106 protein-coding genes and 3 pseudogenes (1 of these 109 cut by a window edge) are annotated in these 113,260 nt (G+C 71.8%); 61 read left to right on the top strand and 48 right to left on the bottom strand.

The genetic code is table 11. From position 1 onward, the window contains the following. From Q5425_RS21965 to Q5425_RS21950, 4 genes are all read left to right on the top strand, one after another. On the top strand, window positions 1-475 hold the 3' portion of the coding sequence (locus Q5425_RS21965; RefSeq protein WP_308674147.1) for an amino acid permease. The gene continues 917 nt to the left of window position 1, outside the view; the window shows 475 of its 1,392 coding nt (coding positions 918-1,392); its start codon lies off the left edge, out of view; the stop codon is at window positions 473-475. After that, window positions 472-1,227 carry a carbon-nitrogen hydrolase family protein gene (locus Q5425_RS21960; protein ID WP_308674146.1) on the top strand — a complete coding sequence of 252 codons (756 nt, stop codon included), beginning with the start codon at window positions 472-474 and terminating at the stop codon, window positions 1,225-1,227. Before Q5425_RS21965 ends, Q5425_RS21960 begins: the two co-directional genes overlap by 4 nt. Then, window positions 1,224-2,915 (top strand): NAD(P)/FAD-dependent oxidoreductase, encoded by a 1,692-nt coding sequence (locus Q5425_RS21955; RefSeq protein WP_308674145.1) that lies wholly within the window; start codon window positions 1,224-1,226, stop codon window positions 2,913-2,915. Before Q5425_RS21960 ends, Q5425_RS21955 begins: the two co-directional genes overlap by 4 nt. Before the next feature lie 91 nt (window positions 2,916-3,006). Further along, complete coding sequence (locus Q5425_RS21950) at window positions 3,007-3,651, top strand: TetR/AcrR family transcriptional regulator (protein ID WP_308674144.1); 645 nt, start codon at window positions 3,007-3,009, stop codon at window positions 3,649-3,651. Between the two features lie 108 nt (window positions 3,652-3,759). Here the strand turns inward: Q5425_RS21950 and Q5425_RS21945 are convergent, their stop codons facing one another. Next, window positions 3,760-4,491: a TetR family transcriptional regulator gene (locus Q5425_RS21945; RefSeq protein WP_308674143.1), complete on the bottom strand. Its 732-nt coding sequence runs from the start codon at window positions 4,489-4,491 to the stop codon at window positions 3,760-3,762. Between the two features lie 67 nt (window positions 4,492-4,558). On the opposite strand from Q5425_RS21945, the gene Q5425_RS21940 reads away from it, so the two are divergent. Both Q5425_RS21940 and Q5425_RS21935 read left to right on the top strand, forming a co-directional pair. Then, window positions 4,559-5,431, top strand: a complete 873-nt coding sequence (locus tag Q5425_RS21940; RefSeq protein ID WP_308674142.1) for an alpha/beta hydrolase — start codon at window positions 4,559-4,561, stop codon at window positions 5,429-5,431. An 81-nt stretch (window positions 5,432-5,512) separates the two neighbouring features. Beyond that, on the top strand, window positions 5,513-5,911 hold the full coding sequence (locus Q5425_RS21935) for a hypothetical protein (protein WP_308674141.1): 399 nt from the start codon (window positions 5,513-5,515) through the stop codon (window positions 5,909-5,911). Window positions 5,912-6,113: 202 nt separating this feature from the next. Here the strand turns inward: Q5425_RS21935 and Q5425_RS21930 are convergent, their stop codons facing one another. Then, window positions 6,114-7,352 (bottom strand): helix-turn-helix domain-containing protein, encoded by a 1,239-nt coding sequence (locus Q5425_RS21930; RefSeq protein WP_308674140.1) that lies wholly within the window; start codon window positions 7,350-7,352, stop codon window positions 6,114-6,116. 111 nt (window positions 7,353-7,463) lie between these two features. Between Q5425_RS21930 and Q5425_RS21925 the strand changes: the two genes are divergently transcribed. Continuing rightward, window positions 7,464-8,309 (top strand): SGNH/GDSL hydrolase family protein, encoded by an 846-nt coding sequence (locus tag Q5425_RS21925; protein WP_308674153.1) that lies wholly within the window; start codon window positions 7,464-7,466, stop codon window positions 8,307-8,309. Here the strand turns inward: Q5425_RS21925 and Q5425_RS21920 are convergent. The 3 genes from Q5425_RS21920 to Q5425_RS21910 form a co-directional block, all read right to left on the bottom strand. Then, entirely contained in the window at window positions 8,299-8,817 is a 519-nt protein-coding gene (locus Q5425_RS21920) for a pyridoxamine 5'-phosphate oxidase family protein (protein WP_308674139.1), read from the bottom strand. The genes Q5425_RS21925 and Q5425_RS21920 overlap by 11 nt on opposite strands. Continuing rightward, window positions 8,814-9,803: an LLM class F420-dependent oxidoreductase gene (locus Q5425_RS21915; RefSeq protein ID WP_308674138.1), complete on the bottom strand. Its 990-nt coding sequence runs from the start codon at window positions 9,801-9,803 to the stop codon at window positions 8,814-8,816. Before Q5425_RS21915 ends, Q5425_RS21920 begins: the two co-directional genes overlap by 4 nt. A gap of 368 nt (window positions 9,804-10,171) precedes the next feature. Further along, the gene (locus tag Q5425_RS21910) at window positions 10,172-11,644 is read right to left on the bottom strand and encodes a carotenoid oxygenase family protein (protein ID WP_308674137.1); all 1,473 of its coding nucleotides are present in this window, start codon (window positions 11,642-11,644) and stop codon (window positions 10,172-10,174) included. A gap of 123 nt (window positions 11,645-11,767) precedes the next feature. Between Q5425_RS21910 and Q5425_RS21905 the strand changes: the two genes are divergently transcribed. From Q5425_RS21905 to Q5425_RS21885, 5 genes are all read left to right on the top strand, one after another. Next, a complete protein-coding gene (locus tag Q5425_RS21905) occupies window positions 11,768-12,724 on the top strand; it encodes a winged helix-turn-helix transcriptional regulator (RefSeq protein WP_308674136.1) in 957 nt (318 codons plus the stop codon). Between the two features lie 82 nt (window positions 12,725-12,806). Then, window positions 12,807-12,992 (top strand): DUF5302 domain-containing protein, encoded by a 186-nt coding sequence (locus tag Q5425_RS21900; RefSeq protein ID WP_308674135.1) that lies wholly within the window; start codon window positions 12,807-12,809, stop codon window positions 12,990-12,992. Between the two features lie 201 nt (window positions 12,993-13,193). Then, window positions 13,194-14,417 (top strand): histidine kinase, encoded by a 1,224-nt coding sequence (locus tag Q5425_RS21895; RefSeq protein WP_308674134.1) that lies wholly within the window; start codon window positions 13,194-13,196, stop codon window positions 14,415-14,417. Continuing rightward, on the top strand, window positions 14,414-15,079 hold the full coding sequence (locus tag Q5425_RS21890; protein WP_308674133.1) for a response regulator transcription factor: 666 nt from the start codon (window positions 14,414-14,416) through the stop codon (window positions 15,077-15,079). The genes Q5425_RS21895 and Q5425_RS21890 overlap by 4 nt, the downstream gene beginning before the upstream one ends. Window positions 15,080-15,181: 102 nt before the next feature. Beyond that, window positions 15,182-16,333, top strand: coding sequence for a glycosyltransferase 87 family protein (locus tag Q5425_RS21885; RefSeq protein ID WP_308674132.1), 1,152 nt, complete (start codon window positions 15,182-15,184; stop codon window positions 16,331-16,333). A gap of 156 nt (window positions 16,334-16,489) precedes the next feature. Here the strand turns inward: Q5425_RS21885 and Q5425_RS21880 are convergent, their stop codons facing one another. Continuing rightward, a complete protein-coding gene (locus Q5425_RS21880; protein ID WP_308674131.1) occupies window positions 16,490-17,422 on the bottom strand; it encodes an MBL fold metallo-hydrolase in 933 nt (310 codons plus the stop codon). A gap of 84 nt (window positions 17,423-17,506) precedes the next feature. On the opposite strand from Q5425_RS21880, the gene Q5425_RS21875 reads away from it, so the two are divergent. Continuing rightward, the gene (locus Q5425_RS21875; protein ID WP_308674130.1) at window positions 17,507-18,454 is read left to right on the top strand and encodes a LysR substrate-binding domain-containing protein; all 948 of its coding nucleotides are present in this window, start codon (window positions 17,507-17,509) and stop codon (window positions 18,452-18,454) included. Here the strand turns inward: Q5425_RS21875 and Q5425_RS21870 are convergent. The 5 genes from Q5425_RS21870 to Q5425_RS21850 all read right to left on the bottom strand — a co-directional run bounded on the left by Q5425_RS21870 (window position 18,439) and on the right by Q5425_RS21850 (window position 23,308). Beyond that, window positions 18,439-19,239: a serine hydrolase gene (locus tag Q5425_RS21870; protein ID WP_308674129.1), complete on the bottom strand. Its 801-nt coding sequence runs from the start codon at window positions 19,237-19,239 to the stop codon at window positions 18,439-18,441. The genes Q5425_RS21875 and Q5425_RS21870 overlap by 16 nt on opposite strands. Beyond that, entirely contained in the window at window positions 19,236-20,309 is a 1,074-nt protein-coding gene (locus tag Q5425_RS21865; protein WP_308674128.1) for a Glu/Leu/Phe/Val dehydrogenase dimerization domain-containing protein, read from the bottom strand. Before Q5425_RS21865 ends, Q5425_RS21870 begins: the two co-directional genes overlap by 4 nt. A gap of 202 nt (window positions 20,310-20,511) precedes the next feature. Next, a complete protein-coding gene (locus Q5425_RS21860; RefSeq protein ID WP_308674127.1) occupies window positions 20,512-21,705 on the bottom strand; it encodes a kynureninase in 1,194 nt (397 codons plus the stop codon). After that, window positions 21,702-22,496, bottom strand: a complete 795-nt coding sequence (locus Q5425_RS21855; RefSeq protein WP_308674126.1) for a tryptophan 2,3-dioxygenase family protein — start codon at window positions 22,494-22,496, stop codon at window positions 21,702-21,704. Before Q5425_RS21855 ends, Q5425_RS21860 begins: the two co-directional genes overlap by 4 nt. Further along, a complete protein-coding gene (locus Q5425_RS21850; protein WP_308674125.1) occupies window positions 22,493-23,308 on the bottom strand; it encodes a PaaX family transcriptional regulator C-terminal domain-containing protein in 816 nt (271 codons plus the stop codon). Before Q5425_RS21850 ends, Q5425_RS21855 begins: the two co-directional genes overlap by 4 nt. A gap of 48 nt (window positions 23,309-23,356) precedes the next feature. Between Q5425_RS21850 and Q5425_RS21845 the strand changes: the two genes are divergently transcribed. Genes Q5425_RS21845 through Q5425_RS21830 form a run of 4 tightly spaced genes read left to right on the top strand, consistent with a single transcriptional unit; the run spans window position 23,357 to window position 27,129 of the window. Further along, window positions 23,357-24,109, top strand: coding sequence for a creatininase family protein (locus Q5425_RS21845; protein ID WP_308674124.1), 753 nt, complete (start codon window positions 23,357-23,359; stop codon window positions 24,107-24,109). After that, window positions 24,102-25,616, top strand: a complete 1,515-nt coding sequence (locus Q5425_RS21840; RefSeq protein ID WP_308674123.1) for a benzoate-CoA ligase family protein — start codon at window positions 24,102-24,104, stop codon at window positions 25,614-25,616. Before Q5425_RS21845 ends, Q5425_RS21840 begins: the two co-directional genes overlap by 8 nt. Next, a complete protein-coding gene (locus tag Q5425_RS21835; protein WP_308674122.1) occupies window positions 25,613-26,305 on the top strand; it encodes an SDR family oxidoreductase in 693 nt (230 codons plus the stop codon). Before Q5425_RS21840 ends, Q5425_RS21835 begins: the two co-directional genes overlap by 4 nt. Continuing rightward, on the top strand, window positions 26,302-27,129 hold the full coding sequence (locus Q5425_RS21830) for an enoyl-CoA hydratase family protein (protein WP_308674121.1): 828 nt from the start codon (window positions 26,302-26,304) through the stop codon (window positions 27,127-27,129). Before Q5425_RS21835 ends, Q5425_RS21830 begins: the two co-directional genes overlap by 4 nt. A 33-nt stretch (window positions 27,130-27,162) precedes the next feature. On the opposite strand, the gene Q5425_RS21825 is transcribed toward Q5425_RS21830, so the two are convergent. From Q5425_RS21825 to Q5425_RS21800, 6 genes are read right to left on the bottom strand one after another with little or no spacing between them, the layout of a single operon-like run. Further along, window positions 27,163-27,750 (bottom strand): TetR/AcrR family transcriptional regulator, encoded by a 588-nt coding sequence (locus tag Q5425_RS21825; RefSeq protein WP_308674120.1) that lies wholly within the window; start codon window positions 27,748-27,750, stop codon window positions 27,163-27,165. Between the two features lie 60 nt (window positions 27,751-27,810). Continuing rightward, the gene (locus Q5425_RS21820; protein WP_308674119.1) at window positions 27,811-28,200 is read right to left on the bottom strand and encodes a VOC family protein; all 390 of its coding nucleotides are present in this window, start codon (window positions 28,198-28,200) and stop codon (window positions 27,811-27,813) included. Next, window positions 28,200-29,117 (bottom strand): SMP-30/gluconolactonase/LRE family protein, encoded by a 918-nt coding sequence (locus tag Q5425_RS21815; protein WP_308674118.1) that lies wholly within the window; start codon window positions 29,115-29,117, stop codon window positions 28,200-28,202. The genes Q5425_RS21820 and Q5425_RS21815 overlap by 1 nt, the downstream gene beginning before the upstream one ends. Window positions 29,118-29,127: 10 nt before the next feature. Beyond that, window positions 29,128-29,784 carry a histidine phosphatase family protein gene (locus Q5425_RS21810; protein WP_308674117.1) on the bottom strand — a complete coding sequence of 219 codons (657 nt, stop codon included), beginning with the start codon at window positions 29,782-29,784 and terminating at the stop codon, window positions 29,128-29,130. After that, window positions 29,784-30,842 (bottom strand): phosphotransferase family protein, encoded by a 1,059-nt coding sequence (locus Q5425_RS21805; RefSeq protein ID WP_308674116.1) that lies wholly within the window; start codon window positions 30,840-30,842, stop codon window positions 29,784-29,786. The genes Q5425_RS21810 and Q5425_RS21805 overlap by 1 nt, the downstream gene beginning before the upstream one ends. Beyond that, a complete protein-coding gene (locus Q5425_RS21800) occupies window positions 30,839-31,591 on the bottom strand; it encodes an SDR family oxidoreductase (RefSeq protein ID WP_308674115.1) in 753 nt (250 codons plus the stop codon). Before Q5425_RS21800 ends, Q5425_RS21805 begins: the two co-directional genes overlap by 4 nt. A 435-nt stretch (window positions 31,592-32,026) precedes the next feature. Here Q5425_RS21800 and Q5425_RS21795 point away from each other — a divergent pair, with 435 nt between their 5' ends. Then, a complete protein-coding gene (locus tag Q5425_RS21795; protein ID WP_308674152.1) occupies window positions 32,027-32,956 on the top strand; it encodes a hypothetical protein in 930 nt (309 codons plus the stop codon). Between the two features lie 3 nt (window positions 32,957-32,959). On the opposite strand, the gene Q5425_RS21790 is transcribed toward Q5425_RS21795, so the two are convergent. Further along, window positions 32,960-35,914 (bottom strand): LuxR C-terminal-related transcriptional regulator, encoded by a 2,955-nt coding sequence (locus Q5425_RS21790; RefSeq protein ID WP_308674114.1) that lies wholly within the window; start codon window positions 35,912-35,914, stop codon window positions 32,960-32,962. Between Q5425_RS21790 and Q5425_RS21785 the strand changes: the two genes are divergently transcribed. After that, window positions 35,913-36,287, top strand: a complete 375-nt coding sequence (locus Q5425_RS21785; RefSeq protein ID WP_308674113.1) for a nuclear transport factor 2 family protein — start codon at window positions 35,913-35,915, stop codon at window positions 36,285-36,287. The two genes, Q5425_RS21790 and Q5425_RS21785, sit on opposite strands and share 2 nt — an antisense overlap. Window positions 36,288-36,341: 54 nt before the next feature. On the opposite strand, the gene Q5425_RS21780 is transcribed toward Q5425_RS21785, so the two are convergent. Beyond that, window positions 36,342-37,976: an acyl-CoA synthetase gene (locus Q5425_RS21780; protein WP_308674112.1), complete on the bottom strand. Its 1,635-nt coding sequence runs from the start codon at window positions 37,974-37,976 to the stop codon at window positions 36,342-36,344. Window positions 37,977-38,154: 178 nt separating this feature from the next. On the opposite strand from Q5425_RS21780, the gene Q5425_RS21775 reads away from it, so the two are divergent. Beyond that, entirely contained in the window at window positions 38,155-39,843 is a 1,689-nt protein-coding gene (locus tag Q5425_RS21775) for a bifunctional 3'-5' exonuclease/DNA polymerase (RefSeq protein WP_308674111.1), read from the top strand. Between the two features lie 219 nt (window positions 39,844-40,062). Here Q5425_RS21775 and Q5425_RS21770 read toward each other — a convergent pair whose 3' ends face one another. The 4 genes from Q5425_RS21770 to Q5425_RS21755 all read right to left on the bottom strand — a co-directional run bounded on the left by Q5425_RS21770 (window position 40,063) and on the right by Q5425_RS21755 (window position 48,874). Beyond that, window positions 40,063-41,769, bottom strand: a complete 1,707-nt coding sequence (locus tag Q5425_RS21770) for a sialidase family protein (RefSeq protein WP_308674110.1) — start codon at window positions 41,767-41,769, stop codon at window positions 40,063-40,065. Window positions 41,770-41,867: 98 nt separating this feature from the next. Beyond that, window positions 41,868-45,755: an ATP-dependent RNA helicase HrpA gene (gene hrpA / locus Q5425_RS21765; RefSeq protein WP_308674109.1), complete on the bottom strand. Its 3,888-nt coding sequence runs from the start codon at window positions 45,753-45,755 to the stop codon at window positions 41,868-41,870. 396 nt (window positions 45,756-46,151) lie between these two features. Beyond that, a complete protein-coding gene (locus tag Q5425_RS21760; protein ID WP_308674108.1) occupies window positions 46,152-47,477 on the bottom strand; it encodes a DUF2079 domain-containing protein in 1,326 nt (441 codons plus the stop codon). Window positions 47,478-47,533: 56 nt separating this feature from the next. Continuing rightward, entirely contained in the window at window positions 47,534-48,874 is a 1,341-nt protein-coding gene (locus Q5425_RS21755; RefSeq protein WP_308674107.1) for a HAMP domain-containing sensor histidine kinase, read from the bottom strand. Between the two features lie 65 nt (window positions 48,875-48,939). Between Q5425_RS21755 and Q5425_RS21750 the strand changes: the two genes are divergently transcribed. Further along, on the top strand, window positions 48,940-49,776 hold the full coding sequence (locus tag Q5425_RS21750; RefSeq protein WP_308674106.1) for a maleylpyruvate isomerase family mycothiol-dependent enzyme: 837 nt from the start codon (window positions 48,940-48,942) through the stop codon (window positions 49,774-49,776). Here the strand turns inward: Q5425_RS21750 and Q5425_RS21745 are convergent. Together Q5425_RS21745 and Q5425_RS21740 are read right to left on the bottom strand one after the other, a co-directional pair. Further along, a complete protein-coding gene (locus Q5425_RS21745) occupies window positions 49,773-50,276 on the bottom strand; it encodes a dihydrofolate reductase family protein (protein ID WP_308674105.1) in 504 nt (167 codons plus the stop codon). The genes Q5425_RS21750 and Q5425_RS21745 overlap by 4 nt on opposite strands. Window positions 50,277-50,298: 22 nt before the next feature. Then, a complete protein-coding gene (locus tag Q5425_RS21740) occupies window positions 50,299-51,282 on the bottom strand; it encodes a small ribosomal subunit Rsm22 family protein (RefSeq protein ID WP_308674104.1) in 984 nt (327 codons plus the stop codon). A gap of 146 nt (window positions 51,283-51,428) precedes the next feature. On the opposite strand from Q5425_RS21740, the gene Q5425_RS21735 reads away from it, so the two are divergent. The 3 genes from Q5425_RS21735 to Q5425_RS21725 are packed head-to-tail and all read left to right on the top strand — an operon-like array spanning window position 51,429 to window position 53,509. Then, on the top strand, window positions 51,429-51,854 hold the full coding sequence (locus tag Q5425_RS21735; RefSeq protein WP_308674103.1) for a YciI family protein: 426 nt from the start codon (window positions 51,429-51,431) through the stop codon (window positions 51,852-51,854). Then, a complete protein-coding gene (locus Q5425_RS21730) occupies window positions 51,854-52,204 on the top strand; it encodes a YciI family protein (RefSeq protein WP_308674102.1) in 351 nt (116 codons plus the stop codon). Before Q5425_RS21735 ends, Q5425_RS21730 begins: the two co-directional genes overlap by 1 nt. A 39-nt stretch (window positions 52,205-52,243) precedes the next feature. After that, complete coding sequence (locus Q5425_RS21725) at window positions 52,244-53,509, top strand: RNA polymerase sigma factor (RefSeq protein WP_308674101.1); 1,266 nt, start codon at window positions 52,244-52,246, stop codon at window positions 53,507-53,509. Here the strand turns inward: Q5425_RS21725 and Q5425_RS21720 are convergent. From Q5425_RS21720 to Q5425_RS21705, 4 genes are all read right to left on the bottom strand, one after another. Then, complete coding sequence (locus Q5425_RS21720) at window positions 53,506-54,057, bottom strand: HD domain-containing protein (protein WP_308674100.1); 552 nt, start codon at window positions 54,055-54,057, stop codon at window positions 53,506-53,508. The two genes, Q5425_RS21725 and Q5425_RS21720, sit on opposite strands and share 4 nt — an antisense overlap. 10 nt (window positions 54,058-54,067) lie before the next feature. Beyond that, window positions 54,068-55,756, bottom strand: coding sequence for an L-lactate permease (locus tag Q5425_RS21715; protein ID WP_308674099.1), 1,689 nt, complete (start codon window positions 55,754-55,756; stop codon window positions 54,068-54,070). A 28-nt stretch (window positions 55,757-55,784) separates the two neighbouring features. Beyond that, window positions 55,785-56,567 (bottom strand): IclR family transcriptional regulator, encoded by a 783-nt coding sequence (locus Q5425_RS21710; protein WP_308674098.1) that lies wholly within the window; start codon window positions 56,565-56,567, stop codon window positions 55,785-55,787. Window positions 56,568-57,124: 557 nt separating this feature from the next. Further along, window positions 57,125-57,688 carry a TetR family transcriptional regulator gene (locus Q5425_RS21705; RefSeq protein ID WP_308674097.1) on the bottom strand — a complete coding sequence of 188 codons (564 nt, stop codon included), beginning with the start codon at window positions 57,686-57,688 and terminating at the stop codon, window positions 57,125-57,127. A gap of 76 nt (window positions 57,689-57,764) precedes the next feature. On the opposite strand from Q5425_RS21705, the pseudogene Q5425_RS21700 reads away from it, so the two are divergent. From Q5425_RS21700 to Q5425_RS21655, 10 genes and pseudogenes are all read left to right on the top strand, one after another. Next, window positions 57,765-58,663 (top strand): annotated as a pseudogene (locus Q5425_RS21700) (NADP-dependent oxidoreductase). A 92-nt stretch (window positions 58,664-58,755) separates the two neighbouring features. Beyond that, window positions 58,756-59,949: a MurT ligase domain-containing protein gene (locus tag Q5425_RS21695; protein WP_308674151.1), complete on the top strand. Its 1,194-nt coding sequence runs from the start codon at window positions 58,756-58,758 to the stop codon at window positions 59,947-59,949. Then, window positions 59,942-60,658 (top strand): glutamine amidotransferase, encoded by a 717-nt coding sequence (locus Q5425_RS21690; RefSeq protein WP_308674096.1) that lies wholly within the window; start codon window positions 59,942-59,944, stop codon window positions 60,656-60,658. Before Q5425_RS21695 ends, Q5425_RS21690 begins: the two co-directional genes overlap by 8 nt. A 136-nt stretch (window positions 60,659-60,794) precedes the next feature. Next, window positions 60,795-62,183, top strand: a complete 1,389-nt coding sequence (locus Q5425_RS21685) for an ATP-binding protein (protein WP_308674095.1) — start codon at window positions 60,795-60,797, stop codon at window positions 62,181-62,183. Next, window positions 62,183-62,863 (top strand): response regulator transcription factor, encoded by a 681-nt coding sequence (locus Q5425_RS21680; protein WP_308674094.1) that lies wholly within the window; start codon window positions 62,183-62,185, stop codon window positions 62,861-62,863. The genes Q5425_RS21685 and Q5425_RS21680 overlap by 1 nt, the downstream gene beginning before the upstream one ends. 410 nt (window positions 62,864-63,273) lie before the next feature. Further along, window positions 63,274-63,573 carry a gas vesicle protein gene (locus Q5425_RS21675; protein ID WP_308674093.1) on the top strand — a complete coding sequence of 100 codons (300 nt, stop codon included), beginning with the start codon at window positions 63,274-63,276 and terminating at the stop codon, window positions 63,571-63,573. A 231-nt stretch (window positions 63,574-63,804) separates the two neighbouring features. Beyond that, window positions 63,805-64,296, top strand: a complete 492-nt coding sequence (locus tag Q5425_RS21670; protein ID WP_308674150.1) for a GvpL/GvpF family gas vesicle protein — start codon at window positions 63,805-63,807, stop codon at window positions 64,294-64,296. Between the two features lie 251 nt (window positions 64,297-64,547). Beyond that, the gene (locus Q5425_RS21665; RefSeq protein ID WP_308674092.1) at window positions 64,548-64,706 is read left to right on the top strand and encodes a hypothetical protein; all 159 of its coding nucleotides are present in this window, start codon (window positions 64,548-64,550) and stop codon (window positions 64,704-64,706) included. Further along, window positions 64,703-65,263: a GvpL/GvpF family gas vesicle protein gene (locus Q5425_RS21660; protein WP_308674091.1), complete on the top strand. Its 561-nt coding sequence runs from the start codon at window positions 64,703-64,705 to the stop codon at window positions 65,261-65,263. The genes Q5425_RS21665 and Q5425_RS21660 overlap by 4 nt, the downstream gene beginning before the upstream one ends. 74 nt (window positions 65,264-65,337) lie before the next feature. Next, on the top strand, window positions 65,338-65,865 hold the full coding sequence (locus Q5425_RS21655) for an NHL repeat-containing protein (RefSeq protein ID WP_308674090.1): 528 nt from the start codon (window positions 65,338-65,340) through the stop codon (window positions 65,863-65,865). Here Q5425_RS21655 and Q5425_RS21650 read toward each other — a convergent pair. Genes Q5425_RS21650 through Q5425_RS21640 form a run of 3 tightly spaced genes read right to left on the bottom strand, consistent with a single transcriptional unit; the run spans window position 65,862 to window position 67,419 of the window. Then, window positions 65,862-66,263 (bottom strand): CoA-binding protein, encoded by a 402-nt coding sequence (locus Q5425_RS21650; protein ID WP_308674089.1) that lies wholly within the window; start codon window positions 66,261-66,263, stop codon window positions 65,862-65,864. The two genes, Q5425_RS21655 and Q5425_RS21650, sit on opposite strands and share 4 nt — an antisense overlap. A gap of 23 nt (window positions 66,264-66,286) precedes the next feature. Beyond that, the gene (locus Q5425_RS21645; RefSeq protein ID WP_308674088.1) at window positions 66,287-66,859 is read right to left on the bottom strand and encodes a hypothetical protein; all 573 of its coding nucleotides are present in this window, start codon (window positions 66,857-66,859) and stop codon (window positions 66,287-66,289) included. A gap of 56 nt (window positions 66,860-66,915) precedes the next feature. After that, window positions 66,916-67,419, bottom strand: a complete 504-nt coding sequence (locus tag Q5425_RS21640; protein WP_308674087.1) for a VOC family protein — start codon at window positions 67,417-67,419, stop codon at window positions 66,916-66,918. 139 nt (window positions 67,420-67,558) lie between these two features. Between Q5425_RS21640 and Q5425_RS21635 the strand changes: the two genes are divergently transcribed. Then, entirely contained in the window at window positions 67,559-68,359 is an 801-nt protein-coding gene (locus tag Q5425_RS21635; protein ID WP_308674086.1) for a 2-keto-4-pentenoate hydratase, read from the top strand. After that, window positions 68,356-69,117: a 2-keto-4-pentenoate hydratase gene (locus Q5425_RS21630; RefSeq protein WP_396135210.1), complete on the top strand. Its 762-nt coding sequence runs from the start codon at window positions 68,356-68,358 to the stop codon at window positions 69,115-69,117. The genes Q5425_RS21635 and Q5425_RS21630 overlap by 4 nt, the downstream gene beginning before the upstream one ends. Here the strand turns inward: Q5425_RS21630 and Q5425_RS21625 are convergent. Together Q5425_RS21625 and Q5425_RS21620 are read right to left on the bottom strand one after the other, a co-directional pair. Then, entirely contained in the window at window positions 69,097-71,058 is a 1,962-nt protein-coding gene (locus Q5425_RS21625; protein WP_308674085.1) for an ABC transporter ATP-binding protein, read from the bottom strand. The genes Q5425_RS21630 and Q5425_RS21625 overlap by 21 nt on opposite strands. 41 nt (window positions 71,059-71,099) lie before the next feature. Then, window positions 71,100-71,567 carry a DUF1579 family protein gene (locus Q5425_RS21620; RefSeq protein WP_308674084.1) on the bottom strand — a complete coding sequence of 156 codons (468 nt, stop codon included), beginning with the start codon at window positions 71,565-71,567 and terminating at the stop codon, window positions 71,100-71,102. A gap of 49 nt (window positions 71,568-71,616) precedes the next feature. Here Q5425_RS21620 and Q5425_RS21615 point away from each other — a divergent pair, with 49 nt between their 5' ends. After that, a complete protein-coding gene (locus Q5425_RS21615) occupies window positions 71,617-72,063 on the top strand; it encodes a MarR family winged helix-turn-helix transcriptional regulator (RefSeq protein WP_308674083.1) in 447 nt (148 codons plus the stop codon). A gap of 10 nt (window positions 72,064-72,073) precedes the next feature. On the opposite strand, the gene Q5425_RS21610 is transcribed toward Q5425_RS21615, so the two are convergent. Next, window positions 72,074-72,529, bottom strand: coding sequence for a helix-turn-helix domain-containing protein (locus Q5425_RS21610; protein ID WP_308674082.1), 456 nt, complete (start codon window positions 72,527-72,529; stop codon window positions 72,074-72,076). 88 nt (window positions 72,530-72,617) lie between these two features. On the opposite strand from Q5425_RS21610, the gene Q5425_RS21605 reads away from it, so the two are divergent. Beyond that, on the top strand, window positions 72,618-73,205 hold the full coding sequence (locus Q5425_RS21605) for a dihydrofolate reductase family protein (protein WP_308674081.1): 588 nt from the start codon (window positions 72,618-72,620) through the stop codon (window positions 73,203-73,205). A gap of 29 nt (window positions 73,206-73,234) precedes the next feature. Then, entirely contained in the window at window positions 73,235-73,618 is a 384-nt protein-coding gene (locus Q5425_RS21600; RefSeq protein ID WP_308674080.1) for a PPOX class F420-dependent oxidoreductase, read from the top strand. Between the two features lie 3 nt (window positions 73,619-73,621). Here Q5425_RS21600 and Q5425_RS21595 read toward each other — a convergent pair whose 3' ends face one another. Continuing rightward, window positions 73,622-74,203 carry a TetR/AcrR family transcriptional regulator gene (locus tag Q5425_RS21595; protein WP_308674079.1) on the bottom strand — a complete coding sequence of 194 codons (582 nt, stop codon included), beginning with the start codon at window positions 74,201-74,203 and terminating at the stop codon, window positions 73,622-73,624. Window positions 74,204-74,298: 95 nt separating this feature from the next. Here Q5425_RS21595 and Q5425_RS21590 point away from each other — a divergent pair, with 95 nt between their 5' ends. Beyond that, window positions 74,299-76,788 (top strand): glycoside hydrolase family 3 C-terminal domain-containing protein, encoded by a 2,490-nt coding sequence (locus tag Q5425_RS21590; protein WP_308674078.1) that lies wholly within the window; start codon window positions 74,299-74,301, stop codon window positions 76,786-76,788. Here the strand turns inward: Q5425_RS21590 and Q5425_RS21585 are convergent, their stop codons facing one another. Continuing rightward, the gene (locus tag Q5425_RS21585; RefSeq protein ID WP_308674077.1) at window positions 76,789-77,481 is read right to left on the bottom strand and encodes a TetR family transcriptional regulator; all 693 of its coding nucleotides are present in this window, start codon (window positions 77,479-77,481) and stop codon (window positions 76,789-76,791) included. Window positions 77,482-77,582: 101 nt separating this feature from the next. On the opposite strand from Q5425_RS21585, the gene Q5425_RS21580 reads away from it, so the two are divergent. The 7 genes from Q5425_RS21580 (at window position 77,583) to Q5425_RS21550 (ending at window position 85,589) form a co-directional block, all read left to right on the top strand. Then, entirely contained in the window at window positions 77,583-78,497 is a 915-nt protein-coding gene (locus tag Q5425_RS21580) for an SDR family NAD(P)-dependent oxidoreductase (protein ID WP_308674076.1), read from the top strand. Between the two features lie 170 nt (window positions 78,498-78,667). Continuing rightward, complete coding sequence (locus Q5425_RS21575; protein WP_308674075.1) at window positions 78,668-79,570, top strand: GNAT family N-acetyltransferase; 903 nt, start codon at window positions 78,668-78,670, stop codon at window positions 79,568-79,570. A 96-nt stretch (window positions 79,571-79,666) separates the two neighbouring features. Further along, window positions 79,667-80,092, top strand: a complete 426-nt coding sequence (locus tag Q5425_RS21570) for a hypothetical protein (protein ID WP_308674074.1) — start codon at window positions 79,667-79,669, stop codon at window positions 80,090-80,092. A 31-nt stretch (window positions 80,093-80,123) separates the two neighbouring features. After that, window positions 80,124-81,743 carry a 2,3-epoxybenzoyl-CoA dihydrolase gene (gene boxC, locus Q5425_RS21565; RefSeq protein WP_308674073.1) on the top strand — a complete coding sequence of 540 codons (1,620 nt, stop codon included), beginning with the start codon at window positions 80,124-80,126 and terminating at the stop codon, window positions 81,741-81,743. A 5-nt stretch (window positions 81,744-81,748) separates the two neighbouring features. After that, entirely contained in the window at window positions 81,749-83,170 is a 1,422-nt protein-coding gene (gene boxB / locus Q5425_RS21560; RefSeq protein ID WP_308674072.1) for a benzoyl-CoA 2,3-epoxidase subunit BoxB, read from the top strand. A gap of 8 nt (window positions 83,171-83,178) precedes the next feature. Then, window positions 83,179-84,729, top strand: a complete 1,551-nt coding sequence (locus Q5425_RS21555; RefSeq protein WP_308674071.1) for a benzoate-CoA ligase family protein — start codon at window positions 83,179-83,181, stop codon at window positions 84,727-84,729. Continuing rightward, window positions 84,726-85,589: an amidohydrolase family protein gene (locus Q5425_RS21550; protein ID WP_308674070.1), complete on the top strand. Its 864-nt coding sequence runs from the start codon at window positions 84,726-84,728 to the stop codon at window positions 85,587-85,589. Before Q5425_RS21555 ends, Q5425_RS21550 begins: the two co-directional genes overlap by 4 nt. Window positions 85,590-85,621: 32 nt before the next feature. Here the strand turns inward: Q5425_RS21550 and Q5425_RS21545 are convergent, their stop codons facing one another. After that, complete coding sequence (locus tag Q5425_RS21545) at window positions 85,622-85,753, bottom strand: hypothetical protein (protein ID WP_308674069.1); 132 nt, start codon at window positions 85,751-85,753, stop codon at window positions 85,622-85,624. 47 nt (window positions 85,754-85,800) lie between these two features. Continuing rightward, the gene (locus Q5425_RS21540) at window positions 85,801-86,247 is read right to left on the bottom strand and encodes a MarR family transcriptional regulator (RefSeq protein WP_308674068.1); all 447 of its coding nucleotides are present in this window, start codon (window positions 86,245-86,247) and stop codon (window positions 85,801-85,803) included. 100 nt (window positions 86,248-86,347) lie between these two features. Here Q5425_RS21540 and Q5425_RS21535 point away from each other — a divergent pair, with 100 nt between their 5' ends. Then, window positions 86,348-87,487, top strand: a complete 1,140-nt coding sequence (locus tag Q5425_RS21535; protein ID WP_308674067.1) for a dipeptidase — start codon at window positions 86,348-86,350, stop codon at window positions 87,485-87,487. Between the two features lie 46 nt (window positions 87,488-87,533). After that, window positions 87,534-87,956, top strand: a complete 423-nt coding sequence (locus tag Q5425_RS21530; RefSeq protein WP_308674066.1) for a lipopolysaccharide assembly protein LapA domain-containing protein — start codon at window positions 87,534-87,536, stop codon at window positions 87,954-87,956. 22 nt (window positions 87,957-87,978) lie between these two features. Here Q5425_RS21530 and Q5425_RS21525 read toward each other — a convergent pair whose 3' ends face one another. Continuing rightward, window positions 87,979-88,800: a maleylpyruvate isomerase family mycothiol-dependent enzyme gene (locus tag Q5425_RS21525; RefSeq protein ID WP_308674065.1), complete on the bottom strand. Its 822-nt coding sequence runs from the start codon at window positions 88,798-88,800 to the stop codon at window positions 87,979-87,981. A gap of 72 nt (window positions 88,801-88,872) precedes the next feature. On the opposite strand from Q5425_RS21525, the gene Q5425_RS21520 reads away from it, so the two are divergent. From Q5425_RS21520 to Q5425_RS21475, 9 genes and pseudogenes are all read left to right on the top strand, one after another. After that, window positions 88,873-89,655: an Abi-alpha family protein gene (locus Q5425_RS21520; RefSeq protein WP_308674064.1), complete on the top strand. Its 783-nt coding sequence runs from the start codon at window positions 88,873-88,875 to the stop codon at window positions 89,653-89,655. Window positions 89,656-89,659: 4 nt separating this feature from the next. Beyond that, window positions 89,660-90,341: pseudogene (locus Q5425_RS21515) on the top strand (hypothetical protein); the annotation flags it as partial. A 108-nt stretch (window positions 90,342-90,449) separates the two neighbouring features. Continuing rightward, window positions 90,450-92,840, top strand: coding sequence for a tetratricopeptide repeat protein (locus tag Q5425_RS21510; RefSeq protein ID WP_308674063.1), 2,391 nt, complete (start codon window positions 90,450-90,452; stop codon window positions 92,838-92,840). Between the two features lie 140 nt (window positions 92,841-92,980). Beyond that, window positions 92,981-96,048 (top strand): annotated as a pseudogene (locus Q5425_RS21500) (patatin-like protein). Between the two features lie 162 nt (window positions 96,049-96,210). Then, window positions 96,211-96,720, top strand: a complete 510-nt coding sequence (gene ectA, locus Q5425_RS21495) for a diaminobutyrate acetyltransferase (protein WP_396135207.1) — start codon at window positions 96,211-96,213, stop codon at window positions 96,718-96,720. A 15-nt stretch (window positions 96,721-96,735) separates the two neighbouring features. Continuing rightward, entirely contained in the window at window positions 96,736-97,989 is a 1,254-nt protein-coding gene (ectB, locus tag Q5425_RS21490) for a diaminobutyrate--2-oxoglutarate transaminase (RefSeq protein ID WP_308674061.1), read from the top strand. A gap of 10 nt (window positions 97,990-97,999) precedes the next feature. Beyond that, window positions 98,000-98,392, top strand: a complete 393-nt coding sequence (locus Q5425_RS21485; RefSeq protein ID WP_308674060.1) for an ectoine synthase — start codon at window positions 98,000-98,002, stop codon at window positions 98,390-98,392. Between the two features lie 20 nt (window positions 98,393-98,412). Continuing rightward, window positions 98,413-99,315, top strand: a complete 903-nt coding sequence (gene thpD, locus Q5425_RS21480) for an ectoine hydroxylase (protein ID WP_308674059.1) — start codon at window positions 98,413-98,415, stop codon at window positions 99,313-99,315. 436 nt (window positions 99,316-99,751) lie between these two features. Continuing rightward, window positions 99,752-102,514 carry a BTAD domain-containing putative transcriptional regulator gene (locus Q5425_RS21475; protein ID WP_308674058.1) on the top strand — a complete coding sequence of 921 codons (2,763 nt, stop codon included), beginning with the start codon at window positions 99,752-99,754 and terminating at the stop codon, window positions 102,512-102,514. A gap of 302 nt (window positions 102,515-102,816) precedes the next feature. On the opposite strand, the gene Q5425_RS21470 is transcribed toward Q5425_RS21475, so the two are convergent. From Q5425_RS21470 to Q5425_RS21445, 6 genes are all read right to left on the bottom strand, one after another. Then, window positions 102,817-103,482, bottom strand: coding sequence for a DUF4190 domain-containing protein (locus tag Q5425_RS21470; protein ID WP_308674057.1), 666 nt, complete (start codon window positions 103,480-103,482; stop codon window positions 102,817-102,819). A gap of 306 nt (window positions 103,483-103,788) precedes the next feature. Next, window positions 103,789-104,673 (bottom strand): hypothetical protein, encoded by an 885-nt coding sequence (locus Q5425_RS21465; protein ID WP_308674056.1) that lies wholly within the window; start codon window positions 104,671-104,673, stop codon window positions 103,789-103,791. Beyond that, window positions 104,670-105,146 (bottom strand): DUF6932 family protein, encoded by a 477-nt coding sequence (locus Q5425_RS21460; protein WP_308674055.1) that lies wholly within the window; start codon window positions 105,144-105,146, stop codon window positions 104,670-104,672. The genes Q5425_RS21465 and Q5425_RS21460 overlap by 4 nt, the downstream gene beginning before the upstream one ends. Window positions 105,147-105,203: 57 nt before the next feature. Further along, on the bottom strand, window positions 105,204-105,605 hold the full coding sequence (locus Q5425_RS21455; protein ID WP_308674054.1) for a hypothetical protein: 402 nt from the start codon (window positions 105,603-105,605) through the stop codon (window positions 105,204-105,206). 13 nt (window positions 105,606-105,618) lie between these two features. Continuing rightward, window positions 105,619-106,356, bottom strand: coding sequence for an OmpA family protein (locus tag Q5425_RS21450; RefSeq protein WP_308674053.1), 738 nt, complete (start codon window positions 106,354-106,356; stop codon window positions 105,619-105,621). Between the two features lie 482 nt (window positions 106,357-106,838). Further along, window positions 106,839-107,651 (bottom strand): SGNH/GDSL hydrolase family protein, encoded by an 813-nt coding sequence (locus tag Q5425_RS21445; RefSeq protein ID WP_308674052.1) that lies wholly within the window; start codon window positions 107,649-107,651, stop codon window positions 106,839-106,841. Window positions 107,652-107,920: 269 nt separating this feature from the next. On the opposite strand from Q5425_RS21445, the gene Q5425_RS21440 reads away from it, so the two are divergent. After that, the gene (locus Q5425_RS21440; RefSeq protein WP_308674051.1) at window positions 107,921-108,580 is read left to right on the top strand and encodes a DUF3159 domain-containing protein; all 660 of its coding nucleotides are present in this window, start codon (window positions 107,921-107,923) and stop codon (window positions 108,578-108,580) included. Between the two features lie 101 nt (window positions 108,581-108,681). Here Q5425_RS21440 and Q5425_RS21435 read toward each other — a convergent pair whose 3' ends face one another. Next, a complete protein-coding gene (locus tag Q5425_RS21435) occupies window positions 108,682-109,647 on the bottom strand; it encodes a BadF/BadG/BcrA/BcrD ATPase family protein (RefSeq protein ID WP_308674050.1) in 966 nt (321 codons plus the stop codon). Continuing rightward, window positions 109,644-110,690 (bottom strand): SIS domain-containing protein, encoded by a 1,047-nt coding sequence (locus Q5425_RS21430; protein ID WP_308674049.1) that lies wholly within the window; start codon window positions 110,688-110,690, stop codon window positions 109,644-109,646. Before Q5425_RS21430 ends, Q5425_RS21435 begins: the two co-directional genes overlap by 4 nt. Before the next feature lie 148 nt (window positions 110,691-110,838). Between Q5425_RS21430 and Q5425_RS21425 the strand changes: the two genes are divergently transcribed. Beyond that, window positions 110,839-111,594, top strand: a complete 756-nt coding sequence (locus tag Q5425_RS21425; protein WP_086846871.1) for a GntR family transcriptional regulator — start codon at window positions 110,839-110,841, stop codon at window positions 111,592-111,594. A 60-nt stretch (window positions 111,595-111,654) separates the two neighbouring features. After that, window positions 111,655-113,178 (top strand): MFS transporter, encoded by a 1,524-nt coding sequence (locus Q5425_RS21420; RefSeq protein ID WP_308674048.1) that lies wholly within the window; start codon window positions 111,655-111,657, stop codon window positions 113,176-113,178. Window positions 113,179-113,260 lie beyond the last annotated feature (82 nt).

The raw sequence follows: 113,260 nt of genomic DNA, 5'->3' as shown, positions 1-113,260 counted from the left end.
GCTACTGGCCGTCGGCGCGCTCGTGGCGATCTCCAGCGTCGTGCTGACCGTCCTGTACGGGCAGACGCGCATCCTGTTCTCGATGTCCCGCGACGGTCTCGTCCCGCCCGCGCTGTCCAAAGTAGACGCGAAGACCGGCTCCCCGCGGATCAACACCCTGGTGGTCTCGGCCTTCGTGGCCGTCCTCGCCGCCTTCATCCCGCTGGGGAAGCTCGCCGACGCCACCAGCATCGGCACGCTGTTCGCGTTCGGGCTGGTCAACGTCGCGGTGCTGCTGCTGCGACGGCGCCAGCCGGCCGCCACTCGCTCGTTCCGCGTGCCGTTCTCGCCGGTCACGCCGATCCTGGGCGTGCTCTGCTGCGCGTACATGATGCTCAGCCTCGACGGCGCCACCTGGCTGGTCTTCGGCGGCTGGATGGCGCTCGGCCTGGTGATCTACTTCGGTTACGGCATCCGGCGGTCGAGGCTGGCATGAAGGTCGCGATCCACCAGGGCTCCTTCGACGACCTCGCGGAGGTCGCGGCCGGCACCGATGCCGACCTCGTCGTCACGGCGGAGATGAGCACCACCGGTTACCACATCGGCGCGCGCACACACGAGCTCGCCGAGCCGGCCGACGGGCCCACGGCGGCCCGGATTTCCGCGCTGGCGCGGGAAACCGGCACCGCACTGGTGTACGGCTACCCGGAACGCGACGGCGAGCACGTCTGCAACAGCGTCCAGCTCGTCGACGCGACCGGCCGCCGGCTGGCGAACTACCGCAAGACGCACCTCTTCGGCGACCTCGACAAAGCGTGGTTCACCGCCGGCGACGAGCCGGTGGTGCAGGCCGACCTCGGCGGCATCCGGGTCGGCCTGCTCATCTGCTACGACGTCGAATTCCCGGAGCTGGTCCGCGCACACGCGCTCGCCGGCACCGAGCTCCTGGTCGTGCCGACCGCGCTGATGAGCCCCTACGAGGTCGTCGCCGACACGCTCGTGCCCGCGCGGGCCTACGAGAGCCAGCTGTACGTCGCCTACGCGAACCGCTGCGACACCGAGCAGGAGCTGACCTACTGCGGGCGGTCCTGCGTCGTGGCTCCGACCGGCGAGGTGCTCGCCCGCGCCGGCGCCGGGCCCGCGGTGATCGCCGCCGACGTCACGCGGGACGCCGTCGCCGCCTCCCGCCTGGAGAACACCCACCTGGCCGACCGACGGCCCGAACTGTACCGGGGAACGACCGCATGACCTCCGCTGTGCCCACCGCGATCCACCACGACGAGCCGGCCGGCCGCCCGATCACGATGTTCGGCCCCGACTTCCCGTTCGCCTACGACGACTACCTCGCCCACCCCGCCGGGCTGGGCTCGGTGCCCACCGAGCGGCACGGCACCGAGGTGGCCGTGATCGGCGGCGGCCTCTCCGGCATCGTCACCGCGTACGAGCTGATGAAGCTGGGCCTGCGGCCGGTGGTGTACGAGATCGCCGAGATCGGCGGCCGGCTGCGCACCGTGCGGTTCCCCGGCTGCCCGGACGACGTCGTCGCCGAGATGGGCGCCATGCGCTTCCCGCCCGCGTCGACCGCGCTCTTCCACTACATCGGCAAGGTGGGGCTGGAGACGACGCCGTTCCCGAACCCACTGGCGCCCGGCACGCCGAGCACCGTCGTGGACCTGAAGGGACAGAGCCACTACGCACGCACGCCCGAGGACCTGCCCGCCGTCTTCCGCGAGGTCGCCGAGGCCTGGGACCGGACCCTGGCCGAGCACGCCTCCTTCGCCGAGATGCAGACCGCGATCCGCGACCGCGACGCGAAGACGATCAAGCGGCTGTGGAACGACCTGGTCCCGCGGCTGGACAACCAGACGTTCTACGGGTTCCTCTGCGACTCCCCCGCGTTCGCCTCCTTCCGCCACCGCGAGATCTTCGGCCAGGTCGGCTTCGGCACCGGCGGCTGGGACACCGACTTCCCGAACTCCATCCTGGAGATCCTGCGCGTCGTCTACACCGGAGCCGACGACGAGCACCGCAGCATCGTCGGCGGCAGCAGGCAGCTGCCGCTGCGGTTGTGGGAGCACGCCCCGCAAGACTCCGCTTTCTGGCCGGCGGGCACCAGCCTGAGCACGCTGCACGGCGGACGGCCGCAGCCCGGCGTCGCGCGGCTGCACCGCACGGCACCCGGCAACATCACCGTGACGGACACGGAGGGACACATCCGGACGTTCCCGGCGGCGGTGTTCACCGCGCAGAGCTGGATGCTGCTGTCGAACATCGAGTGCGACGAAGCGCTGTTCCCGATCGACCACTGGACGGCGATCGAGCGCACGCACTACATGGCGTCGTCGAAGGTGTTCGTGCCGGTCGACCGGCCGTTCTGGCTGGACCGCGACGCAGGCACCGGCCGCGACGCGATGAGCATGACGCTCACCGACCGGATGCCCCGCGGCACGTACCTGCTCGGCGACGACCCGGACGCCCCCGCGGTGATCTGCCTGTCCTACACGTGGGCCGACGACTCGCTGAAGTGGCTGCCGCTGCCGGTGGGCGAGCGCGTCGAGGTGATGCTGCAGTCGCTGCGCGAGATCTACCCCGGCGTCGACGTCCGGCGGCACATCATCGGCGACCCGGTGACCGTGTCGTGGGAGGCCGAGCCGCACTTCATGGGCGCGTTCAAGGCGAACCTGCCCGGCCACTACCGCTACCAGCAGCGGCTGTTCACCCACTTCGTGCAGGACGAGCTGCCGGCGCGGTACCGGGGCCTGTTCCTGGCCGGCGACGACGTCTCGTGGACGGCGGGCTGGGCCGAGGGCGCGGTGCAGACGGCGCTGAACGCGGTGTGGGGCGTGCTGCGCCACTTCGGCGGGGAGACCGATCCGGCGAATCCGGGCCCCGGTGACGGCTTTCCGGACATCGCGCCGATCACTCTCCCGGACTGACCGTGCCCCGATAGTGGGATTGGGGCTGCGGCACATCCGACATCGTGCTGAGTACCCGGCCCGGCGCAACGGCCCGTGCGACGATGGGCGGATGAACACCGAGCCGGCGCCGAGATGGCGAAGACTGGAACCGGACGAACGGAAGGAACAGATCTACGCTTGTGCGGCACGGCTGTTCGGTGAGCGCCCGTATTCCGCAGTGTCCACTTCGGACATCGCCGCGGCGGCCGGTGTCGCACGGGGCCTGATCAACCACTACTTCGGCACAAAACGCGAGCTGTACCTGGAAATCATCCGCCGCGCGCTGACCGTGCCGCGGCTGGCCGTCGAGATCCTCCCCGACGGGCCGCTCGAACTGCGCGCCGACGTCGCCATCGAGTGGTTCCTCGACATGGTGACCAGCCAGGAGCGGATGTGGCTGGCCGCGATCGCGCCCGAAGGCATCGGCCGCGACCTCGAGGTGGAGCGCATCCTCGAAGAAGCCGACCGCGAGTCCGCCGACCGCGTGCTGGAGGCCGTCGGGCTGTCCCGGCAGAGCGAATACGGTGCCGAGCTCAACGCGCTCGTGCGCGCGTTCGGCGGGATGGTGAAGTCGGCGGGCCGGGAGTGGCTCGTGCGCCGGTCGCTGACGCGCGATCAGGTGCACCTGCTGCTGTCGAAGTCGCTCGTCACCCTGGTGGGCGAAATCTTCCCGGCGATCCAGGCCGCGCCGCGGTCGCAGAGCGGTCGCGAATAGACCGAAGCCCCCGGCGCCACGAGGGGGAGGAGGGCGCCAGGGGCTCCGGGTCGATGGGCGAACCACCGACGCACGGTCACGGTACGCCGGGGCACTGTCAAGTCGCTGTCAACCTTGCGTGTCCGATTCGCGAATTTCGCCCAATCGGTGCGAGAGCCCGTCGAGACAGCGCCGGACCGCGTAGTCGTAGAGCTGGGCGTAGTAGCCCGAGGCGAGGTCCGGGTCGCCCATCAGGTCGTGCATCGCCGCGCCCAGCTCGGCCATTCCCGGCAGGTCGGCGCGCTCGCGGTAGGTCGCGTACTCCTCGGTGTTGTCGATCCGCAGCGCCAGGGCGCCGTCGCGGTCGTCCTCCATCGCGACGAACTGGCACGCGGTCATCAGCAGCAGGTTGTAGGCCAGCACGCTCTCGCGGCCGAACCCGGCGGCCAGCAGCACGCCGACACCCGCGTCGATGGTCCGGGTGGCCGCTTCCACGGACGGGCCGAACAGCGCCAGCCGCCGCGCGCAGCCCGGGTAGGTCCGCAGCACCGCGCGCAGACCGGCCAGCAGCTCGGTGAACCACTCCTGCCACGGCAGCTGCTCCCGCGGCAGCTCGATCAGCCCGACCACCCGGTCGACGACGGCGTTCACCACCGCGTCCCGGTCGCCGACGTGGTGGTAGACCACCGCCGGGTAGGCCTCGACCGCGCGGGCGAGCTCCCGCAGCGTCCAGTTGTCCAGGCCGCGCTGGGCGGTGAGGGCCGTGGCCGCGCTGACGATGCAATCGGCCGTCAGCGCCGGCAGTCCGGCCGCGGCCCGCGACCGTGGCCGCTGTCCCGTGCCCGAGGATGAGGTCGGCATGGGGCGTAACGGTAACCGCACCGCCCGGCCCGGTGCCAGCCTCGCGCGAGTACGGCAGGATCGGGGTATGGCACGCGCACAGGCCAACGGTCTCGAGCTCGAGTACGACACTTTCGGTGATCCGGCGGCCCCGCCGCTGGTACTGGTGATGGGGCTCGGCGCCCAGATGATCACCTGGGAGGACGGCTTCTGCGAGCTGCTCGCCGGCCGCGGGTTCTTCGTCGTCCGCTACGACAACCGGGACGTCGGGCTCTCCACCTGGCTCGACCACCTGCCCCCGCCGGACCTGGCCGCGCTGGCCGCCGGCGACCTGTCGACCGCGTCCTACACGCTGGCGGACATGGCCGACGACGCCGTCGGGCTGTTCGACGCGCTCGGCATCACCCGCGCCCACGTCGTGGGGGCGTCGATGGGCGGGATGATCGTGCAGCAGCTGGCCATCGACCACCCGGACCGGCTGCTGTCGGTCACGTCGATCATGTCGACGACCGGCGACCCGGCGGTGGGCCGGGCCGAGCCGTGGGCGCTGGCGATGCTGACCCGGCCGCCGGCCAACACCCGCGAGCAGGCCATCGCCGACAGCGTCGAGGGCTACCGGCGGCTCGGCTCCCCCGGCTACCCGGACGACGAGGCGTTCCTGCTGGCCAAGGCCGCCCTGCACTACGACCGCGCGCGCCACCCGGTGGGCACGCTGCGCCACGCCGCGGCGGTGATGGCGTCCGGCGACCGCACGGCCCGGCTGCGCGACGTGCGGCTGCCCGCCCTGGTCGTCCACGGCGACGCCGACCCGCTGATCAACGTCAGCGGCGGCAAGGCGACGGCGGAGGCGATCCCGGACGCCGAGCTGGTCGTGCTCCCGGGCATGGGCCACAACCTGCCGCGCGCGGTGTGGCCGGAGCTCGCGGACGCGATCGAGGGCCTGGCCGCGCGGAGTAAATAAAGCGTAAAGATCGCGGCGCCGGGTGCAGGGAAATTTGTCCGGGATCACGCCCCCGCCGGGCGGCGGGACTGGACTGGGCGGATGACAGAGGACTTCGGGTTCCCGTTCGGGTGCGTGGCCGCTGTCGCCGCGGTCATCGTGGCGGACCTGGCCGGAGCGACGGGCCATCCCTGGTACGCGCTGGTCACCCTGGGCACGGTCGTCCTGGTGGCCGCCTACCGGGGTTCCCCGGCCGCCGCGGCCGGCGTCGGCGTGGTCGCCTGGGCCCTGCACACGGGTTTTGTCCTCGGCCGCTTCGGCGAGCTGACGTTCGACGAGCCGGCGCGCCTCGCCGCGTTCGTCCTCGCCTCGGCCCTGGTCACCGGCGCCGTCGCCCGCGCCGCCGTGTCGACCCTCCAGGCACGCCAACCGGCCCTGCGGGTACGCGAACCGGCCGTCCGGGCACGCGAGTTCGCCGGCCGGGTGCTCCGGGTCCCGTGATCGGAGGCCGGCCCGCGTGTCTACGGGGTCGGCTTGCGTACCCGAGGGGGTCGGCTCGCGTGACTGAGCGCGTAACTCGCGTGATTGAACACGTAACTCGCGTGATTGGAGGGGCATCTCGCGTGACTGGAGGGGCATCTCGCGTGACTGGAGAGGCATCTCGCGTGACTGGAGGGGCATCTCGCGGGGTTGGGATGACGTGTCAGCGGTGGGTGGGGGAAGCGCGGCGGGCGGCGGAAGCCGCGATGATGCGGGGCAGGCCCGCCGGGTGGAGGGGGTCGATGCCGGTCAGGTCGCGGACCCGGCGCAGGCGGTAGTCGACCGTGTTGGGGTGGACGTGCAGCTGGGCCGCCGTGCGGCGGCGGTTCGTGTCCAGGGCCAGGTACGCGTCCAGCGTCTCGACGAGCTCCGGGTGCGCCTGCAGCGGGTCGAGCGCCGCCGCCAGGCGGTCGCGGGCCGCGCCCGGGCGGGTCAGCTGGTACTCGACCAGGACGTCGTCGAGGCGGTACAGCCCCGGCGGCCGGCCGAACCACCGCAGCACGTCCAGCACCTCGCCGGTCCGGTCCGCCACCACGCGGACCTCGGACGGCGCCGCCGTCTCCGCCGCCGCGAGCACGGTCACGCCCGCCGCGCGCCCGGCCGCGTCGACCAGCGCCTGCCATTCCGGCACCGAAGACAGCCGGCCGGCCAGCGGGAGCAGGACGAGCCCGCCCGGCCCGTCCAGGGACGCGAGCACGCCGTCGCCGCAGGCGTGCTCGAACGCCGCGAGGAACCGGCGGAGCTTGCGGCGGACGGCGATTTCGGCGTCCACGTCCGGCGACTCCTCGTCGGCGTGCGGCCCGAGTTCGACGCTCAGCACGAGGTACCCCGCGGGCAGGGTGATCCCGGCGCTGCGGGCGACGACGTCGACCTGGCCGCCGTCGACGAGCACCGACAGCAGCGTCCGGCGGGCGGTGTGCTCCTGCCCGACCTTCGTGCGCAGTTCCTCCAGGTACCCGCGGGTGACCGCGCCGGTGACGGTGCCGACGAACGCCAGCACCCGGTCCGCCACTTCGAGCAGGTCGGCGACGTCCGCACTGCCCGACGAAGCGGAGCCGACGGCGAAGATCTCCCGCGCGCCGACGTGGTAGGCGGTCAGCACGGCCTCCAGGGGGAAGCCCTCTTCCGCCCGGCGGACCGCGGACGCGCCGACCTGCCGCAGCTCGGCCGCGTTGAGCGCGCGGTCCTCGCGCAGGCTGCGCGCGAACGCCCGCACCGCCTGCCGGGTGATCCCGGCGATGTCGCCGGCCAGTTCCTCCACCGGCAGCCGCCGGTAGTCCGCGACCTCGGCCTGGATGCGGGCGAGGACCCGGGCGATCAGCTCGGGCTCCTCGCGGGTGAGCCGCTCGTGCACGCGCTGCCCGCCGAGGGTGAGTTCCCCGCCGCGCTTGTGCTCCGTCACAACCGATCCCCTCCTTCTCTGCGCGGATTCCCAGTCAATCCGGGCTCGTCCGGTGCCGATGGTGTCACGGAGACCAACAGTCGGTACAACGTCAAGGAGGACGGCGTGAGAGTGAGAACGACGGCGTTCATCACGATCATGGTCGCCGCGCTGGCGAGCGCGACGGCGAGCCCGGCGGCGGCGGCCACCGCCGGGGAGTACGTGGCTCTCGGGGATTCGGCGGCGGCCGGGCCGCTGATCCTGCCGCCCGACCCCTCCTCCCCCGGCTGCCTCCGGTCGCTGGCCGACTACCCGCACGTCGCCGCGAAGGAACTCGGCGTGCCGCTGAAGGACGTCACGTGCTCCGGCGCGACGACCGCGGACATGACCGCTCCGCAGCAGACGTCGTCCGGCGCGGTGCCGCCGCAGCTGGACGCGTTGAGCGAGCAGACCCGCACGGTGACCGTGACGATCGGCGGCAACGACATCGGCCTGGTCGGTGCCGCGACGAGCTGCATCAACCTCCTGCCGGGCCTCACCCCGGACTGCGTCGACCGGTTCACCGCGGGCGGACACGACCAGCTGGCCGAGAAGATCGCCGCGTTCGAGCCCGTGTGGGGCGCGCTGCTGGACGCGATCCACGCGAAGGCCCCGAACGCCGACGTCTTCGTGGCCGGGTACGGCACCTATTTGCCGCGCAACGGGTGCTGGCCGATCGCGCCACTGACCCCGCGCGACGCGAACTACATCCAGGGCAGCATCGACAAGACGAACGCCGCCCTCGCCCGGCAGGCCGCGGCGCACAACGCGCACTACGTCGACGTCCGGACGGCCTCGGCCGGGCACGACGTCTGCAAGCTGCCCGGCGTGAAGTGGTTCGAGGGCGTGCTCCCGACGTCGGTCGCCGCGCCGATGCACCCGAACGCCGACGGCATGGCCGCCATCGGGAGGCTCGTCGCCGGGTCGATCAGCGGCTGAAGTCCCAGCGGGCGGCGCCGTGGGGCTCGGCGGTGGCGACGCCGACGGCCCGGTGCAGCGTGAGCCGGTACAGGTGCCACGGCGCCGGCCCGGCGCTCGCCGCCATGAACGGGGCCGTGAACCCGCCGTCCGCCACCGTCGCGGGCCAGCCGCCCTCGCGGTAGACGGCCGCCACCCGCTCGAGGGTTTCCGGATCGGTGACCCGGTGGGCCTCCCCTTCCATCGTGACGTCGAGGCCGCGCAGCCGCACCGACACGCTGCACGCCGGGTTCGCCGCCAGGTTGCGGGCCCGGCGCGTGCCCGGCCCGCTCACGAAGTACAGGGCGCCGTCCACCCAGATGGCCCCGACACCGGCGGCGTGCGGCCGTCCGTCGGGGCGGACGGTCCCGACGAAGAAGGTCAGGTCTTCCTTGGGGGTCTGGGTGGCGAGGAGCTCGCGCGCCCTGCTCCACGGCAGCGCCGCGGACCCGGATCGGTCGAGGTTGTGGGTTGCCTTCGGTTCCGTCATACCCCCGCGTCGAACGGGACGGCCGCGGATCGACACGCGGCGAGGGTTTTCCCGCCGCCGGGGTCGTCGTCGCTGGTCGCGGGCACGATCGCCAGTTCGTCGACCCCGGCGGCGGCGTAGTCGCCGATCTTCGCGGCGATCTCGCCGCGGGAGCCGACCAGCCCGACCGCGGCGATGGCTTCGGCCGGGACCGCGGCCAGGAGTTCGCGCGGGTGCGGCCGGGTGCGCGCGAAGTCGACCAGGTCGCCGAAGCCTTCCGCGCGGAACATGTCCGCGTATCCGGGCGCGGCGAGGTACCCGACCACGCCCCGGCGGAGCTGGTCGAGCGCCGACGGCGCCGGGCCGGCCGCGGCGACCACCCACGCGGCCACCGGCGGCGGGGTGGTTCCGGCGCGCTCGGCGGCGGCGCGGAGCCCGCGCACCAGCGTCGCCGCGGCCGCCGGGCTGACGAGGTTGACGACCATCCGGTCGGCGTGCCGCGCGGCGACGTCGAGCGCCCGCGGCCCGAACGCGGCGATAGTCAGCGGAGACTTCGGGGCGGCCAGCCGCAACCGGTAGCCCGTCGAGGCGACGACCTGGCCGTCCACAGTGGACTTCTCGCCGGCCAGCAGCTGCCGGACCGCGCGTGCGGATTCCGCCAGCGCCGTGGCCGCCCGGTCGCGGGACCGGCCGTGCCAGCCGCGCACGACGACGTCGCTGGACGTCCCGAGCGCGACGCCGGTTTCGCGACCGGTCAGCGCCGCCACCGACGCGACGCCCATGGCGATCGTCGCCGGGTCCCGCACGGTGACCGCCAGCGGCCCGAACGTCAGGGAGATCCGCGAAGTGGCCGCGCCGATCGCCGTGCCGAGCGCGAACGCGTCCCACGTCGCCATTTCGCCGATCCACAGCTCCGGGTAGCCCGCGGCCTCGGCGGCGCGGGCGGTGTCCAGTGCCTCCGCCGGCGGCCGGTCCTGCCAGAGCCCCAGCGACACCGAAAGCTTCAACGCCCACCCTCCCGTGGTTGCGGGGCGCGCCGGTTCGCCGTCCCCCGGGAGACGACGAACCGGCACCCAGCCCAAGGCCGCCCCGGCGAGCGGGTGCTCGCCGTATCCGGACGCGGCAGCACCCCGACCCTACGGGGTGACGACCGGCCGCCTCGCCTGCTCGCACCCCTCCGGCGAGCAGGAAACGCGCCCGGGAACCGTCTCCGGGTGCACCGGGCCGTTCCGGCCGGTGCGTGTTGTTCGCTCGATCGACCGGCGCGAGACCCTCCGGGCCGGCGCCTGCCCGCTCTCCCCGAGCCGGTCGATCGTCTCCGCGGCGCACCATCCCCACGCCCGGGAAGCCCGGGCGCGACCCTCTCGACGGTGCGTCAGGTGCGGAGGTTGCCCAGCTGGTCCGCCCGGACCCAGGTCGCGTGAAAACCGAGCGGGACACGCTGGGGCAGCAGGACCCTGGCCACGGGTCCGGCAGCGAGGTCGGCGGCGTCGAAGACGTCCAGTTCCGAGCGCCCCTCGCGCTCGTCCTGGACGAACGTCACCAGGTACCCGTCCGCCGAATCGACGGGTGCTCCGTCGCGGGGTGCGAACGGAGCCTCGCTGCCCCACCGGCCGGGACCGAACCGGTATTCGGTCTTGGTGCCGGCAAGACTGTCGTGGCGCACCAGCCCGTCGAACTTCAGCGTCGACTCGGGCGAGATGTGCACCGCGTAGGAGTACCGGTTCCGCCTGCCGACGCCGCGGGCGTCGACCGTGGGGAACTCGGTGTTGTCGTCGTCGAGCGCGGCCTCGTAGCAGGTACCGGTCCGCAGGTCGAAGCGGTAGCGGTGCAGCTGGGCGTCGAGGCGCAGGTAGGACAGCATCTTCGCGAGCGGCGTGTGCGCGTCGGCGCGCGGCTGCGGGCGCTGCACGCGGCAGACGTCGAGGACGACTTCGTCGCCTTGCTCCCAGGCGTTGACGACGTGGTAGATGTAGCACGGGCTCGCTTCGAACCACCGGATCTGGCTACCGTCTCCGTAGCGTGGCAGCACGCCGAAGCGGCTCGGCGTCGAGCGGTCGAAGTGCAGCTTGTGCCGGCCCTGCTTCGCCGCCGCCAGGTCTTGGACCAGCGGCAGGTCCATCAGCACCGCGTAGTGCTCGGTGATGGCCATGTCGTGCGGCAGGCGCGGGCCGGGGAGCTCGATATCGGTGCTGGTCACGACGGTGCCGTCCGCGCTGATCACGCCGTAGCGCAGGTACGGCGGGCGTGGCCCGTAGTCGAACCAGAACAGCTCGCCGGTGGTCTCGTCGACCTTGGGGTGGGCCATCATGTCGCCGGCCAGCGTGCCGAGGAAGTCCTCGGCACCCAGGGTCTCCAGCGAAAGCGGGTCGACCGCGTACGGCGAGCCGCACAGGTACCAGGTGGCGAGGATGCGGCCGCGGTGGAAGACGACGTTGGTGTTGGCGTTGTCCTTGAGCCCCAGGCCGTGCGTGTTGCCGAAGGGGTTGCCCTTCGGGTTCTCCATGACGCCGGTCCAGAGCGCCTTGCCGGCCGCGGACTCGGCTTCGAAGGCCTGGGTGCGGATCCAGCGGTTGCGGTAGCGGGCCTTGCCGTTCTCCAGGTGGACCGCGTGGATCATGCCGTCGCCGTCGAACCAGTGGTAGCGGCCTTCCGGGGCGAACCGCGGGTTCGGGCCGTTGCGCAGGTAGACGCCGTTGAGGTCCTTCGGGATCTCGCCGATGACCTGCAGGTCCCCGGCGTCGATCTCGGTGCCGACGGGCGCGTAGACGCCGAGCAGGTAGGGGTTGGCCTCGGCCGCGTCCGCCGTCGTGGCCACCATCAGCGGCTGTCCGGAGGTGCTGGTCATCGGGCTGCTCCCTGGCTGCGCGGGCTGATGAAGACGAGACTATGATTTCTGTACCCAGGTGTCAATAGGCTTCTTTTGATGTAGTCAGGTACGCTGAGGCCGCTGTGAAACGAGGGGGAAGTAGTGACCGAAGCGCCTGCGCACCGCGTCCGGCCGGCGGGCGATCCGCTCCGGCGAGCGCTCGAGCTCGTCGGCGACCAGTGGACGCTGCTCATCCTGCAGAGCCTCTTCCTGCGCTTCCGGCGGTACGAGGAGCTGCGCCTGCGGCTGGGCATTTCGCCGACGGCGTTGTCGGGACGGCTGCGGGACATGGTGGACGCGGGCATGCTCACCCGGGTGCCGTACCGGGACGCGCGCCGGACGCGGCACGAGTACCGGCTGACCGAGCGCGGCCTGGAGCTGTGGCCGCTGCTCATTTCGATCTGGGCGTGGGAACGCGAGTGGGTGGAGGGCCGCCGCGCCGTGCTGCCGACGCTGATCCACCTCGACTGCGAGCTGGCTACATCAGCGCCTCTCGGCTGCGCCGCCTGCGGCCGCCGGGTCGACGCGCGCGACGTTCGCGCGGAACGGCTGGACAGCACCGGCGTCGCGGCGGCGACGGCGTCCAAGCGCTTCCGCCGCAAGGACGCGGATTCCCTCGCCGGCGACCCGCTGATGTTCTTCCCCGACACGATGGAGCTGCTCGGCGACCGCTGGTCGACCGGCCTGCTGGTTTCGGCGCTGCTCGGCTGCCGGCACTTTTCGGAGTTCGAGCGCGAGCTGGGGATCGGGCCGAGCGTGCTGTCGGCCCGGCTGAGCAAGCTCGTCGAGGTCGGCGTCCTGCGCACCGGCACGGCGAAGACCCGCACCGACGCCCGCGACTACCGCCTGACGGCGAAGGGCCTGGCGTTCTTCCCGGCGCTGGCGTTCATCGCCGAGTGGTCGCGCGGCTTCGAGGTGGCGGACCAGGAGCCGGACATCACGCTGCACCACGTCGAATGCGGCGAGCGGCTGCGCCCGATGCTGCTGTGCGACCACTGCGGCCGCCCCCTGACCCGCAAGTCGGTGCAGTTCGGCGGCGTGCCGTCCCCCCAACGCTGACGACGTGACCAAATCGACTCGCCAAGCGGTTTGAGTGATGCCAGGCTGGAGCGGTCACACGTCGTCATTTTCGGAGGTAAGCATGAGTGAACCGGACCCGTCGCCCAGCGGCGAGGAGGACGACGTCAAGCGCAAGTTCCGCGAAGCACTGGAACGCAAGCAGGCTCACGCCCGGTCGGGCGCCGCGCACGAGAACGCGGGCGGCAAGAACCAGCACGCCCACGGTCCGGCGGCGAACAAGCGCACGTTCCGCCGCAAGAGCGGCTGACGCTCCGGCGGCTGCCGGGAGCTTCCGAAGGCCACCACGGACGAACGTTCGTGGTGGCCTTCGCCGTACCCGGCCCGGGTGGAGGCGCACGTGCCGCGAATGACTCATTCGCGACGCCGGAGGTCCCGGATGAGTCATTCGCGGCACCGGACCGGCGGCCACGCGTGCGGGCCACGTCCCCCGGCGTCCTAGGGTGGGCCGATGGCCGGTCGGGTGCGGTGGGGCGGGCTGTGGCGGGTCACGCGGTACGTCCTCTACGCCGGGAGCCGGCCCGAGGTCCGGGCGCGGTCGGCCGGTCTGTCCCGGCTGCGGGCCGCCGCCGCGGTGGTGATCGGGCTCTGGAGCGGATTCCTGGCGGCGCAGACCGCACCGGGGCAACCGGCAGGCAGCCCGCTCGCCCTCGGGATCGCCGCGGCGAGCGTGGTGCCCGCGATCGTCGCCGTCCGGTCGCCGTTGTGGGCGTGGCGGCTGCTCGTCGTGCTGATCGTCGCCACGCCGCCCGCGTACCCGGGCCTGACGCGGTTGTGGGGCTGGCCGTGGTCACCGGGGCTGGCGCTGACCGGCGCGCTGGTCTGGTTCCTGCTCGCGGCGGGCCACGGGCAGGCCGTCCTGGTCGTGGCCGGCGTGGTTTCCGCCGCCGCGATGGGCGTCCGGGTCGAGGACTGGCGCGACCTGGCCCTGCTGGTGGCGCTGATGAGCGCGCTGCTGCTCGCCGGCAACGCGGTGCGCCAGCGGCGCGTCGCCGAACGGGAAATCGCCGAACAGCAGCGGAGGCGGGCGGCGGAGGAGACCAGGGCCGCGGTCCTCGAGGAACGCGCGCGCATCGCCCGCGAGCTGCACGACGTGGTCGCCCACCACATGTCCGTGCTCGCGCTGCGCACCGGCTCCGCGCCTTACCGCTTCCCCGGCCTGCCGGACGACCTGCGCGACGAGTTCGCCGAGCTGACCGGGACGGCCCGGGAAGGCATGGTCGAGATGCGCCGGCTGCTCGGCGTGCTGCGGACCGACAGCACCGCCGGACCGCTCGCGCCGCAGCCGGACATCACCCGGGTGGCCGAGCTGGCGGAGCGGGTGCGTGCCCTCGGCGCCGCCTGCACGGTGCGGGTGGACGGTGACTTCGACGCGCTGCCCGCCGGCGTCGCGCTGTCGGCCTACCGGATCGTGCAGGAGGCGCTGAGCAACGCGGTCCGGCACGCGCCCGGGGCGGCGATCGACGTGGACCTGCGGGTCGGCGCCGGTTCCGTGCACGCGGCGGTGCGCAACGCCCCCGGTGGGCCCGGGCGGCCGGGACCACCGGGGCACGGACTGCTCGGCATGCGCGAGCGGGCCGCGATGCTCGGTGGCAGGCTGGTGGCCGGCCCGACGGCCGACGGCGGGTTCGAAGTGACCGCGGACCTGCCGCTGGACCACGAGGAGAACGCGTGATTTCCGTGCTCGTCGCCGACGACCAGACGATGGTCCGGCAGAGCTTCCGCGCCGTTCTCGACGCGCAGGACGACATCCGGGTCGCCGGCGAGGCCGCGAACGGCGCCGAAGCGGTGACGCGCTGCGCGGAACTTGCCCCCGACGTCGTGCTGATGGACGTCCGGATGCCGGGCGTGGACGGCTTGGAAGCCACGCGCCGCATCCTCGGCGCGGGTGGCGGTGTCCGCGTGCTGATGCTGACGACGTTCGACATCGACGAGTACGTCTACGGTGCGCTGCGGGCGGGGGCCAGCGGGTTCCTCCTCAAGGACGCGCCGCTGGACGACCTGGTCGTCGCGGTGCGCGTGGTCGCCGCGGGCAACGCGCTGTTCGCCCCGTCGGTCACCCGCAGGCTCATCGGCGAGTTCGCCGTCCGCGGCCGGGCCGCCGAGCCCGGGTCCCGGGGGCGGGCCGGGATCGCGGACCTGACCGAGCGCGAGACCGAGGTGCTCCGCCTGGTCGCGAGGGGCCTGTCCAACACGGAGATCGCCGAGACGCTGGTGATCGCCGAACAGACCGCAAAAACCCACGTCAGCCGGGTGTTCGCCAAGCTCGGCGCGCGTGACCGGGCGCAGGCGGTCGTGGCCGCCTACGAAGCGGGCATCGTGGTGCCCGGCCGGTGATACCCGGGTAGCACGCGGGACCCGCGGCCCTACCCGGGTAGCACCGGAAGACGGCACCCGGGCACGACGACCGGGCGGCCGCCGTCGGCCATCGTGGCGGCCATGGGGATCGGGCGCACCAGGACCGCGACGTTGACCGTGACCGCGGTCTTGGGGCTCGTGGCGGTGGTGTGGTGGTCGCTCGGCCGCCCGCTCGGCGTCGACTCCGCGGTGTACCGCGCGGGTGGCATGGCCGTGCTCCGCGGGGAACCGCTCTACGGGCACCTCTCGGGGTTGCCCGGCTGGGCGCCGGAGCTGCCGTTCACCTACCCGCCGTTCGCGGCGCTGCTGTTCACCCCGTTCGCCGCGGTGCCCGTGCAGTGGTGCTGGGGGCTGATCGCGCTGACCGCGGCACCCGCGCTGGCGCTGGTCCTGCGTCCGTACGCGCCGGGTGCCGCGCCGCTGCTCGCCGCGTTCGGCCTGCAGCCGGTGTGGCAGACCGTCGGGCTGGGCCAGCTCAACCTGGTCCTGATGGCGCTGGTGGTCGTCGACGTGCTGCGCCGGCGCGGTGCCGGCGGCGGTGTCCTCATCGGACTCGCGGCGGCGGTCAAGCTGGTGCCGTTGATCTTCGTCGCGCACCTGCTGCTCACCGGCCGCCGCGCGGACGCGTTCCGGGCGCTCGGCACCTTCGCCGCGGCCACCGCACTGGGCGCCGTGCTGCTGCCGTCCGATTCGGCCCGGTACTGGACGTCGGCGCTGTTCAACGACCACTTCGCGCAGATGAAGGGCTGGGTGGGCAACCAGTCGTGGGCGGGGTTCGCCGCCCGCACGGCGCCCGGCGCGGTCTGGCCGCTCGCGTTCGCGGCGCCGGCGGTGGCGGGCGCCGCGATCGTGGTCCGGTGGCGGCACCGGGAGGGCGACGACCGCGGCGCGCTGCTGGTCACCGCCGGGTGCGCGCTGCTGGTGAGCCCGATTTCGTGGACGCACCACTGGGTGTGGATCGTGCCCGCCCTCGGGTACCTCCTCGCCGGCGGCCGCCGGTGGTTCGCCCTGGCCTTGGCGGTGTTGTTCACCGGCTGGACGGTGGCGGTGGTGCCGGGAGGTCAGGGCCGGGAGCGGGACTGGACCGCCGGGCAGGCGATCATCGGCAACGCCTACCTGCTGGTCGCCGTCCTGGCGGGGGTGGTGCTCGTCGTGGCGGCGATCCGGGCCGGGCCCCGCCCTTCCCGGGCCGGGTTCCGGCGAAGTCCGCGGACCGAGCCGGCTCCGCGCTGACGGCGGGGCGGGGGCGGGCAGCTCAACCGGGCGTCGCGAATGACTCATTGGGGACCTCGGAGGTCCCGAATGAGTCATTCGCGACATCACGCGCCGGCGGTTTCGCCTCTCTCGCGACTGAGCTTTCCCCATCACGGCGGGACGGTGGACAACCGGCTACGGCGTGAACGAACCCAGGTGATCCAGCACCACGAACTCGCTCCCCGGACTCGCCGCAGCGACCGCCGCGCGCAGCATCTCCAACCCGCCGTTGGGATCGTGCGCCTGCCCCAGCGGCAGGTCGAAGTCGTCCCAGTGCGTCGCCGCCACAAACCGGGGGTTCCCCACCGTGCGCAGCAAGCGCGGCACGTAGTCCGTCACCTTCACCCCGCCCGGCGGCAGCAACACCACGTCCGGCCGAAGCCCCGCCAGCTCGGACTCGACGTAATTCGAACCCCCGAAATCCAGCACGCTCGCCCCGCCCCCGGACACCACGTACGCCAGCGTGCCGCCCTCCAGCAGATCCGAGATCACCCGCGGCCGGTCCCGTCGCGACAGTGGCCGGGTGCCCGGGAACGCCACCTGGGCCCGCGTGCCCGTCGCCGAGTGCAGGGAGCGCAGCACCCGGATCGAGTAGCCGTCGAACGTCAGGTCCTCCCCGCCCGTCGCGATCGCCAGCTGGTCCTCCGGGGCACCCAACGCCGCCATGAGACTCAAGTGCGTCTCGGTGCCGAGCACCGTCGCTCCCGTGCGTTCGGCCAGGTACGGGACGTCCGTCAAGTGGTCGTAGTGGCCGTGCGTCACCAGGATGTGGTCCGCCCGCAGGAAACCGCGGTCGAGGTAGCCGTCGATCAGCGCGCGGTTCACCGAAAGCGGGGTGCGGGGGTTCGCACCCGCCGGCGTGTACGTTCCCGTCTTGAACCGGGTCAGCCACGGGTCGATCAGGATCGTCTTCGTCCCGACCCGGATCTCCCAGCCGTTGTTTCCCCACCAGCGCAACGTCATCCCGGAACGAGCCGAAGCCGAAGCCGCGGCCGGGGCGCCCGCCAGGATGGCCGCCGCCGCCGCGCTCGCGCCGAACAGCCCGCGCCTGCTGAATCCTTTGTCCATACCGGACACCTGACCACGAGCCGGGGGCGGCTGTCCAAGATCGACGAGCCGGCCTTCCGATATCAAAACGGCTATCGTCACAGCGTGGACCACCTCCGTTCGCTGCGGTACTTCCTCGTTGTCGCCGACGAACTGCACTTCGGCCGGGCCGCCGAGCGGCTCGGGATCGCGCAGCCGCCGTTGAGCCAGCGCGTCAAACGGCTCGAAGCCGAACTCGGCGCGAAGCTGTTCGAGCGCGGCCGGCGCGTCACGCTCACCGAAGCCGGCGAAGTGCTGCGCGCCGAAGCCCGCGATCTGCTCTCCCGCTGGGACCGCATGACGGCGCTCGTCGCGAAAGCCGAACGCGGTGAGCTGGACGGCCTGCGCGCCGGCGTGCCCCCGGACCTGCCCGGCCGGGTGCTGGCCGCGATCTTGACGCGGTTCGCCGACGAGTGCCCGGCCGTCCGGCTGGACCTGCAGGAGCTCACCACCGCCGAGCAGGCCCGGCTGCTCGCCGACCGGGAACTCGACGCCGGGCTGCTGCAGCTGCCCGTCGATCTCGTCGGGCTCGAGCTCGGCCCGGTCGTCGACACCCCGCTGGGCGTCGTGCTCCCGCGCGACTCGCCGCTGGCCCGCCGCGCCCAGCTGACCCTCGCCGACCTGGCCGGGGAAGGTCTGGTCCACTCCCCGCGCGCCGCCGCGCCCGGCAGTTACGACGCCCTGCTGCGCACCTGCTGGGACCACGGCTTCCGCCCGGCCGCGATCCGGCACGCCCGCAACCCGGAGTTCGTGCTGGGCCTGGTACTGGCCGGGCACGGCGTGGCGTTCGAACCGGGCCCCCGCAAGGAGCCGCGCGTGGTGTGGCGGCCGCTGGCCGGCGAGGTGCTGCGGTCGCGGCTGGCCTTCGCCTGGCCGCCGGCGAGCCCGCACCCGCAGGCCAGGAAATTCGCCGAAGTCACGGCCGAGGTCCTGGAGCACGACGGGGTTTCGCGGATCGTGCCGCCGGAGCCGCGGGCCGCCCGGCCGTGGGACGTCTTCTACGAGCGCAGCTGATCGACGGCCGCCCGCGCGGCCGCGCCGATCGCGCGGTCGATGTCCGGGCGCCGCAGCGTCTCCGCGCCGCCGGCCGTGAACACCGCGACCGCGTAGGAAGTACCGTCCGGGTAGGTCGCGACGCCGATTTCGTTGCGGATCCCCGGCAGCGTGCCCGTCTTGCCCGCCACCGCCACCTCCGGCGGGAAGCCCGCGGCCAGCCGGTGCCAGCTGACCTGCGCGGACATCCACCCGCGGACCGGCGCCCCCACGTCGTCGGCCCAGATCGCCGACAGCAACGTCGTCATCTCGCGTGGTGTGGTCGCGGAAGTCCGCAGTGGATCCAGTGCCCGCGGCGGCCGGCCCGCCGCGGTGTCTTCGAGGATCGTGCGCAGGACGTCCCGCGGCGCGCCGACGACCGAAGTCCGCGTGCACCCCAGTTCGGCCAGCAGCGACCGGACGTTGTCCACGCCCACCCGGTCGAACAGCAGGTCCGCGGCCGTGTTGTCCGACACCGAAAGGGCCAGCAGCGCCGCGTCCCGCAGGCTGTAGGAAACGTCGTCGGCGAAACCCGCCGAACCGGTGCCGCCCAGGCGGTCCGCCGCCGAGGCCCGGACCCGGTCCGCCGGGTCGAGCAGCCCGGCGGCCACCTGGCGGGCGAACTCGTACACCAGTGGCACCTTGACCACCGACGCCAGGACGACCGGCGCATCGGCGTCCACCCCGACGGCGTCGGACGAACCGAGCCGGCGGGCGTGCAGGAACCCCCGCACGCCCGCCGCTTCGAAGAGCGCGGAAAGACTCACACGGTCATGATGGACCGCAGCCGCCCGACCTCCGCCATCCGCCGCTCGGCGAGCCGGTCGGCCGCCGTCGCCGGGGGCACGCCGTCGGTCTCCGCCAGCGCGAACACGGCCTTCGTCGTGTCGTAGATGGCCGTCGTCTTGCGCTTCGCGCGGTCGAAGTTGAAGCCGTGGCGCTCGTCGTCGACCTGGATCACGCCACCGGCGTTCACCAGGTAGTCCGGCGCGTACAGGACACCGCGGTCGGCGAGCTGCTTGTCGATGCCCGCGTGCGCGAGCTGGTTGTTCGCCGCGCCGCAGACGATCCGGGCGCCGAGCACCGGCACGGTCTCGTCGTTCAGGACACCGCCCAGCGCGCACGGCGCGAAGACGTCGAGCTCGGCGCGCAGCAGGGTGTCCACATCGGACGCGACCTGCACGGACGGGTGGCTCTCGAGCGTGCGCGAGATCGCGGGCGCGTAGACGTCGGTGATGGTGACCTGCGCCCCCGCCGCCACGAGGTGCCCGACGAGGATGTGGCCGACCTTGCCGACGCCCGCGACGCCGACGCGCTTGCCGGCCAGATCCGGGCTGCCCCAGACGTGCTCGGCCGAGGCCCGCATGCCCTGGAAGACGCCGAACGCGGTGAGCACGGACGAGTCGCCGGCCCCACCGTCCTCGGGCGAACGGCCGGTGACGTACTGGCATTCGCGGGCCACGACGTCCATGTCCTGCACGTACGTGCCCACGTCGCACGCCGTGATGTAGCGGCCGCCCAGGGACTGCACGAAGCGCCCGTACGCGCGCAACAGCGCTTCGGACTTGAGCGTCTTCGGGTCGCCGATGATGACGGCCTTGCCGCCGCCGAGGTCGAGCCCGGCCAGCGCGTTCTTGTACGCCATGCCCTTGGACAGCGCGAGCACGTCGTCGAGCGCGTCGGATTCGGTGGCGTAGGGGTGGAAGCGCGTCCCGCCCAGTGCGGGGCCGAGCGCGGTGGAGTAGATGCCGATGATGGCCTTGAGGCCACTGGCCTGGTCGTGGCAGTACACGACCTGTTCGTGCCCGGTGCCCCGGGTGAACACTCCTTCGGTCACGGTGGTGACTCCTTTGTCATCCGCGCCCGGTTTCGTGGCCGGGACGCGCTTCGGGTGGCCGGGAACCGGCATCGGGCGGAGGTCGTCCGCCGCTGTGCCGGGTCCCGGCACCAACCTAGATCCCCGCCGTCCGCCGGACCAGTGGAGGTCCCGCGATACGGACCGGTAGCCAGGGAATTCAGGGGTCCATAGGGGACCCCGATCAGCCGCGCACCACCGCGGCGAGCGTGCCCATCGCCGTCTCGAGCTGGGTGTCGGAGAGGTACGGCGCCGGGCCGAAGCGCAGGTGGGCACCCCGGCTGTCGGTGCGGACGCCGTGGGCGGCCAGCGCCGCCTGCAGCCCGGCCGCGTCGGCGCAGCGCAGCGAGAGGAACCCGCCGAGCAGCCCGAGCGGCGTCTCGCGGTCGCGGGTGACGACGTCGTCGGGCAGCCCGAGCTTGTCGAACACCGAAGCGAGCAGGCCCACCTGGTGCTGGGACACCTCGCGCAGGAATTCCGGGGTGAGCCCGTGCTCGGCGAAGAACCGCTGGACCCGGACGCCGCGGTAGTGACTCGCCGGGTCGTAGGTGGCGCCGGCGAACCGGTCGCCGCCGATCGCGTACGGCACCTGGCCGGGGTGGCGCTCGTCGGCGAGCGCACCGAACTCGGCGTACCAGCCGGTGATCACCGGCCGCAGTTCCTGGGCGTGCGCGGGCAGCCGCAGGAAGCAGTTGCCCTCGCCGAGCTGCAGGTACTTGTAGCCGCCGCCGAGCACCCAGGCGTTGGTGAGCCCGAGGTCGTGCAGCGGGAACGGCACGACGCCGAGCGCGTGGTAGGCGTCCACGACGAGCTCGATCGAGCGGTCGCGGCAGACGTCGGCGAGGTGCGCGAGGCCGGGCACGAGCCTCGACGTCTCGAACAGCACCGCCGACACGAGCACCGCCGCGGTGTTGCCGTCGACCTCGCCGGCGACCCGCTCGGCGAGCGTCGTGACCGGGTCGAGCGGCACCCGCACGATCTCGACGCCCTCTTCCTCGAGGCGGGCCAGCTGACGTCGCAGGGTGTGGAACTCGCCGTCGGTGGTGACCAGGCGCGGCCGGCGCGGCAGCTCCATCGCCGACAGGAAGCGCAGCACCAGGTCGTGCGTGCTCGCGCCGAGCGCGTACTCGCCGTGCGGGTCGCCGAGCAGCATGCGGAAACCCGCGCGCAGCTCGTCCGCCTTGGCGAACGCGCGTTCCCACTTGCCGTCGACGTCGCGGGCGGCGTCGGCGAAGGATTCCAGCAGGCCCTCCGCCGCCACGTCCGGCCAGGCCTGGTGCGAATGCCCGGACAGCAGCAGGCGGTCGGCCACCGCGAACCGGGAGTAGTGCGGGGCGAGGGCGTTGCCGTCCGCGCGCAGGTCGTCCAAAGTGGTCACAGTCGGCTCCGTACGGCCCAGAGATCCGGGAACATCGGCTGGAAAAGCGTGGTACGCAGGTAAGTCGCGCCGGATGATCCTCCCGTCCCGGTCTTGTCGCCGATGGTGCGTTCGACCATCTTCACGTGCCGGTAGCGCCACTCCTGCATCCCTTCGTCGAGATCGACCAGACACTCCGCGACGACCGAGGGTCCCCCGTCGTCGTTGTACACGTCCAGCAATATCGCCTGCAGGGCCGGGGACGGCTCCACCGAGCGAGTGACGTCTCGGTCACACTCGACCGCGTAGCCAGAAACCTTGAGGTACGTGAGAAAAGAGTCGAACAACGACGGGCGCGCCATCGCTTCGGAGATGCGTTTCCGCTGTTCGCCGCCTTCGGGGTAGTGCGCGAACACGCGCTCGTCACGGCGTCCGAGCACCGCTTCGAGTTCGCGGAACTGGGCCGACTGGAAGCCGCTCGAAGCGTCCAACCGGGTGCGGAAACTGGTGAACTGGCTGGGCGTCATGGTTTCCAGCACGTCGATCTGCGCGACCGCGACCTTGAGGATCGTGAGGATCCGGCGCAGCGTGCGGATCGAGTGCGCGGTGTTGCCCTGTTCGAGATTCGCCTGGAGGAACGCGGCTTCGTGCAGCATCTGCTTGAACCACAGTTCGTACACCTGGTGGATCACGATGAACAGCAGCTCGTCGTGTTCGTCGGACCGCATGCGCTGCGCGTTCAGCACATCGTCCAGCCCGAGGTACGACGTGTAGCTCAAAGCTTCCTGGGTTGCTCGGCTGGGTTCGCTCATCCTCGGGTCACCTCGTCGAAATGGCGCTGCGCGGGTCTCGCGAGCGCGGTGTACAGGTCGTGGAACAGCTCGACCGCCGCTGCCCGGCAGTCCGGGGCGGGCACCAGGCCGGCGGGCAGTTCCGGGTCGAGCGACGGGAACATGCGGAACGTGTGCACCAGCCGGGTGCGCACCTCGAACGCCTCGGCGTCCGGCGGCTCCCGTCCCGCGTACCCGCCGAACTGGCCGACGAACGCGGCGTACCGCGCGGCCAGGTCGTCGAGGTCCCAGGCCCGGCCGGCGAACCGGCGGACGTCCAGCGCGGCCGACGGGCGGCCGAGCAGCAGCCCGGCGTGCTCGGTGACGTCCAGTTCGCCGAGCAGGGCGACGACCTCGGCCTCGCGGTCGTGCGGGGCGATCCAGGTGCCGTCCTGATAGGGCCCGAACCCGAGGAACCGCAGCCGCCGGACCAGGCGTTCCCGGGCCTGGCGGCGGCTCTCGGGGATGCTCTGCCACAGCACGGTCCACTCGCCGGCGGCGCGCTCGCGGCGGCCGAGGGAGAAGATCCGGTGGTCGCCGTCGGCGAGCAGCGTGATGGTGCGCCGGGTCAGCGAGTAGTGCACGGTGCGGCCTTCGCGGTGGCGCTGCAGCAGGCCGCGGCGCACCAGGCGGGTGAGCGCGATCCGGGCGGCGCCGTCGGAGAAGCCCAGCTCGGCGAGCACCGCGACCAGGCCGCCCGACCACACCCGGCGGGTCTCGCGCGGGTGCACGTAGCTGCCCAGCAACGTCACGACCAGCTCCTGAGGGCTGGCTTCGAAGGCGTCTCCGGGCATGGGCGCAACTCTATACACCCCAGGCCGCTGCGGTGTAGCTTGAGTTGCGTGACGTACTTCGCGGACCTCAGCTCGCCGCAGGTGGCCGCGCTGGTGGACGGCCCTCGCGTCCCGGTGCTGCTGCTCCCGGTGGGCGCGATCGAGCCGCACGGCCCGCACGCGCCGCTGGGGACCGACCCGCTGATCTCGCGCGGGATGTGCGAGCGCGCGGCCGAGCGGCTGGCCGCCGACGAAGACGTCCACGTGCTGGTCCTGCCCGAGGTGCCCTACGGCGTGACGCGGTTCGCGGCCGGGTTCGCCGGCGGGGTCCACATCGGCGAGGAGACGCTGCACTCGCTGCTCGTCGACATCGGCGCGGCGCTGATCGGCCAGCGGCTCCGGCGGATCCTGCTGGTCAACAACCACTTCGAGCCCGCGCACCTGGTCACGCTCCGGCGAGCCGTGGAGACGCTGAACTTCGCCTACGACGGGCGCGTCGCCCTGCTCGACCTGGTCCGGCGGCGGCACGCGCAGCGGCTGACCGACGAGTTCCGGTCCGGCGAGTGCCACGCCGGGCGCTACGAGACGTCCCTGGTGCTGGCCGACCGGCCCGAGCTGGTCGACCAGGCCGTCATGCGGGAGCTGCCGCACGTGCCGGTCAGCCTCGCCGCCGCTCCCCGGGACGCCGGTTTCCTCGCGATGGGGATGACCGGCGCGTACTGCGGCGCGCCCGCCGAAGCGACCGCCGAAGAAGGCACCGAGACGTTCTCGACGTTGACCGACCTGCTGGTGGAAGCGATCCGGGAGCTGACCCGTGAGTGAGCCGTTCAACCTCGCCACGCACTTCCTCGACCGGCACGTGACCGAAGGCCGGGGTGACCGGACCGCCCTGTACGTCGGAGACCGTCAGGTCAGCTATGCGTCGCTCGCGGCCTCGGCGAACCGCGTCGGCAACGTGCTGCTGGACTCGGGTGTCCGAACAGGACAGCGGGTGCTGCTGGCGCTGAGCGACGGCGACGAGTTCGTCGCGGCCTGGTACGGCGCGCAGAAGATCGGCGCGGTCACCGCCGAGGTCTACCCGTTCCTGCAGCCCAAGGACTACGCCTACTACCTCGGTTACACCGAGGCCGTGGTGGTGCTCGCGGACGCCGTCACGCTGCCCGCGTTGCGCGCGGCGGGCGCCACCGGGTTGCTCGTCACGGGCGTCCCCGAAGCGGAGCTGCTCCCCGGCGAGCGTCCGTTCCGGACACTGGCCGACGCGGCGCCGGACACCCTGGACGCAGCACCGACCACTGTGGACGACGTCGGGATCTGGAAGTTCACCACCGGCAGCACCGGCGCCCCCAAGGCGTGCGTGCACCCCCTGCGCAGCCCGAAGGAGAGCTTCGAGCGGTACGCCGTCGGAGTCCTCGGTCTGCGCGAAGACGATCGCGTCCTCGCCGTGCCGAAGCTGTTCTTCGGCTACGCACGCGATCTGGTGGCGCTGTTCCCGTTCGGCGTCGGCGCGGCCGGGATCGCGTTCCCCCAGCGCAGCACGGCGGACCTGATGTTCGAGCTGATCACGAAGTACCGGCCGACCGTCCTGGTGAACGTGCCGACCATGATGAGCGCGATGGTCGCCCACCCGGCCGCGGCGGAGCAGGACCTGAGCTGCCTGCGGATGGCGACGTCGGCGGGCGAGGCGCTGCCGCCGGAACTGCACCGGAAGTGGGACGCGGCCTTCGGGGTGCCGGTGGTGGACGGCATCGGCTCGTCCGAGGCGTACCACATCTACCTGTCGAACCGCCCGGGCGCCGCGCGAGCCGGCACGCTCGGCACCGAGGTGCCCGGCTACACCGCGCAGGTCGTCGACGAGCTCGGAAATTCGCTGCCGGACGGGGAAATCGGGCCGCTGCGGGTGACCGGGCCGACGATCGCGCTGGAGTACTTCGGCGACCCGGAGAAGTCCGCGCGGACGTTCGACGGCGACACGCTGACCTCGGGTGATCTGTTCAGCCGCTCCGCCGACGGGTACTTCCGCCACCACGGCCGCGCCGACGCGCTGCTGAAGGTCGGCGGTGTGTTCGTCGCGCCCGGCGAGATCGAGGACTGCCTGCTCGGCCACCCGGACGTCACCGACTGCGCGGTGGTCGGCCACGAGGTCGACGGCCTGGTCGTGCCGCGGGCGTACGTCGTGGTGCGCTCTCCGGTGTCGGCCGATGAGCTGAAGGACCACGCGAAAGCCCACCTGGCCAAGCACAAGTACCCCCGCGAGGTGGTCTTCATGCCGGAACTCCCCCGCACCGCCAACGGAAAGCTCGACCGGCGCGCTCTGGCGGCCCGCCCGTGAGCCGCCTGGTGGTGGTCACCGGCGGCACCCGCGGCATCGGCGCGGCGATCGCGGCCCGGTTCCGTTCGGCCGGCGACACGGTGCTGGCGCCGGGCCGCGCGGACTGCGACGTGACCGACGAGGAAGCGGTGGCTGCCTACTTCGCTTCGGCGGGACCGGTGGACGTACTGGTGAACAACGCCGGGATTTCGTCGAGCGCCCCGGTTTCGCGGACGTCGCTGGCCGACTGGCGCGAGCAGTTCGAGGTGAACGCGACCGGCGCGTTCCTCTGCACGCGCGCGGTACTGGACGGAATGCGCTCGCGCGACAGCGGCCGCATCGTCACGGTGGCGTCGACGGCTTCGCACGTCGGCTACCGCTACACGGCCGGCTACACGGCGTCGAAGCACGCGGCGGTCGGGTTCATGCGCGCGGTGGCGGCGGAGCTGGCCGGCACCGGCGTCACGGCGAACGCGGTGTGCCCGGCGTTCGTCCGCACCGACATGACGGCGACCTCGGTGGAGCGGATCGTCTCGCGGTCCGGGCGTTCCGCCTCGGAGGCGGAAGCGGCACTGGCTGCGGCGTCCCCGCTCGGCCGGCTCCTGGAACCTGCGGAGGTGGCGTTCGCCGTCTCCTTCCTGGCGGCACCCGAAGCCGCCGCGATCAACGGCCAGACCCTCGTACTCGACGGCGGAGGAATCCAGTCATGAGCCCGTTCCGTGCCACAGCCCCGCTGACGAAGGAGTGGGAGCACTTCGCGTTCACGGTGGCCGACGGGGTGGCGACCGTGACGTTCACCCGGCCGGCGAAGCTGAACGCGCTGACGTTCGACGTCTACGCGGACCTGCGGGACCTGATCATCGAGCTCCCGCAGCACGAGGACGTCCGGGTGCTGGTGATCACCGGCGAGGGCCGCGGGTTCTGCTCGGGCGGCGACGTCGAAGAGATCATCGGTGAGCTGCAGAAGTTCGAGACGGCGGAGCTGCTGGAGTTCACCCGCATGACGGGCGCGGTGGTGAAGGCCCTGCGCGAGTGCCCCCTCCCGGTGATCGCGGCGGTCAACGGCGTCGCGGCGGGCGCGGGCTCGGTGATCGCCCTGGCCAGCGACTTCCGGCTGCTGGCGGAGTCGGCGAAGTTCGCGTTCCTGTTCACGAAGGTCGGCTTGGCCGGGGCGGACATGGGATCGGCGTACCTGCTGCCGCGGCTCGTGGGCCTCGGCCGGGCCACGGAGCTGCTCATCCTGGGCGACAAGCTGCCGGCTTCGCGCGCATTGGAGATCGGTCTGGCTTCGCAGGTCGTTCCCGACTCGGAGCTCCCGGATGCGGCTTCGGCGTTGGCGCGCCGGCTGGCGGACGGCCCGGCGCTGGCGTACGCGACGACGAAGGTGCTGCTGACCCGCGAGCTGGACATGGACCTGGGCAGCGCGATCGAGCTGGAGGCGATCACGCAGGCGCTGCTGATGACGGCAAAGGACCACAAGGAGTTCTACGCGGCCTGGTCCGCGGGCCGGGAGCCGCACTGGACGGGCCGCTGACCCCGGCCGGGGAGCGATCCCGGGCGGGAGAACTCAAACCCGCGGCCTCAGCAGCTCCTCGAACAGCGTGTCCACCGCATCCCGGGACACCACCGCCCCGGTGAGCGCGCCGTAGACCAGCGGGCCGAGCACGGCGTCCAGCGCCGCGTCGATCCTCAGCCGGGGCGCGATCTCGCCCGCCTCGATGGCTCGCGCCACCAGTTCGCGTTCCTGCGCCCGGCGCGGACCGAGGTAGCGCTCGTGGAAACTCGTGGCCGTGGCCGCGTCGTGCTGGGCCTGGGCCAGGAGCGCGAGCAGGACCTGGCCCGCCGGGTTGCCGTTCAGGAAGCGGGCGAACGCGCGCAGGTAGCCGTGGATGGCGTCCGCCGTCGGTGCATCCGGGACCGGCAGGCAGCCGGCGCTGTCCTCGATCAGCGAGTCGAGCAGGATCTCGACCTTCGACGGCCACCACCGGTAGATCGTCTGCTTGGCGACGCCGGCCCGGCGCGCGATCGCCTCGACGGTCAGCGCCGCGAACCCGTGCTCGGCCAGCAGGTCCTCCGCCGCGTGGAGCACCGCCAGGCGGGCGGCCTCATCGCGCCGGTTGCCGGAGCGGGCCCTGGGGGGATTCGCGGCGGGCATGCGGAAACCATACCGCGCAATTGTTTGGACGAGACGTCTCGTCTAGACGGCGATAGCCCGTCAGGGCACCACTTCGCCCAGCCCGATCAGGTTGCCTTCGCTGTCGCGGAACCACGCGGCCCGCTCGCCGCTGCCCTTGCTCGGGTAGTTGCCCCGGATCTCCATGACGCTGCCGCGCATGCCTTCGTACTCCTCGAACTCCACCCCGCGCTCGCGCAGCACGGCGACCGTCGATTCGAGGTCGTCGACGTAGAACGCCACCTGGGTGAACGACGCGTCGGACACCCCCGCCGAGGCGTACAGGCAGAAGACGCCCGACGCGCCTTCGTACCGCAAGCCGCCTTCGCGTTCCTCGACCGCCTCGAGCCCGAGCTTCTCGGCGTACCAGCGCCGGGCGCGGGCCAGGTCCTGGGTGGGGATGCGCGCTTCGATCCGGACGTTGCTCAGCATCACCCGATGGTAGGTGTCACCGCGATCGCCGACTCCTCCAAAGAGCCGAAGTACAGCCGGCCGCGCCACTCGCGGACGCCCACCAGCATGTGGAACCCGGGGATCTCGCCACGCAGCTCCCGGGCCACCGTGCCGTCCGCCGCGACGCCCAGGACACCGACCTCGCGGCCCGGGCGGGGCTGCAACGACGCCGGCAGCCGCCGGATGCCCGCCCGCAGGACGGCCGGCAACCGCCGGGCCACGTCGAGGGCCGCCACCCGCGGTGACGCCTGGGTGATCCAGATCAGCCCGTCCGTGCCGGTCGAGATGTTGTCCGGGAACCCCCACAGGCCGTCGACGAGGACGTCGGACCGGCCGTCGCCCAGCCACACCCGCGAAACCCGGCACGCGCCCGTCTCCGCCACCGCCACGAACGACTCGTCCGGGGCGAGCGCGACGCCGTTGGCGAACTGGAGGCCGTCGAGGAGCAGGTCGATCGAGCCGTCCGGGGCGCGGCGCAGCAGGCGGCCGCCCGCCGTCTGCTCGATCAGGTCGTCGCGCCAGTGGTCGATGCCGAAGCGGCGCGAGGAGTCCGTGAAGTAGATCGTCCCGTCCGCCGCCACCGCCGCGTTGTTGCAGAACACGAAGTCCAGGCCCAGTGCCGACGTCGCCAGGGCCGACGGCGTCCCGCCCGCGAGCGGCACCACCAGCAGCCCGGCGCGCGCGTCGCAGATCAGCAGCTCGTCCTCGCCGTAGAGCTCGAGCCCGAGCGGGCGGCCGCCGGTGTCGGCGATGACGTCGATCGTGCGTCCGTCGGGCGCCAGCCGCAGGATCCGCCCGTCGTCGACGCCGGTGTAGATCCGGCCCTCGCCGTCGACGACGACGTCCTCCGGGCCGTTGCCGTTCACCGGGTACAGCGTGACCTCGCCGAACCGCATGGGGCGCCTCCTACCGGTAGGTGAGCAACGAGGCCGCGTCGGCCTCGAAGTGCGGGTGCTCGTTGAACGACAGCATCGTGACGCCGCCGCGGCCGGACACCAGCTTGGTGATCCCGCCGTTGACCGTGACGCGGTTGAGCTTGAGCAGCCCGGCTTCGGGGGTGCCCAGCAGCGCACCGCAGATCGTGGCGATCACGCCGCCGGAGGTGAACACGGCCGCGTGCTCGCCCTTGCCCAGCGACGCCACCAGGTCGGCCAGCGCGGCCCGGCACCGCGCGAGGAACGCGGGCCACGTCTCGGCGCACGGCCCGGCGGCGCCGGCCTCGACCCACGCGGTCAGCGCCGCGTCCAGGAGCCCCTGGTAGGCCCGGGAGTCCTCCTGCGGGGCACCCCCGGCGTGGTGCAGCGCGATGTCGACGTGGTCGTACTCGTTCCAGCGCGGGTCCTCGACCACCGGGACGTCGCTGCCGAGCACCTTCAGCGCCGTGGCCGCCGTGTCACGCTGCCGGGCCAGCGAACCGGACCGGACCTGGTCGAAGAAAACGTTGCGCCGCAGTAGTTCCGCACCGACCACAGTGGACTGTTCGAAGCCGCGCGGGGACAGCGCGTCGTAGTCGGCCGCACCGAAGGACGCTTGCCCGTGGCGGACGAGGTAGATCGCGCCCACTAGACACGTCCCTTCGCGATGATCTCGCGGCAGCGCCAGTCCAGGTAGCCGACGAACTGCCAGAAGTCCTTGAACGCCGGGTTGCGGGTCGCGCCGTCGCGGTAGCGCCGGTACAGCTGCTGCAGGACGGCGGCGAGCCGGAACAGGCCGTAGACCTCGTAGAACTGCCAGTTCCCGACGGAAAGCCCGGCCTTCTCGGCGTAACGCGCGACGAACTCCTCGCGGGTGAACATGCCGGGCAGGTGCGTCGGCTGGCGGCGGCTCGCGTGCATGGCGTCGTCGTCGCCGGCCTGCACCCAGTAGGCGAGCATGCTGCCCAGCTCCATCAGCGGGTCGCCGAGCGTGGCCATCTCCCAGTCGAGGACGCCGGTGATGTTCAGCGTCGACGGGCCGTCGAGCACCAGGTTGTCGAGCCGGTAGTCGTTGTGGATGAGGCAGATCTTCACTTCGGCGGGCCGGTTCGCGGCCAGCCACGCACGCACCTCGGCGAAGTCGCCGACGTTGTCCGTGCGCGCCGCGACGTACCGCTCCGACCAGCCGCGGATCTGCCGATCGACGTACCCCGCGCCCTTGCCGAGGTCGGCCAGCCCCGCCTTTCCGACGTCGACGGCGTGCAGGTCGACCAGCCGGTCGACGACCTTGCCGGACAGCTCCCGCGCCTGCTCGGGGGTCAGCGTCATCCCCGGCGGCAGGTCGCCGCGCAGGATCAGGCCGTCCAGCTTCTCCATGACGTAGAAGTCGCCGCCGAGCACGGCCGGGTCGTCGCCGAACGCCACCATCCGCGGCACGTACGGGAACACCGGCTTCAGCGCGTGCTGGACGCGGTACTCGCGCCGCATGTCGTGCGCCGACGCCGCTTTGTGCCCGGCCGGCGGGCGGCGCAGGATCAGCTCGCGGTCCGGGTAGGTCAGCAGGTACGTCAGGTTGGACGCGCCGCCGGGGAACTGCCGGACGTGCGGCGGCTCGTCGCCGAGGCCCTCGACCTTCGCGCTCAGCCAGGCGTGCACCGCGCCCGTGTCGAAGGCGTCCTCCGCGCGGACCTCGACCGGGGCGTTCACGCGAACTTCCGCAGCAGCGCGGCCGGCACCACGCGCATGACGACGCTCAGCGGCACCCACGGCCACGCCGGGACGTAGGCCCGGGCCGGCTCGGCCTCGATCGCCTTGACCAGCGCCTTGGCCCCGGTCTCGGCCTTGGCCAGCAAGGGGTTCCGGCCGATCCGGTCGTTCATCTCCGACTCGATGTAGCCGGGCCGGACGTCGGTGACGGCGATGCCCTTGCGCTTCAGCTCGATGCGGGTGCCGTCGACGAACGCCGAGATCCCGGCCTTCGACGCGGCGTACGCGGTGAGGTTGCCCGGGAACGGGCGAAGCGCGCTGAACGACGAGATGACGGCGAGGTGGCCGGCGCCCTGCTCCCGGAAGATCCCGGCGGCGGCCTCGATCTGCGCCGCGGCCGCGACGAAGTTGACCTCGAGGGTCTGGCGGTTGGCGTCGAAGCGGCCCGTGCCGACCCGCTGGCCCTTCCCGAGCCCGGCGTTCACAATCACCCGGTCGAGGGACCCCAGCTCGGCGCGGAACTCCTCGAAGACGGTGAACACGCGGTCGTGGTCGGTGACGTCGAGGGTGCGCGTGACGACCTTGATCCCCGGGTGCGCCGCGGTCAGCTCGGCGGCCAGCTTTTCGAGCCGCTCGGTGCGCCGCGCGCACAACGCGAGGTTTCGCCCCTTCGCCGCGAACCGGCGGGCCATGCCTTCGCCCAACCCGCTGCTGGCGCCGGTGATCAGGATGTTCTTCCGGAGCGTCATGCCAAGAATTTACAGCGGCGCGAAGCGCCTCCGTTGAGGGTGGTGGCGGGGAGGAAGGCGGAGCTACCCGGTGGTAACAAGACCGGTGGCCCGGCGCTGGGGGCGTCGCCGGGCCACCGGTCATCGCGCGGCCACACCGGCCGGTCGCACAACGCGGCCGGGTGAACCGGAGCCGGAACCGCTCTCGCGGCCGGTCGCACCTGCGCCCGGGTGGGCCGTGAGGGGGAGGCGGTGCCACCGGCGCAGGCAAGTCATGAAAGCGCGTCCGCCCAGGCCGGGGCAATGGTTCACAGTTGCCAGTACTAGCCCGTTCGCCCGAGTGGCGGTTCCCGGCGACGCCGTCGAAGAGGGGCGCGGGAAGCGCGGGGAATCCTGCTAACGTGCTCGTGACGGGGATCGTCGGGGGACGGCACGGGGCGGGTCGTGATTTCAGCAATGGCGGGCAGCGCGGCGGGTGACGGCCAGGAGAACGGGCGCACCGAATTCGCGATCCGGCTGCGCGCGGCCATCGCCACCAGCGGGCTGTCGCTCGACCGGATCCAGGCGCGGCTGCGGGCGCGCGGCGTCGTCGTCAGCGTCACCGCACTGAGTTATTGGCAGTCGGGCAAGCGGCAGCCGGAGCGCCAGAGCTCCCTGTCGGCCGTTCGCACACTCGAAGAGATCCTCGACGTCCCCGCCGGTTCCCTGCTCGGGCTGCTGCCACCGCCCCGGCCCCGCGGCGGCGCCGGGAAGCGCCACGCCGGCGGCGAGCCGATGTCGTTCCCGCGTGAGGTGCTGCAGCCGCTGCTGGACAAGGTGGGGGCGCCGCACGCGCTCGACCGCCGGCAGCCGCTCAAGATGGTCGGCCTGCACGACCTGTGCGAGATCGCCGAAGACGGCGGGCAGCGCGCGGTGACCGCGCGGGCGGTGTTCCAGGCCGTCGCGGACGGCCAGGACCGCTGGCTGCTGGTGTACACCCAGGACGACCCGGCGGCGGGCGCGCCCGAGCTGCACGCCGTGCGCAACTGCCGGGTCGGCCGCGCCGAGATCGACGAGGCGCACGGCCTGATCGTCGCCGAACTGCTCTTCGACCAGCCGATCAACCGGGGCGAGACACACCTGATCGAGTACACGCTGACCAACGGCGGCCCGCCGTACCCGGAGTGCCGCAACACCCACTACCGCGAGTTCCGCCGCCCGGTGCGGGAGTACCTCCTGGAGGTCCGGTTCGCCCCGGGCACCGCACCCGGCCGCTGCTGGCAGTACTCCCGCAACGGCGCGAACGGCACCCTGGCCCGGCGTCCCCTGAAACTCGACGGCGCCGACGGCGTCCACGCGGTGGCGTTCGACTTCGGCCCCGGCGTCTTCGGCATCGATTGGGACTGACCGTCAGCTCAGCCGGGCCGCCGCGAGGGTGGCCAGCTCCGTGCGGTTCGCGATGCCCAGCTTCGCGTACACGTGCGCCAGGTGCGTCTTCACCGTGCCGCGGCTCATGAACAGCCGGGTCCCGATCTCCGGGTTGGTGCAGCCCTCGGCCGCCAGCTTCACCACCTCGAGCTCCGTCGGCGTCAGGCTCCCCCAGCCGCTCGACGGCCGGCCGCGGCTGCCACGGGCCCGGCGCACGAACGCGACGACGTCGTCGAGGTTCATCGGCGGCTCGGCCGTCGCGAGCCCGAAGGGGTCCAGCTCCGCCTGTTCGGAAGGACGGCGGGGGAAGCCCAGCTCGGCGCGGGCCTGTGAAGCCGAGACGAGCACGCGCGCGGCGTCGCCCTCGCGGCCGGTGCGTGCGAGCAGTGTCGTCAGGGCGTCGAGACTGGCCAGGACCCCCAGCCGGAGACCGTGGTCGAGGCGCAGGCTCAGCGCTTCGTGGTGCAGCTCGGCGGCCTGCTCCGGCTCCGCCAGGTAGCCCTGCTGGTCCAGGGCGTCGGCCAGCGGCGACGGCAGGGACCAGCGGCGGGTGAGGTCGACGGCGGTCGCGAGCACCTCCGAGGCCTCTTCGGTGCGGCCGAGTGCGCGCAGCACGGCGCCGCGCTCGGGGAGTCCCTGCGCCGCCATGTACGTGCCAGGCACGGCTTCGCGCTCGAACCAGCGCAACGCGGCTTCGAACTCGCCGCGCCGCCGGTGGAGTTCGCCCAGTACCCCGGCCATGCCGGGCACGAAGACGTCACCCGCCATCTCGACCAGCCGCAGGAACGGTTCCATCACCCGGAACCCGGCCTCGACGTCCCCCGCCGCACAGTGCAACAGCGCCAGACGGCACAGCGTCGTGTTGACCCGGTGGAAGTCCCCCAGCGGCCCGGCGACCTCGACGGCGCGCTCGGCGAATTCCCTCGCACGGGGCAGGTCCGCCGCCGCCAGCGCACTGGCCGACTGCACACTGAGGACGGTCGAGGCGAGTCCGCGGTCACCGCGCCGGAGCAGACCCTCGGCCGCTTCGGCGAGCAGCGGTGCCGCCTCGTCGTGGCGATCGCGGACGGTCCGGATGATTCCGCGCAGCATCAACGCACTGTCACGCGCGAAGCCATCGGCCTCCTTACCGGCTTCGACGGCGAGGTCCCAAGCGGTGTCCAGGTCCGTGTACAGGTGCCCGAGGGCGGTCAGCGACAGGCACCGCGCGCGCAGCCTCGTGTCGCCGAGTTCGGTGGCGATCTCCAAGCCCAGCCGCGCGGCTTCGAGGTCGAACGGCGCCGTCGTGTCCGCGACCAGGCCCATCCCGGTCAGCAGCCGGGCCTGCAGCGCCGACCGCTCGCCAGGGCATCGGGCGACCGCGCGTTTCAGGTGGGCCAGGCCCTCGTGGCCGCGGCCGTGCAGGTTCCACAGCCACGCGACGGCGGCGGCGAGCCGGCGGCCGCGGGTGGGATCGTCCTGCGCCAGCCCCCATTCCAGGGCCGCGCGCAGGTTGTCGCGCTCGGGTTCCACCCGCGCCCGCCAGGCGTCCTTGTCGCGGTCGAGCTCGGGCTCGGCGGCCTCGGCCAGCGCCAGGTAGTGGTCGAGGTGGCGGTCGCGGACGGTCTCGGTCTCCCCCGCCTCGGCCAGCCGGGCCGCCGCGTACTCGCGCAGCGTCTCCAGCAGCCGGTACCGGCCGTCTTCGGCCAGCACCAAGGACTTGTCGACGAGCCGGCCGAGCGCGGGCAGCACGGCGGGGCCGCCCGCCGCGTCCAGGGTGAACCCGCCGGCGAACACCGCGAGCCGCCGGAACACCGCGCGGTCTTCGGCGTCGAGCTGGTCGTGGCTCCACGCGATCGAGCCTTCGAGGGTCCGCTGCCGCGCCGGCACCCCGCGCGGGCCGCGGGTCAGCAGGGCGAACCGGTCGTCGAGGCCGGCGTCGATCTGGTGCGGGGCCAGGGTTCCCAGCCACGCGGCGGCCAGCTCGACGGCCAGCGGGATGCCGTCGAGCCGCGTGCAGATCGACCGGACGGCGGCCGCGCTGGAGGTGTCCAAGGTGAACAGCGGCCGGACCGCGCCCGCGCGCTCGACGAACAGCGCGACGGCCTCGTCGACGGCCAGCGGCGGCACCCGCCACACCGTCTCCCCCGGCACGCCCAGCGGCTCCCGGCTGGTCGCCAGCACCGCGACTTCGGGACACGAGCGCAGCAGTTCGACGGCGACGTCGGCGACGCCGTCGAGGACCTGCTCGCAGTTGTCCAGGCAGAGCAGGACGCGCCGGTCACGCAGTTCGGTCGCGACCGAGCGCGCCGCGCCGACGTGGGGCTCCACCGGCACACCGAGTGTCGCGGCGAGGCGGTCGGCGACCTCGGCGGGCCCGGTCACGGCGTCGAGCTCGACCCACCAGACCCCGCCGGGCCACTCGGTGGTGGCGGCGACCTGCGCGGCCAGCCGCGTCTTGCCGCTGCCGCCGGGGCCGGCCAGCGTCACGAACCGCGTCCCGGCGAGCCGCCGCCGGACGTCGAGGACCTCGGCGTCACGGCCGACGAACCCGGTGAGCTGCACGGGGAGGTTGTTCGGGACGGCGTCGAGCGAGCGCAGCGGCCGCGGATCGGGCGGCTCGCCGAGTTCGAAGACCCGCTCGGGCGCGGTGAGGTCCGGCAGGCGGTGGACGCCGAGGTCGTGCAGCGCGACGGCGTCCCCGAGGGCCGCCGCGGTGCGCGCCGAGACGAGGACCCGGCCGTCTTCGGCCAGCGCGCGCAGCTGGGCGCAGCGGCGGACCGCGGGGCCGGTGGGCGTGCCGTCGCCGCGGATCAGCACGTCCCCGGTGTGCACGGCCGCCGGGCCGCCGCTCAGCGCGGCGAGCGCCTCGGCCGGGGTCGTGAAGACGGCCGGGGCGGCGTCACCGGCGCAAAGGATCGTGACCGTGCCGGCGGGCAGGAGTTTCGTCTCAGTCATGGCCCGGCCAGTCTGCCAGCGGATCTCGGCCAGGTGGCCGATGTTCGGCTACCCGGTGCCTGCGACCTTCGAAGCCGTGGAGACGTTCGAGGAACTGCTCGCCCGCTGGCGGGACGCCGACGCGGACGGCGACACCGAGGCGCTGGCGCCGCTGCTGGCCGACGGCTTCCGCGGCGACGGCCCGGCCGGGCGCGTGCTCGGCAAGGCCGGCTGGCCCGGCCGCGTCCCGGCGGGCGCGTTCCGGTGGACGCGCCTGCAGGTGACGCCGTCGGTCGGCGTCGCGACCGGGCACCGCGACGGCGTCACCTGCACGGTGGTGGCCGAGTGCCGGGAGGGGCGCTGGCGGATCGTCAACGTCCAGCGGGGGTCATGACGCTTTCGGGGGTCCGGGTGGCGAAGCCCCCGGCCCGAGGCGAAGCCTCGGTCGTCACCGCAACTTGGTGCGCAGCACCTTCCCGGTTGCGTTGCGGGGCAGCTCGTCCAGGAACTCGACGTCCCGCGGCACCTTGTAGCGGGCCAGGTTCGCCTTGACGTAGTCGCGGACCTCGTCGGCGTCGAGGTCCGCCCCGTCGGCCCGGACCACGAAGGCCTTCAGCCGCTGCCCGAACTCCGGGTCCTGCACCCCGATCACCGCCGCCTCGAGCACGTCTTCGCGCTCGACCAGCAGGTTCTCCACCTCGATCGGGAACACGTTCTCGCCGCCGGAGACGATCATCTCGTCGTCGCGGCCGTCGATGAACAGCAGGCCGTCTTCGTCGAAGTGGCCGACGTCGCCGCTGGAGAGCAGGCCGTCGATGATCTCCTTGTGGCGGCCGTCGGTGTAGCCGCCGAAGCTGAGCCCGCTGCCGACGAACACGCGGCCGGTCACGTGGGGTTCGGTGATCTTGCGGCCCTTTTTGTCGTACAGCGCCACCTTGCAGCCGACCGGGGCGCGGCCGACCGTGCCCGGGGCCTTCGTCCAGTCCTCCGGCGTCGCGACCGTCGCCACCGCGACCTCGGTCGAGCCGTAGAGGTTGTGCACGACCGGGCCGAACGCCTCGTTGGCCCGGTTGCCCAGGTCCGGCGACAGCGCCGAGCCGGCGACGAAGATGATCCGCAGCGCGGACGTGTCGTACTGCTGCCGGACCTCCTTCGGCAGGTCGACGATGCGCTGCAGCATGGTCGGCACCAGCACGAGCGCGGTGCACTTGTGCTCGGCGACGCCGCGCAGCGCCTCTTCGGGGCTGAACTTGCGCCGCATGACGACCTTCGAGCCGAGCGCGAAGGACAGGATGAACTGCGAGAGGCCGGTGCCGTGGAACAGCGGGGCGCCCATGTAGGTGGCTTCGTTCGAGCGCAGCGGGATCCGGTCGAGGAACTGCGCCGACGCCAGCGCCGAGGTGTGCGGCCGCGGCGCGCCCTTCGGCGTGCCGGTGGTGCCGCTGGTCAGCAGCACAAAACCGCCCGGCTTGGCCGGCGCGGGCCACGGCCGGTCGTCGGTGCCGGCGATGATCTCGTCGAGCACCGGGACGGTCCGGTCGGTCAGGTCGGCGCCCGGGTCGACCCAGGCGAGGTAGCGCTCGACGCCGTCCGGGATCGCGTCGAGCAGGCCGGTGAACTCCTGGTCGTAAACGAGCGCGGTGACGCCTTCGCGCTTGGCGACGTCGGCCAGCTGCGGCTTCGCGAAGCCGGTGTTCATCAGCAGCAGGCGGACGCCGAGCTTGCCCGACGCGGCCATCGTGAGGACCAGGCCGCGGTGGTCGCGGCAGAGCGCCGCGACGACCTGGCCGGGCTGGATGCCGCGCTCGGACCAGGCCCTGGCCAGCGCGTTCGACTGGTCGTCGAGCTGCTTGTAGGTGAGCGGGCCGAGCTCGTCGACGATGCCGACGGCGGCCGGGTCGCGGCGGGCGGAGATGTGGTTGGCGCCGGCGAACGGGCCGAACTTCCGCAGCGCGACCAGCGAGCGGACGCCCTCGTCGAGCCGGGGGAACGGAACCAGGCCCGCTCGCCGCATCACGTCGACGCTGCGCACCGTCTCGGTCACCTTGTCCGCCACCGTCGTGGCCAGCTCGACCAGGCTCATCCAGGCACCTCCGTTGCTGCGGGAAGAGAGCCCACGCCGACGGCGGGCGTACCGGCGGTATGGGAGCTACTGGAGAGTAAACCAACCGTAGGCCGAACGCACCAGCCCGCGAGCGGGCGGAAACCGGCAGTGACACCCGCGCCCCGAAATTGTCGGTGGTGGTCGGCATGATGTCGGGGTGCAGGTGATCGCCGGGCGGGAGGAGGACGCGAGCTTCACCGTGCACACGCCCTCGGACACAGTGTCCGGCCTGGACGAGGCGGGATTCGTGGCGCTGGCCCGTGAGCTGGAGGCGTCACACGCGCCGCGGTGGGTGTTCCCGTCGGTGGAGGCGACCTACCCGGTGCTGCTGGCGGCCGGGCTGCGGGTGCGCCGCTGCTACGACCTCGAGCTGGCCGAGGGGCTGCTGCTGGCGTACGAGGGCGCGGAAACGCAGTCGCGGAGCCTGCGCGCGGCCTGGGCCAGGGCGAACGGCGAGGAGCCGCCCCCGGACTCGGCGGTCGTCGAGCTGGCGCAGCCGACGCTGTTCGAGACCCGCGTGCCGACGCTGCCCGAGGGCGTGACGGTCGTCACGGCGGTCCGGCGCGTGCTCGCGGAGCAGGAGCGGCGGGTGGCGGCGACCGAGCACCCGGACCGGATGCGGCTGCTGCTGGCCGCGGAGTCGGCGAGCGCGCTGGCCGCGGCGGAGATGTCGGCCGACGGCCTGCCCTGGCGCGCCGACGTGCACGAGGAGCTGCTGGCGGCGCGGCTGGGTCCGCGCGTGCCCGCCGGGCAGCGGCCGAAAGCACTGGTCGAGCTGGCGGCGAAGATCAGCGCGGCGTTCGGCGGGCGGCCGGTGAACCCGGACTCGCCGCCGAGCGTGGTCCGGGCGCTGGCCCGCGAGGGCATCGAGGTGCCGGCGGCGCGGAAGTACCTGCTGAAGGGGATCGACCACCCCGCGGTCGGGCCGCTGCTGGAGTACAAGGAGCTGTCCCGGCTGTACACCGCGAACGGCTGGGCGTGGCTCGACGAGTGGGTCGCCGACGGCCGGTTCCGCCCGCACTACGTCGTCGGCGGGGTCGTGTCGGGGCGGTGGGCCAGCCGCGGAGGCGGGGCGCTGCAGATCCCGAAGGTGCTGCGGACGTGCGTCCGCGCGGACCCGGGCTGGAAGCTGGTGGTGGCCGACGCGGCCCAGCTGGAGCCGCGGGTGCTCACGGCGTTGTCGGGTGACCGGCGGCTGGCCGACGTCGCGGCGGCCACGGACCTGTACGCGCGGCTGGGCGAGGCGCTGTTCTCCGGCGGCCGATGGGTGCCGGCCGCCGACGACGACCGCGACGACCGCGCCCGGGCGAAGATCGCGATGCTTTCGGCGATGTACGGGGGCACGTCCGGCGAAGCGGGCCCGCTGCTCGGCCTGCTGCGGCAGCGTTTCCCGGACGCGGTGTCCTATGTGGAGCACGCGGCGCAGGCGGGTGAGCGCGGCGAGCGCGTCCGCTCCCGGCTGGGCCGGACGTCCCCGGCGCCCTCGGCGGCCTGGCGCGCGTTGACCGGCGGGCTGGCGTCGGACGAAGCGGCGGAGCTGAAGGCCCGCCGGGCCTCGCGCGGCTGGGGCCGGTTCACCCGCAACTTCGTGGTCCAGGCGAGCGCGGCGGACATGACGGCGGTGATGCTCGCGACGCTGCGCTCCCGCCTCCCCGCACCGGCCCACCTGGTCTTCTTCCAGCACGACGAGGTCATCGTCCACACCCCGGCCGCCCTGGCGTCCCAGGTGTCCGCCGCCATCACGGACTCGGTGACGGAAGCGGCCCGGATGTTGTTCGGCCCGGCCTGCCCGGTCCGCTTCCCGATGCAAACCGCAGCAGTAGACACCTACGCCGACGCCAAGTAACCCGAGATACCCCGCCAATCACGCGAGATGCCTCCCCAATCACGCGAGATGCCCCTCCAATCACGCGAGATCCGGCCCCAATCACGCAAGACCCGGCCCCAATCACGCGAGATCCGGCCCCAATCACACGAGTCCCGGCCCCAATCACGCGAGCCGACCCCCCAGGCATGCCGTGGCGGCCGCCCCATGCCCCCGGAGCGGCCGCCGCGGCTCGCGGCACTACGGGAACATCGGCAGGGTCTGCGTCACGACGTCCTGGTTCGGCAACGTCCGGCCCGGGTTGCCGCGGAAGTCGGTCCAGCACGGGTGCAGCCGGAAGTCCGCGCCGACCGCCGCCGCGGTGTAGTCGCCGATGAACACGCCCTGGAGTTCCTTGCCGGTCACCGCGCCGGTCGAGACGAACTGGACCTGCGGGTTCGCTGTCTGCGTGGTGATCCTGCGCAGCGGGGACAAGCGGTCGCCCCAGCCGGTGGCGTAGGCGTAGTCGAGCCCGATGCCACGCGGGTCGTAGGCGCGCGTGTAGAAGGTGACCGCGACCCGCCCGGCCAGTGCCGCGACCGCGGGGAACACCTCGTCGGCGCCCGTGCCGATCTTCACCGGCTTCGACCAGCCGTGCCGGCCGTCGGAGCCGCTCAAGAACGCGTCGCCGTTCGTCCGCACCGACTCGCCGTCGCGGTAGGTGCCGTTGCGGTCGTCGGCCCAGGTCACCCAGAGGTGGTCGGTCAGCCGGTCGTAGGTCAGCTGCGGGAAGCTGTTGACGCGGAAGTTTTCGCCGGTCAGCGCGTTGTTGGCGACGTCTTCGTCGACCGGGAAGTCGAAGTCGAGCGCGACCTCGGTGTGCCGGAAGGTCCGGCCGCCGTCACGCGAGGTCGCCACGACGACGGCGTCGTGGTCGGCCGGCTGGTCGCACGCGGCCGTCGCGCACACCGACGTCTCGTACGCGACCTGGAGCGTCCCGTCGCGGGTGACCACCGGGTTCGAGCCGCTGCCGAACGGCGTGATCCCGCCGGGGAAACCGGTCAGCGACGGCGAAACCCGGCGCATCGGCGACCACGTCCGGCCGAAGTCGCGGGACTTCGACACGACGATCGGCGACTCGGTGAACGCGCCGCTCGTGTCGTAGGTGAACTGCGTCCAGGTCACGTAGACGTCGCCGGAGACGGGGTCGGCGGCGATCCACTCCTTGTCGTTGAAGATGTTCGTGGGCGTCGGCGTGCCCGCCGGCGTGACGCCGTCGAGGTGCAGGATCGCCGGGTCGCCGAAGCTGCGTCCGCCGTCGTGGGACACGGACACGGCGATGCCGCTGGCGAGCTGCTGGTCGTCCGGCACCTCCGCGCGGCTGAACACGAGAGTCGCGTAGTAGACGGTGTTGTGCGGCCCGAAGGCGATGGCGGGATCACCGGCGGCGTCCATGTAGGACAGTGGCGCGGCCGCCCCGGTCGGGTAGTCGAGGTGCGGCAGCTGGACGTTCGCCCAGGTCCGGCCGCCGTCGAACGAGGTGTAGGCGAAGCCGCCGGAGTCGTTGCGGGCCTCGCGGGTGTTGTAGAGCCGGTAGTCGTTCGCCCCGGCGACGATGTTGCGCGGGTTCTCCGGGTTGACGGCGATGGTGGTCTCGTTCTGGGCGGTGCTGCAGCCGGTCTGGCTGCCGGTCGGCACGATGGTGTCGCCGTTGATGACGTCGGTGTTCGGCGCGAGCGGCCGGTAGGGGTTCGGCTTGCCGAGGTAGCTCTGGCAGAGCGCGGACAGCGCGGGATCGTCGCCGTCTTCCTCTTCTTCGTCGGCGAACCGCTCCTTGAGCAGCGGATTCGGCACGTGGTGCCGCGGCTCCGCGGCGGCATGCGCGGCGGGCGCGAGCAGGAGCGGCAGGAGGAGCGCGGCGCAGGCGGCGAGAATTCTTCGTTTGGCGGACGAAACACCCAAGGACATCGGAAAGTCCTTTCCCAGAGACTGTCCAGCCGCCCCAGGCTTGACCCGCGAAGGGACGCGGTCAACCGCCGGAAGTGGGGAGCCGGACATTACCGGCGTCACGCCAGAGCGTCGTCCAGGGCTTTCGTGATCCGCTTCAGCGACACCGGATGCGCGGTCCCCAAGGTCTGCGCGAAGAACGAAACCCGCAGCTCCTCGATCATCCACCGCACCTCCCGCAGCGCCGGGGACGACGTTCCCGGCGGCAGCGAAGCCAGCGCGTCGGCGTACTCGCGGGTTATCCACGCGATGTCCGCCGTGCGCTGAAGATCCCTCGTCGGCTCCAACGGCAGCTTCTCCAGCCGCCGGGAGATTCCCTGCAGGTAGCGGACCACGTGACGCAGCCGCGAAGCACCCGTTCCCGTGACGAACCCCGGGTACACCAACCCGGCGAGCTGGCCCCGGATGTCCGCCAGCGACTCCGCCGGGCCCCGCGACGAAGACAGCTGCACCTCGACGTCGTTGGCCGCGCGGAGGATCTTCTCCACCTCGGTCAGCACGTCCAGCACCGCCGGGTGCAGGCCGGCCCGGATCTGCTCCAGCAGCACCTTGAAGCCGGTCTCGTCCCACTTCGGGCCGCCCGCCGACGTCATCAGGGCGTCCACCGCGCAGTCGACGCAGTCCTCCAGCAGCGCCGCGACGCTGCCGTGGGGGTTGCGGTTCAGCACCAGCTTCGACGAGTTGGACAGCGACCGGGTGATGAACTTCATCGGCGAGTTCAGGTTCAGCCGCAGCATCCGCCGCGTGCCCGCCCACATCGCGTGTTCCTGCTGGGCCGGCGTGTCCAGCAGCCGCACGGCCACCGACTCGCCCTCGTCCACCAGCGCCGGGTACGCCTTGACGTCGTGACCGCGCTGGTGCGAAGAGAACACCTGCGGCAGCCTCCCGAACGACGGCTTCGTCAGGCCCGCCTTCTCCAGCGTGTTGGCCGCCTTCGAGATCGTCTCGCGGACCTTCGGGGCCAGCCGCCGCTGCAACTCCGAGACGTCCTTGCCTTCGGCGACGCGCTTGCCGCGCTCGTCGACCACCCGGAACGTCATCTTCAGGTGGTCCGGCACCGAAGCCAGGTCCCAGTCCGCGTAGGGCACCGTGATCCCGCGCAGCGCACGCAGCTCGCGGCCGAGCACCTCGAGCAGCGGACCGTCCGAAGGGGACACCCGGGAAAGGACGTCACGGGCCGTGTCCGGCGCCGGGACGAAGTTGCGGCGCAACGCCTTCGGCAGCGACTTGATCAGCTGCGTGACCAGTTCCGCCCGCAGCCCCGGCACCTGCCAGTCGAACCCGTCCGGCGTCACCTGGTTGAGCACCGGCAGCGGCACGTGCACGGTGACGCCGTCGGCGTCCGCGCCCGGCTCGAACTGGTAGGTCAGCTTGAAGACCTGCGTGCCCTGCGTCCACGAGTCCGGGTAGTCGCCCTCGCGGACGGCGCCCGCGGACTCGTTGATCAGCATGGACTTCTCGAACGACAGCAGATCGGGGTCCGTGTGGCGCGCCTTCTTCCACCAGCTGTCGAAGTGGCGCACCGAGACGACGTCCGCCGGGACCCGCGCGTCGTAGAACTCGTACAGCGTCTGGTCGTCGACCAGGATGTCGCGGCGCCGCGCCCGGTTTTCGAGGTCCTCGACCTCTTCCAGCAGCGCCCGGTTCTCGGCGAAGAAGTGGTGGCGGGTCTGCCAGTCCCCCTCGACCAGCGCGTGCCGGATGAACAGCGCCCGCGACAGCTCCGGGTCGATCCGGCCGTAGTTGACGCGGCGGTCGGCGATCAGCGGGACGCCGTACAGCGTCACCTTCTCCGTCGCCATCACCGCGCCCTGCTTGCGCTCCCAGTGCGGCTCGGAGTACGACCGCTTCACGACGTGCTGGGCCAGCGGCTCGACCCATTCGGGCTCGATGCGCGCGTTGACCCGCGCCCAGAGCCGCGACGTCTCGACCAGCTCCGCCGACATCACCCAGCGCGGCTGCTTCTTGAACAGCGCCGAGCCCGGGAACACGCCGAACCGGGCGCCGCGAGCGCCCAGGTAGTCGCCCTTGGCCGGGTCCTTGAGCCCGATGTGCGAGAGCAGCCCGGCGATCAGCGACGTGTGCACGCGCTGCGGGTCGGCCGGGGCCGTGTTCGTGTTCAGCGAGATCCCGAGCGGCTTGGCCAGCTGGCGCAGCTGGCTGAAGATGTCCTGCCACTCGCGCAGGCGCAGGTAGTTCAGGTACTCGGTGCGGCACATCCGGCGGAACTGGTTGCCGGACAACGCCTTCTGCTGCTCGGCGACGTATTCCCAGAGGTTCAGGTAGGCGAGGAAGTCCGACGTCGGGTCGGCGAACCGCGCGTGCTGGGCGTCGGCCGCCTGCTGCTTCTCGGCCGGCCGCTCGCGCGGGTCCTGGATGGACAGTGCGGCGGCGATGATCATGACTTCGCGGACGCAGCCGTTGCGGGCCGCCTCCAGCACCATCCGGCCCATCCGCGGGTCGACCGGCAGCTGCGCAAGCTTGCGGCCGATGTCGGTGAGGCGCCGGTCCGAGGAGCTGACGCTGTCGAAGGCCCCCAGTTCCTGCAGCAGCCCGACACCGTCGGCGACCTGGCGGCGGTCCGGCGGTTCGACGAACGGGAACGCGGCGATGTCGCCGAGGCCCAGCGACGTCATCTGCAGGATGACCGAGGCGAGGTTGGTCCGCAGGATCTCGGGATCGGTGAACTCGGGCCGCGCCTCGAAGTCCTCTTCGGAGTACAGCCGGATGCAGATGCCGTCCGACGTCCGGCCGCAGCGGCCCTTGCGCTGGTTCGCCGACGCCTGCGACACCGGTTCGATCGGCAGCCGCTGCACCTTCGTGCGGTGGCTGTAGCGCGAGATCCGCGCGGTGCCCGGGTCGACGACGTACTTGATGCCCGGCACGGTCAGCGACGTCTCGGCGACGTTGGTCGCGAGCACGACCCGGCGTCCGGTGTGGGACTGGAAGATGCGGTGCTGTTCGGCCGCCGACAGCCGCGCGTACAGCGGCAGGACCTCGGTGTTGCGCAGGTTCGCCCGGTTGAGGACGTCGGCGGTGTCGCGGATCTCGCGCTCGCCGGAGAGGAACACCAGGATGTCGCCGGGCCCTTCGGCGCACAGCTCCTCGACGGCGTCGAGGATGCCCTGGGTCTGGTCGCGCTCGTCGTCCCCTTCAGGATCGTCGGGGTCGACGAGCGGCCGGTAGCGCGTCTCGACCGGGTAGGTCCGGCCGGAGACCTCGACGATCGGCGCGTCGTCGAAGTGCTTCGAGAAGCGCTCCGGATCGATCGTCGCCGAGGTGATGATGACCTTGAGGTCCGGGCGGCGCGGCAGCAGCTGCTTGAGGTAGCCGAGGATGAAGTCGATGTTGAGGCTGCGCTCGTGGGCCTCGTCGATGATCAGCGTGTCGTACTGGCGCAGCGACCGGTCGGTCTGGATCTCGGCGAGCAGGATGCCGTCGGTCATCAGCTTGACCAGCGTGTCCTGCCCGGACTGGTCGGTGAACCGCACCTTGTAGCCGACGGTCTCGCCGAGCTCGGTCTTCAGTTCGCTCGCGATCCGGTCGGCGACCGTGCGGGCGGCCAGCCGCCGCGGCTGGGTGTGGCCGATCTGGCCGCGGATGCCGCGGCCGAGCTCGAGGCAGATCTTCGGCAGCTGGGTGGTCTTGCCCGAGCCGGTCTCCCCCGCGACGATCACGACCTGGTGCTTGCCGATGGCGGCGGCGATCTCGTCCTTGAGCCTGCTGACCGGCAGCTCTTCGGGGTACTCGATCTTGGGCACGCTCTCGCGCCGCGACTGCACGCGCAGCTCGGCCTTGTCGATGTCGGCGGAGATCTGCGCGAGGGCGGCGTCACGGTCACGGGCTTTGCGGGCGCCCTCGAGCCGCCGGCGCAGCCGCTGCTCGTCACGCGGCATGAGCTCGGGCAGGCGCGCACGCAGCGCTGGGAAGAGGGATGGCTCGGACATTCTCGGTCCAAGGATAGCCGTGCGTGACGGCCCGGGCTCCCGAATATCCCCACTACGTGACCGGCCGCACGTCACGCCGGCCCCGAGCGCCCCAATGTGGCGTTGGTTGCTCCATCCATGCCCCCGCCACCACCCTCAACGGAGGCGCTCCGCGGCGCAGTGCCGATTCAACGCACCCAATGTGGCGTTCGGTGCGTCAGACGCACCGAACGCCACATTGGGTGCGCTGGACGCAACCAACGCCACATTGGGGCGCTTGGGTCTGGACCCCCGGCGTCACTCGATCGAGTGAAGCGTGGGGCCGCGCGTCATTCCTGGCGGAGGGTTCCCTCTTCCTCGGTGCGGCGGTAACCGGCCGGCACGCCCCCCGACTGGCCGGTTACCGCTGCGAGTTTCCTACTCACGGTGGAGCAGCACGACGGAGTCCGTCCCGTCGACGCGCAGGTACCCCGTGTGTTCCAGGTCCGCCAGCGCCGCGGCCTTCGTCTGCAGCGTGGTCGGCCAGGACTGTTCCGGCGTCGCGACGACCACCCACTCCGGCCGCTGGTCCGTCCCGCCGTCGAAGAACAGCACCGTGCAGCGGGACGTCAGCCGCGGGGCCAGCCGGTTGGACGCCAGCACCGTCGCGCCGTCCGGGATCCGGGCCAGTACCGCGTCGATCCCGGCCCGCTGCGACGGCGTCCAGACGCCGCTGGTCAGGTGCGCCGCCTGCAGGCCCAGCGAACCCAGGCCGACGACCACCGCGCACACCGGCAGGTACCGCTTGAACCCGCCGAACCGCCGGGCGCCGTGCACGCCGGCGAGGAACACGACCGGCATCAGCACCGCGCTGTAGTGGTAACCCATGCCCCAGTAGCGGTCGTTCGCCGAGACCAGCCGCCACAGCAGCGTCGGCACCGCCAGGAGGAGCAGCGGCGACCGCAGCGCCGCGAACGCCGTCGGCACGAGCAGGGCCAGCAGCATCGAAACCTTGACGATCGCCCCGCTGAACGGGTTGAAGCCGCCGCCGTGCGCGTACGCCCCCGCCGGGTTCAGGGCCGGCAACACGACCAGGAACAGCAGCGCCGAAGCGGCGACGCCGAAGACGAGCACCGTCCAGCCGAGCCGCCGCTGCCGGTTGAGCACCAGCACCACGCCGACCGCGGCGAGCGTCAGCGGCAGGTCCTCCTTGACCAGCACCAGCGGCAGCGCGCACCAGACCGCGGGCCGCCACCGCCCGTGCAGCAGGTGCTCGGCGGTGAACGCCAGCATCGGCACGGCGAAGCAGACCTCGTGGAAGTCGAAGTTCACCGCGGACAGCAGCCCCCACGACAGCACGTACCCGGCACCCACGAGCGCGCCCCGGCGGGAGCCGAGCACCAGGATCGCGCACCGCGTCACCGGCACCGCGGACAGCGCGAACAGCAGGGCCTGGGCCACCAGCAGGCACCCCGGCGACGGCCACAGCAGGTAACACGGCGCCAGCAGCGCGAGGATCGGGTGGAAGTGGTCCCCGAGCGTCGGCGTGCCGGGGCCGAGCAGGTCCGACACCGGCCAGTGCCCGTGCGCGTAGGACCGCACCGCCTGTTCGAAGATCCCCAGGTCGAACCCGCTCGCGTCGAACGTCCGCAGCCGCTGCAGCGACCAGGCGGCGTACCCGGCGAAGGCGACCGCGGCGACGACGTAGGGAACCGCGCGGCTTTCGCGCGTGCGCGCCCGAGCCGGCGCGAAGTCGATCAGCATGGCGGGATGCTCTTGTGGCCACGCTGAACCGAAGCTTAAGCAGCCTGAAGAAGTCTTCAGGCAAGCGGTAAGCGCAGCTCCAGGCGGGCGCCGGACCTGCTCTCGGCGACGCGCAGCGTGCCGCCGTACGTCCGCGCGATCTCCGCGGCGATCGCCAGGCCCAGCCCGGAACCGCCGTCGTCTTCGCGCGCGCGGTCGTCGTCGAGCCGGACGAACCGGTCGAAGACGCGCTCGCGGTGTTCGGCCGGGATGCCGGGGCCGTCGTCCCGGACGGTCAGCACGCCGTGGCCGTCGTCCGCGGTGAGCGTGATCGTCACCCGGCTGCTGGCGTGCCGCTCGGCGTTGTCGACGAGGTTGCGCAGCACGCGCTCCAGCCGTCCCGCGTGCCCCTGGACCACCGGACCTGCGTGGATTTCCGTGCGCACTTCGATGCCGTCACGGGGGAGCCGCGCGGCGACGTGTTCGCGGACGAGGTCCGCCAGCGCGATCCGCGCGGTCCCGGCCGGCTGGTCGGCGTCCAGCTTGCTGAGCAGCAGCAGGTCCCCGGTGAGGGCCTCCATCCGCGACACGTCCAGCACGGCGTTTTCGAAGCTGTGGCGCCAGTCGAGCCGGTCGGGGTGGGCGAGCTGGACCTCGAGCTGGGTGCGCATCGACGCCAGCGGGGTGCGCAGTTCGTGCGACGCGTCCGCGGTGAACTGGCTCTGCCGCTGCGCCGACCGGTCGAGCCGCGCCAGCATCTCGTTCATCGTCACGGCGAGCTGGGTGATCTCGTCACCGGAGTCGGGCACCGGCACGCGGCGGCCGAGGTCCCGCGCGCGGATCCCGTCGACCTCGGCGCGGATGGCGCCGACCGCGCGCAGCGACCGCCGCACGGCGAACCAGGCGACGGCGCCGATGAGCAGCGCCGCCGTGGGCACCGCGCCCCACAGGACGTGCTCGGCGTTGGCCACGGTTTCGAGGCCGACCGGGTCGAGCGCGGTCTGCGCCCTGACGAAGTACTTCCCGCCCTTGGTCCCGGTGACCGATTCGGTGCCGCCTTCGATCGGGAACGGCAACCCCACCACGCAGCCGGGGCCGTAGACCATCGCCTTGTCCTCGATGAGGGTCCCGCCCTGGTCCAGGTTCTCCGGGCAGCCGCTGTCCTTCCCCTTGCCGAGGGTGATCTCGTAGCCGCCGTAGTCGAGCTGGCGGGCCACGTCGGCCGGCGACACGCCGGCCTCGAGCAGGCCCGCAACGGCGGCGACCTTTTCGTTGGCGACCCGCACCGCGGCGAGTTCCAGCCCGCTTCGCAGTGACTGCACGAACCAGTACGACCCGAGGCCGAGCACGAGCGCCGACGCGAGGGCGGCGAAGAGGGCGACCCGCCACCGGGTCGACCGGGGCAGGATCCGGGCCATGCGCCGAAGATAACCGCACCTTCGAAGGTCCGGGGCGGCGTACCGGCGGGTTAGCGTCGGAAGCCGTGACGGTCGAACAGTGGGAGTCGGTGCGCGCAGCCCTGCCGGAGGTCGGCGGCCGGTTCGCGGACCTGCTGACCGGGGTGCCGGACCCGCACGCGAAGGCGCTGGGCGAGTGGTCGATCGCCGAAGCGGCGTCGCACGTGGGGATGATCGCGCTGATGTACACGGCGATGATCCGCGGCGACGGCGGCCCGCTCCCGCTGCCGGGCCTCGAAGACCCGATCGACGCGGCGAGCGTCGACACGATCGCCGGCATGAACGCGCTGGCGCTGGAGCTCTACCCGGAGCGCGACCCCGTCCGGCTCGCCGCGCGGCTGCGCGCGGACATCGCCGAGGTGCTCCTGGTCAGCGCGGACCTCGACCCGGAGAAGCCGGTGTGGTGGCTGGGCGGCTCCCGCGTGCCGGTCGCGGGCGTCCTCGCGCACCTGGTCAACGAGATGCTGATCCACGGCCTCGACATCGCCCGCGCGCTCGGGCAGCCGTGGCGCATCCCGGCCCGGCTCGAGGCGCTGTTCCTGGAGCTGTTCCTGTTCGGCATGGTGCGCAACGACATGGGCCACCTCCTCGACGACGCAACGCCGTCACCCCGCCGCATCGCGGTCGAGTTCCGGTCGGCGCACACAAAACCGGCGGTGCTGGCGTTGCAGCACGGAAGGCTGCGGTACGAGCAGCCGGACGGCACGGCGGACGTCCGGCTGCGCTTCGACCCATCGGTGCTGGTACCGATGATGTTCGGCCGGATCTCCCGCGTCCACGCGGTGCTGATCGGCGGCGTGCGGATCGGCGGCCCGCGGCCGTGGCTGCTGCCGGCGTTCCTGCGGACGGTCCGGATGCCTTAGTTCAGTGCGGCATCACGTGCCGGCCGGCGTCGGCGTTGAACAGCAGCGGGACGACGTACCGGCGGGGGCTCGTCGACCAGCGCGGCCGGGAGGGGCTGGCGCGGGGTCGTGCCGCTGCGCAGCAGGACGACGTTCTCGTCGCCCGCCGCGGCTTTCGCCTGCTTCAGGGCACTTTGCGGGCCGTCGGTGACGAACGTGAACCTCGTCGGGCCCTTGACGACCGGTTCGTGCGGCCGGTTCGTCACGACGAACACCGGCTTCTCGAACGTGCCGTCATCGCCCCACGGCTCCACGCCGACGTCGAACAGCGTGCGGCCGACCACGAACGCGCCCGTGCCGTCGAACAGCTTCGCCGCGATCTCGCCGTCGGTGCCGGTGCCCTCGAACATCCACTCGTGCAGCAGGCCGCCGTCCTTGCCGAGGCGGTGTTCGGTGCTGGTGTCCGGACCGGCGACGACGCCGTCCGCCGACATGCTGATTTCCGCGATGACTCTCCCCATGGGCAGCCACCCTGCCACCGGGTCAGGCGGAAGACCAGCCGTCGCCCCATTCGGCGTCCCGGGCCGCGCGGTACCGCTGGCCCTGCTTCTTCGAGACGGCGACTCCGGGCTTCAGCCCCTCGGAAGCCGTGCACAGGTCGAGCGCCACCCAGCCCTTGTGCTTCTTCGGGTGCCGGATGATCCGCGCGTCCGGGCGCTCCGGCGTGCTCCGCGTCGCGACGACGTACGCGAACTTCTCGTCCTCGAACCCGAGCGTGCCCGCCTTCAGCTTCCGGTGCAGGCCCGAGCGCGGGAGCCGGGTGGCGAAGTGGCACCAGTCCTCGCCGGGCGCGATGGGGCACGCCGCGTCGTGCGGGCAGGGCGCGACGACGTGCAGGCCGAGCTCGATCAGCTGGGCCCGTGCGGCGCGGATCCGCTCGTACCCCGCCGGCGTGCCCGGCTCGATCAGCGCGACCGCCCCGGCCTTCGCCGCCAGCCAGCGCACGACGTCGGTGCGCGTGGTGTCCGGCAGCTCGCCGAGCACGTACGACAGCGTGACGAGGTCCGCTTCCGGGGGCGGCGCGGCGGGGTCGACGAACCCGCGCCGCCACTCCGCGCCCCGGACCGCCGGGAGCGCGGCACCCGCGGCGAGCCGCTTGCCGAGACCGATCGCGCCGGCGACCTGCTCCAGCACCGTGCACTTCACCAGGGACGGCCACACGCCCGCCGCGGCCCACACCGCGGCACCGGTGCCTCCGCCGACGTCGATCTGCGTACGCGGCTCGAAGCCGGGAGCGCGTGAAGCGGCTTCGGCGAGCGCAGCGTGTACGGCGGCGTAGGTCGCCGGCATCCGGTAGCCCGCGTACGCAGCTACGTCGGCTTCGGAGCCGAGGATCGGCGAAGTCGCCACGTCACCTTGGCGGTAGCGCGTGCTGAGCCGGTCGACGGACTGGGTCAGCCGGCCCACCGGGTGCCGGGCCAGCTCGTCGTCGAGCGCGGAGGAGAGATCGTCGGGGAGTACCGCCACGGCTGACGATTCTCCCCTGTCCGAATTGTCGCCCCCGATCGGCCCTGAGCTGCTAGTTTTCCGGCGCTGAAGATTTTCGGCGGCGCCTGTCGATCCGGCGCCCGGCCGTTCGACGCGTAGGCAGGACCGACCGAGAGGAGACCGCTGTGCGGTTCATGGTGATCGTCAAGACGAACGAAGAGTCCGAGGCGGGCGAGGGCCCGAGCGCCGAGCTGCTGGCCGAGATGGGCAAGTTCAACGAGGAAATGGTCAAGGCCGGCATCCTGCTCGCCGGCGAGGGCCTCACGCCGAGTTCGCAGGGCGCGCGGGTCGTCTTCTCCGGCACCGAGGAGCCCAAGGTCGTCGACGGCCCGTTCGCCGAGACCAAGGAGCTCGTCGGCGGTTTCTGGATCCTGCAGTGCCGCGACCGCGAAGAGTGCATCGAGTGGATCAAGCGGATGCCCAACCCCGACGGCCAAGCCGGCGAGGTCGAGATCCGCCGCGTCGCCGAGGCGTCCGACTTCGAGAACATGACGCCCGAGGTGGAAGCACTGGAGGGACGGCTTCGCACGCAGGGCGCCGGGGAGGCGTGATGCGGTTCATGGTGATGGTCAAGGCCAGCGCCGAGTCCGAGGCGGCCGGGTTCCAGCCCAGCGCCGGCGAGCTGGCCGAGATGGCGCAGTTCAACGACCGGCTGTTCGGCGAGGGCCGGATCGTGCTCGCCGAGGGCCTGACGTCGAGCGCGGAGGGCGTGCGTGTCGTCTTCGAGGGCGACGCCGAGCCGAAGGTCATCGACGGACCCTTCGCGGAGACGAAGGAACTGATCGCCGGGTTCTGGGTGCTCAACGGCGAATCGCTCGAGGAGGTCGTCGCGCTGATGAAGCAGGCGCCCAACCCGGAGGCGAAGGGCGGTGTGCTGGAGATCCGCCCGATCAGCGAGTAGTGGGTTGCACCGCGGCTGATCACCCTGTCTGATGGCCGGGTGACGGTTGCGGACACCCGGAGCACGGTAGAGGCGGTCTGGCGGATCGAATCGCCGCGGCTCATCGCGGGCCTGGCCCGGATGGCCCGCGGCGACGTCGGTCTCGCCGAAGAGCTGGCGCAGGACGCCTTGGTCAACGCGCTGGAGCAGTGGCCGGAGTCCGGCGTGCCCCGCAACCCCGGCGCGTGGCTGATGACCACCGCCAAGCGCCGGGCGATCGACCTGTTCCGCCGCAACGAGCGGTACGCGGAAAAGCTCGAGGAAGTGGGGCGCGACCAGCAGCTCGGCGAAGGCGTGCTGCCGGACTTCGACGCCGCGCTCGACGACCACATCGAGGACGACGTCCTCCGCCTGCTCTTCGTCGCCTGCCACCCGGTGCTGAACACGCAGGCGCGGGTCGCGCTGACGTTGCGGATGCTCGGCGGTCTGACCACCGACGAGATCGCGCGCGCCTTCCTGGTCCGCGAATCGACGATCGCCCAGCGCATCGTGCGGGCGAAGAAGGCCCTCGCCGCGGCGAAGGTGCCCTTCGAGGTGCCGGAGGGCGACGAGCGCGTCGCCCGGCTGTCGTCCGTGCTCGAGGTCGTCTACCTGGTCTTCAACGAGGGCTACTCGGCCACCCGCGGCGACGACTGGATGCGGCCGGCGCTCTGCGAGGAGGCGATGCGGCTCGGCCGCGTGCTCGCCGGGCTGATGCCGGGCGAGTCGGAGGTCCACGGCTTGGTCGCGCTGATGGAGCTCCAGGCGTCCCGCGCGAAGGCCCGCACCGGCCCGAACGGCGAGCCGGTGCTGCTGCTGGACCAGGACCGCTCCCGCTGGGACCGGCTGCTGATCCAGCACGGCCTCGCGGCGCTGTCCCTGTCCGAGCAGATCGCGGAAGGCGCGTACGGCCCGTACTCCGCCCAGGCGGCGATCGCGGCCTGCCACGCCCGGGCGCGGACGCCGGAGGAGACGGACTGGACGCGGATCGCGGCGCTGTACGAAGGCCTCGGCAAGCTCCAGCCGTCCCCGGTGATCGAGCTGAACCGCGGGGTCGCGGTGGCGATGGCGTACGGGCCGTCAGCGGGCCTGGAAGTGGTCGACGCGGTCGCCGACGATCCGGCGTTGAAGGACTACCACTTGCTGCCGAGCGTCCGGGGTGACCTGCTGGAGAAACTGGGCCGCTTCGAGGAGGCCGAGCAGGAGTTCCGGCGGGCGGCGGAGATGACGGAGAACGCCCGCGAGCGCGCCCTGCTGCTGCACCGCGCGACGGCCGTCGCCGGCTAGCGGCCCCGCCAGGAGAGCGGCGACAGCGTCAACGCCGCTTCGGCGATCTTCCGCGCCGTCTCCGTCTTGAGCCCCTTCCGAGCCGATTCGATCCACTCGTCGACCGGCCGCACGCCGACGTCCCGGTATTCCAGCGCCTGCAGCAGCATCTCCAGCTTGTCCGCGTCCTTCGCGCACAACGCTTCCGCCGATTCCCGCGTCTCGTACTCGTCCACCGCCGTCCGGACCAGGTCGCGGGAGCGCTCCGGAAGGGCCGCCGTCTGGTCGGCGGTGATCTCCCGTGGCTCCGGCTTGCGCAGGTAGTCCCCGGCCGTCAGCGGCAGGTCGCCCGTGCGCGTCTCCTGCGTGTCGTGCCACAGCGCGAGGAACGCCGCCCGCTCCGGTGCCGCGCCCTCCTCCGCCGCGATCAGCGCCGCCAGCTGGGCCGCGCGCAGGCTGTGCTCGCCGACCGATTCCGGGTCGCGGACCCCCGCGTGCCACCACCCCGACCGCCGGACGCGTTTGAGCAGGCCCAGCTCGTAGCCGAAGGACGCCAGTGACTCACTCATGCCGGCCAGCCTAGGGCGACGGGATCATCGCCGTCAGGATCGTCGCCTGGAGGAGCGAAATCACGCCGACCACCGCGGTCAGCAGCAGCGACCACAGGAACGTCTGGCGCAGCAGCGAGCCCTCCTTGCCGCTCTGGCCGATCGCCGTCGCGCCGATCGACAGGTTCTGCGGCGAGATCATCTTGCCCATCACGCCGCCGGACGTGTTCGTCGCGCCCGCCAGGATCGGGTTCAGGTTCAGCTGCTGGGCCGAGATCACCTGCATCGGGCCGAACAGGCTGTTCGTCGACGCGTCCGATCCGGTCAGGAACACGCCCAGCCAGCCGATGTACGCCGAGAACAGCGGGAAGGCCACGCCGGTCGTCGCCAGGGCCAGGCCCAGCGTCTGCGTCGCGCCCGAGTAGTTCATGACGAACGCGATCGCCAGGATCGTGAAGATCGTCGCGAGCGCCCACCGCATCTGGTGCAGCGTCTTCCGGTACGTCGTCAGCAGCAGCTTCGGCCGCGCGCCCATCGCGAACCCGGCGATCACCGCGGCGATCAGCGCGACCGTGCCCGGTGAGAACAGGAAGTCGACGGTCAGCGTCGCCGCGTACGGTGCGTTCTTCGCCGTGATCGGCGGGTGCTGCACGACGTGGTTGTGCAGCCCCGGCCACGCGAAGATCCAGTCGGCCTTGTGCAGCAGCTTGGTCAGGTCCAGCCACACCGGCAGGTTCTTGAAGATCGTGCCGATCCGCGACAGGAAGATCGCCAGGATCAGGACGATGTAGGGCATCCACGCGTACAGCGCGCCGCGCTCGGCCTGGGCGGCGCCGAGGCTCCTGGCCGGAACGGCTTCCTCGCCTTCGAAGCGCCACACCGTCGCGGGTTGCCAGAACCGGGTCAGGATCCACAGCGCGGCCATGGCGGTGAGCGCCGCGAGGACGTCGACGAGGCTGGCGCTGATGTAGTTGGACGCGACGAACTGCATGGCCGCGAACGCGAGTCCGGCGGTCAGCACCGCCGGCCACACCTCGAGCATGCGCTTCCAGCCGGCCAGGACCACGACCAGGAACGCCGGGATGATCAGCGCCAGCACCGGCACCTGACGGCCGACCGCCGCCGAAAACAGCTCGGTGGCCTGGTCCTGCTTGAGGTGCATGATCGGCGCGGTCAGCCTGCCGAGCACGATCAGCGGGTTGCCGAGCCCGCCGAACGCCACCGGCGCGGTGTTCGCCAGCAGCGCCAGCACGACGGCCTTCACCGGCGGGAACCCGAGCGCGGCCATCATCGCCGCGGTGATCGCGATCGGCGACCCGCCGCCGGCGACGCCTTCGAGCAGGGCGCCGAAGCTGAACGCGATGAGCAGCGCCTGCAGCCGCCGGTCCTCGCTGAACCCGGCGAGGACCCGCTTGATCGCGTCGAACCGCCCGGTGGCGACCGTGACGTTGTGGAAGTACACGGCGTGGAAGGCGATCCAGGCGACCGACCACCCGCCGAACACGACACCCATGGCCGCGGAGTCGAACGCGAGCGCGACCGGCATCCGGTACAGCAGCAGGGCGACGCCGAGCGCGGTGACCAGCGCCAGCGCCGCGGAAAGGTGCGCGGAGAAGCGGATCACCCCGAGCGAAACCAGCAGCACGATGATCGGGAGCGCGGCGAGCAGCGCGGAAACCCACAGCGCGCCCGCCGGCTGGTAGTCCTGGATCCAGGTCACGGTCGGCTCCTTCGCCGGGTTCGGGTGATCAGGCCGGCCGGCCCCGGACGTAGCCGAGCCGCAGTGACAGGGCGGCGGCGGTCCCGGCCACGGAGGCCCCGAGTTCGTCGAGCCGGCGCAGCACGCGCGGCGCGGGCCCGGCAATGCTGATGGCGGCGATCGGCCGTCCCGAGTGGTCCCGCACGGCGGCGGCGACGCAGCCGACGTCCGGCTCGTTTTCGACCTCGTCGATCGCCCAGCCCCGGCGGCTGGTCTTCGCGAGCTCGTCGAGCAGCCGGTGCGGATCGCTGATGGTCTTGAGGGTCAGGGGATCCAGCTTCATCCGCCGGACGCGTTCGAACCGGTCGGCCTCCGGCAGCGCGGCGAGCCAGGCCTTCCCGAGCGACGTCGCGTGCTGCGGCCGCCGGGTCCCGAGCCGGCACGCGAGGGTGACGGCGCTGGCACTGCGTTCGGTGGCGACGTAGACCATGGTGTCGTTGTCGGGAACGGCGAGGTAGGTGGTCTCCCCGGACCGTTCCGCGAGCGACGCGAGGTACCGCGGAGCACACCGGTGCAGATCGGTCGCGGCCATCGCCCGGGCCCCCAGTTCGACGAGCCGCGTGCCGAGCCGCACCCGCCCGGTGACCTGGTCGGCTTCGAGGTACTCGAGGTTCTTCAGGGTGCCGACGATGCGGTAGGCGGCACTGCGGGAAAGCCCCAGTTGCCGCGCGATCGCATTGGTGGAAATCTCCTGGTGCCGCCCCACGTGCTCCAGCACGGCGAGCCCGCGCTCGAGAGTTCCGCTCTGTTCCAGCCCGCGCTCCGGTCCCACGTTGCCCTCCGTTGGACGTTTTCCCGCTCAGCGGAACGCCTTTCCGCTGGCCGGGGTTGGACGGTAACACCTCCGATGAATCTGCGGTAGATCTTGGAAAGACTCGGAACAATGCGAGTAGTTGTGAAAGCTAATTGGTTCAACATCCGATGGTTAAGTTTCCTACCTATGGCGGTTGCGGAGGGCTGAGCGGGCCCGTTCGACGGGTTCGACGGGGGGAGTTGTTCATGTCCGTGAATGGATGAGCGGTTGTCAACAGGTGGGGCGCAATGTGGACAATCGGGCTTCGGACGGCGTTCTTTCCGTCGTTGTTGTCGGGCCGCGCCGATACGCTGGACCCGGGGGGCGCCCCCGCGGGATGGGTGGTTGCCGCACGGGGTCCGGCGACTTACGCGCGCCGCCCAAGTGCTGCGGGAGGGGTGGTTGCCGCTCGGGGTTCGGCGACTTACGCGCGCGCCGCCCAAGTGCGGCGGGAAAGGTGATTGCCGCTCGAACCCGGCGACTCCCTGCGCCCGCCGCGCAGGCGTGCGGCAAGCGGATCCACCCGCGCGGATCACTCAGCGTGCGATGGCCGCCTGAACCTCATCGAGAGCCCGCCGCGCGGCCTCGCCGAAGTCCCCGGCCTCCGCTTCAACCCACCGCTCATAACCGATCTTCATCGCAAGCCCGCCCAGCTCGGCGACAACGCAAGCGGTCAGATCGGGAACCCCCCGCCGCCGCAGTGCCTCAGTCATCGCCGCCGTGATCGTCAGCCCCTTCAAGGCCTCACGTTCCTGCAGCTCCGGATGCGCGGCGATCACCGACCGCCGCTGCGCGCTGAACTCCCGCCGCTCAGGCGTAAAGGCTTCCCGCCCGGCCGCGTCCATCGCGCAGATCACCGCTTCGACCGGGCCGGCCGCGGCCGGTGCGGAAGCGATCGCCTCGGCGAGCAGTCCGGCCAACGTGCTGCCGCCGAAGAGCACTTCGCGCTTGTCCTGGAAGTGGCGGAAGAACGTGCTCTTCGTCAGCCCCGCGCGCGCCGCGATGTCGATCACCGTCGTGTTCTCGTACCCCCGCTCGGCGAACAGTTCGAGGGCGGCCTTGCTCAGCCGCTCCGGTGCGTTCGGTTCCCAGCGAGCCATGACCGCAACTTTACGGCACTTGGTCCCGTCAACCGGTGTACGGTGACGGGACCAAGTCTCATCACTGGAGGTTTCCATGAGCAGAGCCGTCGTCTACGAGCGGTTCGGCGGTCCCGAGGTGCTGGAGCTGCGCGAAGTCCCGGAGCCGCACGCCGGCCCCGGGGAGGTGCGGGTCCGCGTCACCGCCGCCGGGCTGAACCCGATGGACTGGGGCCTCGCCTCGCGGCCCGAGGCCGCCGCGCGGTTCGGCATCACCCTGCCGTCCGGCTTCGGGTACGACTTCGCCGGTGTCGTCGACGAAGCGGGCCGCGGGCCGCCGTGGGCGACCGCGTCCACGGCGGCGCGCTCGGTCGGGCCGTCGCCGACTTCGTCATCGTCAAGGCGTCCGACGCGCTCTTCCCCACGCCGGACGGCATCAGCGACGAAGTGGCGAGCACGCTCCCGGTCGCCGGCTCCTCCGCGGCCGCCGCGCTGGCCGCCGTCGGCCTGCGGGCCGGGGACACCGTCCTGGTCGGCGGGGCCGCCGGCGGCGTCGGCATCTTCGCCGTCCAGCTCGCGAGGCTCGCCGGCGCGACCGTGATCGGCACCGCCTCGGAAGGCACCTTCCCGTTCCTGCGCAAGCTCGGCGCCGAGCCCGTCGCCTACGGGCCCGGTCTGGCGGACCGCGTCCGGGACCTGGGCGTCACCGCGGCCGTCGACCTCTTCGGGACGGAGACGGCCGAGGCCGCGCTGGATCTCGGCGTCCCGCCCGGACGGATCGCCACGATCGCCGCGGGCCCCAACCCGCCGGGCGGCGTGCGCGCCACCGGGGGCGCCGACGCCGAACCCGGCGCCTTGACGCGGATCGCCGACGCGATCGTCGACGGCCGGCTCACCGTGCCGGTCGCCGCCGTCTTCCCGGTCGAACGGATCCGTGACGCCGTCGCCCTGCAGGCCGCGCGGCACGTCCACGGCAAGGTCGTCGTCACGCTGTAGAGACCCGCGCCACGGACTCAGGAAAATCACAGCGCCCGGCGGGCAGCATCCAGCCGGTGTCCGTCCGAAGCCCCCTCCGCACCCGCGCGTCCGTGGCCGCCGGGCGGCTGACCGCCTGGCTGTCCCGCAGCTCGGGGCTCGGCCGCGGCGGCATGATCGGCGGCCGGGTCACGCTGGCCCTCGATCCGCTCGCCCTGCGCCGCCTCGGCCGGGAACGCACGGTCGTGCTCGTCACCGGCACCAACGGCAAGACCACGACGTCGCTGATGCTCACCCGCGCGCTGGAAACGCTGGCCGAGGTCGCCGCCAACAGCGACGGCGCGAACATGCCCGACGGCGTCCTCGCCGCGCTGACCGCCCGCCCCGGCGCGCCCTACGCGGTCCTCGAGGTGGACGAGACCTACGTGCCGTGGGTGGCGGACCAGGTCCGGCCCGCGGTGCTGGTGCTGCTCAACCTGAGCCGCGACCAGCTGGACCGGGTCGGCGAAGTCCGTGCCGTGGAACGGGAACTGCGTGCGGCGATCGCCGGGCTGACCGGCACGGTCGTCGTCGCGAACTGCGACGACGTGCTGGTGACGTCCGCGGCGAGCGCGGCCGCGAAGGCGGTGTGGGTGAGCGCCGGCCCCCGCTGGACCGGTGACTCGACGGCGTGCCCGCGCTGCGAAGGCCGCGTCGAAACGCGGGAGCGGCACTGGGAGTGCGGGTGCGGGCTGACCCGGCCGGAACCCGGCTGGACACTCGACGGCGACCTCGTACGCACACCGGGCGGCCGCCAGGTGGATCTCGACCTGCGGCTGCCAGGCGAGGTGAACCGCGCGAACGCCGCGCTGGCGCTCGCGGCGGCGCACCGGCTGGGTGTGCCGCCGCACACCGCCGCGGCGCGGCTGCGGACCATCACCGACATCGGCGGCCGCTACCGGACGATCCGCCGGTCGCGGCACTCCGTCCGGCTGATGCTGGCGAAGAACCCGGCCGGCTGGGTGGAAACGCTGCGTGTGCTGGACGAGGACACCCCGGTCGTCGTCGCGGTCAACGCCCAGGAGGCCGACGGCCGGGACCTGTCCTGGCTGTGGGACGTCCACTTCGAACGGCTCCGCGGGCGCCAGGTGGTCGTCACCGGCCAGCGCGGCGCCGACCTCTCCGTGCGGCTCCGCTACGCCGAAGTCGCGCATTGGGCCGAGCCGGACCCGGTCACCGCGATCGACGCGCTGCCGCCCGGCGCCGTCGAGCTGGTCGCCAACTACACCGCGTTCCGCGAGCTGGTGGGCAGGCTGCCCGGTGGGTGACTCCCTCGTCCACATCGGACTTCTGCTGCCGGAGGTGCTGGGCACCTACGGCGACACCGGCAACGCGCAGGTGCTCGCCAAGCGGCTGCAGTGGCGCGGGTTCGACGCCGAGGTGGTCCCGGTCGGGCTCGGCGACCCGGTACCGTCTACTTTGGACCTGTACCTGCTCGGCGGCGGCGAGGACGGTGCACAGGTGCTGGCCGCCGCGCACCTGCGCAGGTACCCGGGTCTGCGGCGGGCGGCCGCGGCCGGCGCGGTGGTGTTCGGCGTGTGCGCCGGCCTGCAGGTGCTCGGCACCCGCTTCCGCGGCCTCGACGGCGTCGACCACGACGGGCTCGGCCTGCTCGACGTCACCACCGAACCCGGCGAACAGCGCGCGGTCGCCGAGCTGGTCGCGACGCCGCCCCGGCTCCTGGACGGTGAAGCGCTGACGGGGTTCGAGAACCACCTGGGCGTCAGCAAGCTCGGCGCCGGCAGCGAGCCGCTCGGACGGGTCGTGCGCGGCACCGGCAACGGCGACGGCACCGAGGGCGCGGTCACCGACCGGGTCGTGGGCACCTACCTGCACGGCCCGGCGCTCGCCCGCAACCCCGCGCTGGCCGACCTGCTGCTGGCCTGGACGATCGGTCACCCGCTGTCGCCACTGCCCCTCACCGAGGTCGAGCGCCTGCGCGGGGAGCGGCTCGCCGTCCCGCGCCGCCGCCGGTGAGCCCGTGGGCCGCACCCGTTCCCCGGCCGCCGCTGTTGACCACCGGCCAGCGCCCCAATGTGGCGTTCGGTGCGTTGGACGCAACCAACGCCACATTGGGGCGTTCGGGACCCGCGGTGGTCGTTACGCTGCGTTGGTGAAACTGGGCAAGGTGATCGCCGCGACCGGCGTCCGGATGCGCACCACCGCCGTGGCGGTGTTCGCGCTCGCGCTGGCCATCGCCGCCGCCGGTGTGGTCGTCGTGCTGCTGCTGGAGGAGTCGCTCGATCGCAGTGTCACCGAGAGTGCCCGCAGCACCGGGCGGCAGGTCGCCATCCAGCTCGTCCGGGAGGGCGCGCGCGACCTGAGTGCGAGCGACGTCGCCAGCACCGGCGACACCGAAGCCGTCACGCAGGTGCTGGACGCGCGGGGCACCCCGATCGCGAGCGACCCGGCGATCGTCGGGCACCCGCCGCTGACCACGGCCCGCCCGGTCGTCGGGCACGAGATCGTCGAGACCCTGCCGCTCGGGCTGAACGGTGACAACGACGACTACCGCGTCGTGTCGCAGGAGGTGACCGGGCCGGGCGGGCCGTTCACCGTGATTTCCGCGCGCTCGCTGGAACCGGTGACGGAGGCGTCGACGCGGCTGACGCTGCTGCTCGGCCTGATCGCCGTGCCGCTGCTGGCGATCGCCGGGCTCGCGGTGTACCGCGCGGTCGGCTCGGCGCTGCGGCCGGTCGAGCGGATGCGCCGGACCGTCGCGGAAATCTCGACGCGCGACCTCGCCGCGCGCGTGCCGCTGCCACCGGGCGGCGACGAGGTGCACCGCCTGGCCGTGACGCTCAACGAAATGCTGTCCCGGCTCGCATCCGCGCAGGCCGCGCAACGCCGGTTCGTCGCGGACGCCAGTCACGAACTGCGCTCACCACTGTCGACGATCAGCACCGCCCTCGACGTCTCCGGACGGCACCCGGAGAGCACCGGCGACCTGGTGCCGGTGATCGGCCGGGAAACCGCGCGGCTGCGCGAGCTCGTCGACGACCTGCTCGTGCTGGCCCGCACCGACGACACGACCGACCGGCCGCAGCGCACCGAGGTCGACCTCGACGACATCGTCCGCGCCGAGGCCGAGCGGGTCCGCGGCGAGAGCGCGGTGGACGTCGAGGTCCGGGCCGGGCCGGCGAAGGTGCACGGCAGCGAAGCCCAGCTGCGGCGAGCGGTGCGCAACCTGGTCGACAACGCGCGGGGGCACGCGCGCTCACGCATCCGGGTCAGCAGCGCGGTGCGCGGCGACCTCGCCGTCGTCGAGGTGAGCGACGACGGCCCCGGCGTCGGGGAAGCCGACCGGGAGCGGATCTTCGAACGGTTCGTCCGGCTCGACGCGTCGCGGCAGCGCGGGCACGGCGGGACCGGGTTGGGCCTGCCGATCGTGGCCGGTATCGCGGCGCGCCACGGCGGCCGGGCGCGCTACGCCGCGTCGGACGAGCCGGGCGCGCGGTTCGTGATCGAGCTGCCGGTGATCGAACTGCCGAAGGAGGAGTAGTGCGCCTGCTGATCGTGGAGGACGAGCGCGAGTTCGCGGAGACGCTGCGTCGGGGCCTGATCGCCGAGGGCTTCACCGCCGACATCGCGCCCACCGGTCGCGAGGGCCTGTGGCGGGCGACCGAGCACGAGTACGACGTCATCGTGCTGGACATCATGCTGCCCGAGCTGTCCGGCTACGAGGTGCTCAAACGCCTGCGGGCGGCGGAGAACTGGACGCCGGTGCTGATGCTGACGGCGAAGGACGGCGAGTACGACGAAGCCGACGCGTTCGACCTCGGCGCCGACGACTACCTGTCCAAGCCGTTCTCCTTCGTTGTGCTCATTGCCCGGCTGCGGGCGCTGCTGCGCCGCGGTGCCCCGGCCCGCCCGGCGGTGCTGGAGGCGGGCGACCTGCGGCTGGACCCGGCCGCCCGTACCGTCCACAGAGGACAAAAGCGGATCGAGCTCACCGCGCGGGAGTTCGGGTTGCTGGAGTTCCTGCTGCGGCGGACGGGAACGGCGCTGTCGAAGAACGAGATCCTCGGTCACGTCTGGGACGCGCATTACGACGGCGACGAGAACGTCGTCGAGGTCTACATCGGCTACTTGCGGCGCAAGATCGACGCACCCTTCGGCACCCACACCATCGAGACGGTCCGGGGCGTGGGTTACCGCCTCGTGGACGTTACTCGATCGTAACCAAACGGGCGTTTTCCGGAAATTGGTTCCGCTGGGTGTCCCGCTGTTGCGCCGTTTGCCTCCGCCGGTTGCCGCAGATCGCCCAATCGTTCCCGCGAACCGGTGAAAATTGCCCTGCCTTGAGGCTGCTGCACGCGATCCTGTGTGTTGCTACGGTGGGCATCCACCCGTGACGAGGAAAGCGATGACGGAATCGCCACTGCCGTTCCCTGCCCAAAACAAAAAAGCCCCCGAAACCGCCGAGAAATCCGTTTCCCGGCTCCGTGCCGCCGACGCCATTCAAGCGGCGACGGCCTGGTCCGTGCTCGTCGACGTCGTCGAACTGGCCCGGATCCCGGATTTCGCGCGTGCGAACGGCTGCGGCGGTTCACCCGGGGCTCCACCGATTCCTGAAAGGAAGGTCGACACGATTGGCCGCTTCGTCCGATTCGTTGGCGGACATCCTGGAACGCGTGCTCGACAAGGGCGTCGTCATCGCCGGTGACATCGGCGTCAGCGTCGTCGACGTCGAATTGCTGACCCTGCGGATCCGGCTGTTCATCGCCTCCGCGCAGACCGCGCGGGAAATGGGCATGGACTGGTGGACGAACGATCCGTTCTTCGCCCCGAATGCCGCGCGGACCGAACTGGAGACGCCCGGCCTGGCGGCGCGCGTCGCCGAATTGGAAGCCCGGCTGCCCGCGCCGGGCGGGAGGGACGAACCGCGGTGAGCACCGGAAACTGGCTGAGCGCGTACGCGATCACCCGCAACCGTCCGTCCGGTTTGGACATCGGCCTGGCTCCGCGGTTGATCGGCTACCGCGACCTCGGCGTGGTGGTCTCCGAGGTGGCGCCGGCCCGCATCGACCCGCTCGACCCGGTCGACGGCACGCTCGCCGAGCTGGCCCGCGAGCACGACGCCGTGGTGCGCGCGGTGTTCTGCAGCGAACCCGTGCTCCCCGCTGCGGTTCGGCACGGTCCTCGACGGCGAGGACGCGGCCCGCCGGCTCCTGGCGGCGGGCTACGACCAGGCGCGCGACTGCCTCGACGAGGTGGCCGGGCACCGCGAGTGGGGCGTCCGGGTCCGCCACACCGAGCCCGCGGCGACCAGCCGGCCGGATCCGGCGGCCCTGACCGGAACGCAATACCTGGTCAGACGGCGCAAGCGGCTGAAGGCGATCCAGCGCGCGCGGGAGGACGTGGCCGGTGCGGCGGGACGGCTCGAGGAGACGTTGCGCCGGCACGCGGCGGACCGGGTGGAGCGAGCCCGGCCGCACGGCGTGCTGGTGCACACGGCGTACCTGGTGGAGACGAGCCGGGAAGCGGAGTTCCACGCGGAGGTGGCGTGGTTCGCCCGCGAGCTGACCGCGGCGGGGGCCACGGTGGAGAGCTCAGGCCCGTGGCCGCCGTACTCGTTCACGGACCTCGAGCTCGGAGCGACGGCGAATGGCTGACGCCGAAGCCCACGCGGGCGCGGGTGCCGCGGGCAGCGCTGCGGGCGGTGACCTGCTCGCGGATGGTGGTGCGCCGGGCCGTGGTGCGACCGGCGACCTGATCGCGGCGGCCGGTGTGCCGTGCCGGGCCGGGCCGCGCGGTGACCTGCTCGCCGAAGTCTTCACACCCACCGGCACCAAATCGCGCTGGAACTCCGGTTCGCCGAGGTCCGCGCCGCCCTCGACGACATCCCTGCGACCGAAGGAGCGAAGTGACCAGACCGGGACAGACCGGTGGCGGCCTCGCCGACACGCTCGACATCCTGCTCGACAAGGGCCTCGGCCGGACGACGGGGCTGATCCCGCCCCCGCCGCCGACGCCCGCGGTCGCGGTGCCGGTGGAACCGGCCATCCCCGTCGAACAGCCGTGACGCTGCAGCTCTACGGCGTCGTCCGGGCCGGGCACCCGCGGGCGCCGCGCACGGTCGTCTGGGAAGACCTCGCGATGGTGGTCGGCGAACCCGAGCCCGACCCGGCCGCGCACCTGGCGGTGGTGTCCGCGCTCGTCGAGGGCGGCCCGGTGCTGCCGGTCCGGTTCGGCACCGTGGCCGAGGACGAGGACGCCGTCCGCACCGACGTGCTCGCCCCGGCCGCCGGCACCTACCGCGCCGACCTCGACCGGCTCGACGGCCTGGCCGAGGTGCACGTCTGCCTGCGGTTCACCGAACCCGGGTCGGCGTGGCGGGCGGCCCGCTCGGACGTCCTGCTCGCGGAGGTCGCCGAACGGGCCCGCGACTCCGTGGCGCTGCCGGCGGGCGAGAGCGCCGACGAGCGGTGGGCGTTCCTGGTCGGGCTGGGCGACCTGCTCGTTGTGCGCGACGCCGTCGCCGGGCTGGCCGGCGGGGGCGGCGTCCAGGCCGACTGGCTCGGGCCGCTGCCCGCCTACAGCTTCCTCGACCGGCGGACGTGCTCCCGGTGGAGCTGGTGAGCGGGGGCGGAACAGTCGCTGAACACTCGTCCCGGCGCTGGCCGCCGTGGCTCGCGGTCGGTGATCCTGATGCCGTGACCACCAGCGAAGTCGCGGCGCTCCCGCGCGCGTTCGGCGGACCCGGCACCGGGCCGGGGCAGTTCCGCGCGCCGTCCGGGATCGCCGTCGACGCCCGCGGCCGCGTGTGGGTGGCGGACACCGGCAACGACCGGGTCCAGGCGTTCACCCGCGACGGCGCGCTCGTGCGCGTCCTGGCCGGGCGGCTCAAGGCGCCCGAAGGGGTGGCGGTCGACGCGGCGGGCCACGTCTACGTCGCCGACACCGGCAACCGCCGCGTGGTGCAGTTCTCGTGGTGGGGCGGGTTCGTCCGCGAGTTCGGCGGCCTGGCCCGGCCCCGCGGAGTCGCGCTGGACCACGCCGGGCGGCTGCTGGTCGACGACACCGGGCGTGTGGCCCGGTTCGACACCCGCACGGGCACCGCGTTGTCCGACACGGCCGAGCCGATCGGCTCACCCAGGGACATGGCCGACGACGGCGCGGGCGGTGTCTGGGTCGCCGAGACGGGCAACCACCGCATCGTCCACTTCGGAGCGTCCGCCTAGTTCTTCGAGATCGCGGCGGTCGCGCGGACGACGGCGGTGCAACGGTTCTCGACGTAGGCGAGCCCGCCTTCTTCGGCGATGCGGCGCGCTTCGGCGGAGACGATGCCCTGCTGCAGCCACAGCGCCTTGGCGCCGATCTCGACGGCCTCCCGCGCGATGCCGGGCGCCTCGGGCGAGGGCCGGAAGACGTCGACCAGGTCCACCGGCTCGGGGATGTCCGTCAGCGACCGGTAGACCTTTTCGCCGAGCAGCTCGGTCGCGGTCGGGTGCACCGGGATGATCCGGAACCCGTGCGCCTGCAGGACCGCGGGGACACCGTGCGCGGCCTTGGCCGGGTCCCGGCTCAGGCCGACAACGGCGATGGTGTTCGCGCCGGCGAGGATTTCCTCTGCGTTCATACCGGTGGAACGCGCGGAGGACGTCAAAGCTTCCAGAGCCGCAGGCCGCGCACGCGGTAGACGGGCCACACCACGTGCCACGGCTTCCGGCGGGCGAAGGTCGCGGCGCAGGTCAGGATGTTGCGGGCGGCCGTCGTCGCGACTTCGTGCCGGTCGGGCCAGGTCTCGCCCTTGGCGCCGACGGCGATGCGGAACACCGTCAGCAGGCCGCGGCCCTGCAGGTCGTACTTCGCGCCGGTGTCCCCGGAGCCGGGCGCCAGTTCCGCGATCTCGGCGCCGAACGCGCGGGCCGCCTGCGGCGCCACTTCGGCGGGGACCGCGCCGACACTGCGGGTGATCGCCTTGCCGTGCACGCGCCGCGCGTACCGGAACAGCAGCGCGCGCTCCCACCACGGCAGCAGCCGGTGGTGCGCGAGGAGGGCGGCGCACTCGCCGTGCCCGATCGCGAAGATGCTCGTCAGCTCGTCGTAGGCGCCGTTCGTGACCGGCTCGTTGAGGTGCAGCCGCACCTCGAACCGGGTACGCGCGGTGAGTTCGTCGAGCCGCTCGCGGTGATCGAGCCGCGCCTTCGCGCGGGAGAGGGACCAGTCGGACATCGGACCTCCAGGCGTCGCGCACAGGCTAGTTGGCGCGCGACGCCCAAACCACGCTTTCAGCCGATCTTCTCGCCGTACATCTCCCCGAGCGGGTCGGAGATCAGCTCGACGCGGGCACCGTCCGGATCGGACAGGTAGATGGAGGTCTGGCTCTCCAGCAGGTACTGCACGCCGGCTTCGTCGAGCTTGTCCTTGATCACACTCCACCGTTCGGGCGCGACGGAGAGGGCCAGGTGGTGCAGTCCACCGAGGACTTCCGCGTACGGGCCGAGGTCCAGACCGGGCAGGTCGAAGAAGGCGACGGCGTTGCCGTTGCCGACGTCGAAGAAGAAGTGGCTCGACCCGGGGTAGTCGCGGTTCTCGATCAGCTCGGTGAGGGGGAAGCCGAGGATGTCCTGGTAGAACTCGATGGTCCGCTCGACGTCGCTGGAGATCAGCGCGGTGTGGTGGATGCCGCGGCCGTTCGTCGCCGGGCGGTCGGCGGCCGGGCGCAGGTGGCGCTCGCGCAGCTCGTCGCGGACTTCGGCGAGCTTGGTGACCTCGGCCTGGGTCGGTGCCATGTCCCTCACGTCCCTTCCTGGTGGTACCTCGGACGGTACGCCGCATTTGTCTCGCGCGCAAGAGGTTGCGTGGCGAGAGTTCCGCTGGACGGAACGTCGGAGCTTGTGCGCCGGGGACGTGCACGGCAGAGTCCCGGGGGTGGACGTCAGCAGGGTGCAGGAGGCCGCCGCCGCGCTGGCGCGGGCTTATGCCACGCGCGAGCCGATCGAGCCGCTGGTCAAGACCTACCCCGACGCGGGGGTCGAGGACGCGTACCGGATCCAGCAGGAGCAGGTGCGGCAGTGGGTCGAAGGCGGCGACGCCGTCCGCGGGCACAAGGTCGGTCTCGCGTCGGCGGCGATGCAGCGGCAGATGGGCGTCGACCAGCCCGACTACGGGCACCTCACCGGCAGCATGTTCCACCTCGAACACCAGCCGATCCCGACGTCGGCGTTCCTGCAGCCGCGGATCGAGCCGGAGATCGCGTTCGTGCTCGGCTCCGCCCTGCGCGGCCCGGGTGTGACGGTCGCGGACGCGGTCCGGGCGGTCGATTTTGTGCTGCCGTCGCTGGAGATCGTCGATTCCCGCATCCAGGACTGGAAGATCTCCCTGTTCGACACGATCGCCGACAACGCGTCGTCCGGCGGGGTGGTGCTGGGGAGCAGCCCGGCCGCGCTGGGTTCGGTGGACCTGCGGCTGGCCGGCTGCGTGCTCTACCAGAACGGTTCGGTGGCCGCGACGGGCGCGGGCGGCGCGGTGCTCGGGTCGCCGGTGAACTCGCTGGTGTGGCTGGCGAACACGGTGGGGCCGCTGGGCGTCACCCTGGAACCCGGGCACGTCGTGCTGCCGGGATCGATGACCCGGGCGATCCCGGTGTCGCCGGGCGACACGATCGTCACCACGATCGCCGGCGTCGGCAGTGTCACCGCGGTCTTCGCTCCTGCCTCGGAGGAATCGTGAACGTGCGCGAGGCAGCCGCTGCGCTGCTGGGGACGGTCTCGGAGCGCGCGCCGCTCTCGGCCGACTGGCCGGACCTGGACGTCGACACGGCGTACGCGATCCAGGACGAGGCCCTGCGGCAGCGCCGGGCGCGCGGCGAGACGCTGATCGGGGTGAAGCTGGGCCTGACGTCGCGGGCCAAGCAGCAGCGGATGGGCATCAACGCGCCGTTGCTGGCCTGGCTGACCGACGCGATGGTGCTCCCCGCGGGCGCGCCGGTGCCGCACGACGCGCTGATCCACCCGCGCGCCGAGCCGGAACTGGTCTTCGTGCTGGGCCGCCGGTTGGCGGGCCCCGGCGTGACGGCGGCGACGGCGCTGGCCGCGGTCGACCGCGTGTACGGCGGCATCGAGGTCATCGACAGCCGGTACGCGGACTACCGCTTCACGCTCCCGGACGCCGTCGCGGACAACGGCTCGTCGGCGTACTTCAGCCTCGGCCCGGTCGGCTTGCCCCCGGCTGCTCTGGACCTCTCGCTCGAGGCGGCCCTGCTGGAGGTCGACGGCCAGATCGTCGACACGGCCACCGGCGCGGCCGTCCAAGGCCACCCGGCGGAAGCCCTGGCCCTGGCGGCGAACGCCCTGGCCGCACGGGGACTGGCCCTGGAGCCGGGCTGGCTGGTCCTGACCGGCGGCATGACGGACGCGGTCCCGGTCCGCCCCGGCTGCCGCGTCGCGGCCCACTTCTCCCACCTGGGCTCACTCACCCTCGCCACCTGACCCTGGAGGGTCGGCCGGTCGGGGGCTCGGCCCTGATCCGTTCCGGTAGGCGCGGGCCTGGATCCCGTACAACTCGTGGTAGACGCCGCCCGCGCGGATCAGCTCGTCGTGGGTGCCCTGTTCGATCAGCCTTCCCTTCTCCAGCACCAGGATGCGGTCCGCCGAGCGGATGTTGGCCAGCCGGTGGGTCACCAGCACCGTGGTGCGGCGGCCGCGGTCCGACCGGCTCGCGTGCTGGAGCCCGGCGAACACCCGGGCTTCGGCGCGGGCGTCGAGCGCCGCCGTCGGTTCGTCGGCGACCAGGACCGACGCGTCGCGGTAGATGCCGCGGGCGATGCCCATGCGCTGCCACTGGCCGCCGGAGAGGTCGTGGCCCTCGTCGAACTTCTTCGACAGGACCGTGTGCTCCTTGGCGGGCAGGGAACCGATCACCTCGTCCGCGCCCGAGTAGCCGACCGCTTCGCGCCACGCCTGCCCGTCCGGGTCGGCGCGGCCGAGGCGCCCGACCGTGATGTTGTTCGCCGCGGTCATCGGCCATTCCGCCGGTTCCTGCGCGATCACCGCGATGTTCGAATGCACCGACACTGGATCGGCCCGCGCGAGGTCGACGTCGTCCCAGCGGACCGTGCCCTCGTCCGGTGGGTACAGCCCGGTGAGCAGCTTGCCGAGGGTGGTCTTGCCCGAGCCGTTCTCGCCGACGAGCGCGACCACCTCGCCGCGCCGGATCGTCAGCGAGACGTCCCGCAGGGCCGGCGTTTTCCCGCCCGGGTAGGTGAACGTGACGCCGTCCAGCCGGATCTCGGCGGGGTCGGCGGGCGCGGTCACCGCCGTCGGCGGGGGTTGCCGCTTCCGGGATTCCGCGAGCAGCTGGTTGTAGAACCCGATGTAGAAGGAGTCCTCGTACAGCGAGTTGACCGCACGCATGGTGTTGGACAGCGACGTCGACGCCGTCCGCATCGCCAGCACCGCCGTGCCGGCCAGCGCCAGCTCCATCGAGCCGGTGTAGAGCAGCCAGCCGAGCACCAGGTACGCCACGGCCGTGCCGAAGCCGGCCGCCGCCCGCCCGGTGGTGCGCACCAGGTTGCTCCGGTGCGCCAGCCGGATCTCTTCGCGCGTGAGGCTGCGCGAGATGCGCCGGTACTCGCCGAGCAACGGTTCCTGCAGCGTCAGTGCGTGCCGTTCGAGGGCCATCGAGCGCCAGGTGGCGACCTCTTCGACGACCGACTTGCGGATGTTGCGCCCGACGGTGTCCAGGAAGTGCCGGTAGTTGAGCTTCGCGACGCGCGCGGCGGCCCAGCCGTCGGCCGCCGCGGCGAGCAGCAGCACCGGGGCCAGCCACGGGTTGAGCAGCCCGGCCGTGATCATCGCCGCCGCCAGCGAGATCACCGACGACGTCAGGTCGGCCAGCCGGCGCAGGCTCGTCTCGATGGCCCGCACCCCGAAGCGTGCGCCCTGCCGGGCCAGCTCCCGGAAGTCGGCGTCCTCGAACGCGATCAGCCCGACGCGCACGACCGCGGCCGTCACCGCGTCGTCCGCCGCCGCGGTGACCCGCGGTCGCAGCGCGCCCTCGACCGCGGCGACCGCGGAGTCCAGTATTGCGCGCGCCGCGTACGACCCGGTGACGACCGCGAGCGCCGGCAGCGACTGCAGGACGCGGTCCGGGGTCGGGCCTTGTTCGAGCAGCGCGGTGAAGACGTTCGCGGTGGCGAGCAGCCCGAACGCCGTGACGCAGCCCGAGACGACGTGCACGACGGCGGCCAGCAGCGTCAGCCGCGGCGACGTCCGCCACGCCAGCCGCAGCACGACCGAAACCGCGGTGGGCAGCGCACGCACGGCTTGGCCGAAGCCCGCGGAGGCCACGCGTTCGTCGACGCGGGCCCACTCGGGCATCTTCAGGTTGTCGACCCCGATCAGCGGGGGCGGGTCGGCGGTTCTGGTCACGCTTTCATCTGTACGCCGGGGGTCCGACAGTTTTGGGGTCGCTACTGGTCCTTCCGGGTGTACCGCGCTCGCAGGAACGGGCTGAACGCGGCGTTTTCACCCATCCGGACGTCGATCTCGTGCGTCAGCGTCCTGCTTTCCGGCGTGAGCCGGTGCCGGGCCACTCCGCGCGCAGTCTTCTTCTCCAGGGTCAGCGTCACGCCGGTCCAGTTGCCGCGGGCGGGTGAATCGGGCGGGAAACCGTAGCTGTCGAAGCCGTACCAGAGCGTCTCGCCGGTGTCCGGGTCCGCGGTGAAGACGTTGTGGCCGAGGAATTCCGTCCCGTCTTCGCGGCGCTGCCGGTAGTGCTGGATCACGGCGAAACCGTTGAGGGCCAAGCGGTATTCGCAGTCGCCGTGTGCGGTCGAAGCCGGCGCCCACGGCGAGGCGGTGAGCTCCTCGGTGCCGGTCCAGTCGCCGACGAGCGCCTTCAGCGCGTCGTGCGCGGGACCGAGGCGGGGCATGTCCATGGTCGTCTCCATTTCGACAGGTGCCTGTCGAAATGCGAGACTAGCACGCATGCGGTCCCATCGAGCCGAGACTTTCACCCGCGTGATCGGAGCGGTTTTCGCGTGCAACGGCGGTTTCCTCGCCGCGGGCGACGCGCTGACCGGGCCGGTCGGGCTGACGGCGGCGCAGTGGCAGGTCCTCGGCTTCCTCGAAGACGGTCCGGCGACCGCCGCGGAGGTGGCCCGCCGCCGCGGGCTGCGCCGGCAGAGCGTGCAGGAGACGGTGAACCGCTTGCTGCGCAACGGAATGCTGGACCGCCTGCCGAACCCGGCCGACGCACGGGCGCCGCTGTTGTTGTTGACGCGGCGGGCGAAGGAGGCGTTGCGCGTCCTGGGGGAGGCGCAAGCCGAGTGGGCGGAGGACGTGGCGGCCGAGGTGCCGCAGGAGGATCTGGAGACGACGTTGCGGACGCTGCAGCGGTTGCGTGGGGTGGTCGCTCAGCCGCGGTTGTCGTGAGCGGTGGTCCTCAGCGCGTCGAACCGGGGCCGGCCAGCACGTCGACGTCGTTCGCGTGCATCGGCTCGCCGCAGTGGGCGCAGCGCAGGTCGACCACGCTGATCTCGCCGCACGCGTGGTGGCGGTACAGGACCGGGGGCCCCGCCTTGCCCGCCAGCCACTTGTCACCCCAGCGGGTCATCACCATCAGCATGTCGACCAGCTCGGTGCCCTTTTCGGTCAGGACGTACTCGTAGCGCGGCCGCCGGTCGTACGGGCGGCGCTCGAGGACGTCTTCGTCGACCAGGTGGTTGAGCCGCTCGGTGAGCACCTTGCGCGAGATGCCGAGGTCGGCTTGGAGCTGCTCGAACCGGCTGACCCCGGCCCACACGTCCCGCAGGATCAGCGGTGACCAGGGTTCGCCGATGACGTCGAGCGTGCGCGCGATCGAGCACGCGGCCAGTTCGCTGAAGTTCGTGCGCTGCATGAGGCCAGGTTAGCACTTGGGGTTCCCTTAAGGAACTTGAGCTGCTACGGTTTGGAGTCTCCTGAAGGAACCCAGAAGGGAAGCCCAGATGAGCAAGGTCTTCAGCGCCCACGCCGTGTCGGTCGACGGCTACATCACCGGCCGCGACGCCCGGCCCGGACAGGGGCTCGGCGACGGCGGAACGCTCTTCGACTGGTACTCCGACGGAGACACCCAGAGTGAGGTCTTCGACTTCTTCAAGCTCAGCGAGCCGAGCGCCCGCGTCTTCGACTCCCTCGCCGGCCGGGTGGGTGCGATCGTGGCGGGCCGCAACACGTACGAGGACTCGGAGCACTTCGGCGGCGGCAGCCCGCACCCGGACGCGCCGCTGTTCCTCGTCAGCCACCGGCCCGCGCCGGAGCTGACCGAGCGCCAGACCCTCGTCGGCACCATCGAGGACGCGATCGCGGCGGCCCGCGAGGCCGCCGGTGGCAAGGACGTCGGCCTCATGGGAGGCGGCGTCCTGACCTCGGCGTTGCAGGCCGGCCTCGTCGACGAAGTGGTGCTCCACCAGGTACCCGTCCTGCTCGGGGGCGGCCGGCCCTTCTTCCAGGCGCTGCCGTCGCACGTGCGGCTCCGCCTCGTCGAGGCCGTGGCCGCGCCCGGCGTCACCCACCTCCACTACGCAGTCGCCTGAAATCCCACTCCAGCAAGGAGACGATCACCATGCTCGAAGCCGACGTCCGCCGCATCCTCGCCACCACCGCGATCGGTCACCTCGCGACCGTCCTGCCCGACGGTGCGCCCCACTCGGTCCCGGTCTGGGTCGACCCGGAGGGCGACCGCATCGCCATCCTCACCGGCCCGGACTCCCGCAAGGCCCGCAACCTGCGCCGCGACCCGCGAGTGGCGCTGTCCCTGACCCCGCCGGACAACCCGTTCGAGCCGGTGATCATCCGCGGCCGGGTGGCGAAGTGGCTCGAGGGCGACGCGGCCTGGGAGATCGTCGACCGGATCGCGACCAAGTACATCGGCGGCCCGTACTCGCGTGAGCAGCCGCGGGTCGTCGGGCTCATCGAGGTGGAGCGGCAAAGCGCCGGGATGCGGTGATCGTCAGTCCGGCTTGATCCCGAGCAGTGTCAGGAACGTGCGGAACCCGGCCGGCATGTCGACCTCCTCCGGGTCGAGGAGCCACTGCAGCTGGAGGCCGTCGAGGACGGCGATGGCCAGCGGGGCCAGCTGTTCCGGGGTGGTTCCCGGGGGCAGCTCGTCGCGGTGGCGGTCGAGCATCTCGGTCATGCCCGCCCGGACCCGGGCGTAGCGGTCGTGGAAGTACTTGCGCGCCGGGTGATCCTCGGTGACGCTGTCCGCCGACAGCACCGTGTACGTCTGGACGATGCCCGGCCGGGTGGCGTTGTAGTCGACCAGGTCCGCCAGCTGGTTGACCGTCATCGCCGAGGGGTCGCCCGGCGGGGCGTGGCCGAAGTGCAGCAGGTCCCATTCGTCCCGGGTTTCCAGCACTGCCGTCAGGAGGTCTTCCTTGGTGGGGAAGTAGTGCATCAGCCCCTGCTGCGTCAGGCCGACGCGCTCGGCGACCGCGGCCAGCGAAGTGCCGCGGTAGCCGCGTTCGGCGATCACCTCGAACGCCGCTCGGACGATGCTCGCTCGGCGGTCGGCGCCCCTGGCCCGGGTCATGAGCCCGAGCCTACGGGAGAGATTGTCACGGAAACATAACGTTCACTACTTGACGCCAGGTAGAGTGACGGCAGGACCGACCCCGGAGGACCCGCATGAGCTTCGACGTCGACGCGCTGCTGGCCGAGCTCGACCTGGACGCCAAAGCGAGCCTGCTCGCCGGCCAGGACGTTTGGTCCCTCCCCGCGCTGCCGCGGATCGGGCTGGCCTCGCTGGTCCTCTCCGACGGCCCGGTCGGCGTCCGCGGGACGCGGTGGAGCCCGGACGACCCCTCGGTGACCCTGCCCAGCCCGACGGCCCTCGCCGCGAGCTGGGACCCGCGGCTGGCCGTGCGCGTCGGCCGCCTGCTCGCGCAGGAAGCCCGGCGCAAGGGCGTGCACGTGCTGCTCGCCCCCACGGTCAACCTCCACCGTTCGCCGCTGGGCGGACGGCACTTCGAGTGCTACTCCGAAGATCCGCTCCTCACCGGGATGATCGGCGCCGGCTACGTCACCGGCGTGCAGGACGGCGGGGTCGCCGTCACGGTCAAGCACTTCGTGGCCAACGACTTCGAGACCGAACGCTTCACCGCCGACGTGCACGTCGGCGAGCGCGCGCTGCGCGAGCTCTACCTCGCGCCGTTCGAGTGCATCGTCCGGCGCGCGAAGCCGTGGGGGATCATGGCCGCCTACAACAGCGTCAACGGCGTCACGATGACCCAGCACGCCGAACTGCTCAACGGCGTGCTGCGCGACGAATGGGGCTTCGACGGCTTCGTCGTCTCCGACTGGCTGGCCGCGCGCGACACCGTCGCTTCCGCCAACGGCGGCCTCGACGTGGCCATGCCGGGCCCGCGCACCGTGTTCGGCGCCCGGCTGGCCGAAGCCGTGCGCGGCGGCGAAGTGAGCCCCGAAGTCGTCGACGACATGGTGCGCCGCGTGCTCCTGCTCGCCCACCGGACCGGCGCGCTCGGCGGCAGCCCGGCGCCGCAACCGTCCCCTGTGGACGGTGACGCGGTCGCGCGCGAGGTCGCGCACCGGTCGTTCGTGCTGCTCCGCAACGAAACCGGCGTGCTGCCCCTGCGGGACCCGCAGAGCATCGCGCTCATCGGCGCGCTGGCCGCGGACCCGAAGATCCTCGGCGGTGGCAGCGCCACCGTGTTCCCCGATCACGTCGTCTCCCCTCTCGACGGCCTCAAGGCGGCCGTTCCCCCTGGTACCGAGCTCGCCTACGCACCTGGTGCCGATCCGCGGACGACGTTACCGACCGCCACCGACATTTTTTGGGGGCCTCGGGTGGCGAAGCCCCCGACCTGGGGCGAAGCCCCGGATGTCACCGACAATTTCCGGCTCCGCGCGACGGCCCGCGCCGCCGACGGCACCGAACTCGCGGAATTCTCCTTGCGCAAAGCCAGGATCGACTGGATCGGTGAACTGCCGGCCGGCCTCGACATCGGCACGCTCGCCTCGGTCGAGATCGCCGGCACGTTCCTCCCGGAGCAAAGCGGCACGCACACCTTCGGCGTCACCGGTCCCGGGGACCTCCGCCTCACCGTCGCCGGCCAGACCGTCTTCGACGGCGTGAACCTGCCGGAGGGCGGGGACATCTTCACCTCCATCATGCAGGTGCACGAACAGCGGCGGGAGGTCGAGCTGACCGCGGGCGAACCGGTCGACGTCAGCCTGACCTACTGGATCCCGTCGGAGATGGCCGAGTTCGCCAGGGGCACCTTCGCCTGGGTCACGTTCGCGCTCGGCCACCGCGGCCCCGTCCTCGACCCGGACGCGAGCCTCGAAGAAGCCGTGGCCCTGGCGGGGAAGTCGGCGGTCGCGGTCGTCGTGGTCGGCACGACCGCCGAGGTCGAGAGCGAAGGGTTCGACCGGACTTCGCTCGCCCTGCCGGGACGCCAGGACGAACTCGTCGCGCGGGTCGCCGAAGCGAACCCGAACACCGTCGTGGTCGTCAACGCCGGCTCCCCGGTGGAAATGCCGTGGCGCGACGACGTCGCCGCGGTGCTGCTCACCTGGTTCCCCGGCCAGGCCGGCGGCGCCGCGCTCGCCGACGTCCTCTTCGGCCGCGAAGAGCCCGGCGGCCGGCTGCCGACCACCTGGCCGGCGAAGCTGGCGGACGCGCCGGTCACCGACGTGACGCCGCAAGAAGGCGTGCTCGAGTACACCGAAGGCGTCTACATCGGCTACGGCGCCTGGGCCCGCACCGATCGGCAGCCCGCGTACTGGTTCGGCCACGGCCAGGGCTACACGACCTGGGTGTACGACGAACTCGACGTCTACCCGGACGACGAAGGCGGCGCCCGCGTCCGGGTCCGGGTGCGCAACACGGGGACGCGCAAGGGCCGCGAAGTCGTCCAGCTCTACCTGGTCCCGACCGAACGCGGCGACCGGCCGCACCGCTGGCTGGCCGGGTTCGCGAGCGTCGAAGCCGGGCCCGGCGAGAGCGTCGAGGCCGAGGTCGTGATCAACCCGAGGTCGGCCGAAGCCTGGCGCGACGGCTGGCGGCACATCGCCGGCGAGTACGTCCTGGAGGCGTCGCACTCCTACGCCGAGCCCCGGCTGAGCACGCGAGTGGTGCTGCAGAAAATCCGTTGATCACCGCGCCGGGAAACCTTCAGGTTCCCGGGAGCGTGGCAGGAAGCCCACGAGCGACGTGATGATCGCGAGCCGCAGGGCGGTCCGCAGCTCGAAGCGGTGGACCGCCAGTGCCGGCTCGGACTCGTAGACGGCCAGCAGGCTCGGCGGCGGCGAAGTGTAAGCGGACAGGGCGCCGGCCATCAGCAGGACGGTCAGGCAGAACTGCTCGGCGTGGTCGCCGACCTCGGGCAGGTACCGCCGGACGAGGCCGGCCATGACCGCGAGGTTGCTCAGCGAGGCCCGCTTGTGCCGGCGGACCGCTTCGACCGAGACGTTGTGCTCGAGCACTCCGCCCTGCGCGCCGTAGAGGTCGCAGAGCGCCGTCCGGGCGGCAAGCGACCGGCTGAGCACGTCGGCCGCCTGCTCGGCCCGTTCCACCGCGGGCCGGTCCAGGTCGACGCCGCCGGCCAGCTCCTGCTCCAGTTCGGCCAGCCAGGTCGCCGTCCGGTCGTCCATCAGGTCGAGCAGCACCGCCTCGCGGGACTCGAAATAGCGCAGCACCGCCGTTTTGGCCAAGCCGACCCGCCGGCTCAGCTCGTTGAGGGTCACCTCGGCCACCGGCATCTCGTCGAGCATCGCCGAGGTCGTGTCCAGGATCGCCCGGCGCCGGACCTCACGCTGCTCTTCGGTGCGCGCCCGCTGGAACGTCATGACGCCAACCCTAGCTTGTGTACCGCCGGTACCTTGACAGTGTACCGGCGGTACATTATCGTTCCGAACGTAAGTTACCGCCGGTACATAAGGAGACCGTGATGAAGTGGACCGAACAGCAGATGCCGCGCCAAGACGGCCGCGTGGCCGTGGTCACCGGCGCCAACACCGGACTGGGCTTCGAAACCGCCCGGGGGCTCGCCGAGCGCGGGGCGGCGGTCGTGCTGGCCGTGCGCGACACCGAAAAGGGCAAGCGGGCCGCGGCCCGGATCAATGGTGACGTCTCCGTGCAGGAACTGGACCTGACCTCGCTGGAATCAGTGCGCGCCGCCGCGGCCGGCCTGCGTGCCACCTACCCGCGGATCGACCTGCTGATCAACAACGCCGGCGTGATGTACACCCCGAAGCAGGTCACCCGCGACGGCTTCGAGATGCAGTTCGGCACCAACCACCTGGGCCACTTCGCGCTCACCGGGTTGCTGCTCGACCTGCTGCTGCCCGTGCCCGGATCCCGGGTGGTCACGGTCAGCAGCACCGGTCACCGCATCAACGCCGCCATCCACTTCGACGACCTCCAGTGGGAGCGGTCCTACAGCCGGATCGCCGCCTACGGCCAGTCGAAGCTGGCCAACCTGATGTTCACCTACGAGCTGCAACGCCGGCTCGCCGCGCACGGCACCACCACCGCGGTGGCCGCGCACCCCGGTATCTCCGACACCGACCTGGTCCGCAACACCCCGGCGGTCGCCCGCAGGCTGATCACCTGGCTCACTCCGGTGCTCACGCAGCCCGCGGCGGCGGGCGCGCTTCCCACCCTGCGGGCCGCCACCGACCCGTCCGTCCTCGGCGGGCAGTACTACGGGCCCGATGGCTTGGCCGAGCGGCGCGGCTACCCGAGGCCGGTCGCTTCCAGCCCGGACTCCTACGACTTGACCGTGCAGCATCGCCTTTGGGCCGTCTCCGAAGACCTCACCGGCGTGCGGTTCCCGGTCGGCCCGGTTACCGCCGCGGCGTGAGCTGCAGAAAATCCGTTGATCACCGCGGCCGGAACCCCTAAGGTTCCCGAAGGCACCTTGACCAGCGAAAGGAGGTGGGACCGATGATCACGCAACCGATCACGCGTTCCCACCTCGCAGCGAGGGTGCCGGCTGTCTGACCGGGAGCGCGTACTCCTGGAAGGACCTCCATGACCGATCTGGTCATCCGCCCGCTCGAAGCGGGCGAAGAAGCACTGTTCACCTCCCTGCCCGACCGCGGTCTTGTCGGCCGCAAGCTGCTCGGCGACGACTTCGCCGTGATGGCGGAGAAGGGCGAATACCGGCCCGAGTGGACCTGGGTCGCGCTGCGCGACGACGTCGTCGTGGCCCGCGCCGCCTGGTGGGCGACGGACGGCGACGAAACCCCGATCGCCCTGGACTGGTTCGACTTCACCGACTTCGACGCGGCCGTCCGGCTGCTGAAGACGGCGCCGCTGCGCGCGGAGTACGCCCTGCACACCCCACCGGCGTGGCAGGACGACGCGGACGTCGCGCGCGAAGTGAACAGCCGGGTCGAGGCGGCCGAGCAGGCGGGTTACCGCAAGCTCGTCGAGCGCTACCGCTTCCGCTGGACCCCGGAAAACGGCCTGCCGGAGAAGCCCGGCAGGCTCGAGTTCCGGCCGGAGCCGGACGACGACGTCATCCTCGACGTCTTCAAGCGGGTGCACGTCGGCAGCCTCGACGCGCACGTGCGGAAGACCGTCGAGGAGCACGGCCTCGACGCGGCCGCGCGGGAGGACCTCGACATCATGAAGTGGATGCCGGCGCCGCGTGACTGGTGGCGGCTGGCGTACACGCCCGAAGGTGAGCTGGTCGGCCTGACCCTGCCGAGCCGGAACGTCTACGACCCGGTGGTCGGGTACATCGCCGTGGTGCCGGAGCACCGGGGCCACGGCTACGCCTACGACCTCTTGGTCGAGGCCACCCACCAGCTCGTCGCGCAGGGCGCGGACCGGATCGTCGCGGGCACCGACGTCGGCAACGTCCCGATGGCGAAGGCGTTCGCCAAGGCGGGTTACCCGGTGGTCCAGCACCGAATCGACCTGGTCTGACCGGAGCTTTCACGTGAAAGCACCGCCCGGAGCTTTCACGTGAAAGCTCCGGGCGGTACCGTCGCTAGAGCGATCTATCAAATGGGGGTGTGGTGGATGGACAAGGGACTGGTACCGCTTCGCGTGATCCTTGGCTTCTCACTGCTCAGCACGACGCTGCACTACGCGCACAACGCGATCCGGTATGCGGACTACCCGCAGCTGCAAGGGGTCTCGACGCTGGCCGGCGGCATCGTCGTCGCGTTCGCCTGGGTGCTGCTCACGGCGTTCGGCTGGCTCGGCTACCGCGCGTACACCGGAGGCCGGTACCACCGGGCGCTGGCTTTCCTGTTGGTCTACTCGCTGGCCGGGATGATCACGCTCGGTCACTTCCTGACGGGTGTGCCGCAGATTCCGGCCTTCTGGTTCGTGACGATCTTCACCGACGCCGCGGCGGGTCTGGCACTGTGGGTCTTCCTGGTCTGGGCCTGGGCCACGCTCAACCGGGTGACCGCCCGAGATCAAGTTTCTACACAACATTGACCTTCGTCTGACTCGTGTAGACAATCGGGGAGTGACCACCACCACACCGGTTACCTTCGACCGCCGTCCGGACGAGTACCGCCACTGGCGCCTCCGGCTCGACGGGGAGGTGGCCTGGCTGGAGCTGGACGTCGACGAACAGGGTGGGCTGGTCCCGGGGTACGAGCTCAAGCTCAACTCCTACGACCTCGGCGTCGACATCGAGCTGTACGACGCCACGCAACGGCTGCGGTTCGAACACCCCGAAGTCCGCGTGGTCATCGTGACCAGCGCGAAGGACAAGGTTTTTTGCGCCGGGGCGAACATCCGCATGCTCGCCGCGTCGGAGCACCACTGGAAGGTGAACTTCTGCAAGTTCACCAACGAGACGCGCAACGGCATGGAGGACGCCACCGAGCACTCCGGCCAGATCTACGTGGCCGCGGTGAACGGCACCTGCGCCGGTGGTGGTTACGAAATCGCGCTGGCCTGCGAAAAGATCTTCCTGATCGACGACAACTCCTCGACGGTCGCGCTGCCGGAGGTGCCGTTGCTGGGCGTGCTGCCCGGCACCGGCGGCCTCACCCGGGTCGTCGACAAACGGCGGGTGCGCCGGGACCTCGCCGACGTCTTCGCGACGCGCCCGGACGGCGTCAAGGGCAAGACGGCGGTCGACTGGCGCCTGGTCGACGAGCTGGTGCCGCGCCAGGACTTCCGCGAGAAGGTCCTCGAGAAGGCGCGGGAACTCGCCCGCCGGTCGGAAAAACCGGCAGAGGACGGCATCGAGCTGACCCCGCTCGAACATCGACATGTCGACGTCGAGGTGGCCAAGGGGCAGGTCACGATCACCGTCAAGGGGCCCGAAAAGGACCCCGGTGACCTGCACGAAGAGGGTGCCGACGGCTGGTTCCTCGCCATGACCCGCGAACTGGACGACACGATCCTCCGGCTGCGCACGAACGAGGTCGAAGCCGGGACGTGGATCCTGCGCACCCAGGGCGACCCCGCGAAGGTCCAGGCGCACGAGCAGGCCGTCCTCGGCCAGAAGGACTGGCTCGCCAACGAGATCACGCACTACTTCAAGCGCACGCTCAAGCGCCTCGACGTCACCAGCCGCAGCTTGATCGCGCTGATCGAGCCGGGCAGCTGCTTCACCGGGGCGCTGCTGGAGATCGCGCTGGCGGCGGACCGCCAGTACATCCTGGACGGCCCGCCGATCGACGACGAAGACAGCGACGCCCGCGCGTCCCTCCAGCTCACGGACGCCAACTTCGGCGCGTTCCCGATGGGCAACGGCCTGACCCGCCTGCAGACGCGGTTCTACGGCGACGACGACCACCTCGCCTGGCTCGCGCGCGAGAAGAACCGCGAGCTGAGCGCCGCCGAGGCACTGGAACTCGGCCTGGTCACCGACGCCCCGGACGACCTCGACTGGGAGGACGAGATCCGGATCGCCCTCGAAGGCCGCGCGTCGCTGTCGCCGGACGCGCTCACCGGCATGGAGGCCAACCACCGGTTCGTCGGTCCCGAGACCATCGAGACCAAGATCTTCGGCCGGCTGGCGGCTTGGCAGAACTGGATTTTCACCCGGCCGAACGCATCCGGGCCGGAAGGCGCGCTGCGCCGCTACGGTACGGGACAGAAGGCCGTCTTCGACAGGAAGCGGGTCTAGCCCAGATGCCCGAGAAGATCGACTACGACGCCAAGATCCCGAACAACGTCAACCTCTCCGAGGACCGCAAGCTGCAGCGCGCGCTGGAGGGCTGGCAGCCGAAGTTCCTGCACTGGTGGGGCGAGATGGGTCCGACGCTGGAGACGCAGGGGGTCTACCTGCGCACCGCGGTCAGCGTCGGACGCGAGGGCTGGGCGCACTTCGACCACGTCAACGTCCCCGACTACCGCTGGGGCATCTTCCTCGCCGAGCGCGACCCGGACCGGCGGATCGCCTTCGGGGAGCACCAGGGCGAGCCGGTGTGGCAGCAGGTGCCCGGCGAATACCGCGCCGACCTGCAGCGGCTCATCGTGATCCAGGGCGACACCGAGCCGGCGTCGGTCGAGCAGCAGAAGCTGCTCGGGCTGACCGCGCCGAGCCTGTACGACCTGCGGAACCTGTTCCAGGTCAACGTCGAAGAAGGCCGTCACCTGTGGGCGATGGTGTACCTGCTGCACGCCTACTTCGGCCGCGAAGGCCGGGACGAGGCCGAAGGGCTGCTGCTGCGCAACTCCGGCAGCCCGGACGCGCCGCGCATCCTCGGCGCGTTCAACGAGGAAACCGCCGACTGGCTGGCCTTCTACATGTTCACCTACTTCACCGACCGCGACGGGAAGTACCAGCTCGGCACGCTCAAGGAGTCCTCCTTCGACCCGCTCTCGCGCACCTGCGAGTTCATGCTCAAAGAAGAAGCGCACCACATGATGGTCGGCACCACCGGCGTCGACCGCGTGGTGACCCGCAGCGCGGAGCTGATCCGCGAGCACGACACGTTCGACATCGCCCCGCACGGCGGCATCCCCCTCGACGTCATCCAGCGGTACATCAACTTCCACTACACCGTGTCCCTGGACCTGTTCGGCAGCGAGACGTCGACGAACGCGGCGAACTACTACACCGCCGGGCTCAAGGGCCGCTGGCAGGAGACCCGCCGCAAGGACGACCACAAGCTCACCGAGGACGCCCGCACGCTGGAGCGGCCCACCGCCGACGGCACGTGGACGACCGAGGAGCTGCAGGCGATCCTGCTGCTGAACCTCGACCTGCGCAGCGAGTACGTGGCCGACTGCCAGACCGGCGTCAACCGGTGGAACAAGATCCTCACCGAGGCCGGCATCGACTTCACGTTCCGCTTGCCGCACCCTGGCTTCAACCGCGAAGTCGGCATAAACTCCGGCCACCGCGTCACTCCCGACGGCACCATTGTCGACGAGGCGACCTGGGAGGCAGGCAAGCGCAAGTGGCTGCCCACGACCGAAGACCTCACGTTCGTCCGTTCGCTGATGCGGCCGGTGTACGAGCGGGGGAAGATCGCGAGCTGGGTCGCGCCGCCGCGGCAGGGCATCAACGGGAAGCCCATCGACTACGAGTACGTGTACCTCACGTAGGAGGCCTGGTGGCGACAGGGTTCAATGCCGCGGAGTACCTGCTCTCGGCCGGGCACCCGGACGCGACCGCGGTCGTGTCGCCCCGCCGCAGCCTCACCTACGCCGAACTCGCGGCCGAGTCCCGGCGGGTCGCCGGCGGGCTCGCCGAACTCGGCGTGCGGCCCGAGGAACGGGTCATGTTCTGCATGGTCGACGACGTCGAGCTGCTCACCGGCATCCTCGGCGCGATGCTGGCCGGCGCGGTCGCCGTCCCGGTGTCGACCATGGTCACCGGACCCGAGCTGGGCCAGGTGCTGGCCGACTCGCGGGCGCGCGTGCTGTGCGTGTCCGGGGAGTTCGCCGGGCAGGCGGTCACCGCGCTCGGGCTCGCCCCCGAGGTCACCGACGTCGTGCTCGACCGCTGCGACGCGGACGGCCTGCCCGGCGGAGTCCGGACGCACGATTGGCCGTCGCTGGCGGGGTCGTTCCGCGGTGGCGGGACGTGGGCGGACTCACCCGCGCTGTGGCTGTACACCTCGGGCACGACGGGGCAGCCGAAGGGCGCGATGCACCGGCACGCGAGCATCCGCGCGGTCTGCGAGACCTACGCCCGCGGTGTGCTGGCGACGACGAGCGAGGACCGGTTCCTGTCCGTGCCGAAGCTGTTCTTCGCCTACGGGCTGGGGAATTCGTGCTTCTTCCCGCTCGGCGCGGGTGGCACGACGCTGCTCGAACCTTCGCGCCCGACACCAGCGCTGTTCGCTCGACGCGCCCGCGAGGAGCAGCCGTCACTGTTCTTCGCCGTCCCGACGTTCTACGCGGCTTTGCTCGCCAGCGACGTCCCGGACGACTCGTTTTCTTCGGTGCGGTACGCGGTTTCGGCCGGCGAGCCGCTGCCGGCGTCGCTGTTCGAACGGTTCCGCGCGCGCTTCGGCCTGGAGATCCTCGACGGCATCGGGTCGACCGAGGCCCTGCACATCTTCCTGTCGAACCAGCCCGGCCTGGTGCGGCCGGGCAGCACCGGCGTCCCGGTGCCCGGGTACTCCGTGCAGCTGCGTGACGAGGCGGGTGCCGTGATCGACGCCGCCGGCCGACCGGGCGAGCTGTTCGTGGCCGGGCCGTCGACGGCGACCGGGTACTGGGCCCGCTACGACGCGACGAAGCTGGTGTTCCAGGGTGAGTGGCTGCGGACCGGCGACAGCTACGTGCGGAACGAGGACGGGACGTACAGCTGCCTCGGCCGGTTCGGGGACATGCTGAAGGCGGGCGGGATCTGGGTGTCACCGTCCGAAGTGGAGGAACGGCTGCGGCAGCACCCGGCGGTGGCGGAGGTCGCGGTCGTCGCCGCGCCGGACGCCGACGGCCTCGACAAGCCCGTCGCGTGCGTGGTCGCCGCGCCCGGCTTCGCGCTCGATCCCGACGAGCTGATCGAGTTCTGCCGCGAGGGGCTCGCGGCGTTCAAGCGGCCGAGAGGTGTGGTCGAGCTGGCGGAACTGCCGAAGACGGCGACCGGCAAGATCCGCCGGAACGTGATCCGCGAGCAGGTCCGCGACGTGCTGCGGGTGGTGCCCAGCTCGTGATCGACGGGCACTTCGTGGTCGACGCGCACGTCCACACACCGCGGCTGCCGACGCTCAAGCCCGCGTGGCTGCAGTGGGCCCACGACTTCGCTGGGTCGTACCCGTGGCGCTCGGTGTACTCCGCGTCGGGGGAAGTGGTGCCGTCCGCAATGGACGAACTGATGGAGGCCGAGGGCGTCGACCGCGTGTTGTTGTTCTGCGAGTACAGCCCACGGGCGACCGGGATCCAGCCGATCGAGGACAACCTGCCGCTGGTTTCGCACAACCCGACGCGGTTCCGGCTGGTGGCGAACGTCAACCCGTACCTGCACCACCCGGCGGCGTCGGAGGTGGCCCGGCAGCTGGACCTGGGCGCGGTGGCGCTGAAGATCCACCCGGTGCACGGCGCCTTCTCGCCGGCGGACAAGGAGCTGTACCCGGTCTACCAGCTGTGCCTCGAGCGCGGGGTGCCGGTGATCCTCCACTCGGGAACGTCGAGCTTTCCGGGGTCCCGCACCAGTTTCGGCAACCCGGAGCTGCTGTCCGATGTGGTCGAAGACTTCCCGGCATTGCAGTTCGTCTTCGCCCACGGCGGTCGCGGGTGGTGGTACGACGTGGCGGCGTTCCTGGCGCTGGCGCGCGAGAACGTCTGGCTCGACCTCGCCGGGTTGCCGCCGAAGAAGCTGCCGGAGTACTACCGGCGCTTCGACCTGACGCGGCTGGCGGGGAAGTTCGTGTTCGGGACGGACTGGCCGGGCGTGCCTTCGGTGGCCGCGAACGTCCGGGCGCTCGCCGAACTCGGGCTGCCGGCGGACGTGCTGAGCGGGGTCCTGTCGGGGAACGCGATCAAGCTGATGCCCTCGCTCGCCCGACGGTCGTGAGTGGTAAGGCGGGTTAGAACCAGCCTTACCACTCACGACGGGGTCAGCGCATGACCTCGTGCAGGCCCCGTCTGCTTCAGGCCGAGGGAGTGTGCGTAGAAGTGGCCGGCGCGTTCACTGTCGGTCACCGGAAGCATCGTCGTGATGGTCGATTCGGTCAGCATGGCTCCTATGGTGCGCCGCTGCGCGCGCTGCCGTGACCTCGGCTTTTTCAACGTTCGGTGTTGAACGCGCGCAGTGTCCGCATGGCTTCCGCGAGTGCCGGCGCATCATCACCGAGCGGGGTCAGCACGATGCGGCGCAGGATGTCCGCCGCCGCCGCGCGGGCCTTGTTCGCCACCTCGAGGCCGTGGTCGGTCAGGGACGCGAACGTGACGCGGCGGTCGTCGGGGCTGGGGATCCGGCAGATCAGGTCCGCCGCCACCAGCCGGTCCGCCACCTTCGTGAAGCCGCCGCTGGACAGGGCCGCCTCCGTGGCCAGGCGGGTCATCGGCATCCGGTGCTCGGGCGAGCGGACCAGCCGCAGCAGGATGTCGAACGACGCCGGCGCGAGGCCGAACCGGTCGGCGATCTCGCCCATCAGCTTGTCCTGGGTGGCCAGGTAACCCTCGATGACCAGGCCCCACCAAGTGACGATCTCGTCGTCGTCGGTGTCCACGGGGTCTACTTTACCGCAACACCTCGCCAGATTATTTCTTACCGGAAAGATGTCAGCCCGTTTGTACGAACCGTATACCGGACGTCCCTACGATCGGGCGATGACTAACGAGGCACTACAGCGTGCTACCAAGTTGCTGGACGCCGTCATCCTCGCCGACGGGCACAACGACCTGCCGTGGGAGCTGCGGCAACACGGTGGCCCGAACCCGGTCGAGGCGGCCGCGTCGCTGGACCTGACCGTCCGGCAGCCCGCCCTGCACACCGACTTCCCGAAGCTCGCCGACGGGAAGCTCGGCATGCAGTTCTGGTCGGTGTACGTGCCCTGTGAATTCGAGGGCCACAGTGCCGTGACCGCCGTCCTGGAGCAGATCGAAGTCGTCCACCAGCTGGTCGAGCGCTACCCCGACCGGCTCCGGCTGGTCACCACGGCGGACGAGGCCGAGGCCGCGTTCGCCGACGGGCGGATCGCGTCGCTGCTCGGCGCCGAGGGCGGGCACAGCATCGCCGAGTCGATCGGCGTGCTGCGGATCCTGCGCCGCCTCGGCGTCCGCTACATGACGCTGACGCACAACTTCAACACCACGTGGGCCGACGCCGGCACCGACGAGCCCGCCCACGGCGGTCTCACCGAGTTCGGCCGCGAAGTCGTGCGCGAGATGAACAAGATCGGGATGATGGTCGACCTGTCGCACGTCGCACCGTCGACGATGCGGGCAGCGATCGAGGTCAGCTCGGTGCCGGTGATCTTCAGCCACTCCTCCTGCATCGCGGTGAACGACCACCCCCGCAACATCCCCGACGACGTCCTGGCCAAGCTGCCCGGCAACGGCGGCGTCGCGATGATCACCTTCGTGCCGGCGTTCGTCTCGCCGAAGGTCGCCGCCTGGAACGAACAGCTCGAGGCGGCGATGGCCGACGCCGGGCTGGAGTACCGGAACCTGACCTTGCGCGGGGAGTTCGTCAAGGAGTGGGACGGCCCGCCGAAGCCGCCGGCCACGGTCGAGGACGTCGTCGCGCACGTCGAGCACGCCCGCGAGGTGGCCGGCATCGACCACATCGGCCTCGGCGGCGACTACGACGGCGTCGGCTCGCTGCCGGAGGGACTGGAGGACACGTCCAAGTACCCGGTGCTGTTCGCCGCCCTGCTCGAGCGCGGGTGGAGTGAGGACGACTGCACGAAGCTGGCCGGGAAGAACACGCTGCGCGTCCTGCGGGAGGTTGACGGTTTCGCCCGTTAGGGGGTTTGAGGCGGCGCTCCCGGCGCGCGGGACGGACACTGGGCACATGACGCACGCGCGCGGGGGCGCGGCCGACCGCCCCACCGGTCCCACCCACCACGACCTGCCCGGCACCGAGGTGCCGGAAGGCGCCCTGGAACCCGCCGAGCTGCGCGCCGGCGACGTCCGCCCGGGCGCGGAGGAGGCGACGCCGGTGCGCCCGGCGCCCGCCAAACCGGCGGGCAAGGCCCGGCCGACGCGGATCAGCGGCACCTGGGTCGCGGTGATCGCCGGCCTGCTCGTGCTGGTCGTGCTGCTGATCTTCATCCTGCAGAACCTCGACCCGGCCACCGTGCACTTCTTCGGCGCCGAAGGCAACCTGCCCCTGGCCATCGCGATGCTGTTCTCGGCCATCGGCGGCGCGGTGCTGGTCGCGTTGATCGGCGGCGCCCGGATCCTCCAATTGCGGAAGCAGGCCCGCCGCCGCTGACACTTTCGTAGGGAAAGTGACGCTAGACGATGATCGAGGTCATCTCGAGCAGCGCCGCGCAAACGTTTTTGTCGCCGGTCGTCCGGACGCGGCCGCGGTCCGCCGCGTTGCGGGTGCAGAGCCGCCAGAACGTGTCCAGGTCGGTCGTCACGGTGGCCAGCGGGGTGCGTGACGGCGGTGCGCCGCGGTCCAGGACCCAGCCGTCGCGCTCGCGGCGCGCGTACCACTTCCCGTGGCCTGTCACCGTGTAACCGACCTGCTTGCCGACGCGGGCGTCGACGTCCCGCAGGGTGTGCGGCAGAGCCCGGACGAACGTGTCGGCGATCGGCTCGGCGTACTCCGCCTCCAGCGGCGTGTGCTCCAGGGCCTCGCGGATCTGCACGTGGTGGACCCAGAACTCCGAATAGTCGCGGGCCGCGTCCAGCCAGCGCGGTGCGGGCTCGTCGCCCGCCCAGCTCACCGGCATGCCGAGGACGTCAAGGTCCAGCTTCGCCCAGAACTCGGTCGTCTGGCCCATGAACTCGTACAGCATCGTCATCAGCACGTCCGTCGAGAGGCGGCGGCACGCGACGACCCACTCCTCGTTGATCCGGTCGATGAACCGCGGGAAGGCTTCACCCGGACGGGGGCCTTCGGGCGCGTGCCCGTCGCGGCCGTGGGACAGCCGGCCGACCTTGTCGCCCAGCAGGTGGGCGGCGACGTCCTTGACCGTCCAGCCGGCGCACATGGTCGGCCGCGTCCAGTCCTCGTCGGTCAGCGCGCCGAGCAGCGTCATCAGCGCCTGCTCTTCCTTCGAGAAGTACGGGAGGACGTCGATCGGCGGGCCCCAGCGGGTCGGACTCATGTGGGCATCCAAACACCTCCATTCGGCCTACCCGCAGGTAGCATCGGCGCGTAAGCAGAGGGGAGTCCGCGGGTGAACGCAGAGCGACCGAACGGCCGGGTCGGCCCCGAAGACCTGGCCCGCCGCGCCGGTCGGCTGGCGGGCTGGGCCGCGCGCACCGGCTTCGCGCTCGGGCGCAAGCTCCCCGGCGTCGAAACCGCCGAACGCACCGTGCGGGAGGTCGAGCGCCGGCTGCTGACCGAGCTGCGCAGCCGGCTCGACGAGGTCGACGACCCGTACCACGCGGCGCTCACCGCGGCGTCGGCGATGAACCGCCCGGCGGTGCCCGGGAAGGTCGAGGCCGCCGTAACGCTCGTGCCGGTGCGCGACAACCACGCCGAGCCGCTGCGCGCCGCGATGGCCGAGCTGCTCAACCACTCCGTCGGCTTCGGCCGCGAGCGCGCCCGCGAGTACTTCTACGCCATCATTCTGCGCCAGCTGACGCCGGACGAAGCCCGCATCCTGTCCGCGCTGTCCGACGGCTCGCCGTTCCCCGCGCTCGACGTCGTCGAGCGGACCGGGCTCGGCGGCAACGGCCGGGTCGTGCTGCGCAACGCCTCGACGGTCGGCAGGGCGGCCGGGGTGTCGCTGCCCGACCAGGTGCCCGGCTACGTCACCCGGCTGATCGGGCTCGGCCTCGTCGACCTCGACGAAGAGGTACCGTCGCTGGAGACGCAGTACGAGATCCTGATGACCGACGAAACCGTGCGCGACGCGGAAAAGCACGTCCGGCGCGCGAAGTTCGTCCGGCGGACGATCCACGTCTCGCGCCTCGGCGCGCAGTTCTGGCAGGCCTGCGACCCGAGCTCGGGTTAGCGGGGTGGGGGCCTTCTTCGGCGGCATCGTCGCCGACTTCGCGCAGCACTGGCCCCTCTACGTGTCGATCCCGGTGGTCGCCGCGCATGGCGAGCATCGCTTGCGACACGATGACCGAGCAGCTGATCAAGCCGGCCGAGGTCGTCGCGGGCCTGGACGCGGCTCGCATCGCCCAGGAAATCGAGAAGCCGCTGCTGGCGGGCATCGAAGACATCGTCCGCGAGGTGGCGGGGCACTACCGGCCGGGGCTGTGGGAGTCCGATGTGGACAGCGTGTTCGACCTCAAGGGCATGGTGGTAACCAGCCTGGTCAAGGACAAGGGCCTGCTGAACCGCATCTTCCAGGAGGCGGGCGCGAAGGAGTTCAAGTTCATCGCCCGGTCCGGTCTGGTGTTCGGCGGCGCGATCGGCGTCGTCCGGATGGTGGCGTGGGTGCTGTTCAAGTTCCCGCCGATCAAGTCACCTGGCAGGGCCTGTTCCTGAAGCGGCGCGCGGAGGTCGCGGAGGCGTACGGTTCGCCCTGATCCAGCGGCAGCTCGACCGGGAGCTGGGCAGCGCCCGCGCGAATTCGAGCGCCTGCTGCGGCCGGCGTTCGAGCAGGACGAGTGGATCCTGATCGCGACGGGCGCGGTGCTCGGCTTCGCGGTCGGTGAGGCACAGGTCCTGGTGCTGGAGCACCTGGCGGCTCAGCGATCACAGGCTTTCTCGCGGCCGAGCGGACACGGGCGCGGGTTGTGCCGGCGTGCGGTCTTGGTGACAGTGCATGAGGCGGGTTGATGGGCTACGCGGAAGCGCTTGTTGCGCATCGGCCACTGGATGGTCGACCGGCAGGGTGTTGGCACGATGGATGAGCAGCGCAGCGATCAAAGCGAAAACAAGATCCGCGGGGACGTTGCCGGGCTGGTGGTCCAGGCCGGCTCGATCAACGCCGCGCAGGTCAACATCGGCCCGGGTGAAGCACCCCTGGAGCCGGGAGCCGGTTCGGCCACCGTGCCCTGGAGCCGGTTGGCGCACGAGGTGCGTGGCCGGGCTGCGCTGGTGGGCCTCTTGACCGAGCAGGTGCGGTCGGGCACCGGCTCCGTCCTGGTCTTGCACGGCGGTGGCGGGTACGGCAAGACCACGGTCGCGCTGTCGGCGGCGCGCGTGCTTCGCGACGAAGCCACGGTGTGGTGGGTCGACGCGACCAACTCCACCAGCCTCGCGCAGGGGCTGCGTGAGGTCGCGATCGACGCCGGTGCGGACTGGCACCAGGTCAAGGACGCGTGGTCCGGGCGTAGCTCGGCAGCAGAGCTGCTGTGGCGCACACTCGACGCGCGCACGGGGTGCTGGCTGCTGCTGGTCGACAACGCCGATGATCCGGCGGTCCTGGCCGGTCCGGATGGCGTGGTCGACGGCCGGGGGTGGATCCGCACGCCGGCCTCGACCGGCACCGTGGTGATCACCAGCCGGGACGGCCGCGCAGGGGCCTGGCCGGGGCAGCTCCGGCGGCGGGCGGTGGCGGCGTTGAGTGACGCGGACGGCGCCGCGGTCCTGCTGGACTTGGCGCCGCGAGCCGGTGACCTGGCCGCGGCAGTGGACTTGGCCCGGCGTCTGGGCGGGCTGCCTCTGGCGCTGCGCCTGGCAGGGCGTTATCTGGCGGCAACCGCGACAACTCCGGCCTTGCCGGGTTTGGTGGTACCACGTTCCTTCGCCGAGTACGGCACAGCGTGGGAGACACGCCTGGCCGACATCACCGTCCCTACCGACGGCACCATCCTGGCTGAACGCGAGCTGCTGGGCAAAACCTGGGAGTTGTCGCTGGATTTGCTGGTGACGCGAGGATTTCCGCTGGCTCGGCCGGTGCTGCGGCTGGCCTCTTTCCTGGCTGCCGCGCCGATCCCGTATGAGGTGCTGGACGCGTCGGTACTGACGGACACGGCGATCTTCGCCGGGGTGACACCGGCCAGCTTGGTCGAGGTCATAGGCGGGTTGATCGGCCTGGGACTGCTCGAGCACCGTGCGGGTGACGCGGAGACGGGGGAACGCGACGCGGTCGTCGTGCACCCGGTGGTGCGTGACAGTTGCCGGTGGCAGGCGGATGCGGTGACGGACGCCGGGCAATACCGGATGACGTGCCTGGCGTTGCTGGAGCGGGCTACGCGGGGATTGGGCTTCGTGGATCCGGGGACGTGGCCGGTGTGGCGGATGTTGCTACCGCACTGTCAGAACGCCATCGATGAAGGGGAGCCCGACACCGGTGCGGATGACCTTCGGGATCTTCGGGTGGCCGGCGTGGCCCATCGGACGGCCGATTATGTCGACGAGGTCGGTTTGAGCGCCGAGGCCGATCGGCTGTACCGGCGCGCGTTGGGCATCCGGATGCGTTTGCTGGGACCTGAACACCTCGACACCTTGGCAACCCGCAACAACCTCGCCTGTGTGCTGCGAATACGGGGAGAAACGGCCGCTGCGGAAGCGGAGTTCCGCGAGGTGCTCGCCGCTCGTGAGCGGATACTGGGCACCGAACACCCGGATACGTTCGTCACCCGGCGGAACGTGGCCCGAACGCTACGGGAGCGGGGGGAGCTGGCCGGCGCGGAAGCGGAGTTCCGCGAGGTGCTCGCCGCTCGCGGGCGGCTGCTGGGTACCGAGCACCTCAATACGTTGAAAGTCCGCCACCAGCTTGCCTGCATATTGCGGGAACGAGGCGACCTCGCCGGAGCCGAGACGGAACTTCGGGGGTTGATCGCCACCCAACAGCGGATACGGGGCAGTGAACACCCCGGCACCCTGGCCGCCCGGCATGAGCTTGCCTGTGTGCGCTGCGATCAAGGAGACCTGGCCGGCGCGGAGGCGGAATTCCGGGAACTCGTTGCCGTGGAAACGCACGCGCTCGGTCCCGAGCATGGTCTTACGTTGGCCGCGCGTCACGAGCTCGGCCGCGTGCTGCGGGAGCGGGGGAAGCCGGCGCACGCGGAAGCCGAGCTCCGCGCCGTGATCGCGGTCCGCGAGCGCGTGTTGGGCAGCAAGCACGTCCGGACTCTGGCCGCGCGCTACGAGCTCGGCCGCGCGCTCTGGGAGCGGGGGGATCCGGCCGGCGCGGAGACGGAGCTCCGCACCAGCCTCGTCCTGGGTATGTCCGTGCTCGGACGCGACCACCGATTGGTGGCTGCGATAGAGGCCGCGCTCGCCGCGATCACGACCTGACCCCGGCCGGAGCCCTCCATCTCCGCCGGCGGCCATGCGGGCGAACAAGTCCACCCGAACGGCCGTGCCCCCGGACGTATCCCCGTGCTCGCCTTTCGCCTCTATTTTGCGTCAGGAAGTCCGATCGCCGGGAGCACCCCATGGCCGAGACCGCGGAACCGTGGCAGCAGGAAATCCGCCTCGCGATGACCATGGTCGGGGGCGCCAGCCTGGCCATCTGGATGGGCGGGGTCGCCACCGAGACGTCGCAGCTGCTGCGGGAGTCGCGCGGGGACACCCCGCCCGGCCTCTACCGCACTCTGCTCGACGTCCTGCGCGCGAGCGTCTCGATCGACGTCCTGACCGGGACCAGTGCCGGCGGCATCAACGCCGCCTGCCTCGGCCTGGCCGAGGCCTTCGGCTCCACGCCGCAGGTCCTGCGGGACACCTGGATCACCACCGGCTCGCTGGAGAACCTGGTCCGGGACGCGCGGGAGCCGCAGCCGCGGTCGGTGCTCGACGGGGACCGCGTGCTGCTCGAAGACGTCGAACGGGCGCTGCGGAAGATCACCGCCGAGGGGGCTCCGCCCGCCGACGAACCCGACATCACCGTGCTGCTCACCGGCACGATGATCGACGGCGAGACCACCCGCTTCGACGATGCGCTCGGGAACCTGGTGCGCGACACCGAACACCGGATGCTCTTCCGGTTCTGTGGTCCACTGTGGACCATCGGGGTGGAGGGGCCGCTCGCGCTGGCGGCGCGCTCCACCGCGTCCTTCCCCGGCGCGTTCGAGCTGTCCCGGATGCCGATCGGCACCGAAGGCACCGACCGGCTGCACCCCGACATGACGCCGTACACCGAGCTGATCCGCTCGCACTGGCTGACCGACGGCGGGGTGCTGCTCAACAAGCCGTTGCGGCCCGCGTTGCGGGAGATCTTCGAGCGCACCTCCCACGTGGACGTTCGCCGGCTGCTGCTCTACGTCGTGCCGACCGGCGAACGCGAAACCGACGCCGCCGGCTGCGACGCGGCGGACCCGCCGCTGCTGTCGAACGCGATGGCCAAGGTCGTCAACACCGTGATGAGCCAGTCGATCAGCGCCGAGCTGGACGACCTGACCCGGCACAACGACGCCGTGCTCCGCGCCAGGGACACCCGCGTCTCGCTGGCCGCGCTGGGCCTGCGCGGCGGGCCGGAATGCCTGGTCGACGCGCGGATCGCCGCCGCGTACCTCGAGCGCCGGACCGCCGAGGACGCCGCCGAGCTGGTGCGGGCCGCCGCCCGCCGGTACGCGCTGTCCGCCGCGGACACCCCGGACCGCGACTGGGCGTCCGGGATGTCGCGCCAGCTGCGCGCGATCGCCGTGGCCGGGCTCAGCACCGGCGTCCCCGCCGCGCCGCCCGCCGCGAGCGTGCCGGTGGACGACCTGGTCCGCTACCGGACGTCCGCGCTCGACGACGCCGTCGCGACGGGCCTGCAGCTGATCAACGCCGGTTCCGGCTCCGGCCGGACGCCACGCGCGCGGAATCGCTCAACGACGCACGCGCCCAGCTGCACGAAGCACGCCGGACCGCCGGCCGCGGGGTCCGGCTCGCGCAGTGGGTGGCCGCGCACACCGGGCCCGGCGCGAGCAGCACCCTGGAGGTCTGGATCCGCGAGCTCGCCGAGGAGTGGGCCGGGCTGGGCCGCTCGGCCGCCGTCGCCGAGGCGTGGCCGAAGGTGGTCGCGGGCCTGCGGGCGGCGGCGCCGACACTGCGGGCGCTGGCCGCGGAAGACGACGCCGGCACGGTGACCACGCTGCTGAACTGGCTGGCCCTGACCCCGGGAACCGAAGAGGACGACGTGGTGCAGGCCCGGCTGCTGGCCCTGCACGTGGCGACGCGCGGGCTGCTCGCCCAGGCCCCGTCGGTTGACCAGCGGGTCGACCTCGTGCAGGTCAGCGCCGATTCCCGGACGCTGCTGGACATGACGCGGCGCCGGTCGTGGGACAAGCTGACCGGGATGCAGGCGAGCTACTTCGGCGCGTTCTACAAGGCGTCGTGGCGAGCCAGCGACTGGATGTGGGGTCGCATCGACGGCGCGGGCTGGCTGGTCCAGTGCCTGCTCGACCCGGTCCGCCTGGAGACGCTCCGCGACATCGTCGGACCGGAGCAGTTCCGCAACGAGCTCACCGCCGCCCTCAAGCCGGGCTGGCGCAAACCGGACGAGTCCGACCGCTGCACCCCGGCCGAGGCGGCCCAGCTGCGCGACGAGCTGGCGGCCGAGCTGGCGTTCCTCGGCCTCGACGCCGACCTGAACCCGGTCGAGTTCGCACACCATCGCCCGGTCAGCCTTCCGGTGACGGCGATGGTGCTGGCCCGCACCCGCCAGGCGGAGATAGCGGCGGAAGAACTCCCGGTGGTCACGCGCACAGCGCGGTACGACGCCGACGACCGCCGGGACGTCGAGAAGGCACTGGCGGAGGACCGGCCCCCGCCCGACGTCGCCAAAGCTCAGGCCCAGTTCCAGGCGTGCCGCGTATCGGCGGAGAAGATAGCGGGAGAGCAGGGCACCGCCCGCCTGACCAGAACCCTGGTGGCCCTGGGCGCGGCGACGGTCAACGCGGGAACGGTGGCGTTCCACCTACCGGGCGGCTGGCCCCGGACCGCGGCGACCATCCTCCGAACCGTGGCCAGAAGCACGGCAAGGGTTTCCCAGGGCGCCTCCAGGCTGGGCCCGGCGGGCTCGCTGGCCGCGGGCGTACTGGCTTTGCTGGCCGGCTTGGTGCTCGGCAACAACGGCGGCGCGGTCCTGCAGTGGATAGGCCTCCCGATATTGGCGGGAGCGGCGATCTACCTGGCCACCGCACTGCTCACGACGGGCCACACCGCAAGAAAGCTGTTCGCGGCACTGGGAGCACTGATCGTGGCGGCCTTGCTGCTGGCCGCATTCCTGCCGCCGTTGGCCCACCCGTTCTTCGGCTGGCTGGGCGAGGTGGTGGCGGGCTGGCGCGAAGGCCGTGGAGCGGTGTGGTGGCTGGCGGTCTCGGGCGTCCTGATCCTCCCGGCACTGGTGATGCCGGCCAGCGCAGTGACCCGCAGACTGACGGCCCGCAAAGAGCAGTCCCGCAAGCAGAAGAGCTTGGTGCTCAACGTAGGCGGAACCGCCACCGGACGTTCACCCCGCAGCCAGGCAACCAAAACAAGGCCAAGGGAACAGGCCACCCTCGAACGCGCAAAGCACTGAACCAGCGCAAGCTCAAGCGGCCCCAGACGCATGCCCCTCAAGATCCCACCTCAAACACGTTTGTGGGACTGCTCACCGGGTACTCTTCGTCGCCGCAGGTCATAGCGGGGTCGTGACCTGCATCGCTGGCACGCGGAAAATTCTCTGTTACGTTTCCTGAGTATGTCCGTAACGCACTTGATCGAATCCCCGACCAAGGCGGACGGCGCGCAGCTGTGGCGAATCGCGCGTGATTCCGCCAAGCTCGATCTCAACTCGCCGTACGCATACATGCTGTGGTGCCGCGATTTCGCCGAGTCTTCGGTGGTCGCGCGCGAGGACGGCAAGGCGGTCGGTTTTGTCATCGCCTACCGCAGGCCGGACGACCCCGGGGCGGCGCTCGTCTGGCAGATCGCCGTCGACGCGTCCCAGCGCGGGAAGGGCCTGGCCGGGGCCCTGCTCGACGCGCTGTACACGCGGCTGACCGGCGCGGGGGTGCGTTACCTCGAGACCACGATCACCCCGGACAACGAGGCGTCCATCCGGCTGTTCACGTCGTTCGCGAAGCGGTGGAACGCCGCCACGGAAACCAGTGTGCTGTTCGGCGGGGAGGATTTCCCCGAGGCCGGGCACCTGCCGGAAGAGCTTTACCGCATCGGTCCGCTGACGGCGCCGACGAATCCGGGCGATTAGGAGAGAAAGAAACACATGAGCATCTTCGAAGAGCTCGAATCGGAAGTACGCAGCTACAGCCGCGGCTGGCCGGTCGTGTTCGACCGCGCGCAGGGCAGCTGGCTCCACGACGAGAGCGGAAAGCCCTATCTGGACTTCTTCGCCGGGGCGGGCGCGCTGAACTACGGGCACAACAACCCGCAGCTGAAGCAGGCCCTGATCGACTACATCCAGCGCGACGGCGTCACCCACGCCCTGGACATGTTCACCGTGGCCAAGCGGGACTTCCTGCAGACCTTCCGCGACAAGGTCCTCGACCCGCGCGGGTTCGGCTACAAGGTCGTGTTCCCGGGGCCGGGCGGCGCGAACGCCGTCGAGGCCGCGCTGAAGCTGGCGCGCAAGGTGACCGGCCGCGAGTCGGTCATCAACTTCACCAACGCCTTCCACGGCATGACGCTGGGCGCGTTGTCGGTCACCGGCAACTCGATGAAGCGCGGCGCTGCCGGCGTCCCGCTGGTGCACGCCACCCCGATGCCGTACGACCAGTACTTCGACGGCGCGATGCCGGACTTCCTCTACTTCGAGAAGCTCCTGCAGGACTCCGGCAGCGGGCTCAACGAGCCGGCCGCGGTGATCGTCGAAGGCGTGCAGGGCGAAGGCGGCATCAACGCCGCGCGCCTGGAGTGGCTGAAGGGGCTCGACGACCTCTGCAAGCGCCACCACATCCTGCTGATCCTGGACGACGTCCAGATGGGCTGCGGCCGCACCGGCCCGTTCTTCAGCTTCGAGGAAGCCGGGATCACGCCGGACATCGTCTGCCTGTCCAAGTCCATCAGCGGCTACGGCATCCCGATGGCGCTGACGCTCATCAAGCCGGAGCTCGACGTCTGGGAGCCGGGCGAGCACAACGGCACCTTCCGCGGGATCAGCCCCGCGTTCGTCACCGCCAAGGAAGCGATCGACACCTACTGGAGCGACGACGCGCTCGAGAAGTCGACCAAGGCGAAGGGCGAGCGCATCGCGACCGCGTTCAGCGGGATCGTCGAGGCTTACCCGGAAGCGAAGCTGCTCGCCAAGGGCCGTGGCCTGGCGCGCGGCCTCGAGTTCCCGAACGGTGACCTGGCCGGGCGCGTCTGCGCCGAGGCGTTCGCCCGCGGCCTGCTGATGGAAACCTCCGGCCCCGACGGCGAAGTCATGAAACTGCTGCCGCCGCTGACGCTGACCGACGACGAGCTGACGCAGGGCCTGTCGATCATCGACGAGTCCGTCAAGGCCGTCCTGACCAAGTAAGGGAGTACCCGTGCTCGTCCGCACGCTCGACGAGATCACCGACACCGACGCCGACATCAAGACCGAGAACTGGCGCAGCAAGCGGATCATCCTCGCCAAGGAGGGCGTCGGCTTCTCGGTGCACGAGACCACGCTCTACGCGGGGACGGTCAACGACTTCTGGTACGCCAACCACATCGAGGCGGTGTTCATCACCTCCGGTGAGGGCGAGATCGAGGACCTGGCCACCGGCAAGGTGTACGAGCTCAAGCCCGGCACGCTCTACCTGCTCAACGACCACGACAAGCACCAGGTCCGGCCGAGGACCGAGATCAAGTGCGTGTGCGTGTTCAACCCCCCGGTGACCGGCCGCGAGGTGCACGACAAAAACGGCGTGTACCCGCTGCTCACCGAGGACGCGTAAGCAACCAGGAGGCGAATCCCGTGACGCTGACGGACACCCGGGTCGAGGACCGGTACCCGACCCGGATCACCGGTACGCCGGCCCACCTGCCGCGCGTGCACCCCACGGTGTGGGGTACCGGAGCCGACGGGCCGATCGACGCCGCCACGCTGGCGAACCACGAGACCAAGGGCTACACCGTGGTCGAGGACACGCTCTCCGTCGGGGAGGTGCAGACGTACTGGCAGGAGCTGGTGCGGTTGTCCTCCGACCGGGAGCTCGCCCGTGACGAGCGCGTGATCACCGAGGCGAAGACCGGTGAGGTCCGGTCGATCTTCGGCGTGCACGAGATTTCGGACCTGATCGCCGAGCTGGTGCGCGACCCGCGCGTGCTGGACCGGGCCCGGCAGCTGCTCGGCTCCGAGGTGTACCTCCACCAGAGCCGGGTCAACTACATGCCCGGCTTCAAGGGCACCGGGTTCTACTGGCATTCGGACTTCGAAACCTGGCACGCGGAGGACGGCATGCCGTCGCCGCGCGCGGTCAGCTGCTCCATCGCGCTGACCGAGAACCACCCGTTCAACGGCGGTCTGATGATCATGCCGGGCTCGCACCGGACGTTCGTCCAGTGCGCCGGCGAGACGCCGGACGAGAACTACAAGAGCTCGCTCAAGGACCAGCCGGTGGGCGTGCCGGGCGAGGACGACATCACGAGGCTGGCGGCCGAGCACGGCATCGACCAGTTCACCGGCCAGGCCGGCTCGGCGCTGTGGTTCGACTCGAACACCATGCACGGCTCGGGGAACAACATCACCCCGTACCCGCGCTCGAACATCTTCCTGGTGTTCAACAGCGTGGAGAACGCCCTGCGGGAGCCGTTCGCGGCCGGCGCGCCGCGGCCCGCGTTCATCGCCGGCCGCGACTCGACGCCGATCACGCGCTGAGCCGAAGCAGGCGCGGGCGTGGATCCCACCCCCGCCGGTGACCGTCCCGGTGCGCTTTGTTACCGTTTCGCCACCGCGTGGGCGTGTGGTCCGCGCAACACGTCTTCGTGGACGACCGGCGGCGGGTACTTCGCTCGGGGTGAGCTCACCCGCCCGGTTGCCCTCGGTGGCGGACGGGCGGACCGGCCCCCTGGCGGCCCGGCCGAAGTTTCAACAGCGACCCCGCACCACCGGATCGGGACCGGTGGTGCGGGGTCCTGTCACGTCAGCGTCAACCGCAGGCGCGCCACACCCCGGCTGCGGAATCCGCAGCGCCGGGAAACCACCTGGTCCCGGCCCGGAGGGGCGGTATTCGCCGGGCGGCGATCACGGTAGGTTGACTTTTCCGGCGAGGGCGACGCCGGGACACCGTGGACCCGGGGAGGTGGGCGCGAGCATGGCCCAAACCCGCCTCCAGCTGCTCGGGCCCGTGCAGCTGTTCCACGGCGACGACGCGATCCCGATCGGCGGACCCGGTGTCCGCGGCCTGCTCGCGCTGCTGGCCCTCAAACCCGGCAAGGTCGTCGGGGTCGACGAGATCATCGACGCGCTGTGGGGCCACGACCCGCCGGCGACCGCGCGCACCATCGTCCACGGCAACGTCTCCCACCTGCGGCGGATCCTGCGCGACCTCGATGGGCTGAGCATCCTCACCACCCCGCCGGGCTACCGGCTGGACGTCGAGCCCGACCGGATCGACGTCCACCGGGTGCGCACGTTGCTGGACCGCGCGTCCGTGGCCACGCCGGAGGTCGCGGCCGCGCTGCTGGCCGAAGCGCTCGCGCTCTGGCAGGGCCCCGCGCTGGGCGGGGTGCCCGACTCGCTGCGGGCCCCCGAACTGGAGGACCTCCGCAAGGCCGTGCACGGCGCGCGCGTCGACGCCGACCTCGAACTCGGCCGGCACGCGGAGCTGATCGTCGAGCTCAGCCCGATCGTCCGGGCCGACCCGCTGGCCGAGCGCACGGCCGGTCAGCTGATGCGGGCGCTGTACCACGCGGGGCGCCGCGGGGACGCGCTCGAGCTGTACCGGACCGTCTCCCGCGCGACCCTGCGCACCCTCGGCGTCGAGCCCGGCGCCGAGCTGCGCTGGCTCCACGAGCGAGTCCTCAACGACGACCTGGCCGAGCTTTCACGTGAAAGCTCCCACCTGGGGCCCGAGCTTTCACGTGAAAGCTCGGGCCGGGCGATTTCGCAGCTGCCTGCGGCCGTGCCCAGCCTGGCCGGGCGCGACGACGAACTGGCGTGGCTCGACGGGCTGGTCACCCGCGTCGAGGCGGGGGAAACGACGATCGCCGTGGTCACCGGCACCGCCGGGGTCGGCAAGAGCACCCTGGTCGTGTGGTGGGCGCACCGGGTGGCGCCGCGGTTCCCGGACGGCGTCCTGTTCGCGTCGCTGCGCGGCTTCGACCCGCACCACCCGCCGCTGGAGCCGGCCGAGCTGCTCACCCAGTTCCTGCTCGGCCTCGGCGTCGACACCGCGAAGATCCCGGAGCTGCTGCACGAGCGCGTCGCGCTCTACCGGTCGCTGATCGCCGGGCGGCGGATGCTGGTGCTGCTCGACGACGCCCGCACCGCCGAGCAGGTGCGTCCGCTGCTCCCGCCGAGCGCGCGGACGATGACGGTGGTGACCAGCCGTTCGCGCCTCGACGGGCTCGCCGTGTCGAACGCGGCCAAGCAGCGCGTGCTCGGCACGCTCGCGCCCGACGACGCCGTGCGGCTCATCGAAGAGCTCGCCGGCCCGGCGAGCCTCAACCACGCCCTCGCGCGGCTCTGCGGCTACCTCCCGCTGGCGCTGCGGATCGCGGGTGCGCGGCTCTCGGCGAGCGCGCAACGGACCGCGGAGGAACTGGTCGACGAGCTCGGCAACGAACGCACCCGGCTGGCCGGGCTGCAGGTCGACGGCGCCGACGACAGCGTCCGCGCCGCGTTCGACGTCTCCTTCCGCGGCCTGCCCGGCGAAGTCGCCGAGACGTTCCTGCAGCTGGGCGCGGTGCCCGGCGTGATGGTGGGGCCGCACCTGATGGCGGCGGTCGCGCAGATCCCGGTGGTCGAAGCCCGGCGGCGGCTGCGCGCGCTGGCCGCGCACAACCTCATCGCCGAGACCGAGCGTGACGTCTTCGTGCCGCACGACCTCGTCTGGCTCTACCTGCGGGAGCTCGCGGAACAGGAACTCGGCGAGAAGGAGCGCGACGAGGCGCTCGGCTGGACGGTCCGCTACTACCAGGCGGTGGCCGACCGGGCGCGGCGACGGCTGCGCCGGGTCGCCGACCCGCTCGACTTCTCCGGCGTGCTCGCCGACGAGGCGATGCCGCCGCTGACCGGCTTCGCCGAGGCGCAGGTCTGGTTCGCGGCCGAGTGGCCGAACCTCTTGGCGGTGCTCGACGCCGCGTACGCCGCGGGCCGCCACGACGACGTCTGGCGGCTGGCCCGGCTGGCGCACACCTACCGCGTCGCCTGCCCGCTGCTGGACGAGTGGTCGCGGATGGCCGATCTCGGGATCACCGCCGCCGAGGCCGCGGGCGACGTCGCCGGGCAGTGCTGGCTGCGGCTCGCGCGCTGCGAGATCGCGCTGACGTTCGAGCTGCCGGAGTCCGGCCTCGCCGACGCCGAACGGGCGGCGGAGCTGTCCGCCGCGCTCACCGACGAGCGGCTGCGCACGTCGGTGGACCTGCACCTCGGGCGTGCGCTGAGCCGGCTCGGCGAACACAAAAAGGCCATCGAACGGCTGACCGAGGCCGTCGCGAACGCCCCCGACGTCACCCTGCGCGGGCAGGCGCTCAGCAGCTGCGCGCAGGCGGAGAAACGGGCGGGCCGGCTCGCCGACGCGATCGCCCACCAGCGCGCCGGCCTGCGGATCGACCGCGAACTGGGCGACGACGACCAGGTCGTCGTCTCGCTGGACAAGCTGGCCGAGCTGAGCCTGCGGGCCGGCGACCACGAGGCGGCCGAGCAGTACGCCTGGGAGGCGATCGACCTCGCGATCAGCCGCGAGTTCGTCGCGCGGGAAGGGGCGCTGCGGCTGACGCTGGGCCGGGTGCTGCGGGCCCGGGGCGACATCGACGGCGCGCGCGAACAACTGGCGTTGTCGGTGCGCATTTACGAGCGCGTGCACCCGAAGCTCGTCGGTGAGGTGCGTACCGAACTCGCCGATCTGCAGTGAAGGCTTTCCGACATCTTTCGAACTGCGGCAACCCGACGTCGGTGGCGGGAATTCGGTTGCGAATGGGTCACGACCCCCGCTGTGCGCAAAATCCTTAGTGGATTCTTAGTGGGCGCGGGCGGTGTCCGCGTAGGTTCGGCGGTGCCGGCAGAGCCCTAGGGGAGGGGCAGGCTGAGACGCCGGTGCCAGGCCCCGCGCGGGAAACCGCTGCGGGGCCCGGAGCCGCCAGGAGCGGCTCGTGGCGGCCCGGCCGGCCGACGTGGGGGTAGGCCGGCCGGTCGCCAGGCGGGTGCCGCCTGGCTTCAGCCGACGTTCGCGGTGCAGAGCGCGATCGTCGTCCCGCTGTTTTCCGCGACCTTCTTGCCGTCGACCAGAATGGCGCAGCTGATTTCGTTGCTGACCGTCGCATTGCGGGTGTCCGCGGTGAGCGTCAACAGGTAGGAGCCATTGTTGTAGGACGCCTGGCCCTGCCAGGCGTCGGTGCTGGCGGGCGCGTTTTCGGTGCGCTGGTCGTTGAGGCTGCCGTAGCGGACGGTCGCGCCGCCGGCGGAGGTGACCTGGAACGTCACGGCGTGCTTGTCGCCGGCCACCGCGGGCAGGTGCAGCCCGGACTCGCCGCCATCGAGGAAGGTCGAGTACAGCAGCGTCCCGGCCGTCGTGAGCAACGCGGCGGCCGCGACGGCGGTGGCGGTGATCGCCAGCCCGCGGTCGCCCGCGGTGCCCTTCTTGACCTGGACCAACCCGGCGATTCCCAGCACGAGGGCCAGCCCGCCCAGCGGCCACGCGACGAACCCGACGTCCGGGACGAACGTGACGGCCAGTGCCGCCACGCCGAGCACCAGCCCGGCGATCGCCGGGAGGTTCCGCCCGTTCTTCGCGTTGGCTTGACGACGCTCCGTGGCCGTCACCGGCGGCGCGGGTCTGCCGTGGCGCGCGGTGGCCGGGGGGTACTGCGGGTCGGTCATCATGCGAACCCCTTCGGGTGGGAGTGCGACGACGTTAACCCATAAGTGTGGCCCCGGACGAAATTGTTACATTCTGGAAAAAGTCATTGTCCCACCATTTGGCGTCGGGTACCGATATTTCCTGACATCGCGGGCAGGGTGTGGCCCGGTGATCAATGGGAAGAATATCGGAGTTCCCACTGTTCGACGTGGTCTTTCGCGACCTCGCAGCCGGTATCGTAAATACCGTACGGACAACCCGGCACCACCGTGAGGCTTACGACGACGGTAGGTACCGGCGTTCAAGACGAAAGTCGCATAACGGACTTCTCAGTCGAAAAGACTTACTTCCGGGGTGATTTCGAGAAGTTCGAAGACGGGCCGGCCGCGGCGGCCGTCGATCGTCGTCGTGCGCACGACGCGCAACCGGGCGGTCACCGGGCGGTCGAGGTTCTCCTTGATTTCGTCGAGCAGGTCCGGGGCCACCGCGCCCTGGATGGTCCCGCCGGACTCACGGTCGAGGTAGAAGATGCGCCGCCGGGTGCGGACGCCGTCGAGCCGCCCGCGCACCGTCTCGTAGCCGACTTCTTCACGGGACTCGCGCAGGCTGCCCTGCAGGATCCGCGCCTGCTCGGTGGTCATGCTGCGGGTGACCTGCTCGCCCGCGGTCGGGGTCAGCGCCATCCCGATGCCGGCGTTCTTCGCCACGGCGTTGACGATGTCGCTCACCGCGTTGCGGACGGTGTCGCGCTGGAGCAGCACGGCGTCGAGCGCGCCGTCGTCCGAGCCGTTCGCCGGCAGGAAGTCGCAGAGTTCCTTGACGGCTCGCTCGGACAGCGTCTCGATGCCGTCGATGATCAGGGCGTCGTCGGAGACGTCGAGCTCCGGGAAGCCGAAGAAGATCGCGTTGCCCGCCTGGCCGCGCTGGATCAGCGGCGCCTTGTCCCGGTCGGCCTGCTGGACCTGGGTGACCTCGCCGGCCGGGTTCCGGATGATGTGCCCGATCTTCGCGGTCGCGTCCTGCAGGGCGCGGCTGATGTCGGAGAAGGTGTAGGCGTCGATGGTCTGTTCGCCGATCACCGAGACGTGCAGCAGCGGTGAGCGGGACGTCCGCTCGAACTTGGCGTTGGCCGCCATCGCCGACGCGCGGGCCAGGTCGTCGAGCCACGTGCCGCCGGGGATTTCGTCGGCGATGCGCCGGAACTCGTTCCTCACCAGATCATCTCCGGGTAGCCCCTGCCGCCTTGGGCCCAGACCTCGGCCCACACGTCCTCGTCGCCGGGGCGGCACAGGAAGCCGTCCAGCATGCCGCCGACGGGCTGCACCTGGTCGAGGTACATCGCCGGCTGCCCGATGATCACGCCGCGCAGCGTGAGCAGGCCGTAGAGCGCGGACCGGCCGGCGTCGTCGAGCCGCTTGAGCGCGCCCCACTCGTCCGGGATGAGGACGACGTCGAGGCTTTGCGGTGGGTGGGCGGTGCGGGTGATGAGCTCGCCGCCGATCCAGGCGCGGCCGGACGGGATGATCCGCCGGGCGACGCCGAGGTAGCTGTTGAGCGCGCTGAACAGGATCTCGCGATCGTTCTGGTGCGGGGCGTCGAACACCAGGCGTTCGTAGACGTCGGCGAGGTCACCCGCGTGCCGGCCCGGCGGCAGGACCTGCTGCGACGTCCAATGGGGGAGCGCCACTCCACCCCCTCCTCAGGCCTCGCTCACAGTGCGTAGCCGAACTTACCAGGATGGGTGTCAGCTACCGCGCCCAGGCTGGTGCGGCCACTGCGGGGCCTCTTCGGACTCCGGCCAGGCGGGCTCGTCTTCGGTGGGCCAGTCCTCGGCCTGCGCCCCGCGCTGCGGCGGCAGCGGCAGGTGCCCTTCGCGGTGCCCGACGGGTTCGGGCGCTTCGTCGTCGTGGACGCTCGCGCGCGGGTCGGGCCCGTGCTGAGCCCAGGCGGCGGGGATGAACTGGGTTTGCTCGACCGACAGCGGCGGCGGTACGGGCTCGTACAGCGGTTCCGCTTCGGCGCTCGGTTCGGGGCTGGGCTCGGGGCTCGGTCTGGGTCTGGCGCGCAGGACGAGCCACGAGGTCAGCGCACCGAGGGCGAAGGCGACGATCAGCCACAGCCAGATCTGCCCGAACAGCCACATCATGTGCTCATCACCCCTATACGACCGTGATTTCGACGCGCCTGTCTTCTTCGCCGCCGGTGGACGGCCGGGTGTCGCCCAGCCCCCGGTAGGTCACGCGTTTGGCCGCCAGCCCGTTGGAGGTGAGGATCCGCGCGACGGCCCGGGCGCGGTCCCGGGAGAGCTTCAGAGCGGCGCCCTCGCCGCCGGGGCCCCGGGCCACGTGCCCGGTGACGCGGTAGCGGAAGCCCGCGGGCGCCTTGGCGAGGGCGATCGCAATGCTCCGGGCGGCCTGTTCCCCCTCAGGGGTGAGCCGCGCGGAGTCCGGTTCGAAGGAGACGGGCGCCTCGGCGAGCAGCCGATCGATCTCGGCTTGCACCCCGGCCTTGTCGGTGGGCGGCGGCGCGGTGGTGCTGGTGGTGGGCGGCGGGCTCGCAGTGGTGCTGGTCGTGGGCGGCGGCGGGCTCGCGGTGGTGCTCGGAGCCACGGGGATGACGTCGCCGTTGAACTTGGCGGACCGGACCCCCTCGACCCGCTGGACGACTTCGAGTGCTCTCAGCGCTTTGTCGGGCGGGATGCTGCTGAGGGTGGCATCACGGCCATCGAAGCGGACATCCCCGGTCGGCAGCCCGGCTTCGAAGAGCGCGGTCTGCGCCCGGCCGACGAGGTCGCGTTCGATGTTCCCGGACTGAGCCCAGGTGGCGACGCCCGCGAGCAGTGCGGTGACCAGCACCGCGATCGGGACCACGAGGATCCAGCGCCGACCACCGGACATAAGGGGACTGTAAGCCTGGTGGGGCGGGTTGGCGACCTGAATCCGGGTGGTGATCCACAAGTTGTCCCCAGGTAAGTCGACATGTGGATAAGTCTGGGGTTTGTGATCGGTTGGGTACTTAGTGTCGGTGGTGGCGGATACGCTGGAAGCGGGTGGCTCCCCCTGGGAGGGCGGGCTTGCGTCCGGGGCTGGTGGGGCGGGGGATTGGCGCGCGGTGGGGCGGGGTAGTCGGTGACAGAGGGCGGTAGGGCCTCGCGGCGGCGGACGGCGGAGCGCAGGGGCGGCAGAGCGGGACGCGCCGAGGGCATGCGCAGCGCAGTCAACAGTGCGGAGGTGGCCCAAATCCGACCAGGGTCGCATCTGTCCCGAACGAGTCATCGGGGACCTCCGACGCCCCGAATGACTCATTCCCGACGCTGAAGGCCGGCGCAAACCCCACCTGCGGCCCGGACCTGAAGGGGACCTTCAGGGAACCTGAGGCCTCAGCTCGCCTGCTTCTGAGCGCTCTCCGTCACCTCAAGCACTTCCAACGGCACCAGCGGCACCAGCTTCGGCCGCTTGGGCGACAACCCATCCCCCATCGACTGGCCCCGAAGCTGCCGCCGGATCCACGGCAGCAGGTGCACCTTCGTCCACGTCAGATCCGAGCGCCGCGAGTCGATCCAGCGGCTCGGGGCCACCTCCAGCGGCCACGGCTCGCGCCAGTCCGCCTCCAGGGGGATGCCCAGCACCTCCGCCGCCCTGAAGGCGATCCGGCGGTGGCCTTCCGGGGAAAAGTGCAGCCGGTCGTCGCTCCAGGCTCGGCGGTCGTGCAAGGGACCCATTGTCCACAGGTCGACCATGCGGGCTCCGTGGCGCTCGGCGATCGCCCACAGGTTCGTGTTGTAGATCGCCACCTTGCCGCGCAGCACCGACATCACCGACAGCACCTTCGTGTCGGGGCCGTTGAACATCAGCACCGGGATGCCCGCCTCGCGCAGCTTCGCCACGCCCTCCTCCAGGCGCTCGGTGACCGCGTCGACGTCCGCGCCCGGGACGATGATGTCGTTGCCGCCCGCGCACAGCGTGACCAGGTCGGGCTTCAGTTCCAGGGCGATCGGCAGCTGCTCGTCCAGGATCTCGTCGAGCAGCTTGCCCCGCAGCGCCAGGTTGGCGTAGCGGAAGTCGTTCCGGCCCCCCGCCAGCACCTCCGCGAGCCGGTCCGCCCAGCCGCGGAAGGAGCCGTCCGGCAGGTCGTCGTTCAGGCCCTCGGTGAAGCTGTCACCGAGGGCTACGTAACTGTCGAATCCATACACGTGGGTCCCCTTCCCATCCTGCGACCGACACACCCCGACATGTAGTTGTACACCTCAACTAACCATCGGGCTGCAACCCCCGTTGCCACCCTGCGCGTTCAGCCTGCAGTAACAGTGTCTTATCTTGTCGGCCTTCTGCGCCTCTTCATTACGTAGTCTTCACCTGCCGCATGCCGCGAAACCGCACACTCGAAGGCAAAGCGGACACCCGATGTGGCGAAAATCTCCCTGCCCGGGGCGTTCCGGGCCCGATCCGGCAGGCTGGACACGTGTCCGGAGAACCCCGTGAATCGCTCGCGCAGATCCTCGGTGGCCGCCGGGGCGCGCTCGACGCCAGCATCCCGCCCGTCGGCTTCGTCGTCGGCTGGCTCGCCGCCGGGCAGTCCGTCGCCTGGGGTGCCGGCGCCGCCGTTGTGGTCGCCGTCGCGGTCGGGATCTACCGGGTCGCCCGCGGTGGCAAGGTCCGCGCGCTGGTCGTCAGCCTCGCCGCCGTCGTCGCGGCCGCGCTGATCGCCCTGCACACCGGCCGCGCGCAGGACTTCTTCCTGCTGCAGCTGATGTCCAATGTGGCCAGCGCGCTGCTGTGGGCGGCCAGCATCGTCGTGCGCTGGCCGCTGCTCGGCGTCGTCGTCGGCCTGCTGCTGGGCCAGAAGACGCGCTGGCGCCGCGACCCCGTGCTGCTGAGGGCCTACTCGCTCGCCAGCTGGGTGTGGGTGCTCCAGTACACGCTGCGCGTGGTCGTCTACGGCCTGCTGTGGTCGGCCGGCCAGGTGCTCGCGCTCGGCGTGGCCCGCACAGTGCTGTCGTGGCCGCTCGTCGCGCTGACCGTCGCGGTCAGTGGCTGGGTGCTCTACCGGGCGTTGCCGCCGGAGCATCCCGGCCTGCGCCTGGCTCCGGAAACCCGCTCGGACGACGTACCCGGGGCATAAGGCGGCCCCCGGCGAGGGGGGAGGGTCCGGGGGCCACTGCCTACGGTACCCGGCCTACCCGGGTTCAGTCGACGGTTTCGCGTCTTTGCGCCGCGTTTTGCTCAATATCCTGACGGCCGGGGCCGCGGCGCGCCCTCGCCGAAGGCGTCCACGGCGGCCAGCCAGGCCGCGCCGAGCACCCCATCGGAGCTGGTCAGCACCTCAAGACCGGCCAGCCGCCGTCGCACGAGCTCGCCGACCGGGCTCGCCCCGGTGAGCACCGAGCCGACGAGCACCACCGGCGTCGACTCGCCGGGCTCCCGCGCGGCGAGGGCGTTTTCGACCAACAGGCCGGCGGCGCGGGCGACGATCTCGCGGGCCGCGGGCTCGCCCGCGTCGTGCGCCGCGCTCACCAACGGGGCGAAGCGGGCGAGCCGGACGGGTGCCTCGGCGTTGGCCGCCGTGATCAGCGCCCGGGACGCGGCCAGCCGCTCGGCATCGCTGCGGACGTCCAAACCGGACAGTCCGAGCGCGGCGGCGAGCACCGCCGACGGCAGCCCGTCGAGCGGCAGCCCGCGCCCGAGCGCCTCCAAAGTGGAACGGACGGCTTCGCGGCCGAGCCAGAACGCGGAGCCCTCGTCGCCGAGCAACCAGCCGTAGCCGCCGGTCGTGCCCGCGAGCCGCCGCTTGCGGATCCGGCCCACGATCGAGCCGGTGCCGGCGACGACGACCGTCCCGTCCGGCGCCGGGGTGGCCGACGCGTACGCCACTTCGGCGTCGGCGACGGTCCGCACCGCACACGTGAGACCGATTCGCGTCCACGCCGCGTCGAAGACCGCCGCCACGCCCCGGTCGCTCAGCTTGCTGACCCCGGCCATGCCGACGACGCACGCCCGCACGGCGCCGGGGTCACGGGCGCCGAGCGCCGCGGTGATCGCGTCCGCGATCCGGCCCGCGGCGACCTCGGGCGCGTGCGCGTTGGGGTTGGCCCCTTCGCCGCGCCCGGTGCCCAGCACCGCGCCGGCGGCGTCGACCAGGGCGGCCCTGGTCGACGTGCCACCGGCGTCGACGCCCACCGCGAAGCTCACCGGGTCTTGGTCACCTTCAGCAGGCCGCGCGGGCTGTCCGGGTCGCCGCCACGGGCCAGCGAGAGGCCGAGCGCGATCCGCTGGATCGGCAGGATCTCCAGGATCGGCGCGAGCTCCTCGACCGTCGGCGCGACGTCGATGCGCAGCGCCGCGGGCACCTCGGCGGCGGCCGAGCCGACCGCGAGGACGTCCGCGCCGCGCTTGCCGACGGCCTCGAGGACCTCGTGCATCGCCCGGCCGCCGTGCCCGGCGCTGGTCACCGCGAGCACGGCGGTCTCGCCGTCCACCGCCGCCACCGGGCCGTGCAGCAGGTCCGCGCCGCTGTACGCGCGGGCGGCGAGGTAGCTGGTCTCGGCGAGCTTGAGCGAACCCTCGAGCGCGCTGGCGTAGGAGTAGCCGCGGCCGGTGGTGAGGATCCGGTCCACGAAGCGGTACCGGTCGACCGCGCGCTGCACGCCCTCGGCCGCGCCGTCGAGGGTCTGCTGCGCCAGCTCGCCGATCTTCTCGGCGTCGGCCGCTTTGCCGCCGCGCACCGCGTCGATGAGCAGGTACAGCGCCATCAGCGTCGCGGAGTACGTCTTGGTGGCCGCGACGGCCTTCTCCACGCCCGCGCCGATGTCGACGCCGAGTTCGGACGCCGCGCGCAGCGGCGAGTCCGGCGTGTTGGTGACCGAGACGGTCAGCGCGCCCTGGCGCCGCGCTGTTTCGGTGACCTCGATCAGGTCAGGCGAGCCACCGCTCTGGCTGACCGTGACGAACAGCACGTCCCGCAGATCGGGCCGCGCGCCGTACAGCGTGGCCGTGGACGGGGAAACCAGACCGGCCGGAAGGCCCAGCAGTACCTCGATCAGGTACTTCGCGTACAACGCTGCGTGGTCGCTCGATCCACGCGCGGCGAGCAATGCGAACCGCGGAGGCCGGTGTGAGATCTTTTCCGCCACTTCGGCGATTTCCGCCTGACGCTGCACCAGTCCCGCCAAGACGTCCGGCTGCTGGGCGATCTCCGCGGCCATGTGCTCGCCGGGCCGTTGTTCGGTCATCATTTTCCTCTCCACCTCCGGCATTATGTACCGGACTCAGGCGGCGTCGGTCAGGTCTAGACCAATGTTATAGGGGCGGCGCGTTTGGGGAAAAGGGTACGTTTCTTACGGGGACGTGGCGTGCGATGAGGGAAGACATAGGGAGCCGGGCATGTTGGAGACCACCACCACGGGCGAGGCGGGCGCCGTCGCCGGGATGCGCGGGCAGCGCGAGCCCAAGTACTGGGCGCTGAAGCAGCACCTCCTCGACCTCCTGGACGTGCTGCCGCCGGGGTCGCCGATCCCCACCGAACGCGCGCTCGCCGGGGAGTTCACGGTCTCCCGCACCACCGTGCGCCAGGCGCTGGCCGACCTGACCGCCGAGGGCCGGCTGCACCGTGTACAGGGAAAAGGCACCTTCGCGGCCGAGCCGAAGCTCGCGCAGCGGCTGCAGCTGTCCTCCTACACCGAGGACATGCGCAAGCAGGGCCTGAAGCCGTCGTCGAAGCTGCTCGAAGTCGAGGAAATGCCGGTCGAGGGCGATCTGGCGAAGCTGCTCGGAATCCGGACCGGCGCGAAAATCCTTCGTCTTCGACGGCTTCGACTGGCGGACTCGCAGCCGATGGCGCTGGAGACCACCCACCTCCCGCTCGGCCGGTTCCGCGGGCTGCGCAAACACGTCTCGGCCGGCGGATCGTTGTACGCCGTTCTACGCGAGCACTACGGCGTCGAACTGGAACGCGCGGAAGAAACGATCGAGACGTCGCTGGCGGGGCCGCAGGAAGCGGAGATGCTCGGCGCGGACGTCGGCATGCCGGTGCTGATGCTGACCCGCCACTCGTTCGCCACGGACGGCAAGCCGGTCGAGTTCGCCCGCTCGGTCTACCGGGGTGACCGCTACAAGTTCGTGACGACGCTGCTGCCGTGATCGGCGGACCGGAGCACCCCCGCGGTTGACGGGGGTCTCCGGGCACGGTGGAGTTGGGCGGTGAATTCCACTGAAGACACCGGGATCCGGTGGGGCACCCACGCTGCCCGCGGCGTGCTCGCGACCACCATCCTCGGGTCCGGCATGGCGATGCTCGACGGGACGATCGTCAACGTCGCGCTGCCCCGCATCGGCGCCGAACTGAACGCTTCCGTGGCGGGGCTCCAGTGGATCCTCGACGGCTACATGCTGGCGCTCGCCGCGCTGATCCTCGTCGCCGGTTCGCTCGGCGACCGGTACGGCCGTCGCCGCATGTACCTGATCGGCGTCGTCTGGTTCGGCATCGCGTCCGGGCTGTGCGCCGCGGCGACGTCGACCGAGATGCTGGTCGCGATGCGGATCCTGCAGGGCGTCGGCGGCGCCCTCCTGACCCCGGGGTCGCTCGCGATCCTCCAGGCGTCCTTCGCGCACGACGCCCGTGCCCGCGCGATCGGCGCCTGGTCCGGCCTCGGCGGCATCGCGGCCGCCGCCGGGCCGCTGCTCGGCGGCTTCCTGGTGCAGGTCTGGTCGTGGCGGCTGGCGTTCCTCATCAACGTGCCGATCGCGGTCGCCGTGGTGCTCATGGCGCGCCGGTTCGTCCCCGAATCCCGCGATGCGGAGGCCACCGGGCACCCGGACTTCGGCGCCGCCGCGCTCGGCGCCGTCGGCCTCGCCGGCGTCACCGGCGCGCTGGTGGAGGCGCCCGCCCGCGGCGTCGGCGACCCGCTCGTGCTGGTCGCGGGCCTGCTGGGGATCGCCGGGCTGGCCTCGTTCGTCGCCGTCCAGCACCGCTCGGCCGAACCGCTCGTGCCGCCCGCGCTGTTCCGCGACCGGACCTTCACGTTGTCCAACGCCCTGACGTTCGTCGTCTACGCGGCGCTCGGCGGCGTGATGATGCTGCTGGTCATGCAGCTGCAGGTGTCGCTCGGCTACTCGCCGACCGCGGCCGGGCTGGCCGGCCTGCCGCTGACGGTGATCATGCTGCTGCTTTCGGGCCGCTCCGGCGCGCTCGCGCAGCGCATCGGCCCGCGCACGCAGCTGGTCGTCGGCCCGATCGTCGTCGGCATCGGGATGCTGCTGATGCTGCGCATCGCACCCGGCGCGTCCTACCTCGGCACGGTGTTGCCGGCGGTCGTGGTGTTCGGGCTCGGGCTGGCGACGGTGGTGGCCCCGGTGACGGCGACGGTGCTCGCCGCGGCCCCGGACCGCTACGCCGGCGTCGCGTCCGGCGTCAACAACGCGATCGCCCGCTCGGGCGGCCTGCTCGCGGTGGCGGTGCTGCCCGCCGCGGCCGGGCTGACCGGCGAGGCGTACGCCGACCCGGTCGCGCTCACCGCGGGCTGGCGCACGGCGCTCATCATCTGCGCGGCGCTGGCGATCGCCGGCGGGCTGATCGCGCTGGGCATCCACAACGGCGTCCTCGAGCCACCGGCCGCGGCCGGGCCCGACGACGAGTGCCCCCACCTGGGCGAGTGCTACCACTGCGGCGTCGAAGGCCCGCCGACGCACATCCGCGGCGGCGGAACCCCGGTCGCCGGCTCCTAGCCCAGAGCGCCCCAATGGGGTTGTTTCATCGTGGTTGTGGCTGGTGAGGGTGGTGTGTGTGGGTTGTTGTGGTTGTGGGGGA

It is taken from the genome of Amycolatopsis sp. A133, from assembly GCF_031082405.1.
Taxonomy (GTDB): domain Bacteria; phylum Actinomycetota; class Actinomycetes; order Mycobacteriales; family Pseudonocardiaceae; genus Amycolatopsis.
The sequence above is the reverse complement of the archived record's forward strand: the minus strand, read 5'-3'. Positions and strand labels throughout refer to the sequence as shown.

Excerpts from the sequence above, each read along its gene's own strand:
- Q5425_RS21960 (WP_308674146.1), top strand. The coding sequence starts at position 472 with ATGAAGGTCGCGATCCACCAGGGCTCCTTCGACGACCTCGCGGAGGTC.
- Q5425_RS21955 (WP_308674145.1), top strand. The coding sequence starts at position 1,224 with ATGACCTCCGCTGTGCCCACCGCGATCCACCACGACGAGCCGGCCGGC.
- Q5425_RS21950 (WP_308674144.1), top strand. The coding sequence starts at position 3,007 with ATGAACACCGAGCCGGCGCCGAGATGGCGAAGACTGGAACCGGACGAA.
- Q5425_RS21945 (WP_308674143.1), bottom strand. The coding sequence starts at position 4,491 with ATGCCGACCTCATCCTCGGGCACGGGACAGCGGCCACGGTCGCGGGCC.
- Q5425_RS21940 (WP_308674142.1), top strand. The coding sequence starts at position 4,559 with ATGGCACGCGCACAGGCCAACGGTCTCGAGCTCGAGTACGACACTTTC.
- Q5425_RS21935 (WP_308674141.1), top strand. The coding sequence starts at position 5,513 with ATGACAGAGGACTTCGGGTTCCCGTTCGGGTGCGTGGCCGCTGTCGCC.
- Q5425_RS21920 (WP_308674139.1), bottom strand. The coding sequence starts at position 8,817 with ATGACGGAACCGAAGGCAACCCACAACCTCGACCGATCCGGGTCCGCG.
- Q5425_RS21910 (WP_308674137.1), bottom strand. The coding sequence starts at position 11,644 with ATGACCAGCACCTCCGGACAGCCGCTGATGGTGGCCACGACGGCGGAC.
- Q5425_RS21900 (WP_308674135.1), top strand. The coding sequence starts at position 12,807 with ATGAGTGAACCGGACCCGTCGCCCAGCGGCGAGGAGGACGACGTCAAG.
- Q5425_RS21895 (WP_308674134.1), top strand. The coding sequence starts at position 13,194 with ATGGCCGGTCGGGTGCGGTGGGGCGGGCTGTGGCGGGTCACGCGGTAC.
- Q5425_RS21885 (WP_308674132.1), top strand. The coding sequence starts at position 15,182 with ATGGGGATCGGGCGCACCAGGACCGCGACGTTGACCGTGACCGCGGTC.
- Q5425_RS21880 (WP_308674131.1), bottom strand. The coding sequence starts at position 17,422 with ATGGACAAAGGATTCAGCAGGCGCGGGCTGTTCGGCGCGAGCGCGGCG.
- Q5425_RS21855 (WP_308674126.1), bottom strand. The coding sequence starts at position 22,496 with ATGAGCGAACCCAGCCGAGCAACCCAGGAAGCTTTGAGCTACACGTCG.
- Q5425_RS21850 (WP_308674125.1), bottom strand. The coding sequence starts at position 23,308 with ATGCCCGGAGACGCCTTCGAAGCCAGCCCTCAGGAGCTGGTCGTGACG.
- Q5425_RS21830 (WP_308674121.1), top strand. The coding sequence starts at position 26,302 with ATGAGCCCGTTCCGTGCCACAGCCCCGCTGACGAAGGAGTGGGAGCAC.
- Q5425_RS21825 (WP_308674120.1), bottom strand. The coding sequence starts at position 27,750 with ATGCCCGCCGCGAATCCCCCCAGGGCCCGCTCCGGCAACCGGCGCGAT.
- Q5425_RS21820 (WP_308674119.1), bottom strand. The coding sequence starts at position 28,200 with ATGCTGAGCAACGTCCGGATCGAAGCGCGCATCCCCACCCAGGACCTG.
- Q5425_RS21815 (WP_308674118.1), bottom strand. The coding sequence starts at position 29,117 with ATGCGGTTCGGCGAGGTCACGCTGTACCCGGTGAACGGCAACGGCCCG.
- Q5425_RS21800 (WP_308674115.1), bottom strand. The coding sequence starts at position 31,591 with ATGACGCTCCGGAAGAACATCCTGATCACCGGCGCCAGCAGCGGGTTG.
- Q5425_RS21795 (WP_308674152.1), top strand. The coding sequence starts at position 32,027 with ATGGCGGGCAGCGCGGCGGGTGACGGCCAGGAGAACGGGCGCACCGAA.
- Q5425_RS21785 (WP_308674113.1), top strand. The coding sequence starts at position 35,913 with ATGGCCCGGCCAGTCTGCCAGCGGATCTCGGCCAGGTGGCCGATGTTC.
- Q5425_RS21790 (WP_308674114.1), bottom strand. The coding sequence starts at position 35,914 with ATGACTGAGACGAAACTCCTGCCCGCCGGCACGGTCACGATCCTTTGC.
- Q5425_RS21780 (WP_308674112.1), bottom strand. The coding sequence starts at position 37,976 with ATGAGCCTGGTCGAGCTGGCCACGACGGTGGCGGACAAGGTGACCGAG.
- Q5425_RS21770 (WP_308674110.1), bottom strand. The coding sequence starts at position 41,769 with ATGTCCTTGGGTGTTTCGTCCGCCAAACGAAGAATTCTCGCCGCCTGC.
- hrpA (WP_308674109.1), bottom strand. The coding sequence starts at position 45,755 with ATGTCCGAGCCATCCCTCTTCCCAGCGCTGCGTGCGCGCCTGCCCGAG.
- Q5425_RS21760 (WP_308674108.1), bottom strand. The coding sequence starts at position 47,477 with ATGCTGATCGACTTCGCGCCGGCTCGGGCGCGCACGCGCGAAAGCCGC.
- Q5425_RS21755 (WP_308674107.1), bottom strand. The coding sequence starts at position 48,874 with ATGGCCCGGATCCTGCCCCGGTCGACCCGGTGGCGGGTCGCCCTCTTC.
- Q5425_RS21745 (WP_308674105.1), bottom strand. The coding sequence starts at position 50,276 with ATGGGGAGAGTCATCGCGGAAATCAGCATGTCGGCGGACGGCGTCGTC.
- Q5425_RS21730 (WP_308674102.1), top strand. The coding sequence starts at position 51,854 with ATGCGGTTCATGGTGATGGTCAAGGCCAGCGCCGAGTCCGAGGCGGCC.
- Q5425_RS21720 (WP_308674100.1), bottom strand. The coding sequence starts at position 54,057 with ATGAGTGAGTCACTGGCGTCCTTCGGCTACGAGCTGGGCCTGCTCAAA.
- Q5425_RS21705 (WP_308674097.1), bottom strand. The coding sequence starts at position 57,688 with ATGGCTCGCTGGGAACCGAACGCACCGGAGCGGCTGAGCAAGGCCGCC.
- Q5425_RS21650 (WP_308674089.1), bottom strand. The coding sequence starts at position 66,263 with ATGAACGCAGAGGAAATCCTCGCCGGCGCGAACACCATCGCCGTTGTC.
- Q5425_RS21645 (WP_308674088.1), bottom strand. The coding sequence starts at position 66,859 with ATGTCCGACTGGTCCCTCTCCCGCGCGAAGGCGCGGCTCGATCACCGC.
- Q5425_RS21640 (WP_308674087.1), bottom strand. The coding sequence starts at position 67,419 with ATGGCACCGACCCAGGCCGAGGTCACCAAGCTCGCCGAAGTCCGCGAC.
- Q5425_RS21620 (WP_308674084.1), bottom strand. The coding sequence starts at position 71,567 with ATGGACATGCCCCGCCTCGGTCCCGCGCACGACGCGCTGAAGGCGCTC.
- Q5425_RS21615 (WP_308674083.1), top strand. The coding sequence starts at position 71,617 with ATGCGGTCCCATCGAGCCGAGACTTTCACCCGCGTGATCGGAGCGGTT.
- Q5425_RS21610 (WP_308674082.1), bottom strand. The coding sequence starts at position 72,529 with ATGCAGCGCACGAACTTCAGCGAACTGGCCGCGTGCTCGATCGCGCGC.
- Q5425_RS21605 (WP_308674081.1), top strand. The coding sequence starts at position 72,618 with ATGAGCAAGGTCTTCAGCGCCCACGCCGTGTCGGTCGACGGCTACATC.
- Q5425_RS21600 (WP_308674080.1), top strand. The coding sequence starts at position 73,235 with ATGCTCGAAGCCGACGTCCGCCGCATCCTCGCCACCACCGCGATCGGT.
- Q5425_RS21595 (WP_308674079.1), bottom strand. The coding sequence starts at position 74,203 with ATGACCCGGGCCAGGGGCGCCGACCGCCGAGCGAGCATCGTCCGAGCG.
- Q5425_RS21590 (WP_308674078.1), top strand. The coding sequence starts at position 74,299 with ATGAGCTTCGACGTCGACGCGCTGCTGGCCGAGCTCGACCTGGACGCC.
- Q5425_RS21585 (WP_308674077.1), bottom strand. The coding sequence starts at position 77,481 with ATGACGTTCCAGCGGGCGCGCACCGAAGAGCAGCGTGAGGTCCGGCGC.
- Q5425_RS21580 (WP_308674076.1), top strand. The coding sequence starts at position 77,583 with ATGAAGTGGACCGAACAGCAGATGCCGCGCCAAGACGGCCGCGTGGCC.
- Q5425_RS21575 (WP_308674075.1), top strand. The coding sequence starts at position 78,668 with ATGACCGATCTGGTCATCCGCCCGCTCGAAGCGGGCGAAGAAGCACTG.
- Q5425_RS21570 (WP_308674074.1), top strand. The coding sequence starts at position 79,667 with ATGGACAAGGGACTGGTACCGCTTCGCGTGATCCTTGGCTTCTCACTG.
- boxB (WP_308674072.1), top strand. The coding sequence starts at position 81,749 with ATGCCCGAGAAGATCGACTACGACGCCAAGATCCCGAACAACGTCAAC.
- Q5425_RS21545 (WP_308674069.1), bottom strand. The coding sequence starts at position 85,753 with ATGCTGACCGAATCGACCATCACGACGATGCTTCCGGTGACCGACAGT.
- Q5425_RS21535 (WP_308674067.1), top strand. The coding sequence starts at position 86,348 with ATGACTAACGAGGCACTACAGCGTGCTACCAAGTTGCTGGACGCCGTC.
- Q5425_RS21530 (WP_308674066.1), top strand. The coding sequence starts at position 87,534 with ATGACGCACGCGCGCGGGGGCGCGGCCGACCGCCCCACCGGTCCCACC.
- Q5425_RS21525 (WP_308674065.1), bottom strand. The coding sequence starts at position 88,800 with ATGAGTCCGACCCGCTGGGGCCCGCCGATCGACGTCCTCCCGTACTTC.
- ectA (WP_396135207.1), top strand. The coding sequence starts at position 96,211 with ATGTCCGTAACGCACTTGATCGAATCCCCGACCAAGGCGGACGGCGCG.
- ectB (WP_308674061.1), top strand. The coding sequence starts at position 96,736 with ATGAGCATCTTCGAAGAGCTCGAATCGGAAGTACGCAGCTACAGCCGC.
- Q5425_RS21475 (WP_308674058.1), top strand. The coding sequence starts at position 99,752 with ATGGCCCAAACCCGCCTCCAGCTGCTCGGGCCCGTGCAGCTGTTCCAC.
- Q5425_RS21470 (WP_308674057.1), bottom strand. The coding sequence starts at position 103,482 with ATGATGACCGACCCGCAGTACCCCCCGGCCACCGCGCGCCACGGCAGA.
- Q5425_RS21455 (WP_308674054.1), bottom strand. The coding sequence starts at position 105,605 with ATGATGTGGCTGTTCGGGCAGATCTGGCTGTGGCTGATCGTCGCCTTC.
- Q5425_RS21450 (WP_308674053.1), bottom strand. The coding sequence starts at position 106,356 with ATGTCCGGTGGTCGGCGCTGGATCCTCGTGGTCCCGATCGCGGTGCTG.
- Q5425_RS21430 (WP_308674049.1), bottom strand. The coding sequence starts at position 110,690 with ATGATGACCGAACAACGGCCCGGCGAGCACATGGCCGCGGAGATCGCC.
- Q5425_RS21425 (WP_086846871.1), top strand. The coding sequence starts at position 110,839 with ATGTTGGAGACCACCACCACGGGCGAGGCGGGCGCCGTCGCCGGGATG.